Raw genomic sequence first — 115,343 nt, forward strand, 5'->3', positions numbered from 1 at the left:
TTCTCCGCGATCCAGCGGGCGATCATCTCGTCCAGCTCGGCGCGATCGAATCCGGTCATAGCTCTTCGCCTTTCACAAAAAGGGCCTGGGTCGGGCAGTAGCGGACGGCATTGCGCACGTCCTCGAAGTGTTCGGGGGCGGGTTCAGCGTCGAGGATCTCGACCTGACCGCGCTTGGGCACGGTGAACACGTCGGGCGCCTCGGCCGCGCAGACGGCGTGGCCCTGGCACAGGTCGAAGTCGACCTCGACGCGCATCACGCGCCGCCCTCGTCGCGGGGCTTCAGCGGGGCTTCCGGCTGCACCTCGACCAGCACCATGTGCGCGCCGCGCGGCACCGAGACCACGGTCGCGACGGCGTCGGCCAGGTGCTCCGGCTTGAGCATGTAGGGGTGCCTGGCGAAGCCCCAGGCCATCCAGCTCTCCAGCAGCGGGCCGACCGACTCGGGCGAGGCGTTCATGCCCATGCCGGTGACGGTCGGGCCCGGACGCACCAGCGAGGCGCGGATGCCGGTGCCCTCCAGCTCCATCCGCAGCTGGTGGCCGAAGGCCTCCAGCCCGGTCTTGGCGGCGTTGTAGGCGCCGTTGTGCGGGCGCGGGATGTCGGCGCAGTCCGAGGAGATCAACACCAGGTCGCCGCGCTGCCGCTGCAGCATGCCGGGCAGCACCGTGTGCACCAGCCGGTGCGCGCCGACCAGATGCACCTGCACCTGGGCCAGGAACCGGTCCGGCGCCATGTCCTGGATCCGGCCGAACTCGATATCGCCCGCGCCGGAGACCAGGATCTCGGCCGGGCCGTGCTCGCGCTCCGCGGTGGCGACGAACTCCTCCACCGAGTCCTGCTCGGTGACGTCGAGCCGAATCGCGGTGGCGGTGCCGCCGTCGGCCCTGATCTTCTCGGCCAGCTCCTGGCACTGCGCCACCCGGCGGGCGCCGAGCGCCACCGGGTGGCCGAGCCCGGCCAGCCGCACCGCGGTGGCCGCGCCGATACCGGACGAGGCACCTGCGACCAGCACCGGCCTGCGCTCGGGATGGGGTTCGAAACGGGGCATCAGCGCACCTCCACCGAGATCGGGAGCTTGGCGAAACCGCGGACGTTGGTCGAGTGCACGCGCTCGATCCCGTCCTCGTGAACGTGGTACTCGCGCACCCGCTCGGCGAATTCGGCGAGCGCGACGTTGGCCTCCAGCCGCGCCAGGTGCGCGCCGAGGCAGAAGTGCACGCCCGCGCCGAAGCTGGCGAGCGCGGTGGAGTCGGTGCGGTCGATCCGGTAGCTGTCGGCGTCGTCGAACGCCTCGGAGTCCCGGTTCGCCGAGCCGATCAGCAGCAGCACCTTGGAGCCCTGCGGAATCGTGCCGCCGTGGTACTCCAGGTCGGCGGTGGCGGTGCGGGCCACGATCTGGCTGGAGGTGTCGTAGCGCAGCGTCTCCTCGACCCAGTCGCTGACGTGCTCCCGGTCGCCCGCGACCTTCGCGTACTCGGCCGGGTTGTGGCCGCCCCAGTAGAGCGCGTTGCCGAGCAGCTTGGTGGTGGTCTCGTTGCCCGCGACCACCATGAGGAACATGAAGCCGATGATTTCGTCGTCGGTCAGCACGTCGCCGTCGATCTCGGCGTCGAGCAGCGCCGAGGTCAGGTCGTCGGTGGGGTTCTTCCTGCGGTCGGACACCATGTCGGCGTAGTAGCCGACCAGGCCGAGCGAGGCGTCGATGGCCTCCGGCGGGACGTCGAGGACGCCGTCCGCGCGGTGCACGACCAGGTCGGCCTGTCTGCGGATCTCCGCGCGGTCGCTCACCGGGACGCCCATCAGCTCGCTGATCACGTCCATCGGCAGCTTGCCCGCGACCTCGTCGATCCAGTCGAAGCGGCCGCTCGCCAGCGCGGGCTCCAGGTACTCGAGGGTGAGCTCCCGGATCCGGTCCTCCATCTCGGCCACCCGCTTGGGGGTGAAGCCCTTGTAGACCAGCCTGCGCATACGCATGTGCCGCGGGTCGTCCATGGCGAGGAAGGACATCGTGCGGTGCGCGTGCGGGCCCCAGGCGGCGGGGTCGAGCGAGACACCGTTGGCGCTGGAGAGCTTGGTGCTGTCCCGGAACCCGGCGGTGACGTCGGCGTACCGGCTCAGCGCCCAGAACCCGATCTCCGGGTTGTGGTAGAGCGGCGCCTCGGCGCGCAGCCGCCGGTAGGTCGGGTACGGATCCTCGTGGAAGCCGTAGTCGTACGGATCGAACGCCAGGGGATCAAGGGCGGTGGAACCGGTCATCGCGAGCACCCCGATTTCGATAACGAGTTCTCTGCGCCGCGCGGCGGTACCGCGTGCCGGGCAGACAGACAGCTGGACATGTGTCTGGACGGTACCACCGACACCTGTGGAGGACAATGGAATCTGCGCGGACATCCCTGCACCCCTCCGAGGATGCGACACTCGGGGCGGCGCCGCGGCGGAATCGCCGCGACCAGGTGAATGAGAACGTGTTCTTGCGCCATCACGGCTGATCGGAATATATTCCGAACACTTGTCCAGACACTTGGGAGAGATCGCGATGAGCCTGCTGCCAACGGACAGCTCACGGTTGTTGATCGACGGAAAGCTCGTCAGCGGCGGCGGTGGCGAGTTCGACACCGTCAACCCGGCGACCGAGGAGGTGCTCGGCGCCGCCGCCGACGCGAACGGCGCCGACATGGACGCGGCGATCCAGGCCGCCCGCACCGCCTTCGACTCGACCGCCTGGTCCCGCGACCACGCCTTCCGGGCCCGCTGCGTGGCCCAGCTGCGCGACGCGCTCAAGAACGACGTGGAGCGGCTGCGCGCCGTCACCGTCGCGGAGGCGGGCGCGCCGGTCATGCTGACCAGCGGCCCGCAGCTGGAGGCGCCGATCGACGACCTGACCTTCGCGGCCGAGCTGGCCGCGAACTACACCTGGGAGACCGACCACGGCGAGGCCGCCCCGATGGGGATGCGCAGCCACCGCACGGTGCGCCGCGAGGCGATCGGGGTGGTCGGCGCGATCACGCCGTGGAACTTCCCGCACCAGATCAACTTCGCCAAGCTCGGCCCCGCGCTCGCCGCGGGCAACACCGTCGTGCTCAAGCCGGCGCCGGACACCCCGTGGTGCGCCGCCGAGGTCGGCCGGATCATCGCCGAGCAGACCGATATCCCGCCGGGCGTCGTCAATATCGTGACCTCGTCCGACCACGGCCTCGGTGCCAAGCTGACCACAGACCCTCGGGTCGACATGGTGACCTTCACCGGCTCCACCGCCACCGGGAAGTCGGTCATGACCGCCGCCGCGGGCACGCTCAAGAAGACCTTCCTGGAGCTCGGCGGCAAGTCCGCCAGCATCGTCCTGGACGACGCCGACCTGGGCGGCGCGGTCGGCATGACCGCTTTCGCGGTAGCCATCCACGCCGGTCAGGGCTGCGCGCTCTACACCAGGCTGGTGGTGCCGCGGGCCAAGTACGCCGAGGCGGTGGAGATCGCCGCGGGCACGCTCGGCGGGATCAGGGCGGGCGACCCGACCGACCCGCGCACCGTCTGCGGCCCGCTCATCTCCGAGCGGCAGCGCGCCCGGGTGGAGCGCTACCTGGAGATCGCGAAGGCCGAGGGCGGCCGGATCGTGGTCGGCGGCAAGCGCCCGGAGTACCAGGAACGCGGCTGGTTCCTGGAGCCGACGCTGATCGCCGACGTGGACAACAGCCACACCGTCGCCCGCGAGGAGATCTTCGGCCCGGTGCTCGTCGTCATCCCGCACGACGGCGACGACGACGCGATCGCCATCGCCAACGACTCCCCCTACGGCCTCTCCGGGCAGATCTGGGGCTCCGACCCCGGGCGCATCCGCACGGTCACCGACGCCGTGCGCAGCGGCACGCTCTCGGTGAACGGCGGCGTCTGGTACTCGGGCGACGTGCCGTTCGGCGGCTACAAGCAGTCCGGCATCGGCCGCGAGATGGGCGTGCTCGGGTTCGAGGAGTACCTGGAAGCCAAGCTCGTCGCGACCGGGCTCTGAGCCCCTTTTTCCGAAAACGAATGGAGCAGAACGTGTCCCGTTTCGCAGGACGATCCGCCATCGTCACCGGTGCCGCACAGGGCATCGGCGCCGCCTACGCGCAGGCGCTGGCCGCCGAGGGCGCCAAGGTGGTCGTCGCCGACCGCAATGCCGAGGCCGGGAAGGCCGTCGCGGAGAAGATCGTCGCCGACGGCGGCACCGCCGTCTTCGGCGAGGTCGACGTGGCCGACCCGGATTCCGCCGCCGCACTGGCCGCCTTCACGCTGGAGCAGTTCGGCGCCATCAACCACCTGGTGAACAATGCCGCCATCTACGGCGACATGAAGCTGGACCTGCTGCTCACCGTGCCGTGGGACTACTACAAGAAGTTCATGAGCGTGAACATGGACGGCGCACTGAACGTCACCCGCGCGGTCTGGGAGCACATGGCCAAGGGCGGCGGCGGCTCGATCGTCAACCAGTCCTCCACCGCGGCCTGGCTCTACTCCGGCTTCTACGGCCTGGCCAAGGTCGGGGTGAACGGCCTGACCCAGCAGCTCGCCACCGAGCTGGGCGGCTCGAACATCAGGATCAACGCCATCGCGCCCGGCCCGATCGACACCGAGGCCACCAAGAACGTCACCCCGGGCAACATGGTCAGGGACATGGTGAACCGGCTCCCGCTCAAGCGCATGGGCACCCCCGAAGATCTCGTCGGCGCCTGCCTGTTCCTGCTCTCCGACGACGCGAACTGGGTGACCGGCCAGATCGTCAACGTCGACGGCGGACAGATCTTCCGGTCATGAGCGAGCGGGTCGCCTTCATCGGGCTCGGCAACATGGGCGCGCCCATGGCGAAGCGGCTGCTCGCCTGGCCCGGCGGGCTCACGGTGTGCGACGTGCGCGCCGAGGCGCTCGAGCCGTTCACGGCGAAGGGCGCGGTCGCGGCGGCCACGCCTGCCGAGGCCGCGGACGGGGCGCGGGTCGTCTCGATCACCGTGCTGGACGACGCCCAGGTGCGCGCGGTGGTCGCGGGCGAGAACGGGGTGCTGCGCACCGCCGCGCCCGGCACCGTGATCGCGGTGCACTCCACCATCGCCGACCGGACCGCCGAGGAGCTGGCCGAGCAGTGCGCCGCGCAGGGGGTCGACCTGGTCGACGCCCCGGTGAGCGGCGGCGCGGGCGGGGCAAAGGACGGGCGGCTCGCGGTCATGGTCGGCGGCAGCGACGCCGCCTTCGCTGCGGTCAAGGAGCCGTTCGGGCTCTTCTCCGACCTCGTGGTGCACGCGGGGCCGGTGGGCGCGGGGACCAGGATGAAGCTGGCCCGCAACCTGCTGCACTTCGTCGCCTTCACCGCCGCCACCGAGGGGCAGCGGCTGGCCGAGGCGGCGGGGCTGGACATCACCGCGCTCGGCAAGGTGGTGCGGCACTCGGACGCCGTGACCGGCGGTGCGGGGTCGATCATGCTGCGCGACACCACCGCGCCGATCCCGGAGGGCGACTTCTGGTTGCCGATCCTCACGCACGTGCGCGGGCTCGGTGAGAAGGATCTGAGCCTGGCACTCGACCTGGGTGAGCGGCTGGACGTCGCGTTGCCGCTGGCCAGGCAGGCGCTGCGCGATTTCGGTATCGGGCTCGGCGTCGGGCGCGGCCCGCTCGCCGAGAAGGCGGAGGAGGAGTCGCTGTGAGCGAGTCGACGAACGGCACCGGGCGCAGGGAGAAGGGCCTCGCCAAGATGAGCGAGGTCTACGGCTGGGAGTTCAAGGACGGACCGGGCGATCACTTCGCCGCGACCGCCGACCACCTCTTCGCCGACATCTGGTCCCGCGAGGCACTGAGCATCCGGGATCGCAGACTGCTGCTGATCGGGCTGCTCACCGCGCAGAACCTCTTCGACGTTGCCGAGATCCAGATCGGCGCGGCGCTCGGCAACGGCGAGTTCACCCCGGAGCAGCTGCGCGACGCGGCGCTCTTCCTGTGTCACTACGCGGGCTGGCCGCTCGGCACCAAGCTGGATTCCGTGGTCGGCAAGGTCATCGCCCAGCAGGAGAAGAAGAAGTGAGCGAGCAGGAAACCCCGCTGCGCCCGGTCGCGGCCGAGTCGATCACCGAGTGGCACGAGACCGCGGACGTGGTGATCGCCGGGTACGGCATCGCCGGCGTCTGCGCCGCCATCGAGGCGGCGCGGGCGGGCGCGAACGTGCTCATCCTGGAGCGCACCAGCGGCTGGGGCGGCGCCGCCTCGCTCGCGGGCGGCTGGGTGTACCTGGGCGGCGGGACCCCGCTGCAGCAGGCGCTCGGCTTCGAGGACTCGCCGGAGAACATGGAGAAGTTCCTGCTCGCCGCGGTCGGGCCGGGGGCGGACACGGCGAAGATCGGCGACTACAGCCGGGGCAGCGTCGAGCACTACAACTGGCTGGTCGGCAATGGCGTCCCGTTCAAGGAGGCGTTCTGGGGCGAGCCGGGCTGGGAGCCGCCGCACGACGAGGGGCTCGGCTACTCCGGCGGCGAGAACGCGGCGCCGTTCAACGCCATCGCCACCCCGGCCCCGCGCGGGCACGTGCCGCAGATGTCGAACAAGCGCACCGGCTCCAAGGGCGGCGGCTACATGCTGATGAAGCCGCTCGCCGAGACCGCCGAGTCGCTCGGGGTCCGGGTCGAGTACGACATCCGGCTGGCCCGGCTGATCACCGACGGCGAGCGGGTGGTCGGGGTGCTGGCCAAGCGGTACGGCAAGGAGGTCGCGGTTCGCGCGGAGCGCGGGGTCGTGCTGGCCACCGGCAGCTTCGCCTACGCCGAGCAGATGATCTCCGACTACGCGCCGCAGCTGATCGGCCGCCCCGGCGCCGCCATCGAGGAGCACGACGGCATCGGCATCAAGCTGGCCGCCGCGCTCGGCGCCGCCACCTCGCACCTGAACGCCACCGAGGTCGCCTTCTTCGGCGACCCGCAGCTCATGGCGCGCGGCATCATGGTGAACGGCCGCGGCCAGCGCTACGTCCCGGAGGACACCTACCCGGGCCGGATCGGGCAGCTGACGCTGTTCCACCAGGAGAACCAGGCCTACCTGGTGATCGACGAGCAAGCGCACGAGGAGGCGCTGGCCACCGAGACCTCGACGCCGTTCTTCCGGGTGCCGCCCACCTGGGCCGCGGAGACGGTGGCCGAGCTGGAGACCGATATGGGGCTCCCGGAGCAGGCGCTACAGAGCACGGTGGCGGTCTACAACAAGTACGCCGCCGACGGCACCGACCCGCTCTTCGGCAAGAAGGAGCAGTGGCTGCGGCCGCTCACCGGCGCGGTGGCCGCCTTCGACATGCGCAACTTCACCGCGGGCTTCACCCTCGGCGGGCTGCGCACCGATCTGGATGCCAGGGTGCTGCATGTCTCCGGGGAGCCGATCCCCGGCCTCTACGCCGCCGGACGCTGCACTTCAGGCATCTGTACCGGCGGTTATGTCAGCGGCGCGTCACTCGGAGACGGTAGTTTCTACGGCCGGAGGGCCGGACTCGCCGCGGCGAAGAACTGACCCGCAATCGGCGGGATTCCCGGCGGCGCACTACCGTGCAAGATCAAGCCGCCTGATCACCTGAGCGAAAGACGAGGCAGGCAATGCGTTTCGGCATCGTGCTGTTCACCAGTGACCGCGGTATCACCCCCGCGGCGGCGGCCAAGGCCGCCGAGGAGACCGGCTTCCACTCCTTCTACGTGCCCGAGCACACCCACATCCCGGTGAAGCGCGAGGCCGCCCATCCGCAGACCGGCGACGCGTCGCTGCCGGACGATCGCTACATGCGCACCCTCGACCCGTGGGTCGCGCTCGGCACCGCCGCCGCGGTGACCTCGCGGATCGAGCTGGCCACCGCGGTCGCGCTGCCGGTCGAGCACGACCCGATCACCCTGGCCAAGACCATCGCCACGCTGGACCACCTCTCCGGTGGCCGGGTGGTGCTCGGCGCCGGCTTCGGCTGGAACACCGACGAGCTGAGCGACCACGGCGTCCCGCCGGGCAAGCGGCGCACGGTGCTGCGCGAGTACCTGGAGGCCATGCGCGCGCTGTGGACCGAGGAGGAGGCGTCCTACCAGGGCGACTACGTCAGCTTCGGCCCCAGCTGGGCCTACCCCAAGCCGGCCCGCACGGTGCCGGTGCTGATCGGCGCGGCGGGCACCGAGAAGACCTTCGGCTGGATCGCCAAGTCCGCGGACGGCTGGATCACCACCCCCGGCGAGACCGACGTGACCGACCGGCTGGCGCTGCTGCACCGGATCTGGGACGAGGCGGGCCGGGAAGGCAAACCGCGGGTCGTCGCGCTGGACTTCAAGCCGGACGCCGACCGGCTCACCGACTGGGCCGCCGCAGGCGTCACCGATGTGCTCTACGGCCTGCCGGACAAACCGGAGCCCGAGGTCAGGGCCTACCTGGAACGGCTGGCCGGCAAGCTCGCCGCACTGCCCGCAGCCGTCGAAGCGGGGCGCTGATGCGGGTCGCCCTGCTCTCCTACCGCAGCAAGACGCACTGCGGCGGGCAGGGCGTCTACGTCCGGCTGCTCAGCTCCGGGCTGGTCGAGCTGGGCCACGAGGTCGAGGTCTTCTCCGGGCAGCCGTACCCGGAGGAGCTCGACCCGCGGGTCCGGCTGACCGAGGTGCCGAGCCTCGATCTGTACTGCGACGAGAACCCGTTCCGCACCCCGCACCCGCGCGAGATCAGGGACCGGCTCGACGTGCTCGAGGTCGCCACCATGTGGACCGCGGGCTTCCCCGAGCCGCGCACCTTCAGCCTGCGCGCGGCCCGGCTGCTGCGCGACCGGCTCGCCGACTTCGACGTGGTGCACGACAACCAGTGCCTCGGCACCGGGCTGCTCGACATCGCGAAGCAGCTGCCGGTGGTCGCCACCGTGCACCACCCGATCACCAGGGACCGCGCGGTCGACCTGGCCGCCGCGAAGTGGTGGCGCAAGCCGCTGGTGCACCGCTGGTACGGCTTCCTCGGCATGCAGCAGCGGGTGGCGCGCCGGATTCCGGAGCTGGTCACGGTCTCCTCCTCCTCGGCGACCGATATCGCCACCGACTTCGGCGTCGACCCGGCGCAGCTGCACGTGGTGCCGCTCGGCGTCGACACCGAGCTCTTCGCCCCGCGCCCCGCGCCGCGGGTGCCCGGCCGGATCGTCGCGGTGGCGAGCGCGGACAAGCCGCTCAAGGGCGTCGCGCACCTGCTGCGCGCCTGCGCCAGGATGCGCTCGCTGCGCTCGATCGAGCTGCACCTGGTGGCCAAGCTGGAGCCGAACGGCCCGACCGAGAAGATGATCGCCGAGCTCGGGCTCAGCGACATCGTGACGGTGCGCTCCGGCGTCACCGACCTGGAGCTGGCCGAGCTGCTCGCCTCCGCCGAGGTCGCCTGCATCCCGTCGCTGTACGAGGGGTTCTCGCTGCCCGCCGTCGAGGCCATGGCCAGCGGGACCCCGCTGGTGGTGAGCCGGGCGGGCGCGCTGCCCGAGGTGGTCGGCGAGCCCGGCGTCTGCGCCGAGCTGACCACCCCCGGCGACCACGCCGCGCTGGCGACCGTGATCGGCGGGCTGCTCGACGACCCCGCCCGCCGGGCCCGCATGCAGCTGGCTTGCCGGGAGCGCGCGGTCTCGGTGTTCAGCTGGGAATCGGTGGCCGCACAGACCGTTGAGGTGTACCGGCGCGCGATCGAGCGGCACGCCGGTTCGGAGCAGGAGGAGGGCGCGCGTGCTGACCGTTGATTTCGACCGGATCGGTGTCGGACCGGGGGTGCGGGTCATCGACGTCGGCTGCGGCGCGGGCAGGCACTCGTTCGAGGCCTACCGCCGCGGCGCCGAGGTGATCGCCTTCGACCAGGACGCCCCCGAACTCGACAATGTCGAGACCATGTTCGGCGCCATGGCCGCCGAAGGCGAGGCGCCCCCCGGCGCCTCGGCCAAGACCGTCCAGGGCGACGCGCTGGCGCTCCCCTACGGCGACGACACCTTCGACGTGGTGATCGCCTCGGAGATCCTGGAGCACGTCCCCGCCGACGAGGCCGCCATCGCCGAGCTGGTGCGGGTACTGCGCCCCGGCGGGCAGCTGGTGGTCACCGTGCCGCGCTGGCTGCCGGAGCGGATCTGCTGGGCGCTGTCGGACGAGTACCACGCCAACGAGGGCGGGCACGTCCGGATCTACAAGGCGACCGAGCTGCGCGAGAAGGTCGCGAAGCTCGGCATGCGGTTCGTCCGCGACACCCACGTGCACGCGCTGCACTCGCCGTACTGGTGGATCAAGTGCGCGGTCGGGGTACGGAACGACAAGCACCCGCTGGCTCGCGCGTACCACAAGCTGCTGGTCTGGGACATGATGAAGGCGCCCCGGGTCACCCGCACCGCCGAGCGGCTGCTCGACCCGCTGATCGGCAAGAGCGTGGCACTGTACTTCGTCAAGCCGGCGGTGCAGCGTGCCGCCCTCTGAACTTCCCTCCGTCGCGGGGGTGTTCAGCAGGCGGCAGTGCCTGAAGACCGCGGAGTCGATCGCGACCGCGCAGGAGTCGACGGGTGCCATCCCGTGGTTCACCGGCGGGCACACCGACCCGTGGGACCACGTGGAGTCGGCCATGGCGCTCTCCGTGGCCGGGCTCTACGACGAGGCGGTGGCCGCCTACCGCTGGTCGGCGTCGACGCAGAACGCCGACGGCTCCTGGCCGCGGCAGTTCCGCTCCGGCGTCGTGGAATCCGCGGATATCGACGTCAACTTCTGCGCCTACCTGGCGGTCGGCGTCTGGCACCACCTGCTGCGCAGCGGGGATCTCGCCTTCGCCCGCGAGCTGTGGCCGAGCGTGCGCGCCGGGCTCGATTTCGTGGTCGCGCTTCAGCTGCCGCGCGGGGTGATCCCGTGGACCCTCGGCACGGACGAAGCGCTGGTCACCGGTAATTCGAGCATGTACCAGAGCCTCGGCTGCGGGCTCGCGCTCGCCGAGCGGCTCGGCGACCCGCAGCCGCATTGGGCGCTGGCCAGGCACCGGCTCGGGGTCGCGCTGCGCGACGATCCTGCTGCCTGCACGCCCAAGGATCGCTACTCCATGGATTGGTACTACCCGATCCTCGGCGGTGCCCTGCGCGGGCCGGGGGCGCACGCTCGCATCGACGCCTCGTGGTCGCGGTTCGTGGTCGGCAACATCGGCATCCGCTGCGTCGACGACCGGCCCTGGGTCACCGGCGCCGAGACCTGTGAACTCGTTCTCGCGCTGGACGCCATGGGCGAGCACTCGCGCGCCGGGACGCTGTTCGCCGCCATGCAGCACCTGCGGGAGCAGGACGGGTCCTACTGGACCGGGCTGGTCTTCGCCGACGGCAAGCGGTGGCCCGAGGAGCGCACCACCTGGACCGGAGCCGCGGTTGTCCTGGCGGCCGACGCCCTCTCCCGCGCCACCCCCGCCAACGGCGTCTTCCGCGACCTGCTCCCCGACGCGGTCCCCGTCACCCTCGCGTAGCGCACTCGCCGGAGAACTTTCCGCGAACGGTCGGGCGGACTGCACCGGGTGGATCGAGCGCGGCCATGACCACAGATCGCGATACAACAGCCGGATGGTCGGAAGTGCCGCTCGGCCGCAGCATCGCCGTCGGCGGCGCTCAACTCGGTTTCGATGAATGCCCCGACTCCGGTCACGAGGTCGATACTCACAACCGTTTCTCCGGCATCAGGATGCCGGTACGTCGTGCGCGCCTTCACCACCCGCACGGGCTCGACCATGCCAAGCAGCACCAGTCTGACCGACACCGGCGAGCCCGACATTTCGGTGATCACGGCATCGGCGGCACGCGCAGTGGTATCGGCCGACGGCTTGCAGGTGACCCCCGCGAATCCGTCCCGTCGGCGAACCCGTAAGCGTCCACCGTCCCCATGAAATCGACGTCGGGACGGCGTCCGGCAGTCCACGTTTCCGCTCGACCTCGAACATCCTCCCCAGTGGAGAGCGTGTTATGCGGGCGGCGTGGGGTCCGAGAAGATCGCGGGCAGCGGCATGCCCCTGGTGCCGTCGACCAGCACCTCGGAACTGAAAACGCCCTCCGGTGGTGAACCGGCGACGTAAGTGGCGCGCTGGACCGTACCGCCCCTGGTGAACACCAGGATTCGAGCCTGCGGCGTGAACACCGGTTCCATCTCGACCGGCGAGCCCACGTACTCCTCCACCCGGGCGCGAGTGTGCGCGGTGAGGATGTAAACCCGGTCCCAGTCGCCGCCGGTCAAATCGCGCAGCAGGGCGGTACCGCGAGATTTCGTGAGGTCGACCAGCTTCGCCGCCAGCTCGGGATCGGCGGTCAGCCGAGAGCCGGACGGTTCCGGGTCGCGTAGCTCGAGGTATTTCGGATATCCCGGGGCGGTCAGCGTCACCTCCGAGGTGTAGACCCCCGATGTCAGCGGAACGTCCACCCACCCTGCCCGCTGCACGTCCTCACCTTTCAGGAACACCAGGACGGTCGCCCCCTGCCGGTCGAAGTCGTCCGGCATCGGGACCGATGCCCCGACCTCGCGCTCCACTTGGTCGCGCCCGAGCGAGTCCTGCTGATAGACGTGAACCCGATCCCACCCGTCCCCGGAGAGCGCGCGCAGTGACGTACTTCCGCCGCCGTGCCAGAGTTCGCTCAGCCGCGTCGACAGTTCTCGATCCTGCTCGAACTCGTTCTGCGTGGAACAGCCGAGGACAACCGCGAACACACTGACCGCGAGTACGAGCAGAAGCACCCATCTGGCACGAGTTGTCACCAGTACGTTCCGTTCTTCGGTTCCCCGGGCTCGACCTGCGGATCGCGCCCGCCCTGCGCGGGCGGCTCGTTGTCGGTCTGCCCGGTGTATCCGAGTGGTACCTGGTTGCTGTACATCAGGTGATTGTCCGGCCCCGGCCCGACCACCACTGTCCGACCGTCGAGTACCGCCTGTTTGACGAGATCGTAGAGTTCGGGATTCGAAGCCGTGGGATTCTCCGTGGCGATCCGGCGACCAACCTCGTTGTTGAAGAGATCCATCGCCTCGGCGGTGGCGTGAGTTCGCGCCGGGTCATCGGTGCGCTCGTGGGCCGTGGCGAAGGCTTCGGTCCACTCCGCCCCGAATTCCTTCGTCAGCATGGCATTCCAGTACGCGTGCCGGAATGCGTCCGCGTGTCCGTCCCCGACACCGCCGTCGCGCATCTCACCCGCGAAGACCTCCTTGCCGCCGTCGGAGGCCAGCTGCTCGATGGCTGTGGCCGCCACGACGCCGTGCAGGTTCAGTTTCGACAGCATTTCCGCTTCGCCCGCGGTGATCTCTTTCGGATCGATTCCCATCGAACTCAGCATCTGCCCGACCGCGCTGTCCGGGTCCGTGGGGTACATGACGGTTCCATTCGAATCCGGCGTCACGTTGTACCGCGCCAGCAACTGTTCGTGCAGCGAGGCCGGGCCTGCTCCCGCGCCGCGCTTCTTCAGTTCGGTGATCTCGATCGGATCGGTCCGAAAGGTACCGGCCGAACTCGGCGCGAAGGCGCGCAACTCCGTGACCACCGCCTCGATCTGCGGTGCCCACTTCTCCATGGCGCTGCCGATCTGGCCGGCTTGGGCTTGCAAACTCGCAGTGTCGGCCGCGGCGCGCGCTTCGTCGCCGTTCGACGGCGCGCGCACCGTCCAGTCCTGCTCGACGGTGAATCCGTCCGCCATCAGCTGCAGCGCGGTCGCCGTCAAGAAGTTCGACGCGTAGGACATGTCGTTGTAGGCACCCGTGGACAGCTCCCCGAGCCGCCCGTACGCGTCCGCCAGCTTGCGCACGTCGTCGTATTCGTGGTCGGCCCGCGATGTGGCGGCTTCCCGAGCGGCACCGGACCAATCGAGGTCGTGAATCTGGCGGCGGAGCGTCTCGGCGGAGTCGCTGAGCCCTTTCTCGACGCTCTCGGCGCGGCTCGCCAATCCCCGCAACACCGAGACGTCCAGGGAATGTCCGCCCCCACCGATATTGATGAAGTCGTCCAGCTTCGGCGACCACACGGCTACTTGTCCTCGCTCAGCTCGCCCATCCCGGCCATGTACAACGCGAGTTCGATGTCGCTGTCGTGGAAGTTTTTTGCCGTCTTGTACAGCAGCTGCGCGATCCAGTGATATCGGTTTTGCACGACATCCCGCACCTGCGTATCGGCTCCGTCCGCGTCACCGAGCGCCACCGCTATCGGCGACCCGCGCAACGATCCGATGCAATCGCTCGCGGACAGTTTCGGAACGCGCGTGGGGTCCTTGACGTCGTCCCCGAGAAACGCGATTGCTCGACCACAGTCGGTCAAAGTCACAGGATCGATCTTCAGCGACATCCGGCCCCCCGTTCGCACTGCACCCCGAGCGCGATCGCCATCGTAACAGTCGGGGTGAGCCGATGAATCCGGCGAACCAGCATCGTCTTACCTCCGACCAGCTCGAAAGCGCAGGAGGTATGGGATGACCAGGGTTCTGATCGTAGGGGCGAGTATCGCGGGACCCGCGCTGGCGCATTGGCTGCACCGGTGGGGCGCCGAGGTCACCGTGGTAGAGCGGGCTCCGGAGCTCCGCCCCGGCGGGCAGGCCGTGGACGCGCGCGGGGTAACGAAGGAGGTCATCCGACGGATGGGGTTGGACGCGGCGGTGCGCGCGGCTCGCACCGAGACCGCCGGCGCGCACACGGTGGCCGCGGACGGGACCGTGCTGGAGACCTTCAGCGCGGAGGACGACGGCGGCGACGGGTACATCTCCGAAATCGAGATCCTGCGCGGTGACCTCTCCCGCGTGCTCTACGACGACACCAGCGCCGACGTCGAGTATCGGTTCGGAGATCGGATCACCGAACTCACCCAGGACGCCGACGGCGTCGACGTGGTCTTCGAGAGCGGCGAGCGGCGGCGTTTCGAACTGGTCGTCGGCGCGGATGGCCTGCACTCGTCGCTGCGCGCCCTGGTCTTCGGCCCGCACGAGCGATTCGTCCACCACCTCGGGCACATGCTCGCCTTCTACAGCGTGCCCAACGAGTTCGGGCTGGACCGCTGGCTGCTCGACCACCAGGAGCCGGGGCGCTCGGCCGGGCTGCGGCCCATCCGGGATGCCGAGCAGGCCATGGCGATCTTCGCTTTCGCCGCGCCCGGTGTCGAGGTCGATCACCGCGATATCGAGGCGCAGAAGCAGCTGCTGCGGGAACGGATGTCCGGGTTCGGGTGGGAGACGCAGCGGATTCTCGCGCATCTGGACGACGCGCCGGACTTCTACCTGGACCAGGTCGCGCAGGTGAAGATGGAGCGCTGGGCGAGCGGGCGGGTCGGGCTGCTCGGGGATGCGGCGTTCAGCTCGTCACCGCTGTCCGGGCAGGGCACCGGACTCGCTCTTGTCGGGGCCTACCTGCTGGCCGGCGAGCTGGCCGCGGCCGATTGGGACTTGAAGGCCGGGTTCGCGGCCTACGAGGCGCGGATGCGCCCGTTCGTCGAGGCCAACCAGGAGATGGGCCGGTTGCACGCGCGCAGCAAGGACATCCCGCCCCCGCCGGAGCCGGAGTGGGACTTCGAGCTGATCGACCGCGCGATCAACGGCATCGAACTGCCCGACTACGCCCCGGCCAACGCGCGGTAGGGCGGTCGGGCGCGGTCGAATTCAGCGGGAAAATCGCAGCTCGGAAACCTGCAGTTCGATAGCCAGCGGGGCAGGTTCGAACTCGACGCCGTCGTCCATGCTGAGCCTGGATATAAGGTCCTGACCGTCGGCGCAGAGCCGACGGTACTCGGCATCGTCGCCGCGGTCGGTGATCACGCCGGCGCTACTCGCTGCAACACTCGCAGCGAACCGGTGTGCCCGACCTCGCGGAACTCTCCGCTCTCCAGCGCCCGGCAGTAGATCTCGTAGGGCGGGCGCCCACCGTCGGCCGGGTCGGGGAAGACGTCGTGGATCGCCAGCACTCCGCCATCGGCGACCCACGGCGCCCACCCCTCGTAGTCGCGGTGCGCCGCCTCGCTGGAGTGCCCGCCGTCGATGAAGAGGAAGGCGATGGGGGTGCGCCAGGTGGCGGCGACGGTGGGCGAATCGCCGACGATCGCGAGCACGCGGTCGGTGAGCCCGGCCTTGACCACGGCTCGGCGGAAGGTCGGCAGGGTGTCGAAACGGCCGGTCTCGGGGTCGACCAGCGAGGTGTCGTGGTATTCCCAGCCGGGCTGGTGCTCTTCCGAACCCTGGTGGTGATCGATGGTGTAGAGCACCGCGTCGATTTCTCGCGCGGCGGCACCGAGCAGAATTGCGGATTTTCCGCAATAGGTTCCGATCTCCACCATCACGGCACCCGCGGCGAATTGTTTCGCGGCGTCGAAGAGCGCGCGCCCCTCGTGTTCCGGAAGAAAGCCGGGAACCTTCTCCGCGAAAGCGAACAACTCCTCGGTCGTTGCTACTCCCAGGGTGTTGACCGGTGCCATTGTGACCTGTCTCTCCACTCGTTGACCTGCGGTGACGCCACTCGGGCGAGTTGATCCCACCCAGTGTTCAGAGTATCATCCAGACACATGTCCGATGGCGATTCCAAAATCCTCGAAGCGACCCGCAGGCGCCTCACCGGGAAGCAAGCCGAAACGGTCGAGAAGCTCACGACATCGGCCATGACGGTGCTCGCGCGCGAGGGTTTCGCCGGGATGACCATCCGTATGGTAGCGGCAGGCGCGGGGGTCGGGACGGCGACCGCCTACACCTATTTCTCCTCCAAGGAGCACCTGGTCGCGGAGATATTCTGGCGCCGCCTGCGCAGTTCGCCCTCGCCGGTGAGCGACGACGCCGACCACGAGGTGCGGGTGCTGGCCGAACTTCGCAATATCGCCTTGCTGGTCGCGGACGAGCCGGAATTCTCCGGCGCGGTCACCAGCGCGCTACTCGGGCGCGATCCGGACGTGCAGCATCTGCGGCTCCGCATCGGCGTCGAGATCCGGAATCGGCTCACCGGCGCGCTCGCCCCGAACGCGGACACCGGGATCGTGGAATCGCTGGAGCTGCTCTATGCCGGTGCCCTGGTGCGCGCCGGGATGGGGTACGAATCGTATTCCGAGATCGCCGAGCGCATCGAGCGCTCCGCCAAGCTCATCCTGCGCTGAGAAGGACGTCCATGGACAAGCCCCGCCTGCTCGACTCCGCCCTGGTCGGGACGATCATGAAGTACGGATCGCGGGCCAATACCTGGATCTACCGCCGCACCAACGGCAAGGTCGGCGGCAGCTGGCGGGTCGGGGCAGGCTTCCGCAAGCCGGTGCCGACGCTGCTGCTCGAGCACACCGGGCGGCGCTCCGGGAAGACCTTCACCGCGCCGCTGCTCTACATCACCGACGGCGCCGACATCGTCGTGGTCGGTTCGCAGGGCGGCAAGGCGGACCATCCGCAGTGGTACCTGAACCTGCTCGCGCACCCGCAGGCGCACGTGCAGATCGGCGGCGAGCACAGGGCCGTCGTCGCGCGCGCGGCCGACGATGCCGAGCGGGAGCGGCTGTGGCCACGGCTGGTCGAGGCGTACGCGGATTTCGATACGTATCAGTCGTGGACGCAGCGGCGGATTCCGGTCATGCTGCTCAGCCCGGCCTGATTTCGCTCGAGCCGAGCCGAGGGGTTTGCCGGAGGTGCGGGCACGCGGCACGGTGGAGTGATGCTGCCCGTGCTGGATCTCGCCGCCGACCCGGCTACGCTCCGCCCCGCGCTGCGCGAGGCCGCGCACTCGGCGGGGTTCTTCTACCTGGTCGGGCACGGGGTGCCGGACGCCGAGATCAGCGGGATCCTCGCGCTCGCGCGCGAGTTCTTCGCGCTGCCCGCTGCGGCGAAGGCCGAGATCAGCCAGTTGGAGAGCCCGCAGTTCCGCGGGTACTCGCGGCTCGGCGGTGAACTCACCAACGGTGCGGTGGATTGGCGGGAGCAGGTCGATATCGGCCCCGAGCGGCCGGTGATCCCCGGCGCCGAGGGGTACCTGCGGTTGCAGGGGCCGAACCTGTGGCCGTCCGCGCTGCCCGCCTTCCGGCCCGCGTTCGAGCGGTGGGATGCGCTGCTCTCCGCGGTCGGGTTGCGGTTGCTGCGGCACTGGTCGGTGTCGCTCGGCGCTGCCGAATCGCACTTCGACGCCGCCTTCGCCCGCGATCCGGCCACGTTGATCAAGGTGGTTCGCTACCCGGGGAGCGCGGAGAACCCGCAGGGCGTGGGTGCGCACAAGGACTCCGGGGTCCTTACCCTGCTGCTCGTGGAGCCCGGCTCGCGCGGGCTGCAGGTCGAGGGTGTGGACGGGCGCTGGATCGACGCCGAACCGCTGCCCGGCGCCTTCATCGTCAATATCGGTGAGCTGCTCGAAGTAGCCACCGGCGGGTTTCTGCGCGCCACCCGCCACCGGGTGCTCGCGCCCGCCCCCGGAACCGACCGCATCTCCATCCCGTACTTCCTGAACCCCGCCCTCGACGCGCGGATTCCGGTGATCACCCTGCCGCCGGCGCTCGCCGCGCGCTCCCGCGGAGTCGAGGCCGATCCGGAGAATCCGATCTTCGACACGTACGGGGCGAACGCTTGGAAGTCGCGGACTCGTGCGCATCCGGACGTGGCGCTCCGGCACCATGGAATCGGGTCGAGCCAGGCCCGGACGCGTACGTGAGGCTTCACCGGCATAGTATCGCCGGTGATACTATCGATAGTGGCTAAGGCCGAGAAGGTTCTCGTACGCATGCGGGAGTCACCCACCAACATCAGCTATTCGGAGCTCTACCTCGTGTGCTGCGCGTACTTCGGGGCGCCGCGGCGGAAGGGAACCAGCCACGCCGTGTTCCGGATGCCGTGGCCGGGCGATCCGCGCGTCAATATCCAACGGGGCCCGGTTGGTGGCGCCAAGGTCTACCAGGTGAAACAAGCTGTCGCGGCGATAGACCGACTGCTGCGGCTGGGATCGGAAGACGGTGACTGACATGGCTGACCTGCCCGACCACACCCACTACGCCTACCGCGTGCTGTGGTCTGCCGAAGACGCCGAGTTCGTGGGTCTGTGCGCGGAGCTGCCCTCGCTCTCCTGGCTCGCCGCCACTCAGGAGGAGGCACTCGCCGGGATCCGCGACGTGGTGCTGGACACCGTAGCCGACCTCGCCGAGAACGGTGAACCGGTTCCCCAGCCGCTGGCGGAGCGGAAATACAGCGGGAAGTTCATGGTTCGCGTCTCGGCGGAGCTGCACGCGCGTCTGGTGCGCGAGGCGACCGAGATGAACGTGTCGCTCAATCAGCTGGCCGGGCAGCGGTTGGCAGCGAGCTGACCGGCGCCCCGTGGCCCGAGGCGAGTGAGGGTGGCGGGAACGGGTAGGTGCTGGTGGTGCAGACTTTCCTGCCCTATCCCGACTTCACGGCCACCGCTCGCGTGTTGGATGTGAAGCGGCTGGGGAAGCAGCGGGTGGAGGGGATTCAGGTGGTGCGGGCGCTGACGGTGCCTGGGTACGGGTGGCGGCATCATCCGGCGGCGGCCATGTGGGCGGGGTACGAAGAGGCGCTGGTCCGGTACGGGCTGGATGTCTGCGCAGCGTGGGTGGAGCTGGGGCACGCGGACAGTTGTGCGGCGACGATGGTGAAGGATCTCGCCGAGGGCACGGGGATCGTCGGGCCGCGTACGCAGGCGGAGCTGGAACGCGCGGGTGAGTTGCCGCCGTGGCTCGGCGACGAGGCGTTTCATCGGAGCCATCAGGCGGCGCTGGTGCACAAGGATCCGGAGTTCTACCGGGTGCACTTCCCGGAGGTGCCGGACGACCTGCCGTACGTATGGCCGGGGTCGGACCGCCCGCGCCGGGTGGCGGTGAGTACGCCCGCCACCCGAGCGAAGCCGTGATCGCCCTGCGGCCCCGCGCAAGACGGGGCCGCAGGGCGATCACTCCACCGTGACGACGGTGACCCCGTCCTCCGCAGCGGAGGTATCGTCTCCTGCCGCGACGAACCAGTGCGACACCTCACCGTCGGCGAGATCATCCGCAACAGCCCCGGTGGGCAGGACCGAGAGCGCACCCGCGGTGGCGGCGGCGAGGAACTCGACGACCGCGACCAGCCCGCCGGTGGCGGTGGTGTAGGTCGTCGACTCGTAGTCGACGCCGTGCTCGTCGCGCGCCCTGAGCGCGAGATCGAGCGCCGCGACCTGGCTGAACACCGTGCCGTCCGCGAGGACGAACGCCGGGCTCTCCTCGCCGAGCGGGCGGACCCGGTCGGCGTAGGAGACCGGGTGCGCGGGCGCATCGGCGACGGCCGAGCGGACCGCGGCGTCGGCCGGGTCGATCCACTCGACCTCATCGGAACCGGAGCCGATTCCGTAGCGCGCGCCGGTGACGGCGTCGAGCAGCGCGGCGGCTCCCGCCTTCTGCACCGCCCAGAGGGCGACGATCGACCCGACCGAGCGCGGCAGCGCGACGGCGACCACGTCGTCCGGGCCGATCCCGCGGCCGATCAGCACCCGGGCCAGCTGGGAGGAGCGGCGGTCGAGCACGTGGTACGGCAGCTCGTCCGCGCCGGCGAGCAGCGCGGGCGCCTCCGGGTCGGCCTCGACCACCTCGCCGAGCACCTTCGACACGGTCCGCGCGCCGACCCGGTTCACCGGCTCGGGCGCGGCGGCCGCGACCCCGGATTCGGCGAGCAGCCTGCTCCGCTCCTCGGCGTCCAGGATGTCGATATCGCCGACGAGGCCGTCCGGGTCGCCGAGCAGCCCCTCCAGCACCCGCATCAGCCGCGCGGCGAGGGTGCGCACCTCGTCGTCGGTGAAGCGGCTGGTGAGGTACTCGAAGACGAACTCGATGGTCGACTCGGCGGTGACCTGCAGCGTCATCGGGTAGTGCGTGTTGCTGAGCACGCCGACGCCGTTCACCGACATGCCGTCGATGGAGCTGGCGGCGGCGATCGCCTCCCGGTCGATCGGATACGACTCGAAGACCAGCAGGGTGTCGAAGAGCGAGCCGGCGCCCGCGCTCCGCTGGATCTCGGCGAGCCCGACGTAGTGGTGGTCGAGCAGGTCGGCCTGCTCGCGCTGCAGCCGCACCAACTGGTCGGCGATCGGGCCGTGGTCGTCGATCCGCACCCGCACCGGCAGCGTGTTGATGAAGAGCCCGACCATGGACTCGACGCCGGGCAGCTCGGCGGGGCGGCCGGAGACGGTGGCGCCGAACACCACGTCGGTGCGGCCGGTGAGCCGCCCGAGCAGGATCCCCCACGCCGCCTGGACCAGCGTGTTCACCGTGACGCCGAGGTCGGCGCAGTGCTTGGTGAGCCTGCGGGCCCGCTCCTGGTCGATCGAGGTGATCAGCTTGCCGGTCTCGTACCGCTCGGGGCCGCGGGCGGCCGAGGCCAGCTCGGTCGGCTCGGCGGCGCCGTCCAGCGCCTCCGCCCAGGTGCGCAGCGAAGCGTTCAGGTCGCGCTCGCCCAGCCAGCCGAGGAAGTCCCGGTACGGGGTCACGGCGGGCAGCTGGGAGCGGTTGCCGTGCACCGCGTACAGCACCAGCAGGTCCTGCATGAGCAGCGGCATGGACCAGCCGTCGAGCAGCACGTGGTGCGTGGTGATCGAGAGGTGGTACTGCTCGGCGGCGGTGCGGTACAGGGTGAACCGGACCAGCGGCGGGGCCGCCATGTCGAACCGGGTGGCCTGGTCGGCCGCGAGCAGTTCGCGCAGCGCGGCGGCGGGGTCGTCGCGGTCGGTCAGGTCGACCTCGCGCCACGGTACGTCGGCGCGCTCCGGCACCACCTGGACGGCCTGGCCGTCGGAGTCGGTGACGAAGCCGGCCCGCAGGTTCGGGTAGCGGTCGAGGATGCCCTGGGCGGCGGTGTGCAGCCGGTCCGCATCGACCGTGCCCAGCAGGTCGACCGTGGCCTGCATGACGTAGATGTCGGTGCCCGCGGTGGTCATCAGGGCGTGGAAGAGCAGCCCGGACTGCAGCGGGGTGAGCGGCCAGACCTCGGCGAGGCCGGGGTAGCCGCGCTCCCATTCCTCCAGGTCGCCCTGGCGGACCCGGACCAGCGGCATGTCGGACGGGGTGAAGCCGCCCGCGTCCGCGGTTGCCGCGTGCTCGGCGAGGCCGGTGAGCGCGGCCGTCCAGAACTCGGCCAGCTCGGCCAGCCCTTCGGCCGGGCCGGTGAAGTCGGTGACCAGCTCGCCACCGGCGGTGACGGAGGCCAGAACCTCGACCCCGGCGGCGGCCGGAACCTCGCCCGCGGCGGTGGCGACGGCCCGCAAGCCGCTGCCCGCGGTGCCGTCGGTCGGCGCCCCGACACCCGCGGAGACCGCTGCGGGCAGGGGGTATTCGTCGAAGCCCTCGACCGGGGCACCCGCGAAGCGGAAGGTGATTCCGCCCGGCTCCCCGGCCGCGAAGAGCGACGGGTAACCGCGCTCCGGCACCGCGAGCACCTGCTCCTTGACCAGCTTGAGCGCCGCACCCTCGCCGACCCCGACCGCACCGAGGTCGAGCCGCAGCGGGTGCGTGACGGTGAAGTCACCGACCGTGCGGGTGAGCTCGGCACCGCGCTCGGCCGCGACCGGGCGCAGGTCGTTCACGTACCGCACGGTGGCGGCGGCGTTCCCGGTCCAGCGCGCGGCGGCCAGCGCCAGCGCGGTGAGCAGCGCGTCGGTGGCGACCCCGTGGTAGAGGCCGGGGACCACGCGCAGTACGGCGTCGCTCTCGGCCGCGGGGAGCACGGTCCGCACGTGCCGCACGGGTGCGTCCGCCGCACCGAAGGCGTCCACCTCGGCAGGCACCGCGACGGTCTCCCGATCCTGCGCGACCTCGTGCAGCCAGCGGCGCAGCGAGGTGCCCGCCGCGGGCAGCTCGACGGTCTCGCCCGCGGTGGCCTGCGCCAGCGCCCGGCCCAGGTCGCCGGTGAGGATCCGCCAGGAGGCGGGGTCGACCGCGAGCCGGTGCGCGACCAGCAGCAGCACGTCCGCGCCGCCGTCGACCGCGAACCGCACCGCGCGGAACACGTTCCCCGCGGCCGGATCGAGCGCCGCCACCTCGGTCGCCAGTGCGCGGGCCAGCGCGGCGTCCAGCTCGGCCGCCGCGTCGGCATCCGGCTCGGTCGCGGTGACCCGCTCGTTCCGCAGTACGTCCGCGACGCCGACCGCGCCGCGCTCCCGCAGCTCCAGCACCGCCTCGGTGCGCCGCAGCCGCAGCGCCTCGTGCCGGTCGAGCACGGCCGCGAGCGCGGCCCGCAGCTCCTGCTCGCCGGTGCCGGTCGGCAGCCGCAGCGCGACCGCGTCGGCGCCGTCGAGCGCGAGCAGCGCGGGCGGCAGCGCGACCTCGCCGACACCGCCGCCGGAGAGCTCGGCCAGCCGCTGCCGCCCGGTCACCGCCCCGGCGACCGCGGCCAGCCCGGCAACGCTGCGCTGGTCGAAGACGTCGCGCACGGAGAAGACCGCGCCGAGCGTCTTGGCCCTGGAGACCAGCTGGATGGAGAGGATGCTGTTGCCGCCGAGCGCGAAGAAGTCGTCGTCGGCGCCGATCTGCTCGGCCCCGAGGACGTCGGCGAAGACCCGCGCCACCAGCTTCTCGGCCGGGGTGGAGGGCGCGCGGAAGACGGCCTTCTCGAACTCCGGCTCGGGCAGCGCGTTGCGGTCCAGCTTGCCGTTGGCGTTCAGCGGCAGCGCCGCCAGCTCGACGAAGGCGCTCGGCACCATGTACGAGGGCAGCTCGCCTGCCAGCGCGTGCGCCAGCGCGCGCTTGTCGAGTTCGGCGGCGGGCACCACGTAGGCCACCAGCCGGTCGCCGAGACCCGGATCGGTCCTGGCCAGCACCGCGGCGGCGGCGATCCCCTGCTGCCTGAGCAGCGCGGCCTCGATCTCGCCGAGCTCGATGCGGAAGCCGCGGATCTTCACCTGGAAGTCGGTGCGGCCCCGGTACTCCAGTTCACCGCCGGCGTTCCAGGCCACCAGGTCGCCGGTGCGGTACATCCGCGCGCCCGGCTCGAAGGGGCTGGCCACGAAGCGGTCGGCGGTCAGCTCTGGCCGCGCGAAGTAGCCGCGGGCCAGCTGCGCCCCGGCCAGGTAGAGCTCGCCGGAGACCCCGACCGGAACCGGCCGCAGCCGCGCATCCAGCACGTAGACCCGGGAGTTCCACTCCGGCACGCCGATCGGCACCGACACGACATCGCCCGCCGTGACCTCGTGCGCGGTGATCGACACCGCGGCCTCGGTGGGGCCGTACAGGTTGAACAGCCCGGCGGCATTGCCGCGCCGGAACTTCTGCGCGGTGGCCGCGGGCAGCGCCTCGCCGATGGCGAGCACCCGGCGCAGTGAATCCGGCAGGGAACCCTCGGTGAGCAGCGCGTCCAGCATGGAGGGCACCACGTGCAGCGTGGTCACCCCGGTCTCGGCCATGAGCGTGCGCAGGTAGGCCGGGTCGCGGTGGCCGTCGGCGGCGGCGATCACCAGCGTGCCGCCCGCGGCCGCGGCGGACCAGAACTCCCAGACCGAGAGGTCGAAGGTGGCCGCGGTCTTGAGCAGCACCGCGTCGTCGGCACCGAGGCCGTACTCTGCGGTCTTCCACTGCAGCTGGTTGGCGATGGCGCCGTGCGGCACCGCGACGCCCTTGGGCTGGCCGGTGGAGCCGGAGGTGAAGATGACGTACGCGGTATTCGCCGGGGTGAGCGCCGCGCGGCGCTCGGCCGGGCGCACCGGTGCGCCGTCCAGCCCGGCCAGATCCAGCTCGTCCAGCACGACCACCTCGGCCGCGGTGGTCGCGAAGGCGTCCCCCGCCGTGGTGAGCACGCAGGTCGGGGCAGCGGTGCCGAGAATGTATTCGACCCGCTCGGCGGGCTGGTCGGGGTCGACCGGCACGTAGGCCGCGCCGGCCACCGCGACGGCGTACATGGCGATCACCAGGTCGGCGGAGCGCCGGATGGCGAGTGCCACCCGGTCCTCCGGGCCGACCCCGCGCTCGATCAGGTAGCGGGCGAGGCGGTTCACCCGGACGCCGAGCCCGGCGTAGCTCAGCTCACCGTCGGGGCTGATCAGGGCGGTGTTCTCGCGCTGCGCCGCGACGGTCGCGTCGAGCAGCGAGACCAGCGTGGCCCCGGTGTCGACCGGGTGCGCGGTGGCGTTCCAGGTGTCGAGGATGCGCTCGCTCTCGTCGGCGGCGAGCAGCTCGATCGCACCGACGGCGACGGCCGGGTCGGCGACGACCGCGTCCAGCACCCGGAGGAACCGGTCGGCGAAGCCCTGCACCGTTGCCTCGTCGAAGAGGTCGGTGGCGTAGCCGAATTCGGTGACGATCTCGGCGGGGGTGCCGTCCTCGGCGTACCGGTCGTAGAGCGTGACGTGCAGGTCGGTCTTGGCCAGCTGGGAGTCGAAGTCGACCGCGCTCACCGTCAGCCCGGGCAGGGTGATGGTGGTCTCGGCCAGGTTCTGGAAGGACAGCCCGATCTGGAAGAGCGGGTTGCGGGCGGTGGAGCGCTCCGGGTTCAGCACCTCGACCAGCCGCTCGAACGGGACGTCGGCGTTGGCGAAGGCCTCGAGGTCGCGTTCGCGCACGTCGGCGAGCAGGTCGGTGAAGCCCGCGTCCGGCCGCACCCTGGTGCGGAAGACGAGGGTGTTGACGAACATGCCGATCAGGTCGTCGAGCTCGCGCTCGCCGCGGCCTGCGATCGGGGTGCCGACCGCGATGTCGTCGGTGCCGGAGAGCCGGGCGAGCAGCACCGCGAGCGCGGCGTGCACGACCATGAACAGCGACGACTGGTTGGCGCGCGCCAGCTCGGCCAGCGCCTGGTGCCGCTCGGGGGCGATCTCGAAGCGGATCGCCTTGCCGTGGAAGGACTGCGCGGGCGGCCGCGGGCGGTCGGCGGGCAGCTCGAGCTGGTCGGGGAGCCCGTCCAGCGCGGCCTTCCAGTAGGCGACCTGGCGGGCCGCGGGCGACTCCGGATCGTCCTCGGCGCCGAGCACCTCGCGCTGCCACAGCGCGTAGTCGGCGTACTGCACCGGGAGCGGGGTCCAGGACGGCGCCTCGCCGCCGACCCGCGCGATGTAGGCGGCCATGAGGTCGCGGGCCAGCGGGCCCATCGACGCGCCGTCGGCCGCCACGTGGTGCACCACGAAGGCGACGACGTGCTCGGCATCCGTGATCCGGAACAGCGTCACCTTCAGCGGCACCTCGACGGTGACATCGAAGGTGGTCATGGCGAACCGGATCACCGTCGGCACCAGCTCGCCCTCGGTGACGTCGGTGATCGCCAGCGTCGGCGCGGTGCGCCCGGCGGGCAGGATCACCTGCCGCGGGCCGTCGTCGGCGCTCGGGTACGTGGTGCGCAGCACCTCGTGCCTGGCGAAGACGTCGCCGATGGCCTGCTCCAGCGCGCGCACGTCGAGCGCGCCGGAGAGCCGCACCGCGAGCGGGATGTTGTCGACGGCCGAGGTGGTGGTGTCGAACTGGTTCAGGAACCAGTACCTGGCCTGCGCCGGGGAGAGCGGGATCTGCTCCGGCCGCTCCCCCGCCACCAGGACCGGGCGGGTCCGGCCGGAGCCTGCCGCGCGCTCGACCCTGGTCGCGAGCGCGGACACCGTCGACGCCTCGAACAGGTCGCGCACCGCGAGCTGGGTGTCGAGCGCCGCGCCGATCCGCGCGGTCACCTGGGTGGCGAGCAGCGAGTTGCCGCCCAGCTCGAAGAAGTCGTCGTCCACGCCGACCCGGCCGACGCCGAGCACGTCGGCGAAGGTGTTGGCGACGATCTCCTCGATCGGGGTGGACGGCGCCCGGAACACCTTGGCCTCGAAGACCGGCGCGGGCAGCGCCCTGCGGTCCAGCTTGCCGGACGGGTTCAGCGGGAAGGCGTCGAGCAGCACGAAGGCGTTCGGCACCATGTAGCCGGGCAGCTCGCCGCCGAGCTCGGTGCGCACCGCCTCGATGTCGACGGTCGCGCCCGCGGCGGGGATCACGTAGGCGACCAGCTGGTCGCCGAGGCGGTCATCCGAGCGGACCAGGACCACCGACTGCGCGATGCTCGGCAGCGCGGTGAGCGCCGACTCGATCTCGCCAAGCTCGATCCGCAGCCCGCGCAGCTTGACCTGGAAGTCGGTGCGGCCCAGGTACTCCAGCTCACCGTTGGCCCGCCAGGTGACCAGGTCGCCGGTGCGGTACATGCGCGCGCCGGGCTCGCCGTACGGGCTCGCCACGAAGCGGTCCCCGGTCAGCTCCGGCCGCGCGACGTAGCCGCGCGCCAGCTGGTCGCCTGCCAGGTACAGCTCACCCGGGACCCCGGCCGGAACCGGCCGCAGCCGCGAATCCAGCACGTAGACCTGGGTGTTGAAGACCGGCGCGCCGATCGGCACGGAGACCGTGTCGGCCTCGGTGACCTCGTGGAAGGTCACGTCGACCGCGGCCTCGGTCGGCCCGTACAGGTTGTGCAGCCGGGCGCCGGTCAGCTCGACGAGCCGCTGCGCGGTCGCCGCGGGCAGCGCCTCGCCGGAGGCGAAGACCGCCCGTAGCGAGGTGCACTCGTCGGCCCGCTCCTCGGCAACGAAGACCGACATCATCGACGGAACGAAGTGCGCGACCGTGACCCGCTGCTCGGTGATGATCCGCACCAGGTAGCCGGGGTCGCGGTGGCCGTCCGGCCGCGCGACCACCAGCCGGGCGCCGAGCTGCAGCGGCCAGAAGAACTCCCACACCGAGACGTCGAAGGTGGCCGGGGTCTTCTGCAGCACGGTGTCGGTCTCGTCCAGTCCGTACTCGGCCTGCATCCAGACCAGCCGGTTGACGATCGCGCCGTGCGTGACCGCGACGCCCTTGGGGCGGCCGGTGGAGCCGGAGGTGAAGATGACGTACGCGGTGTTCGACGGCCGCAGCGGCGCCCGCCGCTCCGCGTCGGCGATCGGCGCGCCGGAGAGCTCGGCGAGGTCGAGGCCGTCGATCGCGACGGTCCGGTAGCCGGCGGCCGCGAAGCCGTCCCGCTCGGTGGTGAGCACCGCGACCGGGCGCGCGGTCTCCAGCACGTAGGCGATGCGCTCGGCCGGGTGGTCCGGGTCGAGCGGCACGTAGGCGCCGCCCGCCGCGCTCACCGCGTACATGCCGACGACCAGCTCGAAGGAGCGGCGCATGCCGAGCGCGACGAGCGTGTCCGGCCCGACCCCGAGGTCGATGAGGTGCCTGGCCAGCCGGTGCACCCGGTCGGCGAACTCGGCGTAGCTCAGCGTCTTGCCCTCGAAGGTGAGCGCGGGGGCGTCCGGGGTCAGGGCGGCCTGCGCCTCGAACAGCGAGACCAGGGTGGCGGCGGCGTCGACCGGGTGCGCGGTGGCGTTCCAGGTCTCCAGTACCAGGGTGCGCTCGGCGGCGTCGAGCAGCTCGATCTCGCCGACCGGGGTGGTCGGCGTTGCGACGGCCGCGGTCAGCAGCCGGACCAGCCGCAGCGCGAAACCGTTGACGGTGGCCGGGTCGAAGAGATCGGTGGCGTAGGCGAATTCGGCCGCCAGGCCCTCGTGCTCACCGGCGCTGGTCAGGTTGAGGTGCAGGTCGAACTTGGCGGTCACCACGTCCAGCGGCACCCCGGTGACCTCGAGCCCGGGCAGCGCGAAGGAGGCGTCGCCGGTGTTCTGGAAGGAGAGCATGACCTGGAAGAGCGGGTGCCGCGCCTGCGAGCGGGCCGGGTTCAGGATCTCGACCAGCCGCTCGAAGGGCAGGTCGGCGTGGCCGAAGGCGGCCAGGTCGGTCTCCCTGGTCCTGGTCAGCAGCTCGGCGAAGGGCTCGGCCGGGTCGACCGCGCTGCGCAGGACGAGGGTGTTCACGAACATGCCGATGGCGTCGTCGAGCGCGGCCTCGCCGCGGCCGGCGACCGCGGTGCCGACGGCGATGTCGTCGCTGTTCGAGAGCCGGGCCAGCAGCGCGGCCAGCGCGGCGTGCACCACCATGAAGAGGCTGGCGCCGTGCGCGCGGGCCATCGAGTTCAGCCCGTGCACCAGGTCGGCGTCGAGCCAGAAGGCGTGCACGCCACCGCGGTTGGAGGCCACCGCGGGGCGGGAGCGGTCGGCGGGCAGGTCGAGCTGGTCCGGCAGCCCGGCGAGGTTCGCCGACCAGTACCGCACCTGCTGGGCGATGAGCGAGTCCGGCTCGTCCTCGGAGCCGAGCGTCTCGCGCTGCCAGAGCGCGTAGTCGGCGTACTGCACCGGCAGCGGCGCCCAGCCGGGCGCCTCGCCGCGCGAGCGCGCGGCGTAGGCGATCATCACGTCCTTGGCCAGCGGCTGCACCGACCAGCCGTCGCCGGAGATGTGGTGCACCACGAAGACGAGCACGTGGTTCTCCGGCTGCGAGCCGTCCATCGAGCCCGCGATGCGCAGCAGCGCGGCGCGCACCGGCACCGCGGTGGTGACGTCGAAGCCGGTCAGCACCAGTTCGCTGATCCGCTCCTCCAGCTCGGTCTCGGCGACGGTGATCGGGGTCAGGTCGATGCCGACCTGGCTCGCGGGCAGCACCACCTGCACGCCGTGACCGTCCGCGGTCTCCGGGTAGACCGTGCGCAGCACCTCGTGCCGCTCGATCACGTCGGCGACCGCGCGGCGCAGCGCGTCGGCGTCGAGCGCGCCGGTGAGCCGGACCGCCATCGGGATGTTGTTCACCGCGGTGGCGCTGTCGAAGCGGTTCAGGAACCACATGCGCTGCTGGGCCAGCGAGAGCGGGATGGTCGCCGGACGCGGGCCAGCCACCAGCTCCCGGCCGCGGCCGCTGCCCGCACCGGTCTCGACCCTGGCCGCGAGCGCGGCGACGGTCGGCGCCTCGAAGAGCGTGCGCACCTGGACCCTGGTGTTCAGCGCGGCGCCGAGCCGGGCCACCACCTGGGTCGCGATCAGCGAGTTGCCGCCGAGGTCGAAGAAGTCGTCGTCCTGGCCGATCGGCCGGTCGCCGTCGACCTCGATCCCGAGTACGCGGGCGAAGGTGTCGGCCACCAGCTCCTGCACCGGCGTCGCGGGCGCACGGAAAACCACGGCTTCGAATTCGGGCTCGGGCAGCGCGCGCCGGTCCAGCTTGCCGTTCGGGTTGAGCGGCAGCTCGGCCAGCACCACCAGCGCGGCCGGGACCATGTAGGAGGGCAGCTGCGCCGCGACGTGCTCGCGCAGCGCCGCGACGTCGACCGGGGCTGCGCCTGGCACGACGTAGCCGACCAGGCGGTCGCCGAGCCGGTCGTCGGAGCGCACCACCGCGACGGCCTGCGCCACCGCCGGGTGCCCGGCCAGCGCGGTCTCGATCTCGCCGAGCTCGATCCGCAGGCCGCGCAGCTTCACCTGGAAGTCGGTGCGGCCCAGGTACTCCAGCTCGCCGCGGTCGGTCCAGACCACGAGGTCGCCGGTGCGGTACATGCGGGCGCCGCGCGGGCCGAACGGGTCGGCCACGAAGCGGTCGGCGGTCAGGTCCGGCCGCGCGACGTAGCCGCGGGCCAGCTGCGCGCCTGCCAGGTACAGCTCGCCCGGCACCCCGGCGGGCACCGGCCGCAGCCGCGAATCCAGCACGTAGAGCTGGGTGTTGAAGACCGGGGCGCCGATCGGCACGGTGACCGTGTCGGACTCGGTGACCTCGTGGTAACTGACGTCGACCGCGGCCTCGGTCGGCCCGTACAGGTTGTGCAGCCAGGCGCCGGTTGCGCTCAGCAGCCGCTGCGCCACCCCGCCGGGCAGCGCCTCGCCGGAGGCGAAGACATTGCGCAGCCCGGTGCAGGCGGCCGGGTCGGCCTCGTCCACGAAGACGGCGAGCATGGACGGCACGAAGTGCACCGTCGTCACCTGCTCGGCGGCGATCACCTCGGCCAGATACTGCGGGTCGCGGTGACCATCCGGCTTGGCGACCACGAGCCGGGCGCCGGTCTGCAGCGGCCAGAAGAACTCCCACACCGATACGTCGAAGGTGGCGGGGGTCTTCTGCAGGACCACGTCGAAGCGGTCGAGGCCGTACTCCTCCTGCATCCACACCAGGCGGTTCACGATCGCGGCATGCGAGACCGCGACACCCTTCGGGCGGCCGGTGGAACCGGAGGTGAAGATGACGTAGGCGGTATTCGCCGGGCGCAGCCCGGTATCGGTGAGCGGCTCCGGCGCGTAGCCGGAGAGGTCGAGCGCGTCGATGGCGACGGCGTCGCCCGCGGCGAACTCGTCGCCGGTGGTGGTCAGTGTGAGCACCGGCCGCGCCGTCTCCAGCACGTGGCCGATCCGCTCGGCGGGCTGGTCCGGGTCGAGCGGCACGTAGCCGCCGCCCGCGGCGAGCACCGCGTACATGCCGATCACCAGGTCGAGCGAGCGGCGCATGCCGAGCGCGACCAGGGTGTCCGGGCCGACGCCCGCGCCGGCCAGGTACCCGGCCAGCCGGTGCACCCGCGCCGCGAACTCGGCGTAGCTCAGCGTCTCGCCGTCGAAGGTGAGCGCGGGAGCCTCCGGAGTGGCCGCCGCCTGCTCCTCGAACATGGAGACCAGGGTGGCGTCCGGGTCGACCCGGTACTCGGTGTTGTTCCAGGTGCGCAGCACCTGCTCGGTCTCGCGGGCGTCGATCAGCGGCAGATCGCCGACCGCGCGCTCCGGCTCGGCGGTGAGCGCCTTCAGCAGCCGGGTGAAGCGGCGGCCGAACGCGGCGATCGTGCGCCGGTCGAAGAGGTCGGTGGCGTAGATCAGCTCGGCGGTGATGCCGGAGAGCGGCGCGGCCTTCTCGGTGAGCACCAGCTGCAGGTCGAACTTGGCGACGTCGAGCGCCATGTCGACGCCGCTGACGGTGAGCCCGGGCAGCTCCAGGCTGTTCTGCCCGACGTTCTGGAACGAGAGCATGACCTGGAAGAGCGGGTGCCGCGCCTGCGAGCGGGCCGGGTCGATGATCTCGACCAGCCGCTCGAAGGGCAGGTCGGCGTGGCCGAAGGCGGCGATGTCGGTGCTGCGCACCTTCGCGAGCAGCTCGGTGAAGGAGGTGGCGGCGTCGACCGGCGTGCGCAGCACGAGGGTGTTGACGAACATGCCGATCAGGTCGTCGAGCGCGCGCTCGCCGCGGCCCGCGATCGGCGTGCCGATGGCGATGTCCTCCTCGCGGGCCAGCCGCGCGAGCAGCACGGCCAGCGCGGCGTGCGTGACCATGAAGAGCGTCGCGCCGCGGCCGCGGGCCAGCTCGGCCAGCCTGCCGTGGGTCTCGGCGTCGATCTCGAAGGCGTGCGTGGCGCCGCGGCCGGTCGCCACCGCGGGGCGGGGGCGGTCGGCGGGCAGGTCGAGCTGCTCGGGGATGCCGCGCAGCGCCTCGGTCCAGTACCCGATCTGCGCGGCGATCACCGATTCCGGATCGTCCTCGCGACCGAGCACCGCGCGCTGCCAGAGCGCGAAGTCGGCGTACTGCACGTCCAGCGGGCGCCAGGCGGGCTCGCCGCCGTCGACCCTGGCGCCGTAGGCGGTCATCACGTCGCGGGTGAGCGGGCCCATGGAGAAGCCGTCGGCGGAGATGTGGTGCACCACCAGCGCGAGCACGTGCTCGGTGGGGCTGACCTCGAAGAGCCTCGCTCGGAACGGCACCTCGACGGTGACGTCGAAGGCGGTGCGGACGAACTCGGCGATCCGGCGCGGCAGCTCGGCCTCGGTGACCTCGGCGGGCGAGAGGTCGGGGATGACCTGCCCGGTCGGGACCACCTTCTGGAAGCCGGTGCCGTCGAGCTCCGGGTAGTAGGTGCGCAGCGACTCGTGCCTGGCCAGCACGTCGGCAACGGCGATCTGCAGCGCCTGCCGGTCGAGCAGCCCGGAGAGCCGGACCGCGGCCGGGATGTTGTCGACCGAGGACGCCGGGTCGAAGCGGTTCAGGAACCACATGCGCTGCTGCGCCAGCGAGAGCGGCACCCGCTCCGGCCGTGGCTGCGGGACCAGCGCGGCGCGCGATCCCGCGCCCGCACTGCTCTCGGCGCGGGCGGCCAGCGCGGCCACCGTCGACGCCTCGAAGAGCTCGCGCACCCCGATGTCGGTGTCGAGCGCGGCGGCCAGCCTGGCCGCCACCTGGGTGGCGCTCAGCGAGTTGCCGCCGAGCGCGAAGAAGTCGTCGTCCAGCCCGACCCTGGCGACGCCGAGCACGTCGGCGAAGACGTCGGCGACGATCTCCTCGACCGGCGTGGTCGGGGCGCGGAAGACCGCGGCCTCGAAGACCGGTGCGGGCAGCGCCCGGCGGTCCAGCTTGCCGGAGGCGTTCAGCGGGAACTCGTCCAGCGCGATGAGCAGCGCCGGGACCATGTAGGCGGGCAGCCGCCTGCCCAGCTCCTCGCGCACCGCCTCGGTGTCGATCCGCTGCTCGGTGACCGGAATCACGTACGCCACCAGCTGATCACCGGTGTGCTGATCACCGCGGACCACGACGACCGCCTGCGCGATCTCGTCCAGCCCGGCCAGTGCCTGCTCGATCTCGCCGAGCTCGATCCGCAGGCCGCGCAGTTTCACCTGGAAGTCGGTGCGGCCCAGGTACTCCAGTTCGCCGTCCGGGGTCCAGGCGACCAGGTCGCCGGTGCGGTACATGCGGGCGCCGTCGGTCCCGAGCGGGTTCGCCACGAAGCGGTCGGCGGTCAGATCCGGCCGCGCGACGTAGCCGCGGGCCAGCTGGTCACCGGCCAGGTACAGCTCGCCCGCGACGCCGACCGGAACCGGCCGCAGCCGCGAATCCAGCACGTAGACCTGGGTGTTGAAGACCGGGGCGCCGATCGGCACGGTGACCGTGTCGGCGTCGACGACCTCGTGGTACGTGACGTCGACCGCGGCCTCGGTGGGGCCGTAGAGGTTGTGCAGCGCCGCGCCGGTGAGCTCGCGCAGCCGGTGCGCGGGCTTCGGGCCGAGCGCCTCGCCGGAAGCGAAGACCAGCCGCAGCGAGGTGCTGCCCGCCGCGGCGGCGTCGGCGACGAACACGGCGAGCATGGACGGGACGAAGTGCGTGACGGTGACCCGCTGGGCTTCGATGACCTCGGCCAGGTACTGCGGGTCGCGGTGCCCGTCCGGCCGCGCGACCACCAGCCGGGCGCCGATCTGCAGCGGCCAGAAGAACTCCCACACCGAGACGTCGAAGGTGGCGGGGGTCTTCTGCAGCACGGTGTCGTCGGCGCTGAGGCCGTACTCGGCCTGCATCCAGACGAGGCGGTTCACGATCGCGGCATGCGAGACCGCGACGCCCTTGGGGCGGCCGGTGGAGCCGGAGGTGAAGATGACGTACGCGGTGTTGCCCGGGCGCAGCGGGGCGCGCCGGTCGATGTCGCCGAGCGGGGTGTCGTCCAGGCCGTCCAGGTCGAGCAGGTCGATCCGCACCTGGGCGGTGTCGATCTCCAGGTCGTCGCCGGAGGTCAGCACGCAGACCGGGTCGGCGGTGGCGAGGATGTACTCGGTGCGCTCGGCCGGGTGGTCCGGGTCGAGCGGCACGTAGGCGCCGCCGGCGACGGTGACGGCGTACATGCCGACCACCAGGTCCAGCGAGCGCCGCATGCCGAGCGCGACGAAGGACTCCGGGCCGACGCCGCGCTCGACCAGCCAGCGGGCCAGCCGGAAGACCCGGCCCGCGAACTCGTCGTAGGACAGGGCTGTCCCCTCGAATTCCAGCGCGGGCGCGTCCGGGGTGGCCGCGAGCTGCGCCTGGAAGAGCGCGGGCAGCGTGTGCGGGAGCTCCGCGCCGGAGGCGCGATCGTCCGGTACCGCGCCGTACTGGGCGGCCAGCGCGGTGGAGACGTCGAAGGCGGTGTCGTTCCAGCCGGTGGTCACCTCGGCGCGCTCGGCGGCGTCCAGCAGCGCGATGTCGCCGACGGCCGAATCCGGCTCGGCGGTCATGGTTTCCAGCACCCGAACCAGGCGGTCGGCGATCCGGCGCACGGTGCCCTCGTCGAAGAGGTCGCGCAGGTAGCCGGCCCGGATGCGGAGCTTCGCGTCGAGCTGGGCGATCAGGGTGAGCGGGTAGTGCGTGGCGTCGGTGGCCGCCAGCCCGGTGACCGCCATGCCGTCGATGTCGGCGGCCTGGGCCTGGATGCCATCGGCGTCGACCGGGTAGGACTCGAACACCACCAGGGTGTCGAAGAGCCCGCTCATCCCGGCCGCGGCCTGGATGTCGGCGAGCCCGACGTAGTGGTGGTCGAGCAGGTCGGCCTGCTCGCCCTGGGTCTTGGCGAGCAGCGCGCGCACCGGCTCGGCCGGGTCGAAGCGCACCCGCACCGGGACCGTGTTGATGAACAGCCCGACCATCGACTCCACGCCGGTGAGCTGCGCGGGGCGGCCGGAGACGGTGGTGCCGAAGAGCACGTCCTCGCGGCCGGTCATCCGGCCGACCAGCACCGCCCACGCCACCTGCAGCACGGTGTTCGGGGTGACGCCGAGCGCGGCCGCCAGCCCGGTGAGCCGCGCGGTGGCGGCCTCGTCCAGCTCGAAGAGGTACTCGCCGGAGAGCGCGGTGATCTCGCGCCCGGCGTCCGGCCTGGCCAGCAGCGTCGGCTCGGCGACGCCGCGCATGGCCTCCGCCCAGACCGCAACCGAGGCGGCGTGGTCCTGCCTGCCGACCCACTCCAGGAAGTGCTTGTACGAGCGCACCGCGGGCAGCACGCCCTGGTCGGCGTGGACCGCGTAGAGCATCAGCAGGTCGCGCATGAGCAGCGGCATGGACCAGCCGTCGAGCAGGATGTGGTGATTCGAGACCACGAACTGCCAGCGGTCCGCGGCCACCTTGATCAGGGTGAAGCGGATCAGCGGCGGAGCGGTCAGGTCGAAGCGGCGGGCACGGTCCTCGGCGATGAGGTCTTCGACGGATCCACCGGCTGTGTCGGATCGGGCGGCTCCGCCGCCGGTGCGGTCGTGCTCGGCCCACGGGACGCGGACGCTGTTCAGCACCACCTGCACCGGGTTGCCGTCGGCGTCGGTGACGTAGGCGGTGCGCAGGGTGTCGTAGCGGTCGAGCAGCGCCTGCGCGGCGGCGCGCAGCCTGGTGCCGTCCACCCGCCCGGTCAGGGTGAGCGTGATCTGCGAGGTGTAGACGTCCACCGACCCGGCGGCGAGCCTGGCGTGGAAGAGCAGTCCGGCCTGCAGCGCGGAGAGCGGCCAGACGTCGGCGAGCGCGGGGAAGCGCCGCTCCCAGTTCTCGATGTCGGCCTGGGTGCTACGCACCAGCCCGAAGTCGGCCGGGGTGTGCCCGCCCGCCTCCGCTGACTGCGCGTGTCGCGCGACGGCCTCCAGCGCGGTGACCCACAGCTCGGCGAACTCGCGCACCTCGGCGGCGTCGAGCAGGGTGCTCGGGTAGCCGATGGTGGTGAGCAGGGTGTCGCCGGTGACGATGGCGTTCAGGTCGAGCGGCGCCATGGCGGGCATGTCGGCGTCGTAGCTCGCGGCCAGCGCGCCGAGTTCGGGCGCGGGGATCCAGCCGAAGCCGCGCAGCGCCTCTGGCACGTCGGTGTCCGAGACCCGGCCCAGGTAGTTGAAGCTGACCTGGCCGGGCAGGTACTCGGGCAGGTCGGCGGCGGTGCTGCGGTTCAGGTAGCGCAGCATGCCGTAGCCGATGCCCTTGTCCGGCACCGAGAGCAGTCGCTCCTTGACCGCCTTGAGCGCCCGGCCGAGCGCGGGGCCGCCGGTGAGCGCGGCGTCCACGTCGATCCCGGCCAGGTCGAAGCGGACCGGGAAGATGGCGGTGAACCAGCCGACCGTGCGGGAGAGGTCGGCGCCGGGCACGATCTCCTCCTCGCGGCCGTGGCCCTCCAGCCGGAGCAGCAGCGAGTCGGCGCGCTCGGCGGTGCGGCGGGACCGCCACTTGGCGGTGGCCAGGGCGAGCGCGGTGAGCAGGCCGTCGTTCACGCCGCCGTGGAAGAGCGCCGGAACGGTGGTGAGCAGCGTCTTCGTGACCTCGGGCGAGACCCGGACCTGGATCTTCTCGATGACACCCGACACGTCGACCGCGGGGTCCAGCGGCCGGTCGGTGAGCAGCGGGTCGGGGCCGCCGACGACGCCGCGCCAGAACTCCAGCTCGGCGATCCGCTCGGGGCTGTTCGCCTGCTGCTCCAGCGCGTGCGCCCAGGAGCGCAGGGAGGTCGCCGGGGCGACGAGCTCCGGGGTGCCGCCGGAGGACAGCTGACCCCAGGCGGTGACCAGGTCCGGCACCAGGATGCGCCAGGTGACGCCGTCCACGACCAGGTGGTGCGCGACCACGACGAGCCTGCCGCCGCGGCTCGCCTCGGAGGGCTCCAGCCAGACGAAGCGGATCACGATGCCGGCGGCCGGGTCGAGCCGGTCCAGCGCGCCGTCGACCGCCGCCTCGGCGATCGCGAGCAGGTCCGAATCGCCCGCGGTCACGTCGAATTCGACGCGGTCGATGAGCGCGTCGATATCGACCGAGCCGGGGGCGGTGGTCTCCAGCACCCAGTCCGCGCCCTCGGGGCGCAGCCGGGCGCGCAGCATGTCGTGCCGGTCGACGACGGCGCCGACGGTGGCGGCGATGCCCGCCCGGTCGATGCCGACCGGCAGCTCCAGCGCCAGCATCTGGTGGAACCGGCCGAAGCCGCCGGTGCGCTCGGCCATGAACCGCACCACCGGGGTGAGCGGCATCCGGCCGACGCCGCCGCCGGGCAGCTCGTCCAGCGCGGGCTGCCTGGTGGTCTCGGCGTCCGCGGTCTCCGCGACCGAGGCCAGCCCGGCCACGGTGCGCTGCTCGAAGACGTGCCTCGGGCTGAACACCACGCCGCGCGCCTTGGCCCGCGACACCAGCTGGATCGAGACGATGGAGTCGCCGCCGAGCGCGAAGAAGGAGTCGTCGACGCCGACCCGCTCCACGCCGAGCACCTCGGCGAAGACCTCGGCGATGGTGTGCTCGATCGGCGTGCGCGGGGCCCGGAACGCGACCTCGGTCGCGAAGACCGGCTCCGGCAGCGCCTTGCGGTCCAGCTTGCCGACCGGGGTGAGCGGGATGTGGTCGAGCACCATGATCGAGGACGGCACCATGTACGCCGGGAGGCTCTCCTCCACGTGCGCGGTCAGCTCCGCCACGTCCAGCGAATGTCGTTGCGCGGCGGTGTCCGACGAGTGCCGCTGCGCGGCGACGACGTACGCCACCAGCGTGGTCGCGCCGTTCTCGGCCCTGTGGCCGACGGTGACGGCGAAGTCGACGGCCGGGTGCGCGGCCAGCGCGGCGTCGATCTCGCCCAGCTCGATGCGGAAACCGCGCACCTTGACCTGGAAGTCGGAGCGGCCAACGTACTCGACCTCGCCGGTGCGGGTCCAGCGCACCACGTCGCCGGTGCGGTACATGCGAGCGCCGTCGACGTAGGGGTTGGCCACGAAACGCTCGGCGCTCAGCCCGGGGCGGGCGTGGTAGCCGCGCGCCAGCTGGATGCCGGACAGGTACAGCTCACCCGCGACACCCACCGGAACCGGCCGCAGCCTGGCATCCAGGATCAGCGACTGCATGCCCTTGGTCGGCCCGCCGATGGTCACCGTCTCGCCGGGCACCAGCGCGTCGCTGATGTTGGTCATGATCGTGGTCTCGGTGGGGCCGTAGCCGTTGTGGAAGGCACGAATTGTGCCGTCCGCCAGCGGGACCGCCCACTTCGCGACCAGCTCCGGCGGGCACGCCTCGCCACCGGCGACCAGCACGCGCAGGGTGTCGAGCCCGCTCGGGTCGAAGGTGGCCAGCGCGGCCGGGGTGATGAAGGCATGGGTCACCCGTTGCGACCGGATGAGTTCGGAGAGCTCGTCGCCGCCGTAGACCCCGGGCGGGACCACGACCAGCGCGCCGCCGCGAGCCAGCGCCAGCAGCAGCTCCAGGATGGAGGCGTCGAAGGACGGCGAGGCGAAGTGCAGTGCCCGCGAATCGGCGTCGAGCGCGTAGCGCTCGGCCTGCTCCTCGCCGAAGTTGGCCAGGCCGGAGTGCGTGACGACCACGCCCTTCGGCACGCCGGTCGAACCCGAGGTGTAGATGACGTAGGCCGGGTGCTCCGGGCGCAGCGGCCGCAGCCGCTCGGCGTCGGTGATCGGCGCGCCGTCCCACTCGGTGAGGTCGAGCTCCTCGAGCACCAGCCAGCGCGCGGACTCCGGCAGCCCCGCGCGGACCTCGCGCACGGTCAGCCCGAGCGGCGATCCGGAGTCGGTGACCATGTGCGCGATGCGATCGGCCGGGTAGTTCGGGTCGACCGGGACGAAGGCGGCGCCGGTCTTGGCCACCGCCCAGGCCGCGAGCACCGAGTCCGCGGAGCGCGGGATGCCGACGGCGACCAGGTTCTCGGTGCCGACCCCGGCCGCGATGAGCAGCCTGGCCAGCCGGTTGGAGCGCTCGTCCAGCTCGGCGTAGGTGAGCGTCTCGCCGCGGAACACCACCGCGGGCGCATCCGGCGCGCCGATGCCGAAGAGCTCGGGCAGCGGGCGCGGCGCGACGGCGGGGGTTCCGGTGCGCGACACCAGGTCCGCGCGCTCGCCCGCGTCGAGCACGTCGATCCCGCCGACCGGGATCGACGGGTCGGCGGCGACCGCGGTGAGCACCCGCAGCCAGCGCCGGACGAACGCGGCCGCGGTGGCCTCGTCGAACAGCTCGGTGGCGTAGGTCAGGCCGAGCGCCAGCCCGCCCGCGCTGTTCTGCGCGAGGGTGAACTGGAGGTCGAAGCGGGCGACCTCCTCGTCCAGGTCGAGCGCGGAGACCGAGAGCCCGGGCAGCTCGAGCGTGCCGCGGTCCAGGTTCTGGAAGGCCAGCATGACCTGGAAGAGCGGGTTGCGGGCCTGCGAGCGCTCCGGCGCGAGCAGCTCGACCAGCCGCTCGAACGGCACGTCGGCGTTGCCGAAGGCGTCCAGGTCGGTGCGGCGCACCTTGCCGACCAGCTCGGCGAAGGAATCGCCGGGCTCGATCCCGGTGCGCAGCACGAGGGTGTTGACGAACATGCCGACCAGGTCGTCCAGCGCCTGCTCGCCGCGGCCTGCGATCGGGGTGCCGACGGCGACGTCGTCGGTGCCGGAGAGCCGGGCGAGAAGCACGGCGAGCGCGCTGTGCACGACCATGAAGAGCGAGGCGCCCCCGGCGCGGGCGATCTCCTCCAGCCCGGCGACCAGCTCGGCCGGGATCTCGTCGTGCAGGGTGGCGCCGCGGAAGCTCGCGACGGCCGGGCGCGGGCGGTCCGCGGGCAGGGTGATCTCGTCCGGGACGTCGGCCAGCGCGCGCTGCCAGTACGAGACCTGGCGCGCCATGATCGAGCCGCCGTCGGCAGTGTCTTCTTCGGTGCCGAGCACCTCGCGCTGCCAGAGCGCGAAGTCCGCGTACTGCACCGCGAGCGGCGCCCAGCCGGGATCGCTGCCCTGGGTGCGCGCAGTGTAGGCCACCATGACATCCCTGGTCAGCGGGCCGACCGAGAAGCCGTCGGCGGCGATGTGGTGCACGACGACCACCAGCACGTGCTGGTCGCCCGCGACCCGGTAGAGCCGGGTCCGCAGCGGAACCTGCTCGGCCACGTCGAATCCGGTGCTGACGAAGGCCGTGACGGCCTCGACCAGCGCACCCGCCTCGACCGCGACCGGGGCGAGGTCGAGCGCGACCTCTTCGACCGGGACGATCACCTGGGTCGGGGTGCCGCCGTGCTCCGGGTAGCGGGTGCGCAGCGATTCGTGCCTGCGCACCACGTCGGCGACGGCGAGCCGCAGCGCCTCCACGTCCAGCGCGCCGTTCAGCCGGATGGCGATCGGCAGGTTGTACGCCGCGGAGGCGGTGTCGTACTTGTTCAGGAACCACATGCGCTGCTGCGCGAAGGAGAGCGGGACCAGGGCGTCGCCGCGCGGGCGGGCGGTGAGCGGCGCCCGCTCCGGGCCGCCGGTGTGCGACTCGACCCGGGCGGCGAGCGCCTCAACGGTGGCGGCCTCGAACAGGGTGCGCACCGGCACCGTCGTCCCGAGCGCGGCGCCGATCCTGGCCGCGACCCTGGTGGCGATGAGCGAGTTGCCGCCGAGGGCGAAGAAGTCGTCGTCGACGCCGACCCGGTCCAGGTCGAGCACCTCGGCGAAGACCGCGGCGATGGCCTCCTGCACCGGGGTCACCGGGGCGCGGAAGGCGCGGGCCTGCGCCGCGGGGGCGGGCAGCGCGCGGCGGTCGAGCTTGCCGTTCACGGTGAGCGGGATCCACTCCAGCCGGACCAGCGCGGACGGCACCATGTACGCGGGCAGCCGCTCGGCGGCGCCGGTGCGCACGGCGTCCAGATCCGGGGTCGCCCCCGGCTCGGCCACGACGTAGGCGACGATCCGCTGGTCGCCCGGCTGGTCCTCGCGGACCACGACGGCCGCCTGCGCGACGCCGTCCTGGGCGAGCACCGCGGACTCGATCTCGCCGAGCTCGATGCGGAAGCCGCGGACCTTGACCTGGTCGTCGGCGCGGCCGAGGTACTCCAGCTCGCCGCCGCGATTCCAGCGCGCGAGGTCGCCGGAGCGGTACAGCCTGGTCCCGTCCGGGCCGGCCACGAAGCGGGCCGCGGAGAGGTCGGGGCGGCCCAGGTAGCCGCGGGCCAGCTGCTTTCCGGCCACGTACATCTCGCCGGAGACCCCCACCGGGACCGGGCGCAGCCGCTCGTCGAGCACGTGGATGCTCAGCCCGGGGATGGCCCGGCCGACGACCGAGCCCGATGCCGTTGCGATGGTGGCCGCGTCCAGCGGGCGGTAGGAGACGTGCACCGTGGTCTCGGTGATGCCGTACATGTTCACCAGCACCGGCGCGGTGTCGCCGTGCCTGGCGACCCAGTCGCCGAGCCTGCGCAGCTCCAGCGCCTCGCCGCCGAAGACGACCGCGCGCAGCGCGAGCGGCGCCGCGGCGGGATCGGCGATCCGGTCCGCCTCGGCCAGCTGGTAGAAGGCCGAAGGGGTCTGGTTCAGCACGGTGACCCGCTCGTCCCTGAGCAGCTCCAGGAACTGCTCGGGCGAGCGCGAGGTGTAGTAGTCGACGACCACGAGCCTGCCGCCGAAGGCCAGCGGGCCCCACAGCTCCCAGACCGAGAAGTCGAAGGCGAAGGAGTGGAACAGGGTCCACACGTCGTGCGGGCCGAAACCGAAGTCGGCGTCGGTGTTCGCCAGCAGCCGGACCACGTTGCCGTGCTGCACCGGGACGCCCTTGGGGCGGCCGGTGGAGCCGGAGGTGTAGATGACGTAGGCGATATTACCCGCGGTCAGCGGGGCGATCCGGTCGGCGTCGGTGACCGGGCCGTCGTCGGCGTCCTCGATATCGCCCGCCTCGACGGCGTAGCCGTCCAGCACCACCCGCGCCGGCCCGGCGGGGAGCTGTACCTGCACGGTGGAGTCAACGATCACGCTGGTCGGCTTGGCATCCTCCAGCACGTAGGCGATGCGGTCGGCGGGATAGGTCGGGTCGACCGGCACGTAGCCCGCGCCCGCCTTGATCACGGCGAGCAGCGCGACCACCAGGTCGAGCGAGCGCGGCAGGATCACCGCGACCAGCTGCTCCGGCCCGGCGCCCTCCTCGATCAGCCGGCGGGCGAGGACGTTCGCCCGCCGGTCCAGCTCGCCGTAGGTGAGGGTGTCGGCGCCGAACTTCACCGCAGTGCGCGGGCCGTGCTCGGCCACGATGCCGTCGAAGAGGTCGGCCAGGGTGGCGTCTCCGTCGGCGAAGCGGCCCGCGTAGGAGTCGGTTCCGGCGCGGACCCAGCGCTCCGAGAGGTCGAGCCGCTCGCGCTCGCCGAGCAGGTCGATATCGCCGACGATCACCTCCGGGTCGTCCGCGACGGTGCGCAGGATCCGGGTCAGCCGCTCGGCGAAGGACGCGACGGTGGCCGGGTCGAAGAGTTCGGTGGCGTAGTTCCAGCTCAGCGCCAGCGAGCCGTCGGCGGCCTCGCCGACGGTGAGCTGCACGTCGAACTTGGCGGTGCCCGCGTCGAAGTCGACGGCGCTCAGCTCGAGGCCGGGCAGCGCGACGGTGCCCATCTCGGCGGCCGAGGCCGCCTCGAAGGTCAGCGCCACCTGGAAGAGCGGGTGGTGCGCCTGCGAGCGGGCCGGGCTGAGCACGTCGACCAGCCGCTCGAAGGGGACGTCGGCGTGCGCGAAGGCGGCCAGGTCGGTGCGGCGCACCTGCTCCAGCAGCTCGCCGAAGCGGGTGCCGGGCCGAACCTCGGTGCGGAGCACGAGGGTGTTGACGAACATGCCGACGACGTCGTCCAGCGCCCGCTCGCCGCGCCCGGCGATCGGGGTGCCGATGGCGATGTCGGTGCCGGTGGAGAGCCGCGCCGCCCAGGTGGCGAGCGCCGCGTGCACGACCATGAAGAGCGTGGCGCCGCGGGCCCGCGCCACCTCGGTCAGGCGGCGGTGCAGCTCCGGGTCGAGCGCGAAGCTGTGCAGCCCACCGGCGTTCGAGGCGATCTCCGGCCTGGTGCGGTCGGCGGGCAGCTCGATCTGGTCGGGCAGGTCGCGCAGCTGCTCGGTCCAGTAGCCGATCTGCTTGGCCGCCACCGACTCCGGGTCGGCCTCGCTGCCGAGCACCTCGCGCTGCCAGAGCGCGTAGTCGGCGTACTGCACCTCCAGCGGGGCCCACGTCGGAGCCTCGCCGCGGGTGCGCTCGGTGTAGGCGACCACCACGTCGCGCAGCAGCGGGCGCAGCGAGAAGCCGTCACCGGAGATGTGGTGCACGACCAGCACCAGCACGTGGTTGCGCTCGTTCAGCGCGAGCAGGCCGGCGCGGAACGGCACCTCGGCGGTGACGTCGAAGTGCGTGCTCGCCAGCTCGACGATGCGCGCGGGCAGCGCGGACGACTGCACCGGCTCCGCGACGAGCGAGACCGGAACCTCCTCGGCGGGAAGCACGCGCTGGAAGCCGTCGCCGTCCACCTCGGGGTAGACCGTGCGCAGCGTCTCGTGCCTGGCGACCAGGTCGGCCAGCGCGGCGTTCAGCGCGGCGACGTCGAGCGTGCCGGAGAGCCGGACCGCGATCGGGATGTTGTTCACCGCGGTGGCGCTGTCGAAGCGGTTCAGGAACCACATGCGCTGCTGCGCCGGGGAGAGCGGCACCAGCTCGGGCCGCTCGCGCGCCGCCAGCGGCGCCCTGCCCTCGCCCGCCGCGGACTCGACCGTCGCGGCCAGCGCGGCCACCGTCGAGGACTCGAAGAGCGCGCGCACCGGAATCCTGGTGTCCAGCGCCTCGCCGAGCCGGGCCGCCACCTGGGTGGCGACCAGCGAGTTCCCGCCGAGCTGGAAGAAGTCGTCGTCCAGCCCGACCCGGTCGGCGCCGAGCACCTCGGCGAAGACGCTCGCCACGATCTCCTGCACCGGCGTCGCGGGCGCGCGGAAGACCCTGGCCTCGAAGACCGGCGCGGGCAGCGCCTTGCGGTCCAGCTTGCCGGATGGGTTGAGCGGGAAGGCGTCGAGCACCACGTAGGCGGCCGGGACCATGTAGGCCGGGAGCCGGTGCGTCAGCTCGGCCTTCACGGCCTCGGCGTCGATCACCCGGTCCGGGTTCGCCACCAGGTAGGCGACCAGCTGGTCGCCGGTGTGCTCGTCGGAGCGGACCACGACAACGGACTGCGAGACCGCGTCCTGCGCGGTGAGCGCGCCCTCGATCTCACCCAGCTCGATGCGCAGGCCGCGCAGCTTCACCTGGAAGTCGGTGCGGCCCAGGTACTCCAGCTCACCGTCCGGGGTCCACACCACGAGGTCGCCGGTGCGGTACATGCGGCGCCCGGCGTCGAAGGGGTTGGCCACGAAGCGGTCGCAGGTCAGGTCGGGGCGGCCGACGTAGCCGTAGGCCAGTTGCGCGCCCGCCAGGTGCAGCTCACCCGGGACCCCGGGCGGCACCGGCCGCAGCCGCGAATCCAGCACGTAGACCTGGGTGTTGAAGACCGGGGCGCCGATCGGCACGGTCTGCGTGTCGGCGTCGGTGACCTCGTGGAAGGTCACCTCGACCGCGGCCTCGGTCGGTCCGTACAGGTTGTGCAGCCTGGCGCCGGTCAGCCTGCGCAGCTTCTGCGCGGCGCCGGCGGGCAGCGCCTCACCGGAGGCGAAGGCATTGCGGATGACGGTGCACTCCGCGGCCCGCTCCTCGTTCACGAAGAGCGAGAGCATCGACGGCACGAAGTGCACCGTGGTGATCTGCTCCTCGGTGATCAGCCTGGCCAGGTACACCGGGTCCCGGTGCCCGTCCGGCCGCGCCACCACCAGCCGCGCGCCGACCTGCAGCGGCCAGAAGAACTCCCAGACCGACACGTCGAAGGTGGCCGGGGTCTTCTGCAGGACCACGTCGTCGGCGGCGAGGCCGTACTGCGCATGCGCCCAGACCAGCCGGTTCACGATCGCGGCGTGCGAGACCGCGACGCCCTTCGGGCGGCCGGTGGAGCCGGAGGTGAAGATGACGTACGCGGTGTTGCCCGGCCGCAGCGGCCGGTGCCGGTCGGCGTCGGTGAGCGGGGCGTCGGAGAAGCCGGAGAGGTTCAGCTCGTCGATCCGGACCTGCCTGGCCAGCGCGCTGTCCAGGTCGGCGCCGGAGGTGAGCACGCAGACCGGGCGGGCGGTGTCCAGGATGTGGTCGATCCGCTCGGCCGGGTGGTCCGGGTCCAGCGGCACGTACGCGCCGCCCGCCGCGCCGATGGCGTACATGCCGATCACCAGGTCGAGCGAGCGGCGCATGCCGAGCGCCACGTACGACTCCGGGCCGACGCCGTGCTGCTTCAGCCAGCGCGCCAGCCGGTGCACCCGGCTCGCGAACTCGGCATAGGTCAGACTCGTCCCCTCGAAGGTGAGCGCGTAGGCGTCCGGGGTGCGGGCGGCCTGCGCCTCGAACATGGAGACGAGGGTCGCCGCCGCGGCGTCGTCGACCGGCGAGGTGAGCGCGGCGTCCACCGCGAACTCGGTGTCGTTCCAGCGGCGCAGCACGGTCTGCCGCTCGGCGTCGTCCAGCAGGTCGATGTCGCCGACGGCGATGCCCGGGTTCGCGGCGATGCCGCGCAGCACCCGGACGAACCGGCGGGCGAAGGAGTCGGCGAAGCCGGAGTCGAAGAGGTCGAGCGCGAAGACCAGCTCGGCGTCCATCGCACCGGCGCCGCCGCCGCGGATCCCGGCCGGGCCGATGTGCGTGCCGACCGGGGTCTCGCCGAGGGTGAGCTGCAGGTCGAACTTGGCCGTCGGGGCGTCCAGCTCCAGCTCGGCCACGCGCAGCCCGGGCAGCTCCAGCGAGGTGCGGCCCATGTTCTGGAACGAGAGCATGACCTGGAAGAGCGGGTGCCGCGCCTGCGAGCGGGCCGGGTTCAGCACCTCGACCAGCCGCTCGAAGGGCAGGTCGGCGTGCGCGAAGGCCTGCAGGTCGCGCTCGCGCACCTGGCTCAGCAGCTCGGTGAACGGGGTGGCGGTGTCGACCGCGGTGCGCAGCACGAGGGTGTTGACGAACATGCCGACCAGGTCGTCCAGCGCGGCCTCGCCGCGCCCGGCGACCGGGATGCCGACCGCGATGTCGTCCGACCCGCTGAGCCGGGAGAGCAGCGACGCGAAGGCGCTGTGCACCACCATGAACAGCGTGGTGCCGTTGGCGTGCGCCAGCTGGTTGAGTTCCTCGATCAGCTCGCCGGGCACGGTGAAGCGGTGCGTGCCCGCGCGGTAGGAGGCGACCGGCGGGCGCTGCGCGGTGCCGAGCCGCAGCTCCTCGGGCAGCCCCGCGAGCGCGGTCTTCCAGTACTCCAGCTGCGCGGCGACCAGCGAGCCCCTGTCGTCCTCGGTGCCGAGCGTCTCGCGCTGCCAGAGCGCGTAGTCGACGTACTGCACCGGCAGCGGCGCCCAGCCCGGCGCCGATTCGGCGCACCGCGCCATGTAGGCGGCCATCAGGTCGCGGACCAGCGGGCGCATGGAGACGCCGTCGGCGGCGATGTGGTGCACCACGACGGCGAGCACGTAGTCCTGCGTGGTGTCGCGCCAGCGGCTGTGGTCGATCCGCGGCTCCACCTGGAACACCCGGAGCCGGACCGGCGGCTGGTTCGTGACGTCGAAGCCGGTCAGCACGAATTCGTGCAGCGCGGGGGCGATCTCGGCCTCGTCCAGCGGGACGACGTCGAGCGGCGGGATGGCCTGCGCGGTTGGCAGCACGTCCTGGTAGGCGATGCCGTCGTGCGACGGGTACACGGTGCGCAGCGCCTCGTGCCGCTGGATCACGTCGGCGACGGCGGCGCGCAGCGCCTCGATGTCGAGCGAGCCGTGCAGCCGCACCGCGGCCGGGATGTTGTAGGCGGCGGAGTCGGATTCGAAGCGGCTGAGGAACCACATCCGCTGCTGGGCCAGCGAGAGCGGCGGGAACTCCGGCCGCGGCCGCGGCGTCAGCACCGGGCGGCCGCCCGCCCCCGCTGTGGTCTCCATGCGGGCCGCGAGCGCGGCGACGGTGGGCGCCTCGAAGAGCATCCGCACCGGCACCCTGGTGTCGAGCGCGGCGCCGAGCCTGGCCACCACCTGGGTGGCGACCAGCGAGTTGCCGCCCAGCTCGAAGAAGTCGTCGTCCAGGCCGACCGCGCGCTCGGCGGTGTCCACCCCGAGCACCTCGGCGAAGACCCCGGCGACGATCTCCTCGATCGGCGTCGCGGGCGCGCGGAAGGCGCGGGCCTCGAAGACCGGGACCGGCAGGGCGCGCCGGTCCAGCTTGCCGTTCGGGCTCAGCGGCATGGCGTCGAGCACGACGAAGGCGGCGGGCACCATGTACGACGGCAGCACCGCGCCGAGGTGGGCGCGCAGCTCGTCCAGGTCGACGGTGGCGCCCGCGGCGGGCACCACGTACCCGACCAGCTGGTCGCCGGTCCGGCCGTCGGAGCGGACCAGCGCGACGGCCTGCGCGACCGCCTCGTGCCCGGTCAGCGCGGTCTCGATCTCGCCGAGCTCGATGCGAAGGCCGCGCAGCTTCACCTGGAAGTCGGTGCGGCCGAGGTAGCCGATGGCCCCCGAGCCGTCCCTGGTGACCAGGTCGCCGGTGCGGTACATGCGGGCGCCGGGCCCGCCGTACGGGTTCGCCACGAAGCGGTCGGCGGTCAGGTCAGCGCGGCCGAAGTAGCCGCGGGCCAGCTGGGCGCCCGCGAGATAGAGCTCACCCGCGATACCGGGGGCGACGGGGTGCAGCCTGGCGTCGAGCACGTACGCCTCGGCGTTCCACACCGGGAGGCCGATCGGCACCGCGCCCGCGATCTCGGCGGGCACCGCGTGGTGCGTGGCGTGCACCGCGAACTCGGTGGGGCCGTACAGGTTGTGCAGCTCCGCGGCCGAGACCCGGCGCAGCGCCTGCACCGCGTCGGCGGTGAAGGCCTCGCCCGCGATGAGCAGCGCGCGCAGCGAATCCAGTGCGCCGGAGCCGATTCCGGCGGCCTCGACGGTGCTCGCGAAGACGCTCAGCATGGAGGGGACGAACGAGGTCATGGTGACCCGCTCGGCCGCGATGACCTCGGCCAGGTAGGCCGGGTCGCGGTGGCCGTCCGGGCTCGCGACGACCATCCGGCCGCCGACGCTCAGCGGGCCGAACAGCTCCCACACCGACACGTCGAAGGTGGCCGGGGTCTTGAACAGCACCACATCGTCCGCGCCGATCCCGTACTCCGCGGTGATCCAGCGAACCTGGTTCACCACCGCGGCGTGCGGCACCGCGACACCCTTCGGGCGACCGGTCGAACCGGAGGTGAAGATGACGTACGCCGGGTTGCGCGGGCGCAGCGGCGCGTTCCGGTCGGCGTCGGTGAGCGGGGTGTCGGCGTAGCCGTCGAGCGCGAGGTCGTCCAGGACCAGCACCGGGGCGCCGTCCGCGGTGAAACCGGTGTCGGCACTGGTCAGCACGGCCGCCGGACGCGCGGTCTGCAGCACGTGGGCGATCCGCTCGGCGGGCTGGTCCAGGTCGAGCGGGACGTAGCCGCCGCCCGCCTCCTGCACCGCGTACGCGGCGACAACCAGGTCGACCGAGCGGCGCAGCGCCAGCCCGATCAGCCGCTCCGGGCCCGCGCCCGCGGCGACGAGGTGCCTGGCCAGCCTGTGCACCCGCGCGCCGAACTCGGCGTAGGTCAGGGTGGTTCCGGTGGCCGGGTCGACGATGGCGACGGCGTCCGGGGTGCGCCGCTCCTGCGCGGCGAAGGCGGAGACCAGCGTCTCCGCCGGGTCGAGCGGGTACGAGGTGTCGTTCCAGCCGCGCAGCGCGAGGTCGGTCTCTGCGGCGTCCAGCAGCGGGATGTCGCCGACCGGGAGTTCGGGGGCGGCGAGCACCGCGGCGAGCACCCGGTCCAGCCGGTGCGCGAAGGCTGCGACCGTCGCCTCGTCGAAGAGGTCGGTGGCGTAGGAGAACTCGGCCGACATGCCCGCGGCCTCGCCGCTCTCGTCCTGGGTCTCCTGCAGGGTCAGCTGCAGGTCGAACTTGGCCAGGTTGGCGTCGTAGTCGACGCCGTTCACCGAGAGCCCGGGCAGCTCGAGGCTGGCCTGCTTGGTGTTCTGGAAGGCGAGCATGACCTGGAAGAGCGGGTGCCGCGCCTGCGAGCGGGCCGGGTTCAGGATCTCGACCAGCCGCTCGAAGGGCAGGTCGGCGTGGGCGAAGGCGTGCAGGTCGGTTTCCCGCGACTGCGCGAGCAGCTCGGTGAAGGGCAGCGCCGGGTCCACCTCGGTGCGCAGCACCAAAGTGTTGACGAACATGCCGATCAGGTCGTCGAGCGCGGCCTCACCGCGGCCGGCCACCGGGGTGCCGATGGTGATGTCCTCGGTGCCGGAGAGCCGGGCCAGCAGCACCGCGAGCGCGCTGTGCATGACCATGAACAGCGAGGCGTTGTGTTTGCGGCCCAGGTCGGCGAGGGCGCGCTGGGTCTTGCCTGAGATGACGAAGGCGTAGCTGCCGCCGCGGTAGCTGGCGACGGCAGGGCGCGGCCGGTCCGAGGGGAGCACCAGCTCGTCCGGCAGGTCGGCGAGCGCGCGCGCCCAGTACTCGATCTGGGTGGAGATCAGCGACTGCCGATCCTCCTCGGAGCCGAGCACCTCGCGCTGCCAGAGCGCGTAGTCCGCGTACTGCACCGGCAGCTCGGCCCAGGCGGGCGCCTCCCAGGTGGTGCGCGCCGCGTAGGCGAGCATGACGTCGCGCGCCAGCGGCACCATGGACCAGCCGTCGGCGGAGATGTGGTGCACCACCATGCCGAGCACGTACTCGGTCTCGCTGATCTCGAAGAGCCGCGCGTGCAGCGGCACCTCGCTGGTGACGTCGAAGGAGACCGAGGCCAGGTCGACCAGGTGCTCCAGCAGCGTCTCCTCGGTCACCCGGTAGGGGGTGAGGTCGGGGACGATCTGCGCCGCCTCCAGCACCACCTGTACCGGGCCGTGCTTGGTCTCCGGGAAGACCGTGCGCAGCGATTCGTGCCGGTCGATGACGTCGATCACGGCCACCTGCATGGCGGCGACGTCGAGCTCGCCGGAGAGCCGGATGGCGACCGGGATGTTGTAGGCGACGTTCGAGCCGTCGAAGCGGTTCAGGAACCACATGCGCTGCTGCGCCAGCGAGAGCGGGACCTCGCTGGGCCGCTCGCGCGGGACGAGCGCCTTGCGCGCGCCGTCGCCCGCCTGCGACTCCACCCGCGCCGCCAGCGCGGAGACGGTTGACGCCTCGAAGAGCGTGCGCACCGGGACCCTGGTGTCCAGCGCGATGCCGAGCCGGGAGGCGACCTGGGTGGCGATCAGCGAGTTGCCGCCGAGGTCGAAGAAGTCGTCGTCGACACCGACCCGGGTGAGCCCGAGCACGTCGCCGAAGATCTGCGCGACGATCTCCTCGATCGGGGTGGTCGGGGCGCGGAATTCGCGCACCTCGAAGACCGGGGCGGGCAGCGCGCGGCGGTCCAGCTTGCCGGAGACGTTCAGCGGGAACTCGTCGAGCACCATCAGCACCGACGGCACCATGTACGAGGGCAGCCTGCGCCGCAGCGCCTCCCTGACCTCGTCGGTGTCGAGCTCGCCTGCCCCGACCAGGTAGGCGACCAGCTGGTCGCCCGCGCCGGTGTCGCTCACCAGCACCGCCGCCTGGCGGATCGCGGGCTGCGCCAGCAGCGCCGCCTCGATCTCGCCGAGCTCGATGCGCTGGCCGCGGAACTTGACCTGGAAGTCGGTGCGGCCGATGTACTCCAGGACGCCTGCGGAGTTCCAGCGCACCAGGTCGCCGGTGCGGTAGAGCCGGGCGCCCGCCGGGCCGAAGGGGTCGGCGACGAACCGCTCGGCGGTCAGGTCGGCGCGGCCCTGGTAGCCGCGCGCGGCCTGCGCGCCGCCCAGGTACAGCTCGCCGGCGACGCCGATCGGGGCCGGGCGCAGCGCGCTGTCGAGCACGTAGGCGCGGGCGTTCCAGACCGGGCGGCCGATCGGCACCGCCGCGCCCTCGGTCCCGTCGACCGTCCACGCGGTGGCGTTCACGGTGAACTCGGTCGGGCCGTACAGGTTCACGACCGTGGCCGGGCTGAGCTTGCGGAACGCCGCGACGGCCGAGCCGGAGAGCGCCTCGCCGCCGACGTAGACCGCGCGCAGCGACGCGCACTCCGCCGCGGGGACGGTGGCGGCGAACATCGAGAGCAGCGAGGGAACGAACGAGGCGACGGTGACCTGGTGCCGCCAGATCACCTCGGACTGGTACAGCGGGTCGCGGTGCCCGTCCGGGACCGCGATCACCATCTGCGCGCCGACCATGAGCGTGGCGAAGAGCTCCCACACCGAGGCGTCGAAGGTGAACGGCGTCTTGTGCAGCACCACGTCGGCGTCGCTCAGGCCGCTCTCGGCGATCTTCCACGCCATCTGGTTGACCAGGGCCGCGTGGCTCACCGCGACGCCCTTGGGGCGCCCGGTGGAGCCGGAGGTGTACAGCACGTACGCCGTGTTCTCCGGGCGCACCGGGCCGAGCCGCTCGGCGGGGTCGAGCGGCGCGTCGGAGTAGCCGTCCAGCTCGACGGTGTCGACCTCGACAACCGGGCAGTCCGCTGCCGAGATGCCGTCGGCCGCGGTGGTCAGCAGCACCGCGGGGCGGGCGCTGGCCAGCACGTACTCGATGCGCTCGGCCGGGTGGTCCGGGTCGAGCGGCACGTAGGCGCCGCCCGCCGTCACCGCGGCGTAGACCGCGACCAGCATGTCGATCGAGCGCCTGATCCCGACCGCGACCAGCGTCTCCGGCCCGACCCCGAGCTCGATCAGCCTGCGCGCCAGCCGGTTCACCCGGCTCGCGAACTCCGCGTAGGTCAGCTCCCCCGCGGCGCCGGAGCCGGGTTCGAAGATCAGCGCGGTGGCGTCGGGGCCGCGGCGCACCGCCGCCTCGAACTGCTCGAGCACGGTGTCGGCCCGCGGCACCTCGTGCTCGGTGCCGGTCCGCTCGACGAGCAGCGCCTGCCGCTCGGCGGGGGCGAGGATCTCGATGTCCCGGATCGGGGTGGTCGCGGAGGCGGTGACGGCGCGCAGCACGCGCAGGAAGCGGCGGTTGAACTCGGCGATGGTCGCCGCGTCGAACAGGTCGGTGGCGTAGGAGAGCGTTCCGGTGATGCCCGCGGGCAGCCCGGCGGCGGTGCGCTGCTCGGTCAGCGTCCAGAGCAGGTCGAACTTGGCGATCGGGAGTTCCAGCTCGTCGGCGCTGACCGAGAGGCCGGGCAGCTCCACCGTGCCGTGCGACAGCTCCTGGAAGGAGAGCATCACCTGGAAGAGCGGGTGCCGCGCCTGCGAGCGGGCCGGGTTCAGCACCTCGACCAGCCGCTCGAAGGGGACGTCGGCGTGCGCGAAGGCGGCCAGGTCGGCCTCGCGCGCCTCGGCGAGCAGCTCGGTGAAGGCGTGCGCGGGGTTCACCCGCGAGCGCAGCACGAGGGTGTTGACGAACATGCCGATCAGGTCGTCCAGCGCCTGCTCGCCGCGGCCTGCGATCGGGGTGCCGACGGCGATGTCGGCGGTGCCGGAGAGCCGGGCGAGCAGCACCGCGAGCGAGGCGTGCACCACCATGAACAGGGTGCTGCCCTCGGCCCGTGCCAGCGCGGCCAGCCCGGCGTGCAGCTCGGCGTCGATCTCGAAGCCGAGCTGGCTGCCCTGGAAGCTCGGGGTCTGCGGCCGCGGCCGGTCGGCGGGCAGGTCGAGCTGGTCGGGCAGCCCGGCCAGCGCCTCCCGCCAGTAGCCGATCTGGCGCGCCATCAGGGAGTCGGCGTCGTCCTCGGTGCCGAGCAGCTCGCGCTGCCACAGCGTGTAGTCGCGGTACTGCACCGGCAGCGGCGCCCAGTTCGGCTCCTGCCCCGCGGAGCGCGCCAGGTAGGCGGCGGCCACGTCGCGGGAGAGCGGGCCGAAGGAGAAGCCGTCGGCGGCGATGTGGTGCACCACGAAGGCGACGGCGTAGTCGCCGGTGCCGTTGTGCGAACCGGCCACGTGGAAGACCCGCACCCGGATCGGCAGCTCGTGCGAGACGTCGAAGCCGACCGAGGCGAAGCGCGCCAGCTCACCGGGGAGCTCGCCCGCCTCGATGCTCTGCACCTCGATGCCGAGGTCGACCTCATCGGCGGGCAGCACCCGCTGGTAGCCGCCGTCGGCGTCCGGGAAGAGCGTGCGCAGCGACTCCTGCCTGGCCACCACATCGGCCAGCGCGGTGCGCAGCGCGGCGACGTCGACGTGGCCGCGCAGCCGCACCACGAACGGCAGGTTGTAGGTGGGCGCCGCCGGGTCGAACTGGTTGATGAACCACATCCGCTGCTGGGCCAGCGAGAGCGGCGCCCGGTCCTGGTGCTGCCGCGCGGTCAGCGCGGGGCGGGCGACCTCGGCCGGAGTGGTGTGCTCGGCGCGGGCCGCGATCCCGGCCACGGTCGGCGTCTCGAAGAGCGCGCGCACCCCGAGCCGGATCCCGAAGGCGGCGCTGATCCGCGCCACCACCTGGGTGGCGACCAGCGAGTTGCCGCCCAGCTCGAAGAAGTTGTCGTCCGCGCCGACCCGCTCCTGGCTGAGCACGTCGGCGAAGATGCCCGCCACGATCTCCTCGGCCGCCGTGCGCGGGGCGCGGAAACCGGCGGCGTCGGCGGTGAACACCGGCTCCGGCAGCCCCCTGCGGTCCAGCTTGCCGCTGGTGTTCAGCGGGAAGGCGGCCAGCACGACGAGCGCGGCGGGCACCATGTAGCTCGGCAGCCGCTCGGCGGCGGTCCTGGTCGCCACCGCGGGGTCGACGGTGGCGCCGGGGGCGGGCACCACGTACGCCACCAGCTGCTGGCCGGTGGCGGTGTCCATCACCAGGACGGCGGCCTGGCTGATCGCCGGGTTGGCCAGCAAGACCGTCTCGATCTCGCCGAGCTCGATGCGCTGGCCGCGGAACTTGACCTGGAAGTCGGTGCGCCCGATGTACTCCAGGACGCCGTCGCCGTTCCAGCGCACCAGGTCGCCGGTGCGGTACATGCGCTCGCCCGGCGCGGCGTAGGGGTTGGCGACGAAGCGGTCCGAGGTCAGGTCGGGGCGGCCGCGGTAGCCGCGGGCGAGCTGGCGCCCGCCAAGGTACAGCTCACCGGGTGCACCGATCGCGGCCGGCCGCAGCCGCCCGTCCAGGACGTAGACCTGGACGTTCCACTCGGGGATGCCGATCGGGACGGTGACCGTGTCGGCGGCGGTGGCCTCCCAGTAGGTCACCGAGACCGCGGCCTCGGTGGGGCCGTAGAGGTTGTGCAGCCCGGCCGAGGAGATCGCGCGCAGCCCGGCCGCGGTCTCCGGGGGCAGTGCCTCGCCGATCACGAACACCGCGCGCAGGGTCGCGATCTGTGCGGCGGTGGCGTGCGCGACGAACACCGTGAGCATCGACGGGACGAAGTCGGTGACGGTGACCTTGTGCCTGGCGATGGTCTCCGCGACGTAGAGCGGGTCGCGGTGCCCGTCGGGGGCGGCGACGACCAGCTCGGCACCCGACATCAGCGGCAGGAAGTAGCCCCACAGCGAGACGTCGAAGGTGGTGGCGGTCTTCTGCAGGTAGACGTCGCGCTCGGTGAGCCGGTACTCGTCCAGCATCCACAGCTGCTGGTTGACGATCGCGTGGTGGGTGACCGCGACGCCCTTGGGGCGGCCGGTGGAGCCGGAGGTGTAGATGACGTAGGCGGTGTTCTCGGGCACCAGCGGCGCCCACCGGTCGTCATCGGTCAGCGGCCCGGCCGGGTAGGTGGAGACGTCGAGGGTGTCCAGCTCGACCCGCTCCACTCCGTCGGGGAGCTCGAGCCCGTCGGTGGAGAGCGTGAGGACCGAGACCGGGTTCGCGCTCTCCAGGATGTAGGCGGTCCGGTCGGCCGGGTGGTCCGGGTCGATCGGCACGTACGCGCCGCCCGCCCGCAGCACCGCGTGCATGCCGATCACCAGCTCCAGCGAACGCCGCATGCCGAGCGCGACCAGCGACTCCGGCCCGACACCCTGGTCGACCAGGTAGCGGGCGAGCTGATTCACCCTGGCGCCGAACTCGGCGTAGGACAGAGCTGTCCCCTCGAAGTGCAGCGCCGTTCGCTCGGGAGTGCGCGCGATCTGCTCGTCCAGCAGCGCGACCAGCGTCGTCGTCGGCACATCCTGCTCGGCGTCGTTCCACTCGACCAGCGTCCGCTCCCGCTCGTCGGCGGTGATCGCGGGCAGGCTCCAGACCTTCGTCCCGGCGTCCGCGGCCAGGAAGCGCTGGAAGAACTCCAGGAACCGGCCGTGGTGGGTGCGGCCCTCGTCGGCGCTGTAGAGGTTGGGGTTGGTCTCGAAGTCGATGTGCGTGTGGCTGCCGGTCGTCGACTGGTAGAAGTTGACGCCCAGGTCCTCGATGCTGCCGGTGGAGAGCACGTTCAACCGGCCGGTCATCTCGCCCAGCACGATCTCGCTGTGGAACAGCATGATGTTGACCCACGGACCGAAGAACTCCGTGGTCACCACGCCGTCGCCGGCCGCGTCGCGGCGGATGTCCTCGTGCCGGTAGCGCTGGTGCCGGAGCGCGCCGGAGACCTCGACCTGGACCCGCTTGAGCAGGTCGGCCACCGTGCTGTCGTACCCGACGGCGAGCCGCAGCGGCACGATGTTCGAGGTCACGCCGCCCGCGCGGCGCATGGCGGCAGTGGTTCGCGCCGTCACCGGGAGGCTGAGGATGACGTCCTCGGCGCCGGTCAGCTGGGCCAGGTAGGCGCCGAAGGCGGCGATGAGCAGCCCGGCCGGGGTGTTGTCGTGCTTGGCGACGGCGGCGGCGAGCAGCTCGTCCTGCTCGTCGGTGAGCGCGGCGCTCGCCACGTTGTTCAGCGCCGACGGCGGGGCGGAGCGGCCGGTGAGGCTGGTCCCCTCCTCCAGGCCGGCGACCCGCGCGGCCCAGTACTCGCGGTCCGAGTCGAAGCGGGAGCTGTCCCGGTAGGCGATCTCGGCGTCGTACAGGGTGCGCAGCGGGGTGGCCTTGGCGGCGGCGGGCTCAGCGCCGCGCGTCTCGGCGGTGTAGAGCTCGGCGATCCTGGCCACGTAGTTGGTGGCGGCGAGGCCGTCCAGCGCGATGTGGTGGATCCGGGTGTACCAGTACCAGCGGTGCTCGCCGAGCCGCAGCGCGGCGGTCTTGATCAGCCGGTCCGCGACGATGTCCAGCGGGCGCGAGTACTCGGCGCGCATCCACTCGGCGGCGGCGGCCGCCGGATCGTCGGCGCCGCGCAGGTCGACGTACTCCTGCTCGGACGAGAGCGAGGGGTCGACGCCCTGCAGCGGCTCGCCGTCGCGCTCGATGATCCGGAGGTAGCCGGAGCCGGTCTCCAGCGAGGCGCTGATGCTGGCCTGCAGCAGCAGCTCGGGGTCGAGGTCGCCGTGCAGATCGACGTACTGCGCGATCGTGACGGGGACCTGCGGGTCGACGTGCTGCGCGTACCAAATGCCCAGCTGAGCAGGCGAAAGCGGGAAGTACTCGACGGCATCTCCCCGAGCGTCACCAGTTTCGTCGTTTCCGCCGAAATCCAGCCGGTCCAACCGTAACCTCGCTTCCGGAACACCGCGTGAGCGCTCCCCGATGACACCCGAAGAGGCGCCCACCCGTCACCGCGGGGCGCCTTCCTTCTCCGGATCCAGTTTCATCTCAATCAGGCAATAATCTTCGTAGGCAATATCTGTCTGCCCCGGTACGCCCGTTACACGGGCGCGAACGCCTCCACCGCATCGATCTCGCTGCTGACCACCGATCCAATCTACCGTCGCCGCGGGGGCCCGACCAACCAATACCCGAACACCGCAGATAGCAATCACCTATCCGCCCCGGCCGGGCGGGTGCGCGGCGTTCAGCGGGCCGCAACGGCAGGTCGCGGCTGTTATCCGGCTCACAGCCGAATCGATAGCCGATCGGATGCCATCCGGCTCACAGCCGGGTGCGGGCGGGGTCGTAGAGGTGTGACTGCACGCACTCGACCGCCGGTGCCAGCGCCCGGCCGACCAGGATCACCGCCGCCTGCCGCAGCCCGGCCTCCTCGACCCGGGTGGCGATATCGGTCAGGGTGCCGCGCAGGATCAGCTGGTCCGGCTGGCTGGCCCGGTAGACCACCGCGGCCGGACAGTCCGGGCCGTACTCCGTCGCCAGTTCGGCCGCCAGCTCCCGCGTTCTGGTGATCGCGAGGTGCAGTGCGAGCGTCGCCCCGGTCGCCGCGAAACTCCGGAGCCGTTCCTTTTCCGGCATGGCCGTCGAGCGCGCCTGCGCGCGGGTGAGCACCACCGACTGCGCCAGCTCCGGCACGGTGAGCTCGGCGCCGAGCGCCGCCGCGGCCGCCGCGTACGCCGGGACGCCCGGGGTCACGTCCCACGGGATCCCCAGCCGGTCCAGCCTGCGCGCCTGCTCGGTGAGCGCGGAGTACACCGACGGGTCGCCCGAGCACAGCCGCGCCACATCACTCCCTCGGTCGTGCGCCGCGCTCATCGTCGCCACGATGGCGTCCAGATCCAGGCGCTGGGTGTCCACCAGCTCGGCGTCCGGCGCGCAGTGCGCGAGCACCGCCGGGTCCAGGTAGGTGCCCGGGTACAGGCAGACCGGGCTGGCGCGCAGCAGCTCCACCGCCCGCACCGTCAGCAGATCCGCCGCCCCCGGGCCCGCGCCGATGAAGTGGACTGTCATGCGGGGCAGTGTAGAGACGGGGCCGCGGCTGCTCCACGACGAGCCGCAATGCCGCGGCCGCCTCGGCGCGGCTCGCGCGGAGCGGTGACCGATCCAGTTTCCAGTCCGGCAAGGCAGCGCGGTATCGCTGCACGATCTCGAACAAGGTGTACAGATCGACCAGGTCACGGTCCGCGAACCGTTTCCGCCAGACCAGCGCCTTCAGCACCACCGCCGCCTCCACGCGGGGGACGGGGGCGCTGAACACGATCTGTTCGCCGCTCGTGTGCAGCCGCACCGCGGCGGCGATCACGATCGGGGGCATCGCGAGCGCCAGGCCGAGCCCGGGTGCTGCGTCGAACGCCCGCCCCGCGATCTGTTCGACTCCGCCGGTGCCGAACGGCACAAGCAGGTCGATGGCCCGGACACCGCTCGGTCCCTCCCTGCGGTAACTGTTGCCCCGAACTGCGTCGTATCCGAGAGCGAGGAGGCGACGGTGCAATTCGGCACCTGTCGCGACCGGGCGGGCGATGCCCGCGTCCGCGTCGGCCGTGGCCCGCACCCTGACCTCCGGCGTGGGGTACGCATGGGCGAGGAGTTGAACCATGTGGCCGCCGATGACGCGGTACTCGGCGGTCGCCGGGTGCAGCGGGGTCGCGGCGTCGGTCAGATCGCGCAGGGCCAGGTAGCCCAGGTCGGCGGCGCGGGAGGTCGAGGCGACGGTGATGCCGGTGCGCTGCTCAGTCATCGAATCGCCCGGCCGCGATCGCCTCGCGCAGCGTGACCGCGGCCTGGTCCGCGTCCGGGCCGGTGCTTGTATGCCCGAGGTCCCACAGGGTGAGCACCGGGTCGGCGAGGAAGTTCGCCGCGGTGCGGAGCACGGTCGGATCCGCGGGAACGACGGTAACCACCGTGGCCTCCCCCGCGCCGCTCGGGACGAGGTCCGCGGCGGTGAGATCGAGGAGTTCGGCGAGATAGGCGAGGGTGGTGACCGGCTGCTGCCACGGCGCGTACTCGTCCGCCGCGGCATCGCCGGAAAGCGCGAGCGGCACACCGCGTCGCGCGGCGAGTGTGGTGATCGATCGGCCCGCCACGACCGGCGGGTCGAGGCCGTACCAGTGCTGGACGAGCCCGCCCGGCCCGGGATACCCGGCGAGTACGGTATCCAGCAGCTCGACGGCACCGAGCCAGCCCCCGGCGGCGCGAACCACCGGCAGCTGCCGCAGCGCCAGCGAAACTGCCTGCTGGGTGAGCCCGGTCCGGGTGGCGATCTCGCGCTGCGGCAGCGGGCTCGTCCGCGCCGCGAGCACCCGGCCCACGGCCCACCGGCCCCACGGCACCCGGCCGCGCCGAGCAGCGGCGGGTGGCTCCCGCCGCTCGACCCGCGACGCACCCGCCACGATCACCGTCGGCGGCGCGGTGGTCACCAGATCGAACGCACCGGCGAGCGCCGCCGACACCACTCGCGGCGACGCGCTCGGCGCGACGAACAGCAGCGCCGGGCCACCGTCCCCCGTCCGCACCCGCGCGGGTGCCAGCCGAGTTGGCACCACACGGACCGCGCGCGTCACGATCCCCACCCCTTCGGGCAGCGCCAGATCCAATCGTTCACGAGAACCCCCCACAACCCGAATACCGGCACGGCCGAGCAGTTCGAGAAGCTCCCGCTCGACTGTCACCGCACCCTCCCACCGGATGATACAAGTTTAGAGCAGAATATCCGGAAAAGCTTGTATACCCAGCTCGGCTCAGGCGGTGGCGTCGAAGTGGGCGATGATCTTGGTGGGGTGCAGCCGGACGACCAGCTCTCCGGGAACCCCGTTCCGCTTCCCGAACTCCTCGGCCCGCTCGGCCCCCATGTAGCGCCCGCCGATCTCGGTGGCGGTGCGGAGCAGCTCGGCGGGGTCGTCGGAGAGGGTGACGGTGCCCTGGATCTGGACCGAGGCGTAGGGGGGCTGCTCGAGGTCGACGCAGAGGGCGATGCGGGGGTCGCGGGCGAAGGCCTTGCCCTTGGCGGTGGCCCGGCCGGTGTTGAAGACCAGGTCGTCGCCGTCGACGACGAACCAGATGGGGGAGACCACGGGGCGGCCGTCGGCGGCGACGAAGGCGACCTTGCCGGTGCGGGTGCCGTGCGCGAGGAAGTCGCGGACCTGGGGATCGCTGAGTGAGGTCATGCGGCCAGCCTAGGAACGGTCCCCGAGACTTCCCAGCAACTCGTCGCGGCTGTGTTCCACCCGGGCGCGGATGGCGGCGACCACCTCGGCGACCTCCGGCCTGCGCAGCGTCTCGTGCCGCGCGACCAGCCAGTACGAGAGCCGCACCACGACCTCGGCGGCGAGCACCCGCTCCAGGTCGGGGTGGCGGTCGGCCATGAAGCAGGGCAGCAGCCCGAGCCCGGCCCCGGCCCTGGTCGCCTCGACGTGCACGAAGACATTGGTCGAGCTCACCGATTCGCGCATGGATGGGACGACGGCGGGCGCCAGATCGAGGTCGTCCACCTGCAGCATGGAGTCGATGAAGTAGACGAGCGGGTAGCGCGCGAGGTCGTCGACGGTGCCGGGGCGGCCGAACTCGGCCAGGTACCCGCGGGAACCGTAGAGCCGCAGGCAGTACTCGCCGAGTTGCAGCGCCTCGGCCCGGTGCACCTGCGGCTGCCCGACCACCACCTCCAGGTCGAGCCCGGAGCGCTGCACCGAGGCGCGGCGGGTCGCGGTGACCAGCTCCACCGAAATGCCCGGGTGCCTGCGCCGCACCTCGGCGACGGCGGGGGCGGCGAGGTAGCCGCTGAACCCGTCGGTCGAGGAGATCCGGACGACGCCCTCCAGCACCCGGTCCGCGCCGCCGCGGTTCAGCGCGCGCACCGCCGCGTCCACCGCCTCGGCGGCGCCGAGCGCCTCCCGGCCCAGATCGGTGAGTTCCCAGCCACCGGCGACCCGATTCAGCACCCGGCCGCCGAGGTCGTGCTCGAGCGCGGCGATCCGGCGCGAGACGGTGGTGTGGTTGAGCCCGAGTTCCTCGGCGGCGGAGACGAATCGGCCGCTGCGGCCGACGGCGAGCAGCACCAGCAGATCGTCGGCGCTCGGCCGCCCCCGACCCGGATTCATGTCTGCATTCTCGCAGATGGGAGCTGCGGTTCTGGGCATTGCGGTGCACGGTTTCGCGCACGAATACTCAGGAAACACTCAGTGTGTGCCCGGTCACAATGCGAGCCGAACCGGGGTGAACGAAGGAGTTTCGATGAGCGTAGGCAGCGCGGCCGGCGATCCCGGCTACGCACCGAGCAACCTCCGGCGGGTGGTGGCCGCCTCGATGGCGGGCACCGTCGTCGAGTGGTACGAGTTCTTCCTCTACGGCACCGCGGCGACGCTGGTGTTCAGCAAGGTGTTCTTCCCGGCTGGCACCAGCGAGCTGGACGCCATCCTCGCCGCCTTCGTCACCTACGCGGTCGGCTTCGTGGCGCGCCCGCTCGGCGGCATCGTGTTCGGCCACTTCGGCGACAAGTACGGCCGCAAGAAGCTGCTGCAGTTCAGCCTGGTCCTGGTCGGCGCGGCCACCTTCCTGATGGGCTGCCTGCCGACCTTCGGGCAGATCGGGTACTGGGCGCCGGCGCTGCTGGTGCTGCTCCGCTTCCTGCAGGGCTTCGCGGTCGGCGGCGAGTGGGGCGGCGCGGTGCTGCTGGTCGCCGAGCACAGCCCGAACCGGGATCGCGGCTTCTGGGCCAGCTGGCCGCAGGCGGGCGTGCCGGCGGGCAACCTGCTGGCGACCGTGGTGCTGCTCACCCTGACCAGCACGCTCTCCGACGCCGCCTTCCTCTCCTGGGGCTGGCGCGTGGCGTTCTGGCTCTCCGCGGTGGTGGTGCTGGTCGGGTACTACATCCGCACCAAGGTCACCGACGCGCCGATCTTCCTGGAGGCGCAGCAGGAGGCCGAGGAGCTGAAGAGCACCTCGTTCAGCGCGGTCGAGGTGCTCAAGCGGTACCCGCGCGGCGTCTTCACCGCCATGGGGCTGCGGTTCGGCGAGAACATCATGTACTACCTGGTGGTCACCTTCACGATCACCTACCTCAAGGTGCAGGTCGGCATGGACACCTCGGACATCCTGTGGTGGCTGCTGATCGCGCACGCGGTGCACTTCGCGGCGATTCCGCTGGTCGGGCGGGCCAGTGACCGGGTCGGCAGGCGGCCGGTGTACCTGGTCGGCGCGATCCTCGGCGGGACGTGGGGCTTCTTCGCCTTCCCGATGATGAACAGCGGGCACCACGTCGTCGTGCTGCTCGCCATCGTGATCGGGCTGGTGTTCCACGCGCTCATGTACGCGGCGCAGCCCGCGATCATGGCGGAGATGTTCCCGACCCGGATGCGGTACTCCGGCGTCTCGCTCGGCTACCAGGTGACCTCGATCGTCGCCGGTTCGCTGGCGCCGATCATCGCGGTCCGGCTGCTCGACACCTTCGACTCCTCGGTGCCGATCGCCGTGTACCTGGCCGTGGCGTGCGCGATCACCGCCATCGCGGTGCTGGTGGCGCGCGAGACCAAGGGCGCCGACCTGGCGCAGATCGACGCCGCCGACGCCGCGCAGCTGGCCGACGAGGCGAAGACCGCGGCGGTGGCCGCCCGATGAGCGCCACTGCGACGGGCCGCGCCGCCGCGACGGGCCGCGCGGGGGCGGCGGGCTACGCCGGGGCGGCGGGCTACGCCACTGCGACGGGCCGCGCCACTGCGACGGGCCGCGCCGGGGCGGCGGGCTGTGCCGGGGCGGCGGGCTGCGCGCGGGCCACGGCGGCGGTGGGCCGCCCGGCCTCGGGATCGCGATGAGCCCGCTGGCCGGGAAGACCGCACTGGTCACCGGCGGGGCGAGCGGGATCGGAGCGGCCTGCGCCCGCGCGCTCGCCGAGCGCGGCGCGCGGGTGACGGTGGCGGACCGGGACGAGACCGGGGCGAAGGAGGTGGCCGCCGAGATCGGCGGCACCGCCTGGGCGGTCGACCTGCTCGACGTCACCGCGCTGGAGACGCTGGAGCTGGCGACCGACATCCTGGTCAACAACGCCGGGGTGCAGCACGTCGCCGCCATACCGGACTTCCCGCCGGAGCGCTTCCGGCAGCTCATGACGCTCATGGTGGAGGCACCGTTCCTACTGGTCAGGGCGGCCCTGCCGCACATGTACCGGAGCGGGGGCGGGCGGATCGTGAACATCTCGTCGGTGCACGGCCTGCGCGCCTCGGCGTACAAGTCGGCCTACGTGACCGCCAAGCACGCCCTGGAGGGGCTCTCGAAGGTCACGGCGCTGGAGGGCGGCCCGCACGGGGTCACCAGCAACTGCGTGAACCCGGGGTACGTGCGGACACCGCTGGTGGACAAGCAGATCGCGGACCAGGCGGCGGCGCACGGGATTCCGGAGCGGGAGGTGGTGGAGAAGGTGCTGCTCACCGAGAGCGCGATCAAGCGGCTGGTGGAGCCGGATGAGGTCGCCGCGCTGGTCTGCTGGCTCGCCGCCGCCGACGCCGGGATGGTGACCGGGGCCTCGTACACCATGGACGGCGGCTGGAGCGCCAGGTAGTCCGGCTCAACCCCCGAGCGCGGTGAGCGCCATCCGGCGCAGCACCGGCCGGGCGCGGGCGGCGGTGGCCCGGCTCGCGCTGTGCGGGGTGGAGTTCATCAGCCCGAAGGCGGCGTGCGCCTGCACCCTGGCGTTCTCCTCGCCGAGGCCGGGGCGCAGCGCGCACAGCACGCCGACCCAGACCTCGACGTAGCGCCGCTGGGCGCGCCGGATCTCCCGGCGCGGCCCGGGCGGGACGGCGTCCAGGTCGCGGTCCTGGATCCGGATGAGCTCCGGCTGACCCAGCGCGAAGTCGAGGTGGAAGTCGACCAGCGCGGCCAGTGCTGCGCCCGGCTCGGCGCCACCGCCCGCCACCGCGCGGCCACCGGCGAGCAGCCGCTCGGATACCTCGGTGAGCAGCTCGATCAGCAGCGCCTCCTTGGAGGCGAAGTGCCGGTACACCGCGGGCCCGCTGATCCCGACCGCGGCGCCGAGATCGTCCAGCCGGACCCCGGCGAAGCCGCGATCCGCGATCAGCCGCCCCCCGGCCCGAAGCAGATCGCTGCGCCGCTGCTGCTTGAGCTGCTCGCGCCGGGTCGGCACCGCGGGCTCGACGGTCACCACGCACCTCCTGTGGACAAAGTCGGTTAATCCAGATTAACCTGAAAAACAGTTAACAGCGATTAACCGACACGAAACGGGATGCACCATGACCGGCACATCGGAGCTCGGGCTCGACAACCGGGCGGCGCACGGCGCGCTCGTCGGCGAGCTGCGCGAGCGGCTGGCCGCGGCGGCAAGGGGCGGCCCGGAGAAGGCGCGGCAGCGCCACCTGGACCGGGGCAAGCTGCTCCCCCGCGACCGGGTGGACCGGCTGCTCGACCCGGGCAGCCCGTTCCTGGAGATCGCGGCGCTGGCCGCCGACGGCATGTACGGCGGCGACTGCCCGGCCGCCGGGGTGATCGCGGGGATCGGCCGGGTGTCGGGGCGGGAGTGCGTGATCGTCGCCAACGACGCCACGGTCAAGGGCGGCACCTACTACCCGATGACCGTGAAGAAGCACCTGCGAGCGCAGGAGATCGCACTGCAGAACCAGCTGCCGTGTATCTACCTGGTCGACTCCGGCGGCGCGCACCTGCCGCACCAGGACGAGGTCTTCCCGGACCGCGAGCACTTCGGCCGGATCTTCTTCAACCAGGCCACGATGAGCGCGGCGGGCATTCCGCAGATCGCCGCGGTGCTCGGCTCCTGCACGGCGGGCGGCGCGTACGTGCCCGCCATGAGCGACGAGGCGGTGATCGTCCGCAACCAGGGCACCATCTTCCTGGGCGGGCCGCCGCTGGTGAAGGCGGCCACCGGCGAGGTCGTCACGGCCGAGGAGCTGGGCGGCGGCGAGCTGCACTCGCGGGTCTCCGGCGTCACCGACCACCTCGCCGAGGACGACGAGGACGCCCTGCGCATCGTGCGCCGGATCGTCGCCACCCTTGGCCCCGCACCCGAATCACCCTGGCAGGTAGCCCGATCGGTGGCCCCGGCAGCGCCGGAGGACGAGCTCTACGACGTGGTCCCGACCGACCTGCGCACCCCCTACGACGTACGCGAGGTGATTTACCGGCTGGTCGACGCCGAGCCGGACGCCCTTGAGCAGAGCAGCTTCGGTGAGTTCAAGGCCGAGTACGGCAAGACCCTGGTCACCGGCTTCGCGCGGCTGCACGGGCACCCGGTGGGGATCGTGGCGAACAACGGCGTGCTCTTCGGCGAGTCCGCCATGAAGGGCGCGCACTTCATCGAGCTCTGCGACAAGCGCAAGATCCCGCTGCTCTTCCTGCAGAACATCACCGGCTTCATGGTCGGCCGCGACTACGAGGCGGGCGGTATCGCCAAGCACGGCGCCAAGATGGTCACCGCGGTGGCCTGCGCGCGGGTCCCCAAGCTGACCGTGGTGATCGGCGGCTCCTACGGCGCGGGCAACTACTCCATGTGCGGGCGGGCGTACTCGCCGCGCTTCCTCTGGATGTGGCCGAACGCGCGGATCTCGGTGATGGGCGGCGAGCAGGCCGCCTCGGTGCTGGCCACGGTGCGCGGCGACCAGCTCGACAGCTCGGGACAGCCCTGGTCCGAGGCGGATCAGGAGGCCTTCAAGGCGCCCATCCGGGAGCAGTACGAAACCCAGGGCAACCCCTACTACTCGACGGCCCGGCTCTGGGACGACGGGGTGATCGACCCGGCCGACACCAGAACGGTGCTCGGCCTGGCGCTCGCGGCCTGCGCGCAGGCACCCCTCGCCCCGGTCTCCTACGGCGTCTTCCGGATGTGACGGCCATGACCTCCCTCTTCGATACCTCCGCCGTCACGGCGTTCGACACGGTCCTGGTCGCGAACCGGGGCGAGATCGCGGTCCGGGTGATCCGCACGCTGCGCGCGCTGGGGCTGCGCTCGGTGGCGGTGTACAGCGACGCCGACGCGGACGCGGCGCACGTGCACGCGGCCGACGTCGCGGTCCGGCTCGGGCCCGCGCCCGCCAGGGAGAGCTACCTGGCCGTCGACCTGGTGGTCGCGGCGGCGGTGCGCACCGGGGCCGGTGCGGTGCATCCCGGGTACGGCTTCCTCTCCGAGAACGCGGCCTTCGCGGCGGCGCTTGAGGCGGCGGGGATCGTGTTCCTCGGGCCGCCCGCGCGCGCCATCGAGGTGATGGGCGACAAGATCACCGCCAAGAAGACGGTGACGGCGTTCGACGTGCCGGTGGTACCCGGTATCGCCGAGCCGGGGCTGACCGATGCGCAACTGCTCGAGGCCGCGCCGGGGATCGGGTTCCCGGTGCTGGTCAAGCCGTCCGCCGGGGGCGGCGGGAAGGGGATGCGGCGGGTCGAGGACCCGGCCGAGCTGCCCGCGGCGCTGGTCAGCGCGCGGCGCGAGGCCGCGGCGGCGTTCGGCGACGACACGCTGTTCCTGGAGCGGTTCGTCACCAATCCCAGGCACATCGAGGTGCAGGTGCTCGCCGACGCGCACGGCACCGTGCTGCACCTGGGCGAGCGGGAGTGCTCGCTGCAGCGCAGGCACCAGAAGGTGATCGAGGAGGCGCCGTCGCCGCTGCTCGACGCGGCGACAAGGGAGCGGATCGGCGCCGCTGCCTGCGCCACCGCGCGCAGCGTCGACTACCGGGGCGTCGGCACGGTGGAGTTCATCGTGTCGGCGGACCGGCCGGACGAGTTCTTCTTCATGGAGATGAACACCCGGCTGCAGGTGGAGCACCCGGTGACCGAGCTGGTGACCGGGGTGGATCTGGTGGAGTGCCAGGTCCGGGTCGCCGCCGGGCAGGCGCTGGTGGTCGCCCAGGGCGATATCGCGCTCACCGGGCACGCCGTCGAGGCGCGGGTGTACGCCGAGGATCCGGGGCGGGACTTCCTGCCGACCGGCGGGAAGGTGCTCGCCGTCGCCGAGCCCGCCGGGGTGCGGGTGGATTCCGGGTTGCGCGCCGGGACGGTGGTCGGGAGCGACTACGACCCGATGCTGGCGAAGGTGATCGCCTACGCCGACGATCGGGGTGCGGCGCTGGCCGGGTTGGATCGGGCGCTCGGCGAGACCGTTGTGCTCGGACTGGGGACCAATGTGGAGTTCCTGCGGTTCCTGCTCGCCGATCCGGATGTGGTGGCCGGGAACTTGGACACCGGGCTGCTGGACCGGCGGGTCGGGGATTTCGCGCCCGCGCAGGTGAGCGACGACGAGGTGGTGGCCGCCGCGGTCGCGGATTGGCTGGCCCTGCAGCCGGGGCCGGGGGCCGGGCCGTGGGCGCAACCGTCCGGGTGGCGGCTGGGCGTTCCCGCGCCGGTCGTGGCGCGACTCGCCGCCGACGGGGTCACCCGCGAGGTGCGGATCACCGGGACACCCGACGCGGCCCGGGTGCGCGTGGACGACGGCCCCGAGCTGACGCTCACCGCGTCAGCGTCCCCGGTCACGGACGCGGGCGCGAGCGGCTACCGCGCGGCACCTACCCGCGGCACGGCACCCATCGGTGGCACGACACTCATCGGTGACACGGCGCGCACCGGTGGCACGACACTCACCGGGGGTGCGGAGCACGCCGGGGGACCGCGGTGGACCGGCGGCACGGCAGCTGTCGCGGGGATACCGGGCGTCACCACCCTCACCCTGACCCTGGACGGCGTCCGGCACGAGTACCTGGTCGCCGCGGACGGCGGGCAGTACTGGCTCGCCGGCCCGGCAGGCACCAGCCACCTGCGGCGCGCGACCTCCACCGCCCTGCGCGGGGCGGGCGCGCACGAGGGCGACGCCGAGATCCGCAGCCCCATGCCGGGTTCGGTGATCGCGATCGGCACCGAGGCCGGTACCACCGTGGCCGCGGGCGACCCGGTGGTCGTGGTGGAGGCCATGAAGATGGAGCACACGCTCACGGCGCCGGTCGCAGGCACCGTCGAGCTCCTGGTGACGCCGGGCACCCAGGTCCGGCTGGACCAGGTGCTCGCCCGCATCACCGCGTCGACGATCGAAGGACTACCCGCATGACCGACTTCCTCGCCACCGGCTCGCTACCGGAGGACTACCGCGACCTGGCCATGACCGTGCGCGAATTCGCCCGCGCCGTCGTCGCCCCGGTCTCCGCCGAGCACGACGCCGAGCGCAGCTTCCCGTACGAGGTGGTGGCGGGGATGGCCGAGATGGGGCTCTTCGGGCTGCCCTTCCCGGAGGAGTACGGCGGCATGGGCGGCGACTACTTCGCGCTCTGCCTGGCCCTGGAGGAGCTGGCCAAGGTCGACCAGAGCGTCGCCGTCACGCTGGAGGCCGGGGTCTCGCTCGGCGCCATGCCGATCTACCGGTTCGGCACCGAGAAGCAGAGGCAGCACTGGCTGCCGCAGCTCACGAGCGGCCGCGCGCTCGCCGCCTTCGGGCTCACCGAGCCCGGCGCGGGCAGCGACGCGGGCGGGACGAAGACCACCGCCGTTGTCGACTCCGGCGAGTGGGTGATCAACGGAAGCAAGCAGTTCATCACCAACTCCGGCACCGACATCACCCGGCTGGTCACCGTCACCGCTGTCACCGGGACCACCGGCGGCAAGAAGGAGATCTCGACCATCCTGGTCCCGGCCGACACCCCCGGCTTCGTCGCCGGGCCCGCCTACGACAAGGTCGGCTGGAACGCCTCGGACACGCACCCGCTGAGCTTCACCGACGTCCGCGTTCCGGAGGAGAACCTGCTCGGCGAGCGCGGCCGCGGCTACGCCAACTTCCTGCGCATCCTGGACGAGGGGCGGATCGCCATCGCCGCGCTCGCCGTCGGCGCGGCCCAGGGCTGCGTGGACGAGAGCGTCAGGTACGCGGGCGAGCGGGACGCCTTCGGCAAGCCGATCGGGCGCAACCAGGCCATCGCCTTCAAGATCGCCAGGATGGAGGCGCGGGCGCACACCGCGCGCACCGCCTACTACGACGCCGCCGCGCTCATGCTGGCGGGCAAGCCGTTCAAGAAGCAGGCGTCGATCGCGAAGATGGTGGCAGGCGAGGCCGCCATGGACAATGCCAGGGACGCCACGCAGATCTTCGGCGGCTACGGTTTCATGAACGAATACACGGTCGCTCGGCACTACCGGGACAGCAAGATCCTGGAGGTCGGCGAGGGGACGACGGAGGTTCAGTTGCTGTTGATCGCCAGGGAACTCGGCCTGTGAGCGCGCCGCGGCGGGTCACCCAGCGCGGGCTCTGGTTCGAGGAGTTCGAGATCGGCGTGATCTACGAGCACCGGCCGGGGCGCACCGTCACCGAGGCGGACAACGTCCTCTTCACGACGCTCACCATGAACACCCAGGCGCTGCACCTGGACGCCGCCTTCGCCGACGCGCAGCCGCCGTTCAACCAGCGGCTGGTGAACTCGATGTTCACCCTCTCCACGCTGATCGGGCTCTCCATCGCGCAGCTCACCCAGGGCACCCTGGTCGGCAATCTCGGTTTCTCCGAGATCGCCTTCCCGAAGCCGGTCTTCCACGGCGACACGCTCTACGCCGAGACCGTCGTCACCGAGAAGCGGCTCTCGAAGAGCAGGCCGGGCGAGGGCATCGTGACCCTCGCGCACACCGGCTACAACCAGCACGGCGACGTGGTCGTCACGGCTGTGCGGAAGACCCTCGTTCGCACGAAGGAGACAGCGGCATGACCGACGTGACCGGCCCGGGGTGGCTCTTCTGCCCGGCCGACCGCCCCGACCGCTACGCCAAGGCGGCCGCCGCCGCGGACGTGGTGATCCTCGACCTGGAGGACGCGGTCGCCGCCGCCGACAAGGAGTCGGCGCGGGAAGCCCTGCTGAACACGCGGCTCGATCCGGCGACGACCGTGATCCGGATCAACGGCGCCGACACCGAGCACTACGCGGCCGATCTCGGTGCGGTGCACCGCACCGACTACCGCTCCGTCATGCTGCCGAAGGCCGAGTCGCCGGAGCAGCTGCGCGCACTCGACGGCTTCGACGTGATCGCGCTGATCGAATCGCCGCGCGGCGCGCTGGCCAGTGAGCGGATCATGGTCGAGCCGAACGCCGTCGGCATCATGTGGGGCGCGGAGGACCTGGTTGCCGCGCTGGGCGGGCAGTCCACCCGGCGACCGGACGGGAGCTACCGCGACCTGCCGAGGCACCTGCGCTCGAGCACGCTGCTCGCGGGCAAGGCGGCGGGCAAGTTCGCCCTCGACGGGGTGTACCTGAACATCCCCGACCTGGACGGGCTGCGCGAGGAGGCACTGGACGCGGTGGCCGTCGGCTTCGACGCCAAGGTCGCCATCCACCCGAGCCAGATCCCGGTGATCCGCGGCGCCTACGCGCCGTCGCCGGAGGATCTGGACTGGGCGCGCCGGGTCCTTGCCGAGGTGCCGAACCATCGCGGCGTCTTCCAGTTCGACGGCCGGATGGTCGACGGGCCGGTGCTCCGGCATGCCGAGCAGATCGTGCGCCGTGGCGGCGCCGCGAGCGACTGAGGAGACAGCAGTGGAACCACAGTGGGTGCCGACCGAGCGCGATATCGCCGCCGCGCGGATCACCGATTTCGCCCGGTTCGCCGGGGCGCGGGCCGGGCGCGAGTTCGACGGCTACCCGGCGCTCTGGCAGTGGTCGGTGGACGACCTGCCCGGCTTCTGGCACACGCTGTGGGACTACTTCCGGCTCGGCGAGATCGGCGGCGAGGTGCTGGCGAGCCGGGAGATGCCCGGCGCGCAGTGGTTTCCCGGCACCAGGATCAACTACGTCGACCAGGTGGTCCGCGCACTGAACCCGGAGCGTCCGGCGATCGTGCAGATCACCGAGGAGCACGCGCCGCGCGAGATCTCCTGGGCCGAGCTGATCGACGACACCGCCGCCTTCGCGCGCACCCTGCGCGGGCTCGGCGTCGGCCCCGGCGACCGGGTGGCCGGGTACCTGCCGAACATTCCCGAGGCGATCGTGGCCTTCCTCGCCACCGCCAGCATCGGCGCGGTGTGGAGCGCGTGCGGCCAGGACTACTCGCCCAAGGCCGCGCTGGACCGGCTCGGGCAGCTGGAGCCGGTGGTGCTGGTGGCCGCCGACGGCTACGCCTACGGCGGCAAGACCCACGACAAGCGGGCGGATCTGGCCGCGGTGCGGGCCGGGCTGCCGACGCTGCGCGGCACCGTCGTCGTGCCCCGGCTGGGGCTGCCGGTCGATGACGGCACCCCGTGGGCCGACGCCGTCGCGATCACCGAGGCGCAGCCGCCGGTGATCACCACCGAGCCGGTCGGCTTCGACCACCCGCTCTGGATCGTCTTCTCCTCCGGAACGACCGGGCTGCCGAAGGGCATCGTGCACGGCCACGGCGGGGTGCTGCTCGAGCACCTGAAAGCCGTCGCGCTGCACGCCGACATCGGCCCCGACGACACCTTCTTCTGGTACACCAGCCCGAGCTGGATGATGTGGAACTTCCAGGTGGCCGGGCTGCTCACCGGCGCAACCGTGGTCACCTACGACGGCAGCCCCACGCACCCGGACCCGGGCGCGCTCTGGCGGATCGCCGCCGAGACCGGAAGCACCGTGCTCGGCACCAGCCCCGGCTACGTACTGGCCTGCATCAAGGACGGGCTGGTGCCGCGCACCGCGTTCGACCTCTCCGCGCTGCGCACGGTCGGCATCACCGGCTCCTCGCTGCCGCCAGCCTCCTCGGAGTGGATCGGCGCGAACGCCGGTGACCACGTGCAGGTCTCGTCGATCAGCGGCGGCACCGACGTGGTGAGCGCCTTCGCCGGCGGCACCCGCACGGTGCCGGTGTGGCCGGGCGAGCTCTCCGCGCCGTACCTCGGGGTCGCGCTGGAGGCCTTCGACCCGGACGGCAAATCGGTGCGCGACGAGGTCGGCGAACTGGTGGTGACCGAGCCGATGCCGTCCATGCCGGTGCGGTTCTGGAACGACCCGGACGGCCACCGCTACCACGACGCCTACTTCGACACCTTCCCCGGCGTCTGGCGGCACGGCGACTGGATCACGCGCACCGGGCACGGCAGCGTCGTGGTGCACGGCCGCTCGGACTCCACGCTGAACCGGCACGGCATCCGGATGGGCAGCGCCGACATCTACCAGTCGGTGGAGCGGCTGCCGGAGATCACCGAGGCGCTGGTGATCGGCGTCGAGCAACCGGACGGCGGCTACTGGATGCCGCTCTTCGTCACCCTGGCCCCCGGCGCCGACCTCACCGACGAGCTGCGCGCCCGGATCGCGAGCACCATCCGCACCGAGGTCTCGCCCAGGCACGTGCCGGACGAGGTGATCGTCGCGCCCGGCATCCCGCACACCCGCACCGGCAAGAAGCTCGAGGTGCCGATCAAGAAGCTTTTCCAGGGGGCGGAGGCGGGGCGGGTGGTCGAGCGCAGCGCGGTCGACGACCCGGAGCTGCTCGACTGGTACGCCGGGCAGCGGCCGTCCGCGAAGTGAGCCGCGGGCGGCGGATCCGGTCGGCGCATCGGCGGGCAACCGGGGGCCGTACCGATACCATGTCGGCATGAGTGTCGACAATCGCCGCAGCACGCGCAAGGCGGTCACCGGCGACCCGGCACCTCGGGAGATCCGGCGGCGGCCGAAGAACCGGCGCGCCCAGATCGCGGCGACCTCGGCGGCCGCCTTCGGCTCGCTCGGCTACCACGGCGTCAGCATGGAGGACATCGCCACCGCGCTGGGCATCAGCTCCGCCGCGCTGTACCGGCACTACCCCAGCAAATACGCGCTCTTCCAGGAGGAGCTGCTCCGGGTCGGCGGCGCCATGACCGCGGCGGTGCGGCTGCCCGACGACCTCACCGATGCGCCCCCGCGCACCCGGCTCGAGCACGTGCTCGAGGCGCTGATCAGCACCACCATCGAGAACCGTCCCACGGTCACCCTGGTGCGCTGGGAGGGCCGCTACCTGGAGCCGGACGATCTGGCGCTGCTGAACGCGCAGCAGTTGACGGTGCTGCGCGCGCTCGGCACCCAGGTGGCCGCGCTGCGCCCCGAGCTCTCCGAGACCGATGTCCGGGTGCTCTGCATCGCCATCCTGAGCGCCGTCACCAGCATCGCCGACCACCACGCCGCGCTGCCGGTGAAGACCATCCAGCGGCTGCTGAGCAGCGCGGCCATCGCGCTCGCCGCCGTCCAGCTTCCGCCCGCGGTCGCCACCGAGCTGCCCGCACCGGTCGAGATCCCGGCCTCGTTCAAGCACGAGCTGCTGCTGCGCAAGGCGGTCGAGCTCTTCCACGCGCGCGGCTACCCGAACGTCAGCGTCGAGGAGATCGCGACCGCGGCCGGGCTCTCCGCCGCCTCCGCGGTCTACCGCTTCTACCGGGGCAAGAGCGACCTGCTCGCCGCCGCCTTCCGGCGCGCGGCGGACCGGGTCTCCGGCGCCGTCGGCCCGGCGGTCGCGGCGAGCACCGACAGTGCGGACGCCCTGGATACGCTGATCAGGCAGTACGTGGCAGGCTCCTTCGCCGAGCGCGCGCTGACCTTCGTCTACTACACCGAGTTCCAGCACGTGCCCGCCGATGAGCGCACGGTGCTGCGCAATATCCAGCGGCTCAGCGTCGAGGAGTGGGCCCGGCTGGTGCGCGACGTGCGCCCCGAGCTCAGCTCCGCCGAGACCCGCTTCCTGGTACACGCCGCCTTCGCCCAGGTGGTAGATCTCGGCCGGGCCTTCGACACCGACCCGGCCGGCTCGCCGGAGCGGGTCTGCCTGCTCATGCGGGCCATCCTCTTCGGGGCCTGACTCAGCTCTCCAGCGGGAACGAGTGGTGCTCGTGCGCGATCAGCCAGCGGCCGCCCTCGTGCCGTAGCCCGAGCGTGATGCGCAGGCGGCGGTCCGGGTGCGCGCGCAGCTCGTCCGGGGTGGCGCAGTACAGCAGGGCGTGCGCGAAGGCGACGTCGGCGCCTGCGGTGACCTGGAGCTCGACAATCTCGAAGCGGGCGCCGCTCGCGATGAACTCGAAGAACGGCGGCCAGGACGCGCGGTACTCGGCGGCGCCGCGGACGCCGTTCTGCGGCGGCGGGACGTCGAACATGACGATGTCGTCGGTGTGGTTCGCCAGGGTGGCCGCGAGATCGCGGGCCTGGATGGCTGCCACCCAGTTCTCGATCACGGTGCGGATCTCGTTCTCGGACATGGTTCTCCCTTCCTCCCCTGTTCCGACGTGGCGGGCCGCCCGGATTCATCGGCGCTGGAGCGGGAACATCCGGGCCGCTCCCCCGGTTGCGACCCGAGGGGTATCGACGACGAGAGGATCTCAGATGAGCACCGATGTGGAGTCCCGACCGGCCGATGCGTCCGGCACCTTCGCGCTCGGCGGCGACCTGCCGGTCAACCGGCTCGGATACGGCGCCATGCAGCTCACCGGCGATGGCGTCTGGGGTGACCCGCGCGACCCGGCGGAGGCGGTGCGGGTGCTGCGCCGCGCCGTCGAGCTCGGCGTGAACTTCATCGACACCGCCGACTCGTACGGGCCGTTCGTCAGCGAGCGGCTGATCCGCGAGGCGCTGCACCCCTACGCCGACGACCTGGTGATCGCCACCAAGGGCGGGCTCACCCGCTCCGGGCCCGGCGACTGGCGGCCGGTCGGCCGCCCCGAGTACCTGCGCCAGCAGACCGAGCTGAGCCTGCGCCACCTCGGCGTCGACCGGATCGACCTCTACCAGCTGCACCGGATCGACCCGAAGGTGCCGCTCGCCGACCAGCTCGGCGAGCTGGCGCTGCTCCGCGCCGAGGGCAAGATCCGGCACATCGGGGTATCCCAGGTGAACGTCGCGCAGCTGCGCGAGGCGCGCGAGATCGCGCCGATCGTCTCCGTGCAGAACCTGTACAACCTGGCGAACCGGGCGGACGAGGAGGTGCTGGAGTACGCCGAGGCGGAGAACATCGCCTTCATCCCGTGGTTCCCGATCGCCACCGGCCAGCTGGCCAGGCCGGGCGGGCCGCTGGACGCGATCTCCGCCGAGCACGGGGCAACGCCAGCCCAGCTGGCGCTGGCCTGGCTGCTGCGGCGCTCGCCGGTGGTGCTGCCGATTCCGGGCACCTCGACGGTGGCGCACGTGGAGGAGAACATCGCGGCGGCCGGGATCACGCTCTCCGACAGCGAGTTCGAGACGCTCAGCAACGCCGCGTAGGGGCGGCGACGCCGTGCTTGCGCTCGGCGCGGTCACGGGCCGTAACCCGGCGCCGCCCCTCATGCGGCGCCGGGTTCGGGCCGCTCAGGCTCGGGCGGTGTCCCGGTAGGCGCCGTACGTGAAGGCCGCGGCGGCCAGGAACTGCCTGCATCCGGCGCCGTGCCCGGCGTGCACCGCCAGCACGAAACGGGCCCGCGCGGCGTCGAGCGGCGGCGGCTCGGCGGCGCAGTCGCGGCTCTGCATCAACCACAGTTCGCGGGTATCCGGCGCGAGTACGTCCATGGTCCACCTCCGATGTTGCTCGATGTGTGCACCCGGCGCCGTGGTGGCGCGGGAGGAGCCGGGGGCGGCTGGATCGGACCGCGCGCGGGCTCCGGTCGAAAAGGGCGTCCACCGAAAGGGTTCGGGCACAACCCCCGGCACCGGGTGCGCTTTCAAGGGTGCCTGCGGCGAGTACGCGCAAACCAGTCCCGAATACGGTAATTGCGAGTACTTTTCGCTTGTAAGGACCGGTTGCGGACGAGGCGGCACCTATGCTCGAAGTCGACTGGAGGGGTGAACACGTCAAGGCGCTGCGCGCGGCAATGCGACGCAGCCGTTACGAGTTCGCCCGTCTGGTGGGAGTGACACCACGCACCGTGGGGTTGTGGGAGAACGGCCGCACCACGCGGATGCACGATGCGAGCAGGCGCTTGCTGGATCGGGTGCTGGCCGAGGCGGACGCCGAGGCGATGGCCCGGTTCACGCAGGCAATCGCCGAACCGGAACCCAAGCTCGAAAGCGGGCTCGACAAGGAAGTCGAGGACGACGTGAGAAGGCGTGAACTACTGACCTATGCCGGTGTCGGAATCGCCGGCCAGGCCGCGGCGCTCGTCGCCGCGGAACCCGAACGCATGCTCGCGGCGCTGGACGCGGGCTCGATCAGCGAGCGCAGGCTGGTGGTGCTCGAGGAGACCGCCACCCACCTCGGCACCCGCGCGGTGCAGGTGCCGCCGCGCGAACTGCTGCCAGGTGCGCTGGAGCAGTTCCGCATCGTGCGCGGCTGTCTCGCCGAGCGGCAGACCACAGCGGCCCAGGCCAGGCTGGTGCGCACCGCGGGACGGCTGGCGACCGTCGTCGGCGAGATTCTCTTCAACGATGGGCATTTCGGCCAGGCCAAGATGTGGTACACCACCGCCGCGCACGCCGCGCAGGACATCGGTGACCGCTACACCGAGGACATCGCCCTGGCAGGCGCGGGCTACCTGCCCACCTACAGCGACCGTCCGCGCGACGTGCTCTCGCTGCTCGCGCCGCGGCTCGCGCAGAACCCGGACCGCGGGCCCGCCACCGCCTGGCTCTGGAGCCTGGCCGCGCGGGCGCACGCCGAACTCGGCGAAGCCGCCGATTTCGCGCGCTGCATCGACCGGGCCGCGGGCGCGCTCGCGGTGGCGAAGCCGGAGGAGATGCCGCTCGGCATCTTCTCCTTCCGGCCGGAGAAGCTCGCCTTCTACCGGGCCATCGGCTCGGCCCGGCTCGGCCTGGTCGACCAGACCGAGCAGGCCGCCGCCGAGGCGCTCGCCGCCTACGACCCGTCCGAGACCATGGAGCCCGCGCTGGTGCGCTTCGAGCACGCCACCGCGCTGCTCGCCGGGGGCGAGGTGGACGAGGCCTGTGCCGTCGCCACCGCCGCCATCACCGGGCACAACACCTACGTCGGGCTCACCGTCGCCAAACGCGCCCGCCGCTTCGACTCCACCCTCGGCACCCGCCGAGGTGGGGCCGTCACCGAATGGCGCGACCGCATGACCACCGCCACCGGCGACCGGCGGGCGTGACCGTTCGCCCTCGAACAAGCGGCGAACCGGGACCGCCGGGCCTGGCTCGAACCGGCCCGCGAGCGAAGAGCCGGACGTAATTAGTGGGGTCGGGGCGCGCGGGCGGAAGGGGGATGTGGCCCGCGCGCCCCGCATTCGGGTGGATCAGGGGGCGTTCATGGCGGTGATGAGGGAGTTGGGGCGCATGTCGAGCCAGTGGGTCTCGACGTAGTGCAGGCATTCGCGGCGGGCGGCGGCGCCGTGCGCGACGGTCCAGCCGCCGGGGACGGCGGCGAAGACGGGCCAGAGGGAGTGCTCGCCCTCGTCGTTGATCAGGACGTAGAACTGGGCATCGTCGTCGTCGAAGGGGTTGTTCATCGGGTACGAACTTTCTGCCGGAGGAACGGGGTGTCGGGGGTCTACGGGTGCCGCGTCCAGAGGTCGGCCAGGACGTGGCCGATGCGGGAGAGCGCCGGTTCGGTGGTCATGTTCCAGTGCGTGGCGGGGACCGCGTGGTTGTGCACGGTGCCGTCGACGGCGCCCGCCCAGCCCGAGGCGCCGGTGGCGCCGGTGGGGTCGTCGAGTGCGGCGGTGAAGTAGACGAGGTCGCCCTTGTAGGAGCGGGGGCGGTAGCCGGCGACCAGGTCGAGGGAGCGGACGCCCGCGTCGAGGACGCGGTGCAGGCGGTCGGCGCCGAAGGAGGCGAAGGGTTCGGGGAGGTCGCCGAGGCGGGTGGCGAGGTCACCCAGGGTGACCGGGGCCGGGTCGCCCGGGGTGGCCGGAGCGCGGTCGCCGGGGGTTGCCGGCGCGGAGCCGGACGGTGCGCCGGCGACCTCTTGGCCCCCGGAAGCGGCGGCCGAGCCGACGGTCAGGCTCGCGGCCTGCGCGCCACCGAGCAGACCGCCCAACAGGTCACCGACGACGACAGACCCGTCCCGCTCGGCGGGCACCTCGAGCGAGCTGTCCATCATGCCGAGCAGGGCGACCTGCTGACCGCGATCCTGCAGCGCGACCGCGACGGCGTGCGCGAGCACCCCGCCGAGCGACCAGCCGAGCAGGTGGTACGGCCCCTCCGGCTGCACGGCGCGGATCTCATCGACGCAGCGCGTCGCCCACTCGGTGATCGAACCGGGCAGCTCCGGCTCGCCGGCGAGCACCGGCGACTGCAGGCCGTAGAGCGGCCGCTCCCGGTCCACGTGCGCGGCCAGCCCGGCGAACGACCAGGCGATGCCGCCGGCCGGGGCGAAGCAGAAGAGCGGCTCCGCGTTGCCGCCCGCGCGCAGCGGGAGCAGCACCTCGTAGGCGACCTCGCGGTCGACCCGCCCGCGCCCGGCCCGGTGCGCGGCGATCCGCTCGGCCAGCCCGCCCGGGGTGGGTGCGGCGAAGAGCCAGACCACGGAGACGGTCTCGCCGAGCTCGGCCGCCAGCCGCCCGGCCAGGGTGGTGGCGAGCAGCGAGTTGCCGCCGCGCTCGAAGAAGTTGTCGGTGGTGCCGATCCGCTCGGCGCCGAGGACGTCGGCGAAGGCGGCGCAGACGGTCTGCTCCAGCTCCGTCGCGGGTGCGGCGAACTCGGCGGCGCCGAGTTCGGGGGCGGGTAGCGCGGCCCGGTCCAGCTTGCCGTTGGCGGTGAGCGGCAGCCGGTCGAGCGGGATCAGCACCGCGGGGACCATGTAGCCGGGCAGCCGCTCGGCCAGCGCGGCGCGCAGCTCGGCCGGGTCGACCGTGTCGGCCGCGTAGTACCCGGCGAGCAGGGTGTGCTCACCGGCGCCGTGCGCGAGCACCGCCGCCGCGCGCACCCCTGGCTGCGCCAGCAGCGCGTGCTCGATATCGGCGAGCTCGATCCGGTAGCCGCGCACCTTGACCTGGAAGTCGCGGCGCTCCAGGTACTCCAGCTGCCCGTCGGCGTTCCAGCGCACCAGGTCGCCGGTGCGGTAGAGCCGCTCCCCCGGCCCGCCGAACGGGTCGGCGACGAACCGCTCGGCGGTGAGTTCGGGGCGGGCGTGGTAGCCGCGGGCCAGCTGCGCACCGGCCAGGTACAGCTCGCCGGTGACGCCGATCGGGACCGGGTGCAGCCGGTCGTCGAGGACGTGCACCCGCGACCCCGCCTCCGGCGTGCCGATCGGGGTGACCGGGCCGGGCAGCCCGGAATCGGTGCGGTAGCGGGTGATCGAGACCGCGGCCTCGGTGGGGCCGTAGAGGTTGTCGATCCGGGCCGCGGTGAGCGCGGCGACCCGGCGCACGGTGGCGGCGGGCAGCGCCTCACCGATCACCAGCAGGCGGCGCAGGGTCGCGGGCAGCGGTGCGGCGCCGGTGGTCTCGGCGAGCATGGCGAGCAGCGACGGGACCAGGGTCACGGTGGTGACGCCGGTGCGCTCGATCAGGTCGAGCAGGCCGCGCGGGTCGCGCTGGACGTCCCGCGGGGCGAGGACCAGGCGGGCGCCGGTGCGCGGGGCCAGCCAGAACTCCCAGACCGAGAGGTCGAAGGCGGCGGAGGTGGTGAGCAGGGCTGCGTCCTCGGCGCCGAGGCGGTATTCGGACCGCATCCACTCCAGCTGGTGCGTGACGGCGGCGTGCGAGACCGCGACGCCCTTCGGCGTTCCGGTGGAGCCGGAGGTGAAGATGACGTACGCCGGGTGCTCCGGGCGGAGCGGGGCGGTGCGCTCGTCGTCCCGCAGGGCGGCGCTGGACAGGGCGAACGGGCGCGCCTCGGCGACGGCCACGTTCAGCACCTCCCGTTCGCCGGGAAGGGGGTGCGGCCAGGCGGCCGAGGTCAGTACGAGCCGCGGGGCGGCGGCCGCGAGGACGGTGGCGGTCCGCTCGGCCGGGTGCGCCGGGTCCAGCGGGACGTAGGCGGCGCCCGCCGTGACCACCGCGTACATCGCGACCACCAGGTCGACTCCGCGCGGAAGCGCAAGCGCGACCAGCGTTTCCGGGCCGATGCCGCGGCTCGTGAGCAGCCGGGCCAGCCGGTTCACCCTGGCGGCGAACTCGGCGTAGCCGAGCGTGAAGGCGCCGTCGACCAGCGCGACCGCCTCCGGCGTCCGGCGCACCTGCTCCTCGAAGCCGGTGACAAGGGTGGCCGGGCCGGGCAGCGAGCGATCCGGCCGGTTCCAGGTGTGCAGCAGCCGCTCGCGCTCGGCGGCGTCCAGCAGCGGGATGTCGCCGACGGGGAGCCGCGGCTCCGCGCAGACGGCGTCGAGCAGCCGGTGCAGCCGGCCGGCGAACCCGGCGACCGTGGATTCGTCGAAGAGCGCGGTCGCGTAGGTGAGCGAGGCCGCGAGCCCGGCGGGCGTCCCGTCCGGGTGGTAGCGGTCGGTGATCACCAGGTGCAGGTCGAACTGCGACACCTCGGAGGCGATGTCGAGCGCGCCGACCCGCAGCCCGGCCAGCTCCAGATCGGCCTCGGCCTGATTGTGGAAGGAGAAGCCGACCTGGAAGAGCGGGTGCCGCGCGGTGGAGCGCTCCGGGTTGAGCACCTCCACCAGCCGCTCGAACGGCACGTCGGCGTGCGCGAAGGCGGCGACGTCGGCTTCGCGAACCCGGGTGAGCAGGTCGAGGAACGGGTCGGCGGCGCGCACCTCGGCCCGCAGGACCAGGGTGTTCACGAACATGCCGACCACGTCGTCGAGCTCGGCGGCGCCGCGCCCGGCGACCGGGGTGCCGACGGCGATGTCGGCGGTGCCGGAGAGCCGGGCCAGCAGGGTGGCCCAGGCGGCGTGCAGCACCATGAACAGCGTTGCCCCGCGCTGCCTGCCGAGCTCGGCGAGGCGGCCGTGCAGCCCGGCGTCCACGGTGAAGTCGAGGTGCCTGCCCCTGGTGGAGACCACCGGGGGGCGCGGGCGGTCGGCGGGAAGGGTGAGCTGGGCGGGCAACTCGGCCAGGGTCTCCCGCCAGAAGGTGAGCTGGCGGGTGACCAGCGAGCCGGGATCGTCCTCGGCGCCGAGGGTTTCGCGCTGCCAGCGGCTGAAGTCGGCGTACTGCACCGGGAGCGGGGTCAACGCCGGTGCGGCGCCGGAGCGGCGGGCCGCGTAGGCGAGCACGAGGTCGCGGGCGAGCGGGGCCAGCGACGAGCCGTCGGCGGCGATGTGGTGCACGACGACGACGAGCACATGCTCCACGGGCGCGTCGGCCTGCGCCGCATCGGCAGCGGCGGTGACCGGCGGCAGCCCGGGGCCGGCGGCGGCGGGTTCGGCGCGCACCGGGGCAGCACCGATGACGGCGAAGAGCCGGGCGCGGACCGGGACGGCGGCGGTGACGTCGAACCCGGCGCCGATGAAGTCGCCCGCGGCGGCGAGCAGGTCGTCGGCGGTGACCGGGATCGGGGTCAGCACCGGCCGCCCGGACTCGGCGGTGGGCAGCACCACCTGCACCGGCCCGGATTCGGTGTTCGGGTACACCGTGCGCAGCGTCTCGTGCCGCTCGACGACATCGGCGACGGCGGCGTCGAGCGCGGCGATGTCGAGGTCGCCGCCGAGCCGCACCGCGAGCGGGATGTTGTAGGCGGTGGACTCCGGATCGAGCCGATTCAGCAGCCACATGCGCTGCTGGGCCAGCGAGAGCGGGATCGGGCCGGTCTGCTCCCGCCGGACCAGCGCGGGCGCGGAAGCACCGTCGGCGGCGCCGAGTTCGGCGGCGAGCGCGGCGACCGTCGGGTGCTCGAAGACCAGGCGCACCCCGACCCGGGCGCCGAGCCGGGCGGCGAGCCGCGCGGCCAGCTGGGTGGCGGTGAGCGAGTTGCCGCCGAGCGCGAAGAAGTCGTCGTCCAGCCCGGCCCGCTCCAGGTCGAGCAGCTCGGCGAAGACCTCGGCCACCGCGTGTTCGGCGGCGGTGCGCGGGGCGCGGAACTCGGCGCCGCGGAACTCGGGCGCGGGCAGCGCCTTCCGGTCCAGCTTGCCGACCGGAGTGAGCGGCAGCGCGTCGAGCACGGTGATCGAGGCGGGCACCATGTACCCCGCCAGCGAGCGCCCGGCGTGCGCGGTGAGCTCGGCGATGTCGACGGTGTGGCCGGGTGCGGGCACCACGTAGGCGACCAGCGCGGTGTTCCCGGACGGGTCCGGGTGCCCGAGCGTGACGGCGGTGCCGACCGACCCGTGCGCGGTGAGCACCGCGTCGATCTCGCCCAGCTCGATGCGCAGCCCGCGCACCTTCACCTGCTGGTCGGCGCGGGCCGCGTAGCGCAGCCCGCCGGTCGCGGTCCAGGCCACCAGGTCGCCGGTGCGGTAGAGCCTGCCGCCCGCGGGGCCGTAGGGGTCGGCGACGAAGCGGTCGGCCGAGAGCCCGGGCCGTCGGTGGTAGCCGCGCGCGAGCCCGGGGCCGCGCAGGTACAGCTCGCCGACCACGCCGACCGGGACCGGCCGCAGCCTGGCGTCGAGGACCAGCGCGGACATGCCGTCGATCGGCGCGCCCATATCGAACGGCTCGCCCGCGCGCAGCGGGGCGCTGATGCTGGTGATGATGGTGGTCTCGGTGGGGCCGTAGGTGTTGTGCAGCGCGCGGCCCGGCGCCCAGCGGTCGACCAGGTCGCGGCCGTACGCCTCGCCGCCGACGGTGAGGTGCGCGAGGCCGGGCAGCTGCTCCGGGTCGATGGTGCGCAGCACCGCGGGGGTCAGGAAGGCGTGCGTGACCCCGGCGCGCCGGGCGAGCGCGGTGAGCTCGGCCCCGCCGTACACCCCGGCGGGCGCGATCACCAGCCTGGCGCCCGCGGCCAGCGCCAGCAGCAGCTCGAGCATGGAGGCGTCGAAGCTGGGCGAGGCGACGTGCAGCACGCGGGATTTCGCGGTGGTCCGGTAGGCGGCGAGCTGGGCCGCCGCCACCCCGGCGAGCCCGCCGTGCGTGGCGACCACGCCCTTCGGGACGCCGGTGGAGCCGGAGGTGTAGATGATCCAGGCCGGGTGCTCGGGGCGGATCGGGCGGAGCGGCCGCACCGCGCCGGGCGGCAGGTTGCGCAGCCTGGCGGCGGTGTCGGCGGCGTCGACCGCGATCCACTCGACGTCGCCGGGCAGCTCGGCGCGGACCGCGCCGACGGTGAGGCCGAGCGTCGCACCGGAGTCGGTGAGCATGTGGCTGATCCGCTCGGCCGGGTAGGTGGGGTCGACCGGGACGAAGGTGGCGCCGGTGCGGGCCACCGCCCAGAGCGCGAGCAGCGACTCCGCGGAGCGCGGCACCGCGACGGCCACCGTGTCCTCGGCGCCGACGCCGTGCTCCACGAGCAGCCGGGCGAGCCGGGTGGAGCGCTCGTCCAGCGCCCGGTAGTGCAGCTCGCGCACGCCGTCGACCAGCGCGGTGGCGTCCGGGTTCAGCGCGACGGCCGCGGCCATGAGCTCGGGCAGGGTGCGCGGCGGCACGGTGCGGGCGGGGGCGTCGAGCAGGGCGGCGCGCTCGGCAGGGGCGAGCAGCTCGGCGTCGCCCGCCGGGCGGGCCGGGTCGGCGGTGAGCGCGCCGAGCAGCCTGCCGAAGCGGCGCAGCAGCCCGGCGGCGGTGCCCTCGTCGAAGAGGTCGGTGGCGTAGTCGAGCTCGACGCTCAGGTGGCCGTCGGTATCGGGGTCGCCTGCCACGGTGAACTGCAGGTCGAACCTGGCCACCGCCTCGGTGAACTCCACCGGGCTCGGATCCAGCCCGGGCACCGCGGTCGCGGCGCCTGCCGGGGAGCCGTCGGCCAGGTAGCTCAGCGCGACGGTGAAGAGCGGGTGCCTGGCCAGCGACGGTTCCGTGCCGAGCTCGTCGACGACCCGTTCGAAGGGAACGCCTGCGTGGCCGAAGGCGGCCAGGTCGGCGCCGCGCACGGTATCGAGCAGCTCGGCGAAGGGTGCGGCGGTGTCGATCTCGGTGCGCAGTACAAGGGTGTTCACGAACATGCCGACCAGGTCGTCCAGCGCGGCCGCGCCGCGCCCGGCGACCGGGGTGCCCAGCACCACGTCGGCGGTACCGGAGAGCCGGGCGAGCAGCACCGCGAGCGCGGCGTGCACGACCATGAACGGGGTCGCCCGGTGTTCGGCGGCCAGCGCCCGCACCCGGTCGGCCACCTCGGCGCCGATCCGGGCGCGCACGGTACCGCCGCGGTGGCTCGCGACGGCGGGGCGCGGGCGGTCGGTGGGCAGCGCGGGGTCGGGCAGGTCGCGCAGGGTCTCCCGCCAGAAGGCCAGCTCGGTCTCGGCGCTCGCCTCGACGGCGGCGGCCTGCCAGAGCGCGTAGTCCGCGTACTGGGCGGTGAGCGGCGGCCAGGCCGGGGCGGTGCCGAGCACCCTGGCCAGGTAGGCGGCCATGAGGTCGCGCAGCAGCGGGGTCATGGAGTAGCCGTCGGCGGCGACGTGGTGCAGCACCGCGACCAGCACCTGGCTGGTCGGGTCCTCGCGCAGCAGCACCGCGCGCACCGGGACATCGGCGGTGACGTCGAAGCCACCGGCCAGCACCGCGCCGATCCGCTCGGCGAGCGGGGCGCCGTCCGGGTCGCGCACCTCCAGCCGCAGCGGCGGTGGGTCGGCGGGCAGGATCACCTGGTGGCCGGTGCCGTCCGGCCCGGCCGGGTAGACGGTGCGCAGCACCTCGTGCCTGGCGACCACATCGGCGAAGGCGGCGGTGAGCGCGGCGGTGTCGAGGCCGCCGTGCAGCCGGACGGCGACCGGGATGTTGTGCACGACGGAGTCCGGGTCGAGCCGGTTCGCCAGCCACATGCCGCGCTGCACCGGGGCCAGCGGCAGCCGCTCGGGGCGGGCACCGGCCAGCAGCGGGACCACGTCGCCCGGCACCGATTCCGCGGCGATCCGCTCGGCCAGCGCTGCCACGCCGGAGGCCTCGAAGAGCAGCCGCACCGGCACCCGCCGGTCCAGCGCCGCGCCGAGCCGGGCGATCAGCCTGGTCGCGCTGAGCGAGTTGCCGCCGAGCGCGAAGAAGTCGTCGTCAAGGCCGATCGGGGTGGCGCCGAGCACCGCCTCGAAGGCCGCCGCGACCTGCCGCTGCGCCGGGGTCACCGGCGGGCGGTAGGCGGTGCGGGCGAACTCGGGGGCGGGCAGCGCGGCGCGGTCCAGCTTGCCGGAGGCGTTGAGCGGGAAGGCGTCGAGCACCACGAGCACGCCGGGGACCATGTACGCGGGCAGCGCGGCGGCCGCGGCGGCGAGCACCGCGGTGTCGTCGAGCGCGGCGCCGGGCGCGGGGGTCAGGTAGCCGGCCAGGTGTTCGCCGACGACGAGCACCGCGGCCTGCGCGACACCGGGCACCGCGGCCAGCACCGCCTCGATCTCGCCGAGTTCGATCCGCTGGCCGCGGAACTTCACCTGGAAGTCGGTGCGGCTCAGGTAGATCAGCTCGGGGGCGTGGCCGGAGGTGTCCCAGCGCACCAGGTCGCCGGTGCGGTACATGCGCTGGCCGGGCCCGGCGAACGGGTCGGCGACGAAGCGGTCCGCGGTGAGGTCGGGGCGGGCCTGGTAGCCGCGGGCCAGCTGGATGCCCGCGAGGTAGAGCTCACCCGCGACCCCGGGCAGCGCGGGCCGCAACCGGCTGTCCAGCACGTAGACGCGGCTGTTCCACTCCGGGATGCCGATCGGCAGTACGCCGCGGCCGGTCTCGCCGGTGACGTCGCGGTGCGTGACGCTGACCGCGGCCTCGGTGGGGCCGTACAGGTTGTGCAGCGCCGCCGGGCTCACCGCGCCGAAGGCCCTGACCGTCTCGGCGGGCAGCGCCTCGCCGATCACGAACACCTGCCGCAGCGTGGCCAGCGCGTCGGCGCGGCCCGCCGCCGCCACGTGCGCGGCGAAGACGCTGAGCATGGAGGGGACGAAATCGGTGGCGGTGACGCCGTATCCGGCGATCACCTGGGTGAGGTAGCCGGGGTCGCGGTGGCCGTCCGGGGCGGCGAGCACGATGGTGGCGCCGACCCGCAGCGGCAGGAAGTACCCCCACAGCGAGACGTCGAAGGTGGTCGCGGTCTTCTGCAGGTACACCTCGCCCGCCGCCAGCCGATACCGGGACAGCATCCAGTTGGCCTGGTTGACGATCGCGGCGTGCGAGACGCTGACGCCCTTGGGCTTGCCGGTGGAGCCGGAGGTGAAGATGACGTACGCCGGGTGCGCCGGGCGCAGCGGCAGCGGCCGCTCGTCCGCGCCGATCGGATCGTCCCGGTAGCCGTCCAGCCGCAGCTCGTCCAGCCGGACCAGGGCGCCGTCGCAGGCGATCTCGGTTCCGGCGGCGGCGAGCACCACCGCGGGGCGCGCGGTCTCCAGGATGTGCGCGATCCGCCGCTCCGGGTGGTCCGGATCGATCGGCACGTAGGCGCCGCCCGCCTCCAGCACCGCGTACATGGCGACCACCAGGTCGATCGAGCGGCGCAGCGCGAGCGCGACCAGCGCCTCCGGCCCGACACCGAGCTCGATCAGGTGCCTGGCCAGCTGGTTCACCCGGCGGGATAGATCGCCGTAGGTGATGCTGGTGACGGCGCCGCCGTCGTCCGGGACGAAGACCAGCGCCGGGTGGAACGGGGTGGCGGCGGCCTGCGCGGAGAACTCGTCCAGCAGCAGCTCGGAGCCGAACGAGACGTGCGCGGAGTCGTTCCACTCGGTGAGCACCCGGTGCCGCTCGCCCGGCTCGAAGAGCTCGATGTCGCCCACCGGCCGGTCGGGGCTCGCGGTGACCGCGGCCAGCAGCCGGAGCAGCCGCTCGCCGAAGCCGCGCACCGTCGGCTCGTCGAAGAGGTCGGCGGCGTAGGTCAGCAGCAGCGCGTCGGCGGTGACGGTGAGCTGCAGGTCGAAGCGGGTGCCGACCTCGGTGACGCGGTGCTCGGCCAGGGTGAGCCCGGCCGGCTCGACCGTGACCGGCTCCAGGTTCTGGAAGAAGAGCGCGACCTGGAAGAGCGGGTGCCGCGCCTGCGAGCGCGGCGGGTCGAGCACCTCGACCAGCCGCTCGAAGGGGACGTCGGCGTGCGCGAAGGCATCCAGGTCGGTCTCCCTGACCCGGCGCAGCACGGCGCCGAACGGCGCGGCGGGCTGCACCTCGGTGCGCAGCACGAGGGTGTTCACGAACATGCCGATGACGTCGTCGAGCTCGGCGGCGCCGCGGCCGGCGACCGGGGTGCCGACGGCGATGTCTGCGGTGCCGGAGAGCCGGGCGAGCAGGGTGGCGAGCGCGGCGTGCACCACCATGAACGGGGTGGCGTCGTGCGCGGTCGCGAGTGCGGCGATCGACGTGACCAGCGCGGGGGCGAGCGGGAGCGTCGTCTCCCCCGCCCGGTGCGAGGCGACGGCCGGGCGCGGGCGGTCGGTGGGCAGGTCGAGCTGGGCGGGGGCGCCGCGCAGGGCGGTGCGCCAGTACGCCAGCTGGGCGGCGGCGGTCGAGCCGGGGTCGTCCTCGGCGCCGAGCAGTTCGCGCTGCCAGAGCGCGTAGTCCGCGTACTGCACCGGGAGCGGGGTCCAGGCGGGGGCGGTATTCTCGGTCCTGGCGGCGTAGGCGGTGGCGAGGTCGCGGGCGAGCGGGCCGAGCGAGAAGCCGTCGGCGGCGATGTGGTGCACGACCAGGGCGAGCACGTGCGCGGCCGGGCCCTGCCTGAGCAGCGCGACCCGCACCGGGACCTCGGCGGTGACGTCGAACGGGGTGCCGACCAGCTCGGCGATCGCGCGGGCCGGATCCGGTTCGTCGGTGACCGTGAGCGCGGGCGACCGATCCGCGGGCAGCACCCGCTGCCAGCCGGTGCCGTCCAGGTCGGGGTAGAGCGTGCGCAGGGTCTCGTGCCTGGCGACCACGTCGGCCAGCGCGGCGGTGAGCGCGGCGACGTCCAGCGGGCCGGTGAGGCGGATGACGGCGGGGATGTTGTTCACCGTCTCGGCCGGGTCGAAGCGGTTCAGGAACCACATGCGCTGCTGCGCCGGGGAGAGCGGAACCAGCTCGGTGCGCGGGCGGCGAGTCAGCGCGGGGCGGCCGCCGGTGCCCGCGAGGCGTTCCGCGCGGGCGGCCAGTGCGGCGACGGTCGGGGCCTCGAAGACCAGGCGGACCGGGAGTTCGGCGGCGAGTTCGGTGCCGAGCCTCGCCACCAGGCGGGTGGCGAGCAGGGAGTTGCCGCCGAGGGCGAAGAAGTCGTCGTCGGCGCCGATCTCGCCGGTGCCGAGGAGCTCGCCGAGAAGGTGGGCGACCAGGCGTTCGGTGTCGGACTCCGGGGCGCGGAAGGTGGTGGTCTCGAATTCTGGGGCCGGGAGGGCGGCGCGGTCGAGTTTGCCCGAGGGGTTGAGCGGGAGGGTTTCCAGCGGCACGAAGGCCGTGGGGATCATGTACGCGGGCAGCGCCTCCGCCAGCGCGCGGCGGGCAGTGTCGGCGTCGAAGTCGCCACCGGTTCCGGTCGCCGGGCGCGCGGCGGTGTGGCGCGGATCGGCACCCGCGGTCGCCGTGTCCGGGACGACGTAGGCGACGAGTTGATCGCCGCGGTGCGGGTCGGTGTGGACCGCGGCGACCGCGCGGCGGATGCCGGGGATGGCGGCGAGCGCGGTCTCGATCTCGCCGAGCTCGATCCGCAGCCCGCGCAGCTTGACCTGGAAGTCGGTGCGGCCCAGGTACTCCAGTTCACCGTCGGCGCGCCTGCGGACCAGGTCGCCGGTGCGGTACATGCGCTCGCCCGCCGGGCCGAAAGGCGCGGCGACGAAGCGGTCCGCGGTGAGGTCGGGGCGCGCCAGGTAGCCCTGGGCGAGCTGGGCGCCCGCCAGGTACAGCTCCCCCGGCACGCCGACCGGCACCGGCCGCAGCCTGCCGTCCAGCACGTAGAGGCGGGTGTTGAAGACCGGTGCGCCGATCGGCACCGACTCGGCGTCGGCATCGGTGACCGTGTGGTGCGTGACGTCGACCGCGGCCTCGGTGGGGCCGTACAGGTTGTGCACCGCGGCGCCGGTCAGCGCCCGCGCCCGCTGCGCGACGTCGGCGGGCAGCGCCTCGCCGGAGGCGAAGAGGTGCCGCAGCCGGGCGGGCTCCGCGGCGCGCGGCTCCTCCAGGTACACCGCGAGCACCGACGGCACGAAGTGCACCGCGGTGACGCCCGCGTCGGCGATCAGCGCCGCCAGCTGCGCCGGATCCCGGTGCCCGTCCGGCCCGGCCAGCACCAGCGCGGCACCGACCTGCAGCGGCCAGAAGAACTCCCACACCGACACGTCGAAGGTGGCCGGGGTCTTCTGCAGGACCACGTCGTCGGCACCGAGCCGATACCGCTCCTGCATCCAGACCAGCCGGTTCACGATGGCCGCGTGCGCGACCACCACCCCCTTGGGGCGGCCGGTCGAGCCGGAGGTGAAGAGCACGTAGGCGGCGTGCCCCGGCTGCGGGACGCCGAGCAGATCCACCTGGGTGAGCGGGGTCGCGGCGAAGCCGGCGAGTTCCAGCCGGTCGATCCGCACCTGCCGCACGCCGCCGGACTCCGGGTCGAAGCCGGAGGTCAGCATGAGCAGCGGGCGCGCGGTGGCCAGCACGTACTCGACCCGCTCGGCCGGGTGGTCCGGGTCGACCGGCAGGTAGGCGCCGCCCGCGGCGAGCACCGCGTACATGCCGACCACCTGGTCCGCGCAGCGGCGCATGCCGAGCGCGACGATGGAGTCGGGGCCGACGCCCTGGCCGGTGAGCCAGCGGGCCAGGCGGTGCACCCGGGCGGCGAACTCGGCGTAGCTGAGGGTGGTGTCGCCCGCGCGCAGGGCGGTGGCGTCGGGGGTGCGTGCGACCTGGCGCTCGAAGAGGGTGGTCAGGGTCGCGCCGGGGGCGCCGGGGTGCTCGGTGGCGTTCCAGGCGGTGAGCACCTGGTTCCGCTCGGCGGGGTCGAGCAGGTCGATGGCGCCGAGGCGCGCCTGCGGTGCGGCCACGGCGTGCTCGAGCACCCGGACGAAGCGGGCGGCGAGCGCGGCGACCGTGGCCGGGTCGAAGAGATCGGTGGCGTAGCGGAAGAGCGCGCGCAGCGCGGTGCCGTTCTCCGTGCCGTGCTCGGTGAGCTCCAGCGCCAGGTCGAACTGGGCGGTGTCGTTGGCCAGCGGGTAGGCGGCGACCTCGAGGCCGGGGAGCCGGAGCACGGTGTCGTCGCGGTGCTCGAAGGTGAGCAGGGTCTGCACGATCGGGGCGTGCGCGCGGGAGCGCACCGGGTCCAGCTCCTCCACCAGCCGCTCGAACGGCAGGTCGGCGTGGCCGAAGGCGCGGACGTCGTGCTCGCGCACGGTGCGCAGCAGTTCGGTGAAGGTGGCGTCGGGGCGCACCGGGGTGCGCAGGACCAGGGTGTTCACGAACATGCCGACGAGGTCGTCCAACGCCGGTTCGCCGCGGCCGGCCACCGGGGTGCCGAGCGCGATGTCGGTGCTGCCGGAGAGCAGGCCGAGCAGGGTGGCGTAAGCGGCGTGCAGCACCATGAAGGTGGAGACGCCGTTGGCCCTGGCCAGGTCGGTGAGCGCGCCGGTGAGCGCGGGGCCGATCGCGAACTCGGCGGCGGCGCCGCGGCCGGAGGCGACGGCGGGGCGGGGGCGGTCGGCCGGGATTTCCAGGAGCGGGGGGAGGCCGTCGAGTTCGGTGCGCCAGAAGCGGATCTGGTCGGCGAGGACGGAGTCCGGGTCGTCGGCGGAGCCGAGCGTCTCGTGCTGCCACAGGGTGAAGTCGGCGTACTGCACCGGAAGCGGGGTCCAGGCCGGTGCGGCTCCGGCGCCCGCCGCGCGGGCGGTGTACGCGGTCATGAGGTCCCGGGCCAGGGGCGCGGTGGAGACGCCGTCGGCGGCGATGTGGTGGACGACGACGGCGAGGACGTGGTCGTCGGGGGTGCGGCGGTAGAGGGCGGCCCGCAGCGGGAGGTCGGCGCGCAGGTCGAAGCCGGTGCCGGTGAGCGCGAGGATGGTTGCCTGGAGCGCGGACTCGGTACTGTCGGTGACCGGGAGCGCGAGCGCCGGGTAGTCGGCGAGAATGCGCTGGTACGGGCCCGCGTCGTCGTCGGGGAAGACGGTGCGCAGCGCCTCGTGCCGGTCGACCACGTCGCGCAGGGCGGCGCGCAGCGCGGCCGCGTCGAGCGCGCCGCGCAGCCGGATGGTGATCGGAATGTGGTAGACCGCCGAATCCGGGTCCAGTCGGTTGAGCAGCCACATCCGGGTCTGCGCCAGCGAGAGCGGCACCCGCTCCGGCCGCGGCCGTGCGGTGAGCGCGGGCCGTACCGTCCCGGTGGTCACCCTGGCGGCGAGCAGCGCCGGGGTCGGGGCCGCGAAGACCTCCCTGACCGTGAGCGCACCGCCGAGCGCGGCATTCGCCCGCGCCACCAACCGCATGGCGAGCAGCGAGTTCCCGCCGCGGGCGAAGAAGTCGTCGTCGGCACCGATGGCCGTGTCGGTCCCGAGGAGCTCGGCGACCAGCGCGGCGAGCACCGACTCGGCCCCCTCGCGCGGGGCCCGGAACCGCACCGCGGCATCCGTCACCTCGAACGGCGGCAGCGCCGCGCGATCCAGCTTGCCGACGGTGGTGCGCGGCATGTCGTCCAGCACCCGCAGCCGCGCCGGGACCATGGCGGCGGGCAGCCGGTCGCGCACCGCGGCGAGCACCGCCTCCGCGCGCAGCCCGGCCCCGCTGACGTAGCCGACCAGCACGTCCTGCCCGGCGGCGTCCCGCGCCACCAGCACCGCGGCATTGGCGACGCCGGGCACCGCGGCCAGCGCGCTCTCGATCTCGCCCAGCTCGATCCGCTGCCCGCGCAGCTTGAGCTGGAAGTCGTTGCGGCCCAGGTACACCAGGTCGCCCTCGCGGTTCCAGCGCACCAGGTCGCCGGTGCGGTACATGACCTCGCCCCGCGCGCCGAAGGGATCCGCGACGAAACGCTCGGCGGTGAGCCCGGAGCGCCCGTGGTAGCCGCGCGCCAGCTGCGCACCGGCCAGGTACAGCTCGCCGATCACCCCGGCGGGCACCGGCCGCAGCCTGGCGTCAAGCACGTAGACGCGGGTGTTCCAGCACGGCCTGCCGATGGCGACATCGCGCCCCGACTCCGCGTCGGCGGCGGTGAACTCGTGGTAGACCGCCGAGATCGCGGCCTCGGTGGGGCCGTAGGCATTGTGCAGCGCACCGCCGACCACACCCCGCAGGGCGACGAGCAGGTCCGGCGTCAGCGCCTCGCCGCCGCAGTGCAGGTGCCGGAAGGAGGCGAGCGCGTCGCCCATCCCCTCGGCGAGCAGCGCGGCGAGCACCGACGGGACGTACTCGGCGATGGTGATCCGGTGCGTGCGCAGCAAATCCGCGAAGTAGGCAAGGTCCAGGTGGCCGCCCGGCTTGGCGATCACCAGCGGGGCGCCGACCGCGATCGGGAGGAAGACCTCCCAGACCGAGACGTCGAAGGTCAGTGGGGCGCGCTGCAGGATGCGGTCGGCGGCGGTGACGCCGTAGCGGAACTCCAGCCAGCGCAGCTGGTTCACGATGGCACGGTGGCTCACCGTCACGCCCTTGGGCCGGCCGGTGGAGCCGGAGGTGAAGAGGATGTAGGCGGTGTTCTCCGGGCGCAGCGGCCGCAGCCGCTCGGCGTCCTGCCAGGGGCCGGAGTCGGGGTGCGCCGCTTCGAGTTCGGCGATGTCGAGGACCGGGGCATCCAGCGGGGGCAGCCCGGAGCCGGTCGGGGCGAGGACCAGCAGCGGCTCGGCATCGGCGAGCAGGCCGTTGAGCCGCTCGGCCGGGTGCTCCGGGTCCAGCGGCAGGTAGGCGCCGCCCGCCCTGACCACCGCGTACAGCGCGACCAGCAGCTCGAGCCCGCGGTGCGCCGCGACGCCGACCACCGTCTCCGGGCCGACGCCGCGGGCGATCAGGGCGCGGGCCAGCCCGCGCACCCGCGTTTCCAGCTCGGCGTAGGTGAGTTCGGTGCCTTCGAAGAGCGCGGCGGTGCCGTGCGGTTCGGCGGCGGCGCGGGCGGGAAGCAGGTCGTCCAGGGTCTGCGGGGGCAGCGCCTGCGCGGTGGCGTTGCGCTGGACCAGCAGCAGGTCGCGCTCGGCGGCGGAGAGCAGTTCGACGGCCTCGACCGGCGTGCCGGTGTCGCGGACCAGGGCGCGCAGCACCCGCTCGAAGGCGGCGACGAAGCCGTGCGCGGTCTCCTGGTCGAAGAGCTCGGCGGCGTAGTGCAGGTAGATGTCGATGCCCGCCGGTTCGCCGTCCTCGCTGCGCTCGGTGAGCGTCCAGTCCTGGTCCACCTGGATGGGGGCGGGGCCGACCTCGAGCGCGGCGATGGCGAGGCGGTGCAGCCGGAACTCCGGCTTGGCGTGGTTCTGCAGCGTGAGCGCCACCTGGTAGAGCGGGGCGTGCGCCTGCGAGCGCACCGGGCTCAGCACCTCGACCAGCTGCTCGAACGGGACGGCGGCGTGGTCGAAGGCGGCCAGGTCGGTGCCGCGCACGGCGGTGAGCAGCTCGGCGAGCGACTGCTCCGGGCGCACCTCGGTGCGCAGCACGAGGGTGTTGACGAACATGCCGACCAGCTCGTCCAGCGCGGCATCGCCGCGGCCCGCCACCGGGGCGCCGATCACCACGTCCGCGGTGCCGGAGACCCGGGCGAGCAGCACCGCGAGCGCGGTGTGCAGCACCATGAACGGGGTCGCGCGGTGCGCGGCGGCGGTCTCCCGCACGGCCAGGTGCAGCGCGGCGTCGAGGGTGGCGGTGACGGCGCCGCCGCGGTTGCCCGCGACGGCGGGGCGGGCGCGGTCGGTGGGCAGCGGGAGCAGCTCCGGCGCCCCGGCGAGCTGCCTGGACCAGTAGCCGAGCTGGCGGCCGAGCACCGAGCCCGGGTCGTCGGCGGCGCCGAGGACGTCGCGCTGCCAGAGCGCCACATCCGCGTACTGCACCTCCAGCGGGCGCCAGTTCGGGGCGGCGCCCGCCCGGCGGGCCACGTAGGCGGCGGTGAGGTCGCGGGTCAGCGGGGCGAAGGACCAGCCGTCGGCGGCGATGTGGTGCACCACGAAGAGCAGCACGTGCTCCTGGCGGCCGGGCGGGACGTCGGCGGCCGGGTCGTCGGTGACGCGGAGCAGCCTGGCGCGCAGCGGCACCTCGGCGGTGACGTCGAAGCCGGTGCCCGCCACCGCGGCGACCAGGGCGGGCAGCTCGGCGGGGCGCACGGTGCGCACCACCAGGTCGACCAGCTCGGTGCCCGCGGGGAGGACCAGCTGGGTGGCGGCGCCGTCGTGCTCGGGATAGACCGTGCGCAGGGTTTCGTGCCTGGCGAGCACGTCGTCGACGGCGGCGCGCAGGGCGTCCACGTCCAGCGCGCCGGTGAGCCGGAGCGCGAACGGGATGTTGTAGCCGCCGCTGCCGCCGTCGAAGCGGTTCAGGAACCACATGCGCTGCTGGGCGATGGAGAGCGGGACGGCGCCGTCGCGCGGGCGGGCGGTGATCGGGGGGAGGGCGTCGGCGGTCTGTTGCTGTTCGCGCAGGGCGGGCTCGATCAGGGTGGCGAGGTCGCGCACGGTCGCGGCGTCGAAGATGGCGCGGACCGGGACCGTTGCGCCGGTCTCCGCGCTGAGTCGGGCGGCGAGCTGGGTGGCGATCAGGGAGTTGCCACCGAGCGTGAAGAAGTCGTCGTCGCGGCCGATGTTCGCAGCCCCGAGCAGGGTGGCGAAGGTCTCGGCGACCAGGGTCTCCGCCTCCCCCGCGGGGGCGCGGAAGGTGGTGGTGGGTTGCTCCGGGGCCGGGAGCGCGGTGCGGTCCAGCTTGCCGGACGCTGTGCGCGGGAACTCCGGAAGCACCACGTAGGTGGTGGGGACCATGTACGCCGGGAGCGTGCGCCCCAGCACTTCCCGCACCCGGTGCGTGTCGACGGTGGTGGAGGCGGACGGGTCGGCCACGAGGTAGGCGACCAGTGCGGGACCGGTGCCGGGGTCGCGGACGAGAACCGCCGCCTGGGCGATGGCGGAGAGCGCGAGGAGCGCGGTCTCGATCTCGCCGAGCTCGATGCGCAGCCCGCGCACCTTGACCTGGAAGTCGGTGCGGCCGAGGAACTCCAGCTCCCCGTCGGCGCGGCGGAGCACCAGGTCACCGCTGCGGTAGAGCCTGCTGCCGGGCGCGCCGAACGGGTCGGCGACGAAGCGGTCGGCCGTGAGCCCGGCCCGGCCGAGGTAGCCGCGGGCCAGCTGGGCGCCTGCCAGGTACAGCTCGCCGGGGGTGCCGACGGGAACCGGGTGCAGCCGCGCGTCCAGGACGTAGGCGGCGGTGTTCCAGATCGGGTGCCCGATCGGCACGATGCCGGTATCGGCGTCGTGCACCTCGTGCACGGAGAGCTCGACCGCGGTCTCGGTCGGCCCGTACATGTTGTGCACCCGGACCCCGAGCGCCCGCATCCGCTGCGCCGACGCCGCGGGCAGCGCCTCGCCGGAGCAGAGCACGTGCCGCAGCGCGGGCACCTGCCTCGGCTCGGCAAGGAAGACCGCGAGCATGGACGGCACGAAGTGCGCCACCGTGACGCCCTCGCTGCGCATGAGCTCGGCCAGGTAGGCCGGGTCCTGATGCCCGTCCGGCCGGGCCAGCACCAGCCGCGCCCCAACCTGGAGCGGCCAGAAGAACTCCGGCACCGAGACGTCGAAGGTCACCGGGGTCTTCTGCAGGACCACGTCGGTGCGGTCCAGCGGCAGGTGCGCGCCCTGCATCCAGCGCAGCCGGTTCGCGACGGCGCCGTGCGTCATGGCGACGCCCTTGGGCCGCCCGGTGGAGCCGGAGGTGAAGAGCACGTACGCCAGGTGCTCCGGGCGCAGCGCCGCGCGCCGCTCGGCGTCGGTGATCGGCCCGGCCGGGTAGCCGCCGAGGTCGGTGCGGTCGATGCGCAGCCGCGGCACCGGGATCTCGCGCGGCAGATCCGCGCCGGAGGTGAGCGCGAGCAGCGGGACGGCGGTGCCGACGATGTGCGCGGTGCGCTCGACCGGGTGGTCCGGGTCGAGCGGCAGGTACGCGCCGCCCGCGAGGATCACCGCGTACATGCCGGTGACCAGGTCGATCGAGCGGCGCATGGCGAGCGCGACCAGCGTGTCCGGCCCGACCCCGCGCCCGATCAGCAGCCGGGCAAGCCGCTGTGCCCGCTCGGCGAGCTCGGCGTAGCTCAGGTGCGTGTCGCCCGCGGTGAGCGCGACGGCGTCCGGGGTGCGGGCGACCTGCGCGGCGAAGAGCCCGGCCAGCGTGGCGGCGGGCAGCTCGCGGCCGGTGTCGTTCCAGTGCCGCAGCACCCGGTAGCGCTCGGTGGCGTCGAGCAGCGCGACATCCCCGACCGGGGCCTCCGGCACCGCGGTCACCGCCGCGAGCACCCGGAGCAGCCGGTCGGCGAAGGCGGCGACGGTGGCCTCGTCGTACAGCTCGGTGGCGTAGCGCAGGGTGCCGTCGAGCCCGCTGTCGCCGGTGCGCTCGGTGAGCACCAGGTGCAGGTCGACCTTGACGGTCGGGTCGTCGATCTCGACCGGCTGCACGGCGAGCCCCCGCACCCGCAGCGCCGGGTGGTCGGCGAAGGCGGGCTGCGGCTCGGCGTAGCTGAAGAGCACCTGGAACAGCGGCGGCGCGCCGCTGCTCCGGTCGACGGCGAGCGCGTCGACGACGTCCTCGAACGGCAGGTCGGCGGTGCCGAAGGCGGCGAGATCGGCGTCCCGCACGGTCCGCAGGAAGGCACCGAACCCGGCGTCCGGCTCGAACCGGGTGCGCAGCACGAGGGTGTTCACGAACATGCCGACCAGCGGGTCGAGCGCGCGATCGCCGCGCCCGCCGACCGGGGTCCCGACCAGCACGTCGGTGCTGCCGCCCGCCCGGCCGATGGCAAGCGCGAGCGCGGCGTGCAGCACCATGAACGGGGTGGCCCCGGCCCGCTTGGCCAGCGCGCGCACGGCCGCGCCGGTGGCGGCGTCGATCGAGAGCGGGACGGCCGCACCGCGATTGGTGGGTCGCGCGGGCCGCTGCCGGTCCGCGGGCAGGGTGGAGACGGCGGGCGCGCCTGCCAGCGCGGCGCGCCAGAAGGCCAGCTGGCGGTGCGCGAGCGAGCGCGCGTCGGCGGGGTCGCCGAGCACCTCGTGCTGCCACAGCGCGTAGTCGGCGTACTGCACCTCGAGCTCGCCGAACTCCGGCTCGGCGCCGTCGGCCCGCGCCCGGTAGGCGCGCACCAGGTCGGTGACGAGCGGCGGCATGGAGAGCGCGTCGGCGGCGATGTGGTGCACCGCGAGGACGAGCACGTGGTCGTCGGGTTCGATGCCGAGCAGCACCACCCGCACCGGGAGCTCGGTGGCCACGTCGAAGACCGCGGCGACCACCGAGGTGACCGCCTCGGTGACCCCGTCGGCGGGGACCGGGACGGGGGCGAGGCCGAGCCCGATCTCATCGGTCGGCACGACGAACTGGTGCGGGCCCGCGCCGTCGTCCGGGAAGACGGTGCGCAGCGATTCGTGCCGGATCAGCACGTCAAGCACGGCCTGGTCCAGCGCCTCGACCGCGAGCGCGCCGCGCAGCCGCAGCACGACGGGCAGGTTGTAGACGCTGTCCGCGCCGTCCTGCACCTCGATCCGGTTCAGGAACCACAGCCTGCGCTGCGCCGGGGAGAGCGGAATCGCCTGCGGGCGTTCCCTGCGCGCCGGGCGCGCGGGGACGGTCTCGGCGCCGAGCAGCCGGTCCAGCGCCGCGGCGAGCCCGGCCACCTCGGCGGTCTCGAAGAGCAGCCGCACCGGCACCCTGACCTCGAGCGCCTCGCTGAGCCGCGCGGTGACCTGGGTGGCATCCAGCGAGCTGCCGCCGAGCGCGAAGAAGTCGTCGTCGAGCCCGGCGCGGTCGAGCCGGAGCACCTCGGCGAAGGTCTGGGCGACCAGGGTCTGGGTGCCGGTCTCCGGGGCGCGGAACTCGACCGTGGCGAACTCCGGTGCGGGCAGCGCCTTCCGGTCCAGCTTGCCGGAGGGGTTCAGCGGGAACTCCGCGAGCGCGGTGACCACCGAAGGGACCATGTAGGCGGGCAGCGCGGCGCCGACCGCCTCGCGCACGGCCGGGCCGTCGACGTCGCCGGTCACGTACCCGGCCAGGTGCTGGCCGTCGAGCACGAGAACGACGGCCTGGGTCACCCCCGGCACCGCGAGCAGCGCCGTCTCGATCTCGCCCAGCTCGATGCGCTGGCCGCGGAACTTCACCTGGAAGTCGACGCGTCCGGCGTAGACCAGCACGCCGTCGGAGCGCCACGAGACCACGTCGCCGGTGCGGTACAGGCGGGTGCCGTCCCCGAAGGGGTTGGCAACGAAGCGGTCCGCGCTCAGCTCCGGGCGGCCGACGTACCCGCGGGCCAGCTGCACCCCGCCCAGGTACAGCTCGCCGCGCACCCCGACCGGGACCGGCCGCAGCCGCGAATCCAGCACGTAGACCTGGGAATTCCACTCCGGCGAGCCGATCGCGGTGTCCGCCGCGGTCGCCTGCTGCGCGGTGATCGAGACCGCGGCCTCGGTGGGGCCGTAGATGTTGTGCACCCGGGCCCAGGTCACCCTGGCGACCGTCTCCGGGGGCAGCGCCTCGCCGATCACGAAGACATCGCGCAGCGTCGCCATCTCGGCGGGGCGGGCGTGCTGGGCGAAGACCGCGAGCATGGACGGCACGAAGTCGGTCAGCGTCACGCCGTGGCTGCGCACCAGCTCGGCGATGTAGCGGGCATCGCGCTGCCCGCCCTCGGCGGCGAGCACGATCCGGCCGCCGGTGGCGAGCGGGACGAAGTAGCCCCAGATCGAGACGTCGAAGGTCGATGCGGTCTTCTGCAGGTAGACGTCGTCGGCGGTGAAGCCGTACTCGGCTGCCATCCAGGCGATCTGGTTCGCGACCGCGCCGTGCGGTACCAGGACACCCTTCGGTCGGCCGGTGGAGCCGGAGGTGAACATGACGTAGGCGGCGTTCTCCGGGCGCACGGGTGCCGCTGGCAGCGGGTCGGCGGAGAGCGCGGCCCAGCGCACCCGGTCCAGCAGCAGGACGCGGACGGCCGGGTCGACCGGGACGGCGAAATCGGTCGCGGCGACCAGCACCGCGGGGCGCGCGGTGTCCAGGATGTGGCCGATGCGCTCGGCGGGGTGCGCCGGGTCGACCGGGACGAAGGCGGCACCGGTGCGCAGCACCGCGAGCATGCCCGCCACCAGATCGACGCCGCGCGGGATGGCGAGCACGACCAGCCGCTCCGGGCCCGCGCCGCGCTCGGCGAGCAGCCGGGCGAAGCGGTTCACCCGGTCGTCGAGCTGCCGGTAGGTGAGCGTGCCCGCCTCGTTGACCAGCGCTAGCGCGTCCGGATTCGCGCGCACCCGATCCGCGAACCCCTCGTGCAGCAGGTGGCCGGGCACCGGGTGCGCGGTCTCGTTCCACGCACCGGTCACCAGGGCCAGCTCCGCAGGGGCGGTGACCGGGATGTCGCCGACCACGACGCTCGGATCGCCTGCGACGGCGTGCAGCACGCGGCGGAACTTCACCGCGAACTCCGCCACCGTCGCCTCGTCGAACAGGTCGGTGGCGTAGGTGAACTCGGCGCGGTAGCCGTGCTCCGCGTCGGAGAGCGTGAGCTGCAGGTCGAACTTGGCGAAGCCGGGGTCGAAGTCGACCAGCTCGGTCGCCAGGTCCGGCATGGCGGGCGAGATCGGGCCCAGGTTCTGCATGAAGAGCGCGACCTGGAAGAGCGGGTGCCGCGCCTGCGAGCGGGCCGGGTTCAGCACCTCGACCAGCCGCTCGAAGGGGACGTCGGCGTGCGCGAAGGCGCGCAGGTCGCGGTCCTTCGCGTGCGCGAGCAGCGCGGAGAAGGGCGCCGCCGGGTCGACCGCGGTGCGCAGGACGAGGGTGTTCACGAACATGCCGACCAGGTCGTCCAGCACCCGCTCGCCGCGGCCCGCCACCGGCGTTCCCACGGTGATGTCGGTGCTGCCGGAGAGCTGGGCGAGCAGGGTGGCCAGCGCCGCGTGCACGACCATGAACGGGGTCGCGCGGTTGGCCGCGGCCACCGCCTCGATCCCGGCCCGCAGCTCCGCGTCGACGGCGAACTCGTGGGTGGCGCCGCGGTAGGAGGCGACCGCGGGGCGCTTGCGGTCCGCGGGCAGCGTGAGCTCCGCGGGGACCTCGTCCAGCTCGGCGCGCCAGAAGCCGAGCTGGCGGGTGACGGCGGAGTCGGGGTCGGTCTCGTCGCCGAGCAGCCGCTGCTGCCACAGCGCGTAGTCGGCGTACTGCACCGCCAGCGGCGGGCACTGCGGGGCGAGGCCGTTGCGCCGATCCCGGTAGGCGCTCACCAGATCCCGCATGAGCGGGCCCATGGAGACGCCGTCCGCCGCGATGTGGTGCACCACGAGCACCAGGGTGTGGTCGCCGGGGCCGCTGCGCAGCAGCCGCACCCGGACCGGGATCTCCTCGGCCACGTCGAAGCCCTGCCCGGCCATCGCCGCGACCACCTCGACCAGGTCGTCGGCGGGGACCTCGGATGGCGTCAGGTCGAAGGCCGGGTGCACCGGGCGGACCACCTGCACCGGCCCCGCCTCGGTCTGCGGGTAGACCGTGCGCAGCACCTCGTGCCTGGCAACCAGGTCGGTGATGGCGGCGGCCAGCGCGGGCACGTCCAGCCTGCCGCGCATGCGCAGCGCCACCGGGATGTTGTCGACGGCGGCGGTGTCGATGTCGTCCGGGCCGGAGCGCTCGACACCGAGGCGGTTCAGGAACCACATGCGCCGCTGCGCCGGGGAGAGCGGCACCCGGTGCGGGCGGGCGCCCGCGGTGAGAGCGGGGCGCGGGGTGCTCGGGGTGCCCGCCAGCGCGGCGAGCGCGGCCGGGGTGGGGCGCTCGAAGAAGTCGCGCATGTCGAGCGAGCGGCCCAGCTCCGCGCCGATCCTGGCGATGGCCCTGGTGGCGATGAGCGAGTTGCCGCCGAGCGCGAAGAAGTCGTCGTCCGCGCCGACCTGGTCGGAGCCGAGCAGCTCGGCGAAGATCTGCGCCACCGCGGCCTCTGCCTCGTTCTCCGGGGCGCGGTACGCGGTCTCGGTGCTGCCGAACTCGGGCTCGGGCAGGGCGCGGCGGTCCAGCTTGCCGTTGGCGTTCACCGGCATGGCGGCCAGCGCGATCAGCAGGCTCGGCACCATGTACTCGGGCAGCCGGTCGCGCGCGCCCGCCAGCACGGCGGCGGTGTCGAGCGCGCGGCCCTGGTGCGGCACCGCGTAGCCGACCAGGTGGTCGCCGGTGCCGTTCCGGTGCAGCAGCACGGCGGCCTGGGCAACGCCCTCGTGCGCCAGCAGCGCCGCCTCGACCTCGCCGAGCTCGATCCGCAGGCCGCGCAGCTTGACCTGGAAGTCGGTGCGGCCCAGGTACTCCAGCTCGGCCCTGGCGCCGGGCAGCGCGGGCAGCCTGCGCACCAGGTCGCCGGTGCGGTACATGCGCTCGCCCGCCGGGCCCTCCGGCGCGGCGACGAAGCGCTCCGCGGTGAGCGCGGGGCGGCCGACGTAGCCGCGCGCCAGCTGCACGCCCGCCAGGTACAGCTCGCCGACCACGCCGTCCGGGACCGGGCGCAGGGCGTCGTCCAGGACGAGGAGTTCGGTGTCGTCGGCGGGGCCGCCGATCGGGACGCTCGCGGTGTCGTCCGCGGTCACCTCGTGCGCGGTCACGTCGACCGCGGCCTCGGTGGGGCCGTACAGGTTGTGCAGGGTGGCGCCGCTGATCTTCCGGAAGGCGGCGGCGGTCGAGGCGGGGAGCGCCTCGCCCGAGGCGAAGACCAGGCGCAGGGGTTCGGCGGCGTGCTCCACCTCGGGCTCGGCCACGAAGACGGCGAGCATCGACGGGACGAAGTGCGCGACGGTGACGGCGTTCTCGCGGATGCAGCGGGCCAGGTAGGCGGGGTCGCGGTGGCCGTCGGGGGCGGCGATCACCAGGCGGGCGCCGACCTGCAGGGGCCAGAAGAGCTCCCAGACGGAGACGTCGAAGGTGAAGGGGGTCTTCTGGATGACGGCGTCGTCGGGTTCCATGCGGTACATGCGCTGGCGCCAGCGGAGGTTCGCGAGGATCGCGCGGTGCGTGATGGCGACGCCCTTCGGGCGGCCCGTCGAGCCGGAGGTGAAGATCACGTAGGCGGTGTTGTCGCCGGCGGAGCGATGCTCGGCGATGCCATCGGAGCCGGTGCCGGGCGCCGCGCTGATCTCCCGCACGCCGTAGGCAGAGCCTGCGGGCCCGCCCGGAGCGGAGCCGGGGTTCGCGGGACGGCCGCTGTTTCCCGCGTCGACCGCGGGGGCGGTGCGTTCCCATTCGTCGATGGCGAGGGTGGGGACGGCGGGGGCCGGGTGCGGGCGGTCGGGGGTGGTGGTGAGGACGAGGAGGGGGCGGGCGGTTTCCAGGATGTGGGCGATGCGGTCGGCGGGGTGATCGGGGTCGATGGGGACGTAGGCACCGCCCGCGCGCAGGATGGCGTACATGCCGACCAGCAGCTCGACCGAGCGCCGGGCGGCGAGCCCGACCAGCGTCTCCGGGCCGACCCCGAGCTCGACCAGGTGCCCGGCCAGCCGCCGCACCCTGGCATCGAACTCGGCGTAGGTCAGCACCTCGGCGCCGAACTGCACCGCGACCGCGTCCGGCGTCCGCTCGACCTGCGCGGCGAACTCGGTGACCAGCGTCTCCACCGGCGCGCAGGCGGCGGGCAGCGCCTGCTCCGCGACCAGCACGGCATCGTCCAGCAGCGCGGTGAGCACCGCGCCGAGCGCGCCGTCACCCTCCAGCAGCTCGGGCAGCCTGCCCGAGACCACCACCGAGATGAGCGTGTCCGGGCCGAGCCCGTCGCCCATCACCGCACCGAGCTCGGCCAGCTCACCGGCGAGTTCGGCGTAGCTCACCGTGCTCGCGCCGTGCCGCAGCGCGGGCCGCTCCGGCTGAGCGGCGGCCACCGCGTCGATCAGCCCGGGCAGGTCGTCGATGCCGTACCCGCGCTCCCCCGCCGTGCGCGCTGTGCTCGGGACCGAATCGACGTGGGTCATCGGCGAGTTCCTTCCGGATCGGAAACCTGGGCGGCGGCGTCGGCGAGCAGGGTCTGCAGTGCGGCGGGGAGGGCGGGGCCGAGCGCGGCGAGCAGGCCGGGGATCAGCCCGGCCAGGGCGACGTTCACCAGGGCCTCGGGTTTGGCGACGGTGCCCATGGCCTTGCCGACTGCCGTCAGCTTCGCGTGCAGCTGGGCGTAGCTGACGGTGTGCCCGTTGTGCGCGAAAGCGGTTGCTTCCGGCGCTGTTTCGGCGGCGCGGGCGACCAGGGCGGGCAGGTCGGCCAGGGTGTGCCCAGCAGGGCGTGCTGATCGACCCGCAGCGCGGGCGGCCAGGTCCTGACCCGCAGCGCGGGGTTCCGGGCGCGCGGCGTGCATGGGCCGGGGGGTGCGTTCCGCGGCGGTGCGGATGTCGATGGCGCGGACGGTGGTGTCCGGGTCGGCGGTGATGGCCGCGCAGACCAGGGCGAAGCGCTCGGCCATGGCGCGGACCGTGCGCTCGTCGAACAGGTCCGTGGCGTAGCCGAAGCGCAGCTCGAGCCCGCCGCCGGGCTGTTCGAGCACGGTGAGGTGCAGATCCGCCTTGGCGTCACCGAGGTCGAGGTCGAGCGGCTCGACGGTGAGGCCGGGCAGCGGCACCGGGCCGGGCGGGTTGTCCTGCACGGTGAGCATGACCTGGAAGAGCGGGCCGTAGGCGGCCGAGCGGGTGCGCCCGAGCCCGTCGACCACCCGGTCGAACGGGATATCGGCGTGCGCGAAGGCGGCCAGCTCGCGGCGGCGGACCGCGGTGAGCAGCTCCGCGACGGTGCCGCGCGGGTCCAGCTCGCTGCGCAGCACGACGGTGTTCACGAACATGCCGACCAGCTCGTCCAGTTCGGCCGTGCCACGACCAGCCACCGGGGTGCCGATGGTGAGGTCCGCGCTGCCGGTGAGCTTGCCGAGCAGCACCGCCAGCGCGGTGTGCAGCACCGTGAACAGGGTGCCGCGGTGCTCGGCGGCCGTGCGGCGCAGCTCCGCGGTGCGCTGCGGGTCGACGGTGGTGGTCACGGTGGCGCCCCGGCCGTCCCGGCGAGCCGGGCGGTGGCGGTCGGCGGGCAGCGCGAGCACCTCGGGGGCGCCTGCCAGTTCCGTGCTCCACCAGGCGAGCTGGTCGTCGGCGACGGTGTCGAGCAGGGTGTGCTGCCAGGCGGTGTAGTCGGCGAAGGTGACCGCGGGGGCGGGCAGCTCCGGGTGCTCCCCCGCCGCGGCGGCGGTGTAGGCGCGGACCAGGTCGGTGGCGAGCGGGACCGCCGAGTAGCCGTCGGCGGCGATGTGGTGCAGCACCACCGCGAGGACCAAGTCCCGCTCGCCCGCGCGGAGCAGGGTGGCGCGGACCGGCGGGGCGGTCGTCACGTCGAAGCCCTCGCGGACGAACTCCGCGATGGCGGTGGCGTAGTCGGTGACCGTCCGGATGGGCAGCGGCTCGGCGGCGGGGGCGGGCAGGATCTCCTGGATCGGGCCGCCGGGGGTGTCCGGGTAACGGGTACGCAGCGTTTCGTGCCTGCGGACCACGGCGGCGAGGGCGGTGCTCAGCGCGGTGACGTCGAGGTCGCCGGTGAGGCGCAGCGCCAGCGGGATGTTGTAGGCGTCGGAGGTGGTGGTCAGCTGGTTCAGCACCCACATGCGGTGCTGAGCCGGGGCGAGCGGGACGGGGCCGGTGCTCCCGCGCGGGGCGAGGGGCGGGCGCGGGGTGCCGAACTCCGGGAGTTTCGCGGCGAGCGCGGCCACCGTCGGCGCCTCGAAGATCGCCGCCACCGGCACCTGGGCGCGCAAGGCCGTGCCGAGCCTGGCGGCGAGGCGGGTGGCGAGCAGGGAGGTGCCGCCGATGGCGAAGAAGTCGGTCTCCGCTGTGATGTCGGGGGCGCCGATGACCTCGGCGAAGGTGCCTGCGACGAGGTGTTCGGCGATGCCGGAGGGGGCGCGGCCGGTGGGTTCGGTGAATGCCGGGTCCGGGAGGCGGGTGCGGTCGACCTTGCCGTTGCCGGTGAGCGGGAGGGTCGGGAGGACGACGATGGTCGCGGGGACCATGTAGGCCGGGAGTTCCGCGCGCAGGGCGGTGCGGAGCTCGGTCGCCAGTGCGGGGTCATCCGAGGGTGCGGCGACGTAGGCGACGAGCCGGGTGCCGCCCGCGCTCTCGCGGGCAACGGCGACGGCGCCGGTGACGGCGGGGTGGCGGAGCAGGGCGCTCTCGACCTCGCCGAGTTCGATGCGGAAGCCGCCGATCTGCACCTGGAAGTCGGCGCGCTCCAGGTACTCGAGGGCGCCGTCGGGGCGGCGGCGGACGATGTCGCCGGTGCGGTACATGCGGGTGCCGGTGGCGTAGGGGTCGGCGACGAAGCGGTCTGCGGTCAGGGCGGGGTTCTGCTGGTAGCCGCGGGCCAGCTGGGCGCCGGTGAGGTACAGCTCGCCGGGGACGCCCGGCGGGACCGGGTGCAGGCGGGCGTCCAGGACGCGGACGCCGCTGTTCCAGCAGGGGGTTCCGATCGGGACCGTGTGGTCGGGGGCGTCGGTCACCTCGTGGGCGGTGATCGAGACCGCGGCTTCGGTGGGGCCGTACAGGTTCCACAGGGCCACGTCGGGGTTGGTGCGCCGGAGCGCTGATGCGGTTGCGGCCGGGAGTGCCTCGCCGATGGCGAGTACTCGGTGCAGGGTTCGGGGGAGGCCGGTTTCCAGGAGCATGCCGAGCAGGGAGGGGACGGCGTACAGGGTGGTGATGCCTGCGTTCTCCGCGAGTTCGCGCAGGTGCTCCGGGTCGCGTTCGGTGCCGGGTTCGGTGACCACCAGTTTGCCGCCGGTGGTGAGGTGGGACCAGAACTCCCAGACCGAGAGGTCGAAGGTCGCCGGTGTCTTCAGCAGGGTCGCGTCGTTCGGGCCGAGGTCGAATCGGTCTGCGAGCCAGCTGATCTGGTTGACCGCGGCGGCGTGCGGGATTGCCACGCCCTTGGGTACGCCGGTCGAGCCGGAGGTGAAGATGATGTAGGCGGGGTGCTCCGGGCGGAGGGGTTGCCCGCGGTCCGCGTCGGTGATCGGTGCGGTGCCGGTCCCGGCGGAGGTCCCGTTGGCCGCTACCGCGGCAGAGTTCGGCGCCGCGCCGGTTGCGGCGGAAGTTCGGTTCGCCGCTACCGCGGCCGGGCTTCGGGTGGCGTCGGCGGCATCCGGCTCCACACCGTCGACCACCAGTACCGGGCGGTCGGTGGCGATCGAGGGGCTGTCGGTGGTGGTGAGGATGCAGAGGGGGGCGGCGGTTTCGAGGATGTGGGCGACGCGGTCGGCGGGGTGGTCGGGGTCGAGGGGGACGTAGGCGCCGCCGGCTCGGGTTACCGCGTACATGGCGATGACCAGTTCGACGGAGCGGCGCATGGCGAGGGCGACGGTGCGTTCGGGGCCGACGCCGTGGGACAGCAGGATTCGGGCCAGCTGGGTGACCCTGGCGTCGAGTTCGCGGTAGCGGAGGGTGCTGCCGGTGGCGGCGTCGACCAGGGCGGGGGCGTCGGGGGTGCGGGCCACCTGGGCGGTGAAGAGGTCGTCCAGGGTGGCCGGGGCGAGGGGGGTGGGCGGGGTGGGGGCGAGGAGCGCGGCGCGCTCGGGGGCGGCGAGCAGGTCGAGGTCGCCGACCGGGTGCGACGGGTCGGCGGCCACGCGGTGCAGCACCCGGACCAGGCGGGCGGCGATGGCGTCGGCGGTGGCGGGGTCGAAGAGGTCGGTGGCGTAGCCGAGCGTCAGCTCCAGCCCGGCCGGGGTGCCGTCGGCGGCGTAGTGGTCCTGCACGAAGAGGTGCAGGTCGAACTGGGCGACGCCGTCCTCGAACTCGACCGGCTCGACCGCGAGCCCGGGCAGCTCCAGCGCCCCGCGCTCGTGGTTCTGGAACGAGTAGCCGACCTGGAAGAGCGGGTGCCGCGCGGTGGAGCGAGCCGGGTTCAGCACCTCGACCAGCCGCTCGAACGGGACGTCGGCATTGCTGAGCGCCGCGACGTCGGCCCGCCTCGCGCGGTCGAGCAGCCCGGTGAAGCTCTCCGCGCCGCGCACCTCGGTGCGCAGCACGAGGGTGTTCACGAACATGCCGATGACGTCGTCGAGCTCGGCCGCGCCGCGACCCGCGATCGGCGTGCCGACGGCGATGTCGGCGGTGCCGGAGAGCCGCGCCAGCAGCGCGGCGAAGGCGGCGTGCACCACCATGAACAGGGTGGCGCCGCGGCCGCGGCCGAGCGCGGTCAGCGCCGCGTGCGCCGCGGCGTCCAGGTCGACGCCGACGCGCGCGCCGCGCAGGCTCTGGCGGGGCGGGCGCGGGTGGTCGGTGGGCAGCGCGAGCTGGTCAGGCAGCCCGGCCAGGGTGCCGGTCCAGAACGCGAGCTGTTCGGCGGCCAGTGATTCCGGGTCGGCGTCGGCGCCGAGCAGCGCGTGCTGCCACAGCGCGTAGTCCGCGTACTGCACCGGGAGCGGCGGGAAGGCCGGTGCGGTGCCCGCGGTCCGCGCGGCGTAGGCGGTCATCAGGTCGCGGGCGAAGGGCACCAGCGAGGAGCCGTCGGCGGCGATGTGGTGCAGGGCCGCGGCGAGCACGTGCTCGCGCTCGCCGAGCCGGAAGAGGCGGAGCCGGAGCGGGACCTCGGCGGTGACGTCGAAGGTGGTGGCGGCCAGGGTGGCGATCCGGTCGGGCACCTCGTCCCGGGAACTCCGCACCGGGTGCAGAGATTTCCGGACGACGTCACCCACCGGGAGGATCTCCTGCACCGGCTCGCCGTCGACCACCGGGTAGCGGGTGCGCAGCGCCTCGTGCCTGGCGAGCACGTCGGTGACGGCGGCGGCCAGCGCCCCGGTGTCGAGTTCACCGGTGAGCCGGAGCGCGAACGGGATGTTGTAGGCGGTCGCGGCGGTACCGAAGCGGTTCAGGAACCACATGCGCTGCTGCGCGGGCGAGAGCGGAATCCGCGCGGGGCGCTCCCCCGCGACGAGCGCGGGGCGCCGCTCCTCGGCACCGGCCACGACCGCCCGCGCGAGGTCGGCGACGCGCGGCGCCTCGAAGAGCGTGCGCACCCCGACCGCCCGGTCCAGCGCGGCCCCGACCCTGGCCGCCACCTTGGCGGCCAGCAATGAGCTGCCGCCGAGCGCGAAGAAGTCGTCGTCCGCGCCCGCCCGCTCCAGCCCGAGCACCTCGGCGTACACCGCGGCGACGATCTGCTCCGCGTGCCCGCTCGGCGCCCGGTACCCGGCCGCCTCGAACACCGGCGCGGGCAGCGCCGCCCGATCCAGCTTCCCGTTGACCGTCAACGGAATCCGCTCGACCTCGACCAGCGCCGCCGGAACCATGTGCTCCGGAAGCACCGAGGCCAGCGCCTGCCGCAGCGCACCGAGATCCAGCGCGACCTCGCGAGCGGCCTCCGGCACGACGTAACCGACAACGGCGCCCTCGTCGGCCAGATCGTGCCGCACGATCACCGCGGCCTCGCGCACCCCTGGCGCGCGCACCAGCTGCGCCTCGATCTCCCCCAGCTCGATCCGGAATCCCCGCAGGTTGACCTGCTGATCCGCCCGCCCGAGGTACTCCAGGTCACCGGTGGCGGTCCACCGCGCCAGGTCACCGGAGCGGTACGCCCTTGTACCGTCACCCGCGTACGGGTCGGCGACGAAGCGGCTCGCCGTGAGCCCGCCCCGGTTCAGGTACCCGCGCGAGAGCTGCAGGCCGGAGACGTAGATCTCCCCCGGCACCCCGGCGGGCACCGGCCGCAGCCGCTCGTCCAGCAGCCGCACGGTCAATCCGGGCAGGGCGCTGCCGATGACACCGGTCGCCCCCGGCGCCAGGACGCGGTGCGTGACGTGCACCGTCGTCTCGGTGATGCCGTACATGTTCACCAGCGCGGGCTGCTCCGGATACCGCCCCTGCCACTCGCGCAGCCGCGACGGCTCCAGCGCCTCACCGCCGAAGATGACCGCGCGCAGCGCGTTCGGCGCCTGCGGTTCGGCCAGGTCGGCGGCGATCAGCTGGTAGAAGGCGGACGGGGTCTGGTTCAGCACCGTCACCCCTTCGGCGCGCAGCAGCTCGCGGAACTGCTGCGGGGAGCGGGCAACGAAGTGGTCGACCACCACGACGCGCGCACCGTGCAGGAGCGCGCCCCAGATCTCCCAGACCGAGAAGTCGAAGGCGTACGAGTGGAACATCGTCCAGACGTCGGACGGCCCGAAGTCGAACAGCTCCCTGGTGTTGTCGAGGAGCCGCAGCACCGCCCGATGCGGAACCACGACGCCCTTCGGCCTGCCGGTCGACCCCGAGGTGTAGATGACGTACGCCGGATGGTCCGGGCGCAGCGGCGCCCGCCGCTCCGCGTCGGTGATCGGCCCGGTGCCGGTCCGGTCGGCGCCGGACAGCAGGGTGCCGGTGACATCGATGACCGGCCCGGCGAACCAGTCCGCGGGCAGCCCGGCGTCCGGCGACGTGACGGCGCAGATGGGGGCGGCGTCGTCGAGGACGTAGGCGATGCGGTCGGCGGGGTACCCGGGATCGACCGGAAGATAGGCGGCACCGGCTTCGAGAACCGCGAGCAGCGCGACGATCAGCTCCGCCGAACGCGGAAGCGCGACCGCGACCAGCGTCTCCGGCCCCGCCCCCGCGGCGATCAACCGCCGGGCGAGCTGCCGCGCCCGAGCCGCCAACTCCCCGAAACTCAACTCCGACGACCCGTGCCGCACAGCCACCGCGTCGGCAGCCGAAGCCGCCCGCGCGAACCGGGAAACGAGCGTATCGCTCGCGACCTCGGCAACCGGCGCGGAAACAGCCCACGCACGCAGCGCGAGCTCCTGCTCCTCGGCACTGAGCAGCTGGATATCCCCGACCACAACGGTCGGATCCGCCGCCGCTGCCGCCAGCACCTGCGCGAACCGCCGCCCGAGCACCTGCACGGTCCCGGCGTCGAAAAGGTCGGTGGCGTAGACGATCTCCACATCCATTCCACCCGCACGACCATCCGCGTCGTACGCCTCGACCACGGTGAACTGCAGATCGAACTTCGCCACCGCCGGCGCGACCGGGTACGGCGCGACGGTGAGCCCGGGCAACTCCAGCACCGGCGGCGTGAAGTTCTGGAAGCTCAGCGCCACCTGGAAGAGCGGGTGCCGATCCGCGGTCCGGGCCGGCGCCAGCCGCTCCACCAGCTCCTCGAAGGCGGCGTCCGGCCGGGAGAGATCGTCCAGATCGCCGGTGCGCACGGCGTCCAGCACCGCCTCGAACCGGTCGCGCACGTCGACCGTGCTCCGCAGCACCAGCGTGTTCACGAACATGCCGACCATGGGGTCGAGCGCGGCATCGCCGCGTCCCGCCACCGGCGTGCCGACGGCGATATCGGCGCTCCCGGAGAGCCGGGCGAGCAGCACGGCGAGCGCCGCGTGCACCGTCCCGAAGAGCGTGCTCTCCCGCTTCCGAGCCAGCTCACCGAGCTCGCCGTGCAGGTCGGAGTCGATGTACAGGTGGTGCACCGCACCCCGGTGCGAGGCGGCGGCGGGCCGCGGCCGGTCCGCGGGCAGCTCGAGCTGCTCGGGCAGCGCGGCCAGCCGCTGCTGCCAGTAGTCGAGCTGCCGCTCGGTCTCCGGGTGCGCCCGCTGCGCCTCCTGCCAGAGCGCGTAGTCGGCGTACTGCACCGGAAGCGGCGCCAGCCCCGGCTCCCTTCCGGCAGCCCTGGCGGCGTACGCACTGGTCAGGTCGGCGGCCAGCGGTGCGAGGGAGAATCCGTCGCACGCGATGTGATGCACGATCACCAGCAGGACGTGCTCGTCCGGCGCGGTCCGCACCAGCGCCGCCCGCACCGGCAGATCGGTGGTCAGATCGAACGCGGCCTCGGCGACAAGAGCCGAGATCCCGGAGTCCGGCGCCCCGCTCACCGTGCCCCGAGCCCCGCCCCCCGCACCACCGGACCCGGGCGCCGCACCTCGCGCACTATCCACCGCAGGTTCGCCGCCCCGAGCGCCATCGGATTCGTTCCCCGCGCCGCGCGCAACATCCGCCCCGCTCAGGACCCGCAGCGCGACCCGGGCATCGGGCACCACCAACTGCTCGGGCCCATCCGGCCCATCCGGATAAATAGTCCGCAGCACCTCGTGCCGCTCGACCACATCCCCGAGCGCCGCCTCCAGCGCACCCCGGTCGATCACACCGCGCAGGTGCAGCGCCAGCGGCACCGTATTGAGCGTGTCCGCCCCGTCGAGATACCGGTTCACGAACCACATGCGCCGCTGCGCCGCGGTCAGCGGAATCCGCCCCGGCCGCGCGACCCGGACCACCGGCGGCCGCGCCCCCTCCCCGCGATGCCGCGCGGCCCGCGCGGCCAGCCCCGCCACGGTCGGCGCCTCGAAGAGCATGCGCACCGGCAGCGTCGCGTCGAGCGCGGCCCCGAGCCGGGCCACGACCCGGGTGGCGCTCAGCGAGTTCCCGCCGAGCGCGAAGAAATCGTCGTCCGCCCCGACCGACCCCAGCCCGAGCACCTCGGTGAAGGCAGCCGCGGCCGCCTCCTCCGCGACCCCGCGCGGCGCCCGGTACCCGGCCGCCCCGCCGAACTCCGGGTCGGGCAGCGCCCGCCGATCCAGTTTCCCGGAACCGCTGAGCGGCAACGCGTCCAGCACGACGACGGCGGCCGGAACCAGCGCGGCCGGTAGTCGCTCGGCGACCGAAGCCCGCACCGCGACCGGGTCGAGGTGCCCGTCCCGGCCCGGCACCGCGTACGCGACCAGGTGCTCCCCGCGCAGCAGCACGGCGGCCTGCGCCACCGCGGCGTCCGCCCGCAGCACGGCCTCGATCTCGCCCAGCTCGATCCGCTGCCCGCGCAGCTTGACCTGGAAATCCGTGCGCCCCAGGTACTCCAGCGCACCGTCGCCGCGCCAGGCGGCCAGATCACCGGTGCGGTACATCCGCGCCCCCGGCCCGCCGAACGGGTCGGCGACGAACCGCTCCGCCGTCAGCTCACCCCGCCCCACGTACCCCCGCGCCAGCTGCGCACCCGCCAGGTACAGCTCGCCGGGCACGCCGACCGGCACCGGCCGCAGCCGCGCGTCCAGCACGTACACGCGGGTGTTGAAGACCGGCGAGCCGATCGGAACGGCAGCCGTGTCCGCCTCGGTGACCTCGTGGTACGTCACGTCCACCGCGGCCTCGGTCGGCCCGTAGAGGTTGTGCAGCCAGGCACTGGTCGAGTCGAGCAGCTTCCGCGCCACCGGCGCGGGCAGCACCTCCCCGGAGGAGAACACATTGCGCAGGTCGGAGAAGTCCCCGAGCCGGTCCTCGGCCACGAAGACCGCGAGCATGGACGGCACGAAGTGCACCGTCGTCACCTGCTCGGCCACGATCACCTCGGCCAGGTAGGCGGGGTCGCGGTGCCCGTCCGGCTTCGCGACCACCAGCCGCGCCCCGGTCTGCAGCGGCCAGAAGAACTCCCACACCGACACGTCGAAGGTGGCCGGCGTCTTCTGCAGCACCACGTCGAACCGGTCCAGCCCGTACTCCTCCTGCATCCACACCAGGCGGTTCACGATCGCGGCATGCGACACCGCGACACCCTTCGGGCGGCCGGTGGAACCGGAGGTGAAGATGACGTACGCGGTATTCGCCGCCCGCAGCCCCACCTCGCCGAGCGGTGCGTCCGAGTGGGACCCGAGTTCGAGCGAGCCCAGGTCGAGCAGGCGCGTGCCGAGCGAATCGACGGGCAACCCACCCCGGACGAGCACGAACTTCGCCCGCGCCGTCCCCAGCACCCCGGCGATCCGCTCCGCCGGATGCTCCGGATCGATCGGCAGGTACGCCCCGCCCGCGGCGAGCACCGCGTACAGCGCGACCACCAGGTCGACCCCGCGCGGCAGCGCGATCCCGACCACGACCTCCGGCCCGACCCCGTGCGCGACGAGCGCCCGCGCCGTCCGGTGCACCCGCCCCGCGAACTCCGCGTAACTCAGCGTCTCGCCCTCGAAGGTGACCGCGGGCGCCTCGGGCGTCGCCGCCGCCTGCGCCTCGAACATCGAGACCAGGGTGGCGTCCGGGTCCACCGGGAAGTCCGTGTCGTTCCAGGTGCGCAGCACGCGCTCGGTCTCGCCCGCGGCCAGCAGCGGCAGATCGCCGACCGCCCGCTCCGGCTCGGCGACCAGGGCGCGCAGCAGCAGGGTCAGCCGCGAAGCGAGGGCGCCGACCGTCCCCCCGTCGTACAGGTCGGTGGCGTATTCGAGCACGGCGGGCAGCGGGCCGTCCGCCCGCTCGGTGACCGTCAGCTGGAGGTCGAACTTCGCGGTGGCCGTGTCGATGTCGAGCGGCTCGACCGCGAGCCCGGGCAGCGCGGGCACGGCGGGCGGCTCCTGGCGCAGGTCGAGCATGACCTGGAAGAGCGGGTGCCGCCCGGTGGTTCGCTCCGGGCTCAGCGCCTCGACCAGCCGCTCGAACGGGATGTCGGCGTGCGCGAAGGCGCGCAGGTCACCGTCGCGGACCGCGGCGAGCAGGGCCGTGAAGCCCGCCGCCGGGTCGACCGCGGTGCGCAGCACCAGGGTGTTCACGAACATGCCGACCACGTCGTCCAGCGCCGCGTCGGCCCGCCCCGCCACCGGCGTGCCGAGCGCGATGTCGGTGCCGCCGGTGAGCCGGGCCAGCAGCGCCGCGAAGGCCGCCTGCAGCGCCATGAAGAGCGTGGTCCCGGTGGCCGCGGCCAGCTCGCGCAGCGCGCCCGCGGTCGCCGCGTCCACGGTGAAGGCGTGCCTGGCGCCGCGGCCGGAGGCGACCGCGGGGCGCGGCCGGTCGGTGCGCAGCCCGAGCTCGTCCGGGAGCCCGGCAAGCTCGCCGCGCCAGAACCGGAGCTGCTCCGCGAGCGGCGATTCCGGGTCGTCGGCGCTGCCGAGCACGGTGTGCTGCCAGACCGTGAAGTCGGCGTACTGCAGCGGCAGCGGGGTGAACCCGGGCTCACCGCCGCCGACCCTGGCGGCGTACGCCTGCAACAGATCCCGGGTGAGCGGCGGGATGGACCAGCCGTCCGCCGCGATGTGGTGCAGCGCGACGACCAGCACCGCCCGCTCCGCACCGACCCGCAGCACCGCGAACCGCACCGGCGCCTCGCGGTCCAGCGCGAACGGCTCGGCGGCCAGCGCCCGCACCCGCCGCCGGACCGCGTTGCCCTCCACCTGCTCGACCGTCACCGGCACCCGCGCCGGGTCCGGCGGCAGGATCTGCTGGCAGCCGACCCCGTCCACCGCCGGGTAGCGGGTGCGCAGCGCCTCGTGCCTGGCCAGCAGGTCACCGACCGCGGCGCGCAGCGCGGCCTCGTCCAGCTCGCCGTCCAGCCGGAAGGCGGCGACCAGGGTGTTCGCCACCGACTCGCTGTCGAACCGGTCGAGGAACCACAGCCGCTGCTGCGCGTAGGAGAGCGGCAGCGGCTCCGGCCGCAGCACGGCCACGGGGGCGGGCAGCCGCCGCACCGCACCGCGCTCGGCCAGCCCGCGGGCCAGCGCGCCGACCGTCGGCAGGTCGAAGAGCGCGCGCACCGGGACGTCGAGTTCGAGCCGGGCCGCGATCCGGGCCGCGATCCTGGTCGCGACCAGCGAGTTGCCGCCGAGCGCGAAGAGGTCGTCGTCCAGCCCGACCCGCTCCAGCCCGAGCACCTCGCCGAAGACCGCGGCCACGGTGCGCTCGATCGCGGTCTCCGGGGCGCGGAAGGCGGCGACGGTGAGCTCCGGCTCCGGCAGCGCGCGCCGGTCGAGCTTGCCCGCGGCGGAGAGCGGGAGCGCGTCCAGCAGGACGAAGGCGCCGGGCACCATGTACGAGGGAAGCAGCTCGCGCAGCCGCTGCTCCAGCACCGCGGCGGGGTCGGGGACCGTGCACACCACCCACGCGACCAGCAGCTCACCGGCGGCGTGCGTGTACACCCCGGCGGCGGCCGCGCGCACCTCGGGCTGCGCGGCCAGCGCGGCCTCGACCTCGCCCAGCTCCAGCCGCTGCCCGCGCAGCTTCACCTGGAAGTCGGCGCGGCCGAGGTACTCCAGCTCGCCGGAGCGGTTGCGGCGCACCAGGTCACCGGTCCGGTAGAGCCGCGTCCCGGCGGGACCGGCGACGAACCGCTCCGCGGTGAGCGCGGCCCGGCCGTGGTAGCCGCGGGCCAGCTGGGTACCGCTCAGGTACAGCTCGCCGACCACGTTGTCCGGCACCGGGCGCAGCCTGCGGTCCAGCACCAGCGCGGTGCTGCCGGGCACCGGGCGCCCGATCGGCACCGGCCCGGTCGCGGCTGCCTGCACCGGCGCGAAGGTGGCGTGCACGGTGAACTCGGTGGGGCCGTAGAGGTTGTGCAGCGCGGCGGTGCTCACCGCGCCGAAGGCGGCGGCCGCCGCCCCGGTCATGGCCTCGCCGGCGACCAGCACCAGCCGCAGCGAGCCGAGCGTCCCGGCCGGGGCCGCCTCGGCGAAGGCGGTGAGCATGGACGGCACGAACGACGTCGCGGTGATGCCGTACTCGGCGATGACCGCGGCCAGGTACCCGGTGTCCCGGTGCCCGTCGTGCGCCGCGACGACAACGCGCGCACCCCTGGTGAGCGGGGCG

The 115,343-nt window shown here is 73.1% G+C and carries 48 protein-coding genes (2 of these 48 cut by a window edge); 28 read left to right on the forward strand and 20 right to left on the reverse strand.

Going from position 1 to position 115,343, the window contains the following annotated elements; translation table 11 throughout:
• The 4 genes in view from ACFUJ1_RS20345 to ACFUJ1_RS20360 are tightly spaced (each overlapping or abutting the next) and all read right to left on the reverse strand, a layout consistent with a single transcriptional unit that may run on beyond the window.
• Positions 1 to 59, reverse strand: the 5' end (the start) of a protein-coding gene (locus tag ACFUJ1_RS20345) for a nuclear transport factor 2 family protein (protein WP_378647711.1). Its footprint begins 493 nt before the window's first position; only the first 59 of its 552 coding nucleotides appear in the window; the start codon lies at positions 57 to 59; its stop codon lies beyond the left edge, outside the window.
• Complete coding sequence (locus tag ACFUJ1_RS20350) at positions 56 to 256, reverse strand: ferredoxin (RefSeq protein WP_378647838.1); 201 nt, start codon at positions 254 to 256, stop codon at positions 56 to 58. The genes ACFUJ1_RS20345 and ACFUJ1_RS20350 overlap by 4 nt, the downstream gene beginning before the upstream one ends.
• Positions 256 to 1,050, reverse strand: a complete 795-nt coding sequence (locus ACFUJ1_RS20355; RefSeq protein WP_378647712.1) for an SDR family oxidoreductase — start codon at positions 1,048 to 1,050, stop codon at positions 256 to 258. The genes ACFUJ1_RS20350 and ACFUJ1_RS20355 overlap by 1 nt, the downstream gene beginning before the upstream one ends.
• Positions 1,050 to 2,258 (reverse strand): cytochrome P450, encoded by a 1,209-nt coding sequence (locus tag ACFUJ1_RS20360; RefSeq protein ID WP_378647714.1) that lies wholly within the window; start codon positions 2,256 to 2,258, stop codon positions 1,050 to 1,052. The genes ACFUJ1_RS20355 and ACFUJ1_RS20360 overlap by 1 nt, the downstream gene beginning before the upstream one ends.
• Before the next feature lie 280 nt (positions 2,259 to 2,538).
• On the opposite strand from ACFUJ1_RS20360, the gene ACFUJ1_RS20365 reads away from it, so the two are divergent.
• The 10 genes from ACFUJ1_RS20365 to ACFUJ1_RS20410 all read left to right on the forward strand — a co-directional run bounded on the left by ACFUJ1_RS20365 (position 2,539) and on the right by ACFUJ1_RS20410 (position 11,857).
• Complete coding sequence (locus ACFUJ1_RS20365; protein ID WP_378647716.1) at positions 2,539 to 4,005, forward strand: aldehyde dehydrogenase; 1,467 nt, start codon at positions 2,539 to 2,541, stop codon at positions 4,003 to 4,005.
• A 32-nt stretch (positions 4,006 to 4,037) separates the two neighbouring features.
• On the forward strand, positions 4,038 to 4,790 hold the full coding sequence (locus ACFUJ1_RS20370; RefSeq protein WP_378647718.1) for an SDR family oxidoreductase: 753 nt from the start codon (positions 4,038 to 4,040) through the stop codon (positions 4,788 to 4,790).
• Positions 4,787 to 5,671 carry an NAD(P)-dependent oxidoreductase gene (locus ACFUJ1_RS20375; protein ID WP_378647720.1) on the forward strand — a complete coding sequence of 295 codons (885 nt, stop codon included), beginning with the start codon at positions 4,787 to 4,789 and terminating at the stop codon, positions 5,669 to 5,671. Before ACFUJ1_RS20370 ends, ACFUJ1_RS20375 begins: the two co-directional genes overlap by 4 nt.
• Before the next feature lie 47 nt (positions 5,672 to 5,718).
• Positions 5,719 to 6,045, forward strand: coding sequence for a carboxymuconolactone decarboxylase family protein (locus ACFUJ1_RS20380; protein WP_233021024.1), 327 nt, complete (start codon positions 5,719 to 5,721; stop codon positions 6,043 to 6,045).
• Complete coding sequence (locus ACFUJ1_RS20385) at positions 6,042 to 7,511, forward strand: FAD-dependent oxidoreductase (RefSeq protein ID WP_378647722.1); 1,470 nt, start codon at positions 6,042 to 6,044, stop codon at positions 7,509 to 7,511. The genes ACFUJ1_RS20380 and ACFUJ1_RS20385 overlap by 4 nt, the downstream gene beginning before the upstream one ends.
• Positions 7,512 to 7,594: 83 nt before the next feature.
• The gene (locus ACFUJ1_RS20390; RefSeq protein ID WP_378647724.1) at positions 7,595 to 8,461 is read left to right on the forward strand and encodes an LLM class F420-dependent oxidoreductase; all 867 of its coding nucleotides are present in this window, start codon (positions 7,595 to 7,597) and stop codon (positions 8,459 to 8,461) included.
• Positions 8,461 to 9,726 (forward strand): glycosyltransferase family 4 protein, encoded by a 1,266-nt coding sequence (locus ACFUJ1_RS20395; protein WP_378647726.1) that lies wholly within the window; start codon positions 8,461 to 8,463, stop codon positions 9,724 to 9,726. The genes ACFUJ1_RS20390 and ACFUJ1_RS20395 overlap by 1 nt, the downstream gene beginning before the upstream one ends.
• Positions 9,713 to 10,444 carry a class I SAM-dependent methyltransferase gene (locus ACFUJ1_RS20400; RefSeq protein ID WP_378647728.1) on the forward strand — a complete coding sequence of 244 codons (732 nt, stop codon included), beginning with the start codon at positions 9,713 to 9,715 and terminating at the stop codon, positions 10,442 to 10,444. Before ACFUJ1_RS20395 ends, ACFUJ1_RS20400 begins: the two co-directional genes overlap by 14 nt.
• Positions 10,431 to 11,462: a prenyltransferase gene (locus tag ACFUJ1_RS20405; RefSeq protein ID WP_378647730.1), complete on the forward strand. Its 1,032-nt coding sequence runs from the start codon at positions 10,431 to 10,433 to the stop codon at positions 11,460 to 11,462. Before ACFUJ1_RS20400 ends, ACFUJ1_RS20405 begins: the two co-directional genes overlap by 14 nt.
• A 65-nt stretch (positions 11,463 to 11,527) precedes the next feature.
• A complete protein-coding gene (locus ACFUJ1_RS20410; RefSeq protein WP_378647732.1) occupies positions 11,528 to 11,857 on the forward strand; it encodes a hypothetical protein in 330 nt (109 codons plus the stop codon).
• 93 nt (positions 11,858 to 11,950) lie between these two features.
• On the opposite strand, the gene ACFUJ1_RS20415 is transcribed toward ACFUJ1_RS20410, so the two are convergent.
• The 3 genes from ACFUJ1_RS20415 to ACFUJ1_RS20425 form a co-directional block, all read right to left on the reverse strand.
• Positions 11,951 to 12,511: a hypothetical protein gene (locus ACFUJ1_RS20415; RefSeq protein ID WP_378647734.1), complete on the reverse strand. Its 561-nt coding sequence runs from the start codon at positions 12,509 to 12,511 to the stop codon at positions 11,951 to 11,953.
• Positions 12,512 to 12,732: 221 nt separating this feature from the next.
• Positions 12,733 to 13,986 carry a DUF6973 domain-containing protein gene (locus tag ACFUJ1_RS20420; RefSeq protein ID WP_378647736.1) on the reverse strand — a complete coding sequence of 418 codons (1,254 nt, stop codon included), beginning with the start codon at positions 13,984 to 13,986 and terminating at the stop codon, positions 12,733 to 12,735.
• A gap of 2 nt (positions 13,987 to 13,988) precedes the next feature.
• Positions 13,989 to 14,303, reverse strand: a complete 315-nt coding sequence (locus ACFUJ1_RS20425; RefSeq protein WP_378647738.1) for a hypothetical protein — start codon at positions 14,301 to 14,303, stop codon at positions 13,989 to 13,991.
• A gap of 124 nt (positions 14,304 to 14,427) precedes the next feature.
• Here ACFUJ1_RS20425 and ACFUJ1_RS20430 point away from each other — a divergent pair, with 124 nt between their 5' ends.
• Entirely contained in the window at positions 14,428 to 15,582 is a 1,155-nt protein-coding gene (locus ACFUJ1_RS20430) for an FAD-dependent monooxygenase (protein ID WP_378647740.1), read from the forward strand.
• 21 nt (positions 15,583 to 15,603) lie between these two features.
• Here the strand turns inward: ACFUJ1_RS20430 and ACFUJ1_RS20435 are convergent, their stop codons facing one another.
• Entirely contained in the window at positions 15,604 to 15,759 is a 156-nt protein-coding gene (locus ACFUJ1_RS20435) for a hypothetical protein (protein WP_378647742.1), read from the reverse strand.
• Entirely contained in the window at positions 15,756 to 16,412 is a 657-nt protein-coding gene (locus ACFUJ1_RS20440) for a class I SAM-dependent methyltransferase (protein ID WP_378647744.1), read from the reverse strand. Before ACFUJ1_RS20440 ends, ACFUJ1_RS20435 begins: the two co-directional genes overlap by 4 nt.
• Positions 16,413 to 16,499: 87 nt before the next feature.
• Here ACFUJ1_RS20440 and ACFUJ1_RS20445 point away from each other — a divergent pair, with 87 nt between their 5' ends.
• From ACFUJ1_RS20445 to ACFUJ1_RS20470, 6 genes are read left to right on the forward strand one after another with little or no spacing between them, the layout of a single operon-like run.
• Positions 16,500 to 17,078, forward strand: coding sequence for a TetR/AcrR family transcriptional regulator (locus ACFUJ1_RS20445; RefSeq protein WP_378647746.1), 579 nt, complete (start codon positions 16,500 to 16,502; stop codon positions 17,076 to 17,078).
• An 11-nt stretch (positions 17,079 to 17,089) separates the two neighbouring features.
• Positions 17,090 to 17,560, forward strand: coding sequence for a nitroreductase family deazaflavin-dependent oxidoreductase (locus ACFUJ1_RS20450; protein ID WP_378647748.1), 471 nt, complete (start codon positions 17,090 to 17,092; stop codon positions 17,558 to 17,560).
• Positions 17,561 to 17,620: 60 nt separating this feature from the next.
• The gene (locus ACFUJ1_RS20455; RefSeq protein ID WP_378647750.1) at positions 17,621 to 18,604 is read left to right on the forward strand and encodes an isopenicillin N synthase family dioxygenase; all 984 of its coding nucleotides are present in this window, start codon (positions 17,621 to 17,623) and stop codon (positions 18,602 to 18,604) included.
• Between the two features lie 39 nt (positions 18,605 to 18,643).
• Positions 18,644 to 18,910 carry a toxin HicA gene (locus ACFUJ1_RS20460; RefSeq protein WP_378647752.1) on the forward strand — a complete coding sequence of 89 codons (267 nt, stop codon included), beginning with the start codon at positions 18,644 to 18,646 and terminating at the stop codon, positions 18,908 to 18,910.
• A gap of 1 nt (position 18,911) precedes the next feature.
• A complete protein-coding gene (locus tag ACFUJ1_RS20465; RefSeq protein WP_378647754.1) occupies positions 18,912 to 19,250 on the forward strand; it encodes a type II toxin-antitoxin system HicB family antitoxin in 339 nt (112 codons plus the stop codon).
• A 56-nt stretch (positions 19,251 to 19,306) separates the two neighbouring features.
• Positions 19,307 to 19,813, forward strand: coding sequence for an MSMEG_6728 family protein (locus ACFUJ1_RS20470; protein WP_378647840.1), 507 nt, complete (start codon positions 19,307 to 19,309; stop codon positions 19,811 to 19,813).
• Positions 19,814 to 19,852: 39 nt separating this feature from the next.
• On the opposite strand, the gene ACFUJ1_RS20475 is transcribed toward ACFUJ1_RS20470, so the two are convergent.
• The 5 genes from ACFUJ1_RS20475 to ACFUJ1_RS20495 form a co-directional block, all read right to left on the reverse strand.
• Positions 19,853 to 56,800, reverse strand: coding sequence for a non-ribosomal peptide synthase/polyketide synthase (locus tag ACFUJ1_RS20475; RefSeq protein ID WP_378647757.1), 36,948 nt, complete (start codon positions 56,798 to 56,800; stop codon positions 19,853 to 19,855).
• Positions 56,801 to 57,182: 382 nt separating this feature from the next.
• Positions 57,183 to 57,929 (reverse strand): precorrin-4 C(11)-methyltransferase, encoded by a 747-nt coding sequence (gene cobM / locus ACFUJ1_RS20480; RefSeq protein WP_378647759.1) that lies wholly within the window; start codon positions 57,927 to 57,929, stop codon positions 57,183 to 57,185.
• Between the two features lie 719 nt (positions 57,930 to 58,648).
• Complete coding sequence (locus ACFUJ1_RS20485) at positions 58,649 to 59,458, reverse strand: hypothetical protein (RefSeq protein ID WP_378647761.1); 810 nt, start codon at positions 59,456 to 59,458, stop codon at positions 58,649 to 58,651.
• Between the two features lie 198 nt (positions 59,459 to 59,656).
• Positions 59,657 to 60,082: a PPOX class F420-dependent oxidoreductase gene (locus ACFUJ1_RS20490; RefSeq protein ID WP_378647763.1), complete on the reverse strand. Its 426-nt coding sequence runs from the start codon at positions 60,080 to 60,082 to the stop codon at positions 59,657 to 59,659.
• Positions 60,083 to 60,091: 9 nt separating this feature from the next.
• Positions 60,092 to 61,012: a LysR family transcriptional regulator gene (locus tag ACFUJ1_RS20495; protein WP_378647765.1), complete on the reverse strand. Its 921-nt coding sequence runs from the start codon at positions 61,010 to 61,012 to the stop codon at positions 60,092 to 60,094.
• 133 nt (positions 61,013 to 61,145) lie between these two features.
• Here ACFUJ1_RS20495 and ACFUJ1_RS20500 point away from each other — a divergent pair, with 133 nt between their 5' ends.
• Both ACFUJ1_RS20500 and ACFUJ1_RS20505 read left to right on the forward strand, forming a co-directional pair.
• Entirely contained in the window at positions 61,146 to 62,528 is a 1,383-nt protein-coding gene (locus ACFUJ1_RS20500) for an MFS transporter (RefSeq protein ID WP_378647767.1), read from the forward strand.
• Between the two features lie 190 nt (positions 62,529 to 62,718).
• Positions 62,719 to 63,465, forward strand: coding sequence for a 3-hydroxybutyrate dehydrogenase (locus ACFUJ1_RS20505; RefSeq protein ID WP_378647769.1), 747 nt, complete (start codon positions 62,719 to 62,721; stop codon positions 63,463 to 63,465).
• Between the two features lie 6 nt (positions 63,466 to 63,471).
• Here the strand turns inward: ACFUJ1_RS20505 and ACFUJ1_RS20510 are convergent, their stop codons facing one another.
• On the reverse strand, positions 63,472 to 64,068 hold the full coding sequence (locus ACFUJ1_RS20510) for a TetR/AcrR family transcriptional regulator (protein ID WP_378647771.1): 597 nt from the start codon (positions 64,066 to 64,068) through the stop codon (positions 63,472 to 63,474).
• A gap of 85 nt (positions 64,069 to 64,153) precedes the next feature.
• On the opposite strand from ACFUJ1_RS20510, the gene ACFUJ1_RS20515 reads away from it, so the two are divergent.
• From ACFUJ1_RS20515 to ACFUJ1_RS20545, 7 genes are all read left to right on the forward strand, one after another.
• On the forward strand, positions 64,154 to 65,761 hold the full coding sequence (locus tag ACFUJ1_RS20515) for a carboxyl transferase domain-containing protein (RefSeq protein ID WP_378647773.1): 1,608 nt from the start codon (positions 64,154 to 64,156) through the stop codon (positions 65,759 to 65,761).
• A 5-nt stretch (positions 65,762 to 65,766) separates the two neighbouring features.
• Entirely contained in the window at positions 65,767 to 67,968 is a 2,202-nt protein-coding gene (locus tag ACFUJ1_RS20520) for an acetyl/propionyl/methylcrotonyl-CoA carboxylase subunit alpha (RefSeq protein WP_378647775.1), read from the forward strand.
• The gene (locus ACFUJ1_RS20525) at positions 67,965 to 69,125 is read left to right on the forward strand and encodes an acyl-CoA dehydrogenase family protein (RefSeq protein WP_378647778.1); all 1,161 of its coding nucleotides are present in this window, start codon (positions 67,965 to 67,967) and stop codon (positions 69,123 to 69,125) included. The genes ACFUJ1_RS20520 and ACFUJ1_RS20525 overlap by 4 nt, the downstream gene beginning before the upstream one ends.
• The gene (locus ACFUJ1_RS20530; RefSeq protein WP_378647780.1) at positions 69,122 to 69,607 is read left to right on the forward strand and encodes a MaoC family dehydratase; all 486 of its coding nucleotides are present in this window, start codon (positions 69,122 to 69,124) and stop codon (positions 69,605 to 69,607) included. Before ACFUJ1_RS20525 ends, ACFUJ1_RS20530 begins: the two co-directional genes overlap by 4 nt.
• The gene (locus tag ACFUJ1_RS20535; protein ID WP_378647782.1) at positions 69,604 to 70,419 is read left to right on the forward strand and encodes an HpcH/HpaI aldolase/citrate lyase family protein; all 816 of its coding nucleotides are present in this window, start codon (positions 69,604 to 69,606) and stop codon (positions 70,417 to 70,419) included. The genes ACFUJ1_RS20530 and ACFUJ1_RS20535 overlap by 4 nt, the downstream gene beginning before the upstream one ends.
• Positions 70,420 to 70,429: 10 nt before the next feature.
• Positions 70,430 to 72,376 carry an acetoacetate--CoA ligase gene (locus ACFUJ1_RS20540; RefSeq protein WP_378647784.1) on the forward strand — a complete coding sequence of 649 codons (1,947 nt, stop codon included), beginning with the start codon at positions 70,430 to 70,432 and terminating at the stop codon, positions 72,374 to 72,376.
• Between the two features lie 67 nt (positions 72,377 to 72,443).
• The gene (locus ACFUJ1_RS20545) at positions 72,444 to 73,676 is read left to right on the forward strand and encodes a TetR/AcrR family transcriptional regulator (protein ID WP_378647786.1); all 1,233 of its coding nucleotides are present in this window, start codon (positions 72,444 to 72,446) and stop codon (positions 73,674 to 73,676) included.
• Between the two features lies 1 nt (position 73,677).
• Here the strand turns inward: ACFUJ1_RS20545 and ACFUJ1_RS20550 are convergent, their stop codons facing one another.
• Positions 73,678 to 74,070, reverse strand: a complete 393-nt coding sequence (locus ACFUJ1_RS20550) for a YybH family protein (RefSeq protein ID WP_378647788.1) — start codon at positions 74,068 to 74,070, stop codon at positions 73,678 to 73,680.
• A 124-nt stretch (positions 74,071 to 74,194) separates the two neighbouring features.
• Between ACFUJ1_RS20550 and ACFUJ1_RS20555 the strand changes: the two genes are divergently transcribed.
• Entirely contained in the window at positions 74,195 to 75,067 is an 873-nt protein-coding gene (locus ACFUJ1_RS20555) for an aldo/keto reductase (protein ID WP_378647790.1), read from the forward strand.
• An 84-nt stretch (positions 75,068 to 75,151) separates the two neighbouring features.
• Here the strand turns inward: ACFUJ1_RS20555 and ACFUJ1_RS20560 are convergent, their stop codons facing one another.
• Positions 75,152 to 75,349 carry a hypothetical protein gene (locus tag ACFUJ1_RS20560; protein WP_233020624.1) on the reverse strand — a complete coding sequence of 66 codons (198 nt, stop codon included), beginning with the start codon at positions 75,347 to 75,349 and terminating at the stop codon, positions 75,152 to 75,154.
• Positions 75,350 to 75,690: 341 nt separating this feature from the next.
• Here ACFUJ1_RS20560 and ACFUJ1_RS20565 point away from each other — a divergent pair, with 341 nt between their 5' ends.
• The gene (locus tag ACFUJ1_RS20565; protein WP_378647793.1) at positions 75,691 to 76,884 is read left to right on the forward strand and encodes a hypothetical protein; all 1,194 of its coding nucleotides are present in this window, start codon (positions 75,691 to 75,693) and stop codon (positions 76,882 to 76,884) included.
• A 144-nt stretch (positions 76,885 to 77,028) separates the two neighbouring features.
• Here ACFUJ1_RS20565 and ACFUJ1_RS20570 read toward each other — a convergent pair whose 3' ends face one another.
• The 3 genes in view from ACFUJ1_RS20570 to ACFUJ1_RS20580 are tightly spaced (at most 41 nt apart) and all read right to left on the reverse strand, a layout consistent with a single transcriptional unit that may run on beyond the window.
• Positions 77,029 to 77,241: an MbtH family protein gene (locus ACFUJ1_RS20570; protein ID WP_233020628.1), complete on the reverse strand. Its 213-nt coding sequence runs from the start codon at positions 77,239 to 77,241 to the stop codon at positions 77,029 to 77,031.
• A gap of 41 nt (positions 77,242 to 77,282) precedes the next feature.
• The gene (locus tag ACFUJ1_RS20575) at positions 77,283 to 102,764 is read right to left on the reverse strand and encodes a non-ribosomal peptide synthase/polyketide synthase (RefSeq protein WP_378647794.1); all 25,482 of its coding nucleotides are present in this window, start codon (positions 102,762 to 102,764) and stop codon (positions 77,283 to 77,285) included.
• Positions 102,761 to 115,343, reverse strand: the 3' portion of a protein-coding gene (locus ACFUJ1_RS20580) for an amino acid adenylation domain-containing protein (protein WP_378647795.1). Its footprint extends 2,294 nt past the window's final position; only the last 12,583 of its 14,877 coding nucleotides appear in the window; its start codon lies beyond the right edge, outside the window; its stop codon occupies positions 102,761 to 102,763. Before ACFUJ1_RS20580 ends, ACFUJ1_RS20575 begins: the two co-directional genes overlap by 4 nt.

Origin of the sequence: Nocardia sp. NPDC057227 (assembly GCF_042669725.1) — a bacterium.
Classification (GTDB): domain Bacteria; phylum Actinomycetota; class Actinomycetes; order Mycobacteriales; family Mycobacteriaceae; genus Nocardia; species Nocardia asteroides_A.

Coding starts and splice junctions, on each gene's coding strand:
- ACFUJ1_RS20555 (WP_378647790.1), top strand. CDS start 74,195: ATGAGCACCGATGTGGAGTCCCGACCGGCCGATGCGTCCGGCACCTTC.
- ACFUJ1_RS20525 (WP_378647778.1), top strand. CDS start 67,965: ATGACCGACTTCCTCGCCACCGGCTCGCTACCGGAGGACTACCGCGAC.
- ACFUJ1_RS20445 (WP_378647746.1), top strand. CDS start 16,500: ATGTCCGATGGCGATTCCAAAATCCTCGAAGCGACCCGCAGGCGCCTC.
- ACFUJ1_RS20455 (WP_378647750.1), top strand. CDS start 17,621: ATGCTGCCCGTGCTGGATCTCGCCGCCGACCCGGCTACGCTCCGCCCC.
- ACFUJ1_RS20380 (WP_233021024.1), top strand. CDS start 5,719: ATGAGCGAGGTCTACGGCTGGGAGTTCAAGGACGGACCGGGCGATCAC.
- ACFUJ1_RS20550 (WP_378647788.1), bottom strand. CDS start 74,070: ATGTCCGAGAACGAGATCCGCACCGTGATCGAGAACTGGGTGGCAGCC.
- ACFUJ1_RS20410 (WP_378647732.1), top strand. CDS start 11,528: ATGACCACAGATCGCGATACAACAGCCGGATGGTCGGAAGTGCCGCTC.
- ACFUJ1_RS20495 (WP_378647765.1), bottom strand. CDS start 61,012: ATGAATCCGGGTCGGGGGCGGCCGAGCGCCGACGATCTGCTGGTGCTG.
- ACFUJ1_RS20375 (WP_378647720.1), top strand. CDS start 4,787: ATGAGCGAGCGGGTCGCCTTCATCGGGCTCGGCAACATGGGCGCGCCC.
- ACFUJ1_RS20505 (WP_378647769.1), top strand. CDS start 62,719: ATGAGCCCGCTGGCCGGGAAGACCGCACTGGTCACCGGCGGGGCGAGC.
- ACFUJ1_RS20465 (WP_378647754.1), top strand. CDS start 18,912: ATGGCTGACCTGCCCGACCACACCCACTACGCCTACCGCGTGCTGTGG.
- ACFUJ1_RS20425 (WP_378647738.1), bottom strand. CDS start 14,303: ATGTCGCTGAAGATCGATCCTGTGACTTTGACCGACTGTGGTCGAGCA.
- ACFUJ1_RS20570 (WP_233020628.1), bottom strand. CDS start 77,241: ATGAACAACCCCTTCGACGACGACGATGCCCAGTTCTACGTCCTGATC.
- cobM (WP_378647759.1), bottom strand. CDS start 57,929: ATGACAGTCCACTTCATCGGCGCGGGCCCGGGGGCGGCGGATCTGCTG.
- ACFUJ1_RS20545 (WP_378647786.1), top strand. CDS start 72,444: ATGAGTGTCGACAATCGCCGCAGCACGCGCAAGGCGGTCACCGGCGAC.
- ACFUJ1_RS20390 (WP_378647724.1), top strand. CDS start 7,595: ATGCGTTTCGGCATCGTGCTGTTCACCAGTGACCGCGGTATCACCCCC.
- ACFUJ1_RS20360 (WP_378647714.1), bottom strand. CDS start 2,258: ATGACCGGTTCCACCGCCCTTGATCCCCTGGCGTTCGATCCGTACGAC.
- ACFUJ1_RS20515 (WP_378647773.1), top strand. CDS start 64,154: ATGACCGGCACATCGGAGCTCGGGCTCGACAACCGGGCGGCGCACGGC.
- ACFUJ1_RS20490 (WP_378647763.1), bottom strand. CDS start 60,082: ATGACCTCACTCAGCGATCCCCAGGTCCGCGACTTCCTCGCGCACGGC.
- ACFUJ1_RS20350 (WP_378647838.1), bottom strand. CDS start 256: ATGCGCGTCGAGGTCGACTTCGACCTGTGCCAGGGCCACGCCGTCTGC.
- ACFUJ1_RS20500 (WP_378647767.1), top strand. CDS start 61,146: ATGAGCGTAGGCAGCGCGGCCGGCGATCCCGGCTACGCACCGAGCAAC.
- ACFUJ1_RS20575 (WP_378647794.1), bottom strand. CDS start 102,764: ATGACCCACGTCGATTCGGTCCCGAGCACAGCGCGCACGGCGGGGGAG.
- ACFUJ1_RS20365 (WP_378647716.1), top strand. CDS start 2,539: ATGAGCCTGCTGCCAACGGACAGCTCACGGTTGTTGATCGACGGAAAG.
- ACFUJ1_RS20535 (WP_378647782.1), top strand. CDS start 69,604: ATGACCGACGTGACCGGCCCGGGGTGGCTCTTCTGCCCGGCCGACCGC.
- ACFUJ1_RS20440 (WP_378647744.1), bottom strand. CDS start 16,412: ATGGCACCGGTCAACACCCTGGGAGTAGCAACGACCGAGGAGTTGTTC.
- ACFUJ1_RS20430 (WP_378647740.1), top strand. CDS start 14,428: ATGACCAGGGTTCTGATCGTAGGGGCGAGTATCGCGGGACCCGCGCTG.
- ACFUJ1_RS20560 (WP_233020624.1), bottom strand. CDS start 75,349: ATGGACGTACTCGCGCCGGATACCCGCGAACTGTGGTTGATGCAGAGC.
- ACFUJ1_RS20355 (WP_378647712.1), bottom strand. CDS start 1,050: ATGCCCCGTTTCGAACCCCATCCCGAGCGCAGGCCGGTGCTGGTCGCA.
- ACFUJ1_RS20450 (WP_378647748.1), top strand. CDS start 17,090: ATGGACAAGCCCCGCCTGCTCGACTCCGCCCTGGTCGGGACGATCATG.
- ACFUJ1_RS20520 (WP_378647775.1), top strand. CDS start 65,767: ATGACCTCCCTCTTCGATACCTCCGCCGTCACGGCGTTCGACACGGTC.
- ACFUJ1_RS20395 (WP_378647726.1), top strand. CDS start 8,461: ATGCGGGTCGCCCTGCTCTCCTACCGCAGCAAGACGCACTGCGGCGGG.